Origin of the sequence: Hymenobacter sp. UV11, from assembly GCF_004684095.1 — a bacterium.
Classification (GTDB): domain Bacteria; phylum Bacteroidota; class Bacteroidia; order Cytophagales; family Hymenobacteraceae; genus Hymenobacter.
Genome location: NZ_SRII01000016.1, coordinates 1 through 83,183 on the forward strand (window position 1 = coordinate 1; position 83,183 = coordinate 83,183).

The following is an 83,183-nucleotide window of genomic DNA, read 5'->3' on the forward strand; positions in this document are numbered from 1 at the left end:
GAAAGCGGCGCGTGATGATGACTATCTCCGACAACTGCTCTGCCAATTAGCTCCTCAGTCCCCAGACGCTAACTAACCTTTTGGTGCTTTTGCCCTGGCAGCTAATAGGTGCGGCTAGCGGCGGGCGATGGCTCGTGATTGCCCAGTATTTGAGGAGCTGACGAATGGAGCCGGCCTACCCGGCGCGTGAGTCGGTCCGTAACTGGCCGAATCGGGATTGAGTACGGCCGGGAAGCGGGGGCATCGGCTATGCCGGGGGGCTACTGTGCCGCTGCCCCCTCGCACGCGCGGGGCAGTTAAGCTGGCTCCAATCAGCAAGACAGCAGCAAGAGCTGTCTTTTCATGGGAAGGTCAAGGCACAAAATGGGTGCCCCGCCTCGACGCTGGAACAGCAGAGTCGGGTGTGGCCAGCAGGCCTCAAAGCCAACTCTAAATAGCTCTGGTAATACCCGCAAGTCCTATAGCTACGAGTCGTATTATCACGTTTACGACAGTATCGTGGTCCGTGGCTTCTTGGTTGGGAAGCAGCCGTTCATAAGTCGGAGACTTAGCTAGGCTTACGACCTGAGACGACAAAAAGTTATTGATTATCAAAAAAATACGTATAAAAAACCCGGTTTCCAGATGGTGCAAATGCAGTTCCACGAAGGTTGTGATTTCGTGCTCATAGACCATTCGAAGCTGGGTATGGATTGGTAGTTGGTAGCTGAGTTCCTGCGTACCAACCCGGTTGTCACGTTTCGGCACTGCGCGGACCACCCGCTCGTCGCGGGCTATCAAGCGGTGCACCGGGGCAGTTTCATCCGCTGCCAAAGGCAACCCAGCGTGAGAATCGCAAAAACAGCAACGTAAGTGCGCTCGTGACCAGGGAATAGTGGAACGCGCTTTTTAAAAACAGCTTATACGGCCAAATTCTAAATCATCCCATGTCAACATATTGAATACAAATAATTTATGTCTGATGCTATTGAGCCATGATGAGCATGTCCGTCAGTGCTTAATGCCTCGTTCTGCGGCAACCAGCTAGCTGCGCAAGCCATTGCAGTGCCGCAGCTGCGCTTGAACCTATTAGTTTTATTGTCGCTTCCTACTGCTACTTAGCCGCTTCTTCCCACTCCTGCATGCCCCTTTCTTCGCTCCTTGCCACGGTTGAATCCATCGCGGCCACCACGGTTAGCGCCGAGGCCCCTGGCGTCGATACCCACGGGCACTGGCCGGAGCAGAGCATTCGGGCGCTCCAGCACGCGGGGCTGGGTGGCTTGGTGGTGGCCCCCGAGTTTGGGGGGCACGGCCAGGGCATGTACGGCCTGGCGCGGGCCTGCGAGATTCTAGGGGAAGTCTCGGCCTCCACGGCGCTGTGCTATGGCATGCACTGCGTGGGCACGGCCGTGATTGGCGCGAAGGCCACGACGCAGCAACAAGAAGAATTTCTGCGGCCCATCGCGGCGGGCGAGCACCTCACCACGCTGGCCCTGAGCGAGCCGGGCACCGGGGCGCATTTCTACTTCCCCCAAACCCAGCTGCTGGCCCTTTCCGAAAGCGAGTTTCAGGTGAACGGCCACAAGAGCTTTGTGACCAACGGCGGCCACGCCGATTCCTACGTGCTGTCCACCGTAGGCGTGGACCCGGATGCGGCCCGCGACGGCTTTTCCTGCCTGGTGGTGCGCCAGGACACTGCCGGGCTGGAATGGGGCCCCACGTGGCAGGGCATGGGCATGCGCGGCAACTCCTCGCGCTCGCTCCAGCTGCACAACTCACTGGTGCCGACGCAGTACCTGCTGGGCGAGCAGGGCGACCAGCTCTGGTACATTTTCCAGGTGGTAGCCCCTTATTTTCTCACCGCCATGGCGGGGACTTACCTGGGACTGGCGCAGGCAGCATTTAACGAAGCCCGCCAGCACCTGCTGGAGCGCAGCTACCGCCACAACGGGGCCTCGCTCAGCCAGAACAGCCTGCTGCAACACCGCCTGGGCATGCTGTGGTCGAAAATCGAGCGCACCCGGCAGCTGCTCTACCACGCCACCCGCCAGGGCGACCAGGGCGACCCCAACGCCGTGCTGCCCATCCTCTCGGCCAAGGCCGAAGTGGGCCACTGCTGCGTGGATGTGGTGAACGAGGCCATGACCCTGGTGGGCGGCCAGGGCTACAAGCAGCACTCACGGCTGGAAGTGCTGCTGCGTGATGCCCGCGCCGTGCACGTCATGGCCCCCACCACCGACATTCTATACACCTGGCTGGGCCGCGCCCTGCTGGGCCAACCCCTGCTGGAAGAATAAGCGTGGCCCAAACGATTCTGCACCTCGGCCTGCGTCCCGCTACGCTGATGCTGCTGCAAAAGCAGCTCCCCTCGCCCGGCGCCGAATTTGTGGCGTTGGCGGCCATCGACCAGGTGCTGCCGCCGGGCGAGGTGCTGCTGCTGGGCGAAGAGTTGGACGCGCCCATCCGGCTGGCCCAGGAGGCGTATGCGCTGGATAAGCGCCTGTCCATTCTGCTGCTGACCGAAGCCAGCCGCTACGAAAAAACCCGGCAGGCGCTGCAATTTTCGCCTTTCATCGGCCCCACGGTGCAGTGCAATTCCACGGCGGTGGGCGCGCGCCTAGCCCCCATTATTGTGGATGCGATGCAGCGTACGGCCCAGCGGCGCAGTTTCGCTCAGCTCAAAAGCTTCGCGCTGTCGGCCCCACAGTTCGAGCCGCAGGTGGTGGCTAAAATCCGGGCCGACTTCTCGACCAAGGTGCTGGAAGAAGCGCCGATTGGGGCCGTGCTGGTTTCCACTACCGGCACCATCCTCAGCATCAATCAGTACGCCATTAACTTGTTTGGCCGGCCCGAGGCGGAGGTAGTGGGCGCGGCGCTGCCCGATTTATTTCCTGCCGCCCTGAGTGAGGAGGTGCAGCGGTTTCTGCGCGAAGAGCACCTGCGCGAGCCCAAGCGCATCGTGGCCCTGACCGATACCGCTGGCACGCGCTACCTCGAAATTTCCGTCACGCCCATTGATGCGCAGCAAGCCCTGGCGTATAAGCTGGTGATGCTGAACAACATTACGGCCACCATGGTGGCCCAGCAGCAAACCCAGGCTGACCTCACGGTGGTGAAACGACTGAACGTGGACCTGGACAACTTCATCTACACCGCCTCGCACGACCTCAAGCAACCCATTGCCAACATCGAGGGCCTGCTGCTGGCCCTGCAGCACGAGCTGCCGGCCGAAGTCCGCCAGACCGACCAGGTGGCCACGATGCTGACCCTGATGCAAGGCGCCGTGGACCGCTTTAAGAAGACCATCAACGACCTGACCGACGTGAGCCGGCTCCAGCAGGCCAACGAGCAGCCCGCGCAATCCGTGGACGTGGCCCAGGTCATTCGCGAGGTAGAAGAGGATTTGGCCGCGCTGCTGCGCGAAGCCCAGGGCGAAATCGTGGTAACGGTGCCGCCCGGTACCACCATCGTGGCCTTCTCCGAGAAGAACCTGCGCTCGGTGGTGTACAACCTGCTCAGCAACGCCATCAAGTACCGCGCCCCCGACCGGGCTTTGTGCATCCGGGTCACGTACCAGCCGGTGGCCGGGCAGGGGCAATTATGCGTGCAGGATAACGGCCTGGGCCTCGACGAGCGACAGCGGAGCCGGCTGTTCGGCCTGTTTCAGCGCCTGCACACCCACGTCGAGGGCTCGGGCCTGGGGCTGTACATGGTGAAGAAAATCGTGGAAAATGCCGGTGGCACCATCGCCGTGGAAAGCGCGCTGGGGGAGGGCTCCACCTTCACCGTCTGGCTGCCCGGCTAAGCGGCCGGGAAATACTGGTGCAGCAGCGCCCGTACTTTTTCTTCGGTGAGGGGCTTGGTCAGCGTGCCGGCGACGGGCAGCCGGGCCACGCGGCCCAGGTCGTGCGGGTTGACGGAGGTCGTGAGCAGGATTATCACAATGGCCCGGCGCTGGGCCAAGGGCAGCTCGGCGTAGGCTTCCAGAAATTCGATGCCGTTCATCACGGGCATGTTCACATCCAGCAGAATCAGGTCCGGGCAGTCCGCGCCAAGCGGCGTACACGTCTGGGCGAGAACCTGCAGGGCTTCTACCCCATTCTCGGCAAACAGCAACTGCTGCGTTACGCCGAGCCGGGTAAGCAGGGTTTTGTTTAGAAAGTTGCTCGTCAGGTCGTCATCGACCAGCAGGATACTGGAAAGTTGTTGCATACAGCTTCGTCGTCAGCAGGGCCGCCCAGCCCGGGAAGAGCCCCAAGGTACGGCAAGCCCGCTGCTCTGGGGGCCGCAGGTTTTGGCCAGCGGGTTGGCGACACCGGGCGTTGAGGGCCCAAAACGACTAGCGCGGCAGGTAGACGGTGAAGGTGGAGCCCTCCCCAACCTGGCTGACCACCTCCAATTCCCCTCCCTCGTTTTCCACCAGTTTCTGCACCATGTAGAGGCCGACGCCCGAGCCATCGACGTGGGTGTGGAAGCGCTGGAACAGGCCGAAGACGGGGCGGCCGGGCGGCAGGTCAAAGCCCAGGCCATTGTCCTGCACCTCCAACGCCCAGCGGTGTTCCCCCGTCCGGCACTGCACCAGTACCTGGGGTACGCGGTCGGGGTGGCGGTACTTCACGGCGTTGCTAAGCAGGTTGTACACTACCGAGCGCAGGTTCTTTTCCGCCAGCCGAACGGCGGAGCAGTCCGCCACGTCTACGCTGACCTGCGCGCCGGCTTCGGCGATGGGTAGGGCCAGGTCCAGCAGCACGTCGCGCACCACGTCGGCCAGCGGCACGAGCGGGGCCCGCAGGCTAGCATCGGCCTGCGCGCGGGCGATGGCGCTGAGGTGCGTGAGCGTGTGCTGGAAGCGCTCGACGGAGTCGTGCAGCAGTTCCAGGATGTGCGCCACCGGTACTGAGCGCTCGGAGACGGGCAATTCGTCGCGCAGGGCCTGGAGCAGGCCGTCGAGGTTGTTGAGCGGGCCTTGCAGGTCGTAGGAAGCGGTGTAGACGAAGGCATCCAGGTCCACGTTGGTGCGCACCAGCTGCTGGTTGGTGTCGCCTAGGTCAGCATTGTGCGTGGCTAACTGCTGGTTGAGGGCCTGCACCTGCTGGCGGGCCCGCACCTGGCTCGTCACGTCGTAGGTGAAGACGACTACGCCGTCGACCACGTCTTGCGCGTTGCGGCGGGCCTGGTAGGTGAAGGTCCAGTAGATTTTCTCCAGTGGGCCATCGGCGTGGCGGGCCAGCTGCAGGGGCAGTTCCTCGGCCACGTAGGTATCTCCCGTGTCGTACACCTGGTGGCACAGGCCGGGAATCTCGGTGTCGGCCAGTTCCGGCAAGGCGTCGAGCAGGGATTTGCCAAACAACTCCCGGCCGGGAAAAACCTGCTGGTAAGCCGGGTTCACCAGCTCGAAAACCAGGTCCGGGCCGGCCAGTATGGCAATGGGCCCCGGCGCGGCCATAAACAGCTCGTACTGCTGCCGTTGCTGGCGTTCCACCTCGGCGCGGGCTGTGACCTGCTCCGTGATGTCGGTGATGAGGGAGTAAAAGCCCGCTACCTGCTCCTGCTGCACATCGGGCACGAAGCTGGTGCGGATGTACTTGATTAGGTCGTCGCGGTAGGGCATCCGGGCTTCAAAGTCCACCCGCTCACCGGCCAGGGCCCGCGCCATGTAGGGGGCCGCCGCCGCATAAGAGGCCTCGCCCACCACATCGCGCACGCGCTGGCCCCGCAGCTGGGCCGGCGACTGCTGGAACCACCCTTCGTAAGCCTGGTTGGTGAACTGGTAGCGCCGGTCCTGGTCGACGTAGGCGATGAGCGCCGGCAGCGCATCGGTCACGAGCTGCCGCTGGCGGGCCGTGTCTTCCCGCTCCTGTCGGGCGCGCACCAGTTCCGTTACTTCGTAAGCAAAAATCAAGAGGCCCGCAATCTGGCCCGCTCCGTCGCGGGTAGCCTGAAAGATGTAGGTGGCAAACAGGTGTTCCAGCCGGCCGGAATGCGTGCGGTCCAAGGTCACCGGCACGTCGGTGCCGGTGTAGGTTTCGCCGGTGCGGTACACCTCGTCCAGCTGGTCGAAAAAGGGCTGCCCTTCCAGCTCCGGCACGGCCTGGCGGAAGGGCCGGCCCACCAGCTCGCGGTGACCGAGCATGGCCCGAAAGTCGTCGTTGGCCAGCTCCACCACGTAGTCGGGGCCGGTGAGCACGGCAATCATGGCTGGGGCCTCGGCCACCAGCCGAAATAGGCGCTGGCGCTGGGCCTCGGCTTCGGCGCGGGCCGCCTCGGTAGCCTGCAGGCTGTCGATGATGGTATCGACCAGCCCGGCATTGATGAGAGTCAGCTCGTTGTTGAGCCGCTTCACGGCCTGCTGGGACTGGCGCAGCTCGTCGGCCTGAGCGCGCAGCGCCTCGTTGGCAGTCAGCAGCTGGTGGTTCGATACCTGAAGCTCCTCGTTGCTGACGTGCAGTTCCTCATTGGTCACGTCCAGCTCTTCGTTGGCCACAGCAAGCTGTTCGTTGGCCGTGGCCAACTGCTGGGCGGTGCTGGACGGCGGGGCGCTGCCGGCGGGCTGCTGCGCGCGCACGTGGGTACTCACGTTGTAGGCGAACAGCAGCAGGCCACTCACCGCGCCCGCCGCGTCGCGCACGGCCTGGGCAATAAAGGTGAAGTAAACCGGCCCGCCGGAGGTCGGCTGAGCGGCATTCTGGAAGGCCACAGCCTCGTGGCCGTAGCAAGTGGTGCCGGTGCGATACGCCTCGTCGAGCAGCCCGAAAAAAGGCTGGTCGGCCAGCTCGGGCAGCGCCTCGCTCAAGCGCAGGCCGGCCAGCGGGCGCTTGCCAAACAGCTGCCGAAATAGCTCATTGGTCACCGTGACCTGGTGGGCGGGCCCGGCCAAACTCGCCACGCCGGCGGGCGAATCCCGGAGCAGGGCGGCGAGCTGCTGGGGCCCCGGCGCTTCCGCCGGAGTAGCTGAGGGGGCGGCGGGGGGAGCATTCTGGGGCATTACCGGCAAGGTAGGGTTTGCGACGGCAAATACCAGTGAGTGATACTACGCCAGCTTTTTCTGATAAAACTGCAAGTCGCCACTCAGGGCCTCGTGTTGCAGGATGGAGGCGTGCACCTGTTGGGCCCGCTCGCCGGTTTCGGCCGCTTTCTGGATAAATAACTCGGCCACTGCCGGCTGCTTTTCCGCCTGAAAATGCCCGCCCAGGTTTTGGAGCAGCAACTGGGTTTCTTCCAGGCCGCGCAGAGACTGGTACAGCAGGCTTTCCACCGAAGCGCTGACTTCGCTCAGCAGCGCGCTTACGGTGTAGGCGTGGCCGGTGTGGCAGCGGTAGCGAATCAGCTTGCCTTCAATTAATTGCGTAAGTGCACCGTGGCAGTCGGGGCAGGTGAAGGGCGTGAGTTCCCCCTTATCGATAATGCCCAGCTCGAAGCCGCCGCCCTGCTTGGCGATGGTCAATTCGATTTTGAGCAGGTCGAGCTGGGCGGCGGGCAAGTGTGTTTTGGCGGGGGCGGGCTCCTGGGTCAGACGCACAAGCAGGGGCCCGAGTTCGGCCAGGGGCACGAGGTAGTCGGCATCCACAAATTCGAGGGCATTGGTGGGCATGGCGGGCTGCTCAGCGTCGCGGGGGTCCTGCACAATGGCTAGCCCACCCATGCGCTGCACGCTCCACAGGCCGGAGGTACCGTCGTCGAGGTAGCCGGTGAGCACCACGCCCAGCACGCGGGGGCCGTAGGTGTAGGCCGCTGAGCGAAACAGCGCATCAATGGAGGGCCGGAAGCGGTTTTCCTTGGGGCCCCGCGTCACCAGCACTTGGTCATCCTCCAGCAGCAGGTGGTGGTCGGGCGGGGCCAGGTAGATGGTGCCCGGCTGCACCACCTCCCCATTTTGCGGGTGCTTGGCGTGCAGCGCCGACACAGAGTTGAGCAGCTGCGGCATAATGCTGGGCGAATCGGGGGCTACGTGCAGCACCACGAAGATGGGGGCGGGAAAATCAGCCGGCAGCGTTTTGGCCAGCGCCAGCAGCGCGGTCACGCCCCCGGCCGACGCACCGATGACAACAATATCCCGGCGGGACCGGCCGGTTTGGGGGGGTAATGGGGTCGTCATGGCAGTCAGGTTTGAAAAGGAGCAGTTGGTGCCCAGGCTTACGGATTAGCCTCTGGGGCGGACGTTTGGGCAGTGCGAGTCTGCTGATTAAACGAGAACCTCAAAAAGTGCGGGGCAGGGAATCTCGTTTCGAACGGGCCCTTTGACGGATGTCATTCAATGCACCGATTCCTGTCATGGGAAGGGCTACCGCTTCAGCGGACTTTTGCCACACTGACATCATCGACTCCCAGTGCGGGAAGCCTTTTGGCAACCCGCGCGGGCGCTGCTCTAAAACGCTGGTGCAGGCCTGCCCGGCATCGTGACGCTGGCCCCTGACCGCGCTAAAATCTCCCCCTCAGTACACCTTAATCACGCATCACTTCGTCTTTTTTTCCTATCCCTGATGCACACGCTAACGACGCTTTCCCAAACGCTGGCCTGGCTCAAAAAGGAGGGCTACACCGAGGACTTCAACCTGAACGGGGCATACCTGGCCGGGCAGCGCTCGGCTATTCAACTGGCCCCTGAAGAGTTTGTGGTGGACCAGCACTTCCGCTTCGAAGGCCCCACCGACCCGGCCGATAAAGCCGTGCTCTACGCCATTTCCTCCGCCCGCTTCAATCTCAAAGGCACGCTGGTGAACGGCTACGGCACCTCCAGCGACGAGACCGCCGACCAGATTCTACGTGCCATCCGGGAGCAGACGACTTAAAGCCTATCTGAATAGTCTCTTAGCCACATTCCTGGCCGGGGCCGCATCGGGCCGCCTGCTGCTCGTGCCGCAGCCGCGCCTGTTGTTTAGGAGGCGCACAATAGTAGGAACGGAAAATAACGATAGAGGGCGCTGGCCGGCCGGGTTGGAATCCACCTGGTTTTGGGGCGGGCGGGGCAGCTCGTAAAACGCCCCCTTTTTAAAGGTGTTTAAGGCAGCTTCGCCTGACGAGTGTCTTTTGCCCTCTGAAAGCGGGCCTTCTGGTTATCGCGTTAATCAGTGGCTATTAAGGACTGCACTGGATTGCTTAACGAGACGAAAACGACTTATTAACGTTGAACCCTGACCTTCTTTATTCTTTTCTCCTTAAATACTGGGTTTTCCCCATAATTGTGAGCCAGGAATAGGCTCTTACTTTAAGTTTATTAGGCTCGACTAGCTTTAAATAACACTTATAAACTTCACCTGATTTTGGATTTAGAATAGTTCCATCATCAAACTTGTCTCCATTTTTTTGGATGCCTTCAATAATATCCAATCCAACTATTGGTTTGTTTTTCTTATCTCCAGTACATTTTTCACAAGTAGAATTTTCAGATGTGTCAAAATTCTCGGTTATTTTGGCGGAATATATTTCACCCGCCTTTTTAATTTCAATTACTCCATTTACCCCATTTTCTTTTTTGTCTCCATCATAGGTTTCCCATTTTCCTAAGATAGACTGACCATGGGCAGTACTAGAGGAAACCAGCATCAAAAGCAAGAAAATATATTTCATGATTTAGTATATTATTCTTAATAATCTGCGCGATTATTATCAATGAGATGGATTGCTACAACTGAAAGCTTAGTGCGCGTACCCTAGGAGGTTCTTCGAAAAAAATAAAATATTTAAATTTTTAAATATAAGAGTTCTTACTCACTAGCGTCCGGCCATCGAAGGCCTGCACCACGGCGGGGTGACTCCCCTCATCCACTTTGAGCACCTGGATGGCGGAGCCCAGCCGCAGCTGCAAATTATTGGGCAGCAGATTAGTCGCTGTGCGATGAGGGAGCGTTTCCTGCTGAGTGCCGGTGCCCACAGTGGGCAGCAGCACGAGCAGCATGGCCGGGTGGACGGGCAGCAGCAGAAGAACGGTGGCGGAGAACATGGGCCCGGGGAAAAGAAAGTAAGCTACACCCTAGCCAGTCGGAAGGCCGAAAGAATAAGTAGCTGTAAAATTACCGCTAGCCCGCACCGGCGCGATATGACGAATATCAGGGAGCCGGGGTGACGTTTGTCAAGTGCGGTTGCATAAGGCCGCGCGTGCCTGTTGTCCTTCGGGGCCTCCGCGTCATGCTTCATCGGCCGTCCGCGAAGGCGAAGCATTACGGCCAGCCAGCCTTTTATCCTTCGCTTACAGCATGCTCACCATCCTCCTTATTGAAGACCATCCAATTATTCGGGAAAATACGGCCCAGCTGTTGGAGCTGGCCAGCTACGCTGTGCAAACCGCCGAAAACGGCGAGCTGGGCGTACAGCTAGCCCTGGCCACGCGGCCCGACCTCATCATCTGCGACATCATGATGCCCGTGCTGGACGGCTACGGCGTGCTCCAGATTTTCAACCAGCACCCGCAGCTCACGGGCGTGCCTTTCATTTTCCTCACCGCCAAAACGGACCAGGCCGACCGGCGGCGCGGCATGGCCTTCGGGGCCGATGATTACCTGAGCAAGCCCTTCGAAAAAGCGGATTTGCTCAGTGCTGTGAGCAGCGGCTCAGCCGCTTCCAGCAGCTCCAGCCAGTGCCCGACCTGCGCGCAGAACGCCTGCATGTGTTTCTGGACGAGGCGCAGCTGGCCGGCAACCTGGCCAGCATCTCGCTGGACCGCAAAGCCCACCTGATTCGCAAAAAGCAGGACATTTACCTCGAAGGCGACGAAGCTATCCGGCTCTACTTCGTGCAGAGTGGCCGGGTGAAAACCGTGAAAACCACCGATGGCGGCAAGGAGTTGATTGTGGGCCTCTACGGCCTCGGCGAGTTCTTCGGCTACCTGCCATTGCTACAACACACCCCGCACCGCGACTCGGCCATCGCCGTGGACGAATCGGAACTGCTCTACATTCTGCAGGATGATTTCATGGCCCTGCTGCTGCGCAACCCCGAAGTAGGCCAGCAGTTTGTGCGCCTGCTGGCGGGCCAGGTGATCGGGCAGGCCGAGCAGCTGCTAGCCCTGGCCTACAGCTCTATCCGCCGCCGCGTGGCCGACACGCTGGTGCAGCTGCACGAGCAGGCCAAGGCCACCAGCGCCGACGCGGCCATCCAGCTTACCCGCGACGACATGGCCGCCCTGGTGGGCACCGCCTCAGAATCCTTGAGCCGCACGCTGACCGAGTTCAAACAAGCCGGCCTGATTGCGTTGACCCCGAACACCATCCGGGTGCTAGAGCCCGAGAAGCTACGCCGGGCGCATTGGTAGGTCAGTGCTGCATGGCGGCGGTGCCTCGCGGCGCGGGCGGCACTTGACAAAGCTCATCCCCCAAGGATGAGCTTTGTCATTTCCGGGGGTTAGTGGGGCCGTTACTTTTGGCTTAGCCCGCTCGGGAGCAATCCGGGCGGCTTTAAATCAACTTCTTGCCTTCTACCCCCCCTTTCCGCCATGTCGAAGCCCCCCATCAACCCCGATAACAAGCAGCCTATCCTGCCCCGCCAGTCAACGCGCAGCGCCAAAGGCATTCCGGCCGGCGAGGGCCTCTCGAAAGCCAGCGTGAAAACCATTCCCGACCTGGACGAGCTGGCCGACACGCTGGACCTGGGGAAGGAATACACCGACGGCCCCGACGAACCCGGTGCCAACGCCCCCTTGCGCCACCCCAACCGCAACCTCGACAAGCCCGATAACGACCACCAGCCCTACGCCTAGCCCCGGCGCGCGGAATCCAAACTCCCCTAAAACATGAAAAAGCACCAACTAGCACTCTCTTTGTTCGCAAGCGTTTTAGTGCTGTCGGCCTGCAGCGAAACCGGCAACCGCATTGATAATGCCACCAGTGTTTCCGAGATGGCAACCAAAGACACGGCGGTGGTTTATGACAACGACCGCCCCTGGAATGCCGCTTCGTATGACCGGGAGCCGGTAATCGACGAGCCCGGATTACGCAACTCCGACGTAGAAATGCGCGGTTCCGAAACCCGCAATGTCTACGCCATGGAACAGGACATCCTCTTCGATACCGACAAAGCAAAATTGCGCGCGGCCGCTGATGAAAAGCTAACCAAGGTCTCCGAATCTATTCGCAATCGGATGAAAGACGGCAAAGTGCAGATTCAAGTGTACGGATATACCGACTCTCGGGCCGGGGAAGCCTATAACGAAGCCCTGGGCCGCGACCGTGCCCAAGCAGTGGCCGACTGGCTAACGAAAAACGGCAAATTCGACGCAAGCAAAATCACCATTGAGTCGAAGGGCCAAACCGAACCGGTAGCGACCAACGAAACCGCCGCCGGCCGCCAGGAAAACCGGCGGGTAGAAATTGTGGTGATACGGAGCTAACAGCCCGTCGCCCGCATAGGAGTCGTGGGCGTGGCCGTGGGTTTAGCACCTGCGGCCACGCCCACGCTCCTATGCGGGCAATGCTGGCCCAGGAAGCAAAGAATACGGGTCCGTCCAGTTGTCAACAAGTAAAAGGCAAGCGCCTCAGACGTAGCTCGTGCCGGGAGACGTCCTGATAATCAGCTGTCCGACCAGGCCAGGTCGAGCAGGCCGTCTTCGTCGATGCTTTCCACGTAGCCCATGGCGGTCGAAAGCACCGGCTGCCAGGTGAGCTGGCCCGCCCGCCGGAGCAATTCTTCGGCTTCGGCGGCGCTGGCCGCCTCGCCCAGCTCATCGGGAAACAGGCGCGTAATGGCCGCCTCGGTTTCGTCGGTGGCATTGCGCACGATGTTGGCCGCCTGGATGGAGGAAGCCATGTGGTGAATGAAGAAAATCAGCACCCCAATGCTCACCAGCGCCAGCACCAACCCCATGCCCACGGCCAGGGAAGGAATAAACCGGCCTTCGTCGCCGCCCCGGATGGTGCGCAGCACAATGAGGCAGTAGGCGAAAATGCTCACGAAGAAGCCCAGCACCACCTGGTTGGCCCGGTCGCGCATGAAGTTGCGCAGCACCCGCGAGGTATATTAGCTCGATACCTGCGCCAGTGTGCTCAGCGTGAGCGAGAATATTAGGCCCGCGACCGTAATCATCAACCCCGCGATGGCCGTGAGCATGCCCCGGGCCCCATCGGCCCCGGCCCCGAACAGCAGGGGGTTGCCCTGCAGGCTGACATGTTTTAGCAGCGGCTCGGCCAGCACCAGCCCAAAGGCCAGTACAGTGGCACCGGCCACCATCAGCGTGGGTACAAACCACAGGCTGGCATTCAGATGCTGCCACAGGGCGCGTAATCGGTTCATAAAAAACAGGTTTAATGAGCGCTGCTGTCCTCAGCCGGGCCGGTGCTCAGCCCCAGTCGCTTCACCAGCGGCCCAATGGTGAGGCCCTGCCCGATGATGCTGAAGATGACCACCACGTAGGTAATACCCACCAGCAGGTCGCGGGGCATGGATTCGGGCAGCGACAGGGCCAGGGCCACGGAAATCCCTCCGCGCAGCCCGCCCCAGGTCAGCACCCGCAGGATGTGGCGGTCAAACGGGTAAAAGCGGCGCAGCACCACCAGCGGCAGTCCTACCGACACCCAGCGGGCCGCCAGCACCACCACAATGGCCACTAGGCCCACCAGCAGGGTAGTGCTACTAATGTGTAAAACAAGCATTTTCAGGCCGATGAGTACGAACAGCACCGCGTTGAGAATCTCATCCAGCATTTCCCAGAACTTGTCGAGGTACTCGCGGGTCACGTCCGACATGCCCAGCTCCCGGCCCTTGTCGCCCACAATCAGGCCCGCCACCACCATGGCCAGCGGCCCGGAGGTGTGCAGGGCCGTAGCCAGGGCCGTACCGCCCATCACCAGGGCCAGGGTAATAAGAACTTCGACCTGGTAGTTGTCAATGGAGCGCAGGGCCCAGAAAGCCGCATAGCCCAGCGCGGCCCCGAGCACCAGTCCCCCCGCCGCTTCCTGCAAAAACAACTGCCCGATAAGGCCGGGCGTCGCCTTATCGGTTCCGAACTGGGCAATCTCAAATAAGCTCATAAACAAGACCACCGCAATGCCGTCGTTGAACAGGGACTCGCCCACAATGCGGCTTTGCAGGGATTCCGCAATGCGGGCCTGCTTGAGAATGCCCAGCACGGCAATCGGGTCGGTGGGGGAAATAAGGGCCCCAAACAGCAGGCAATAGATAAACTCCGTGGGCAGCCCGAACAGGGGCAGCAGGAAGTAGAAAGCACTGCCTATCAGGAAAGTGGACAGCAGGATGCCGACCGTAGCCATCGCCCCCACGGCCAGGCCCTGCCGGCCCAGGGCCCGCACATCCACGTGCAGGGCCCCGGCAAAGAGCAGGAAGCTCAACATCACATTCATGAGGATGGTGTGGAAATCGAGGCCCCGCACCAGCTCACTGGCCTTCACGACCCAATCTACCCCCAGCTTGCCCAGCCCGATGGCCAGCAGCGACGACCCCAGGGCCAGCACCATGAGCCCAATGGCGCCCGGCAGCCGCAGGAAGCGGTGGTTGAGGTAGCCAAATACAGCGGCCATCACGAGGAGCAGGGCCAGGGTGTTGTATATTTCCATGTGGTGTGCCAATAAGGAATATCTATATTCGGCGAAGCAGGAACGGCGGCTGGTGAAGGCTTTCGCCGGTTGAGTTAGGCTGGGCGCCCCCGCTGAGTCATCGGTACTTCGGCCGCAACGGCAGCCAGCGGAGCCGGCCCCACGGCCCGCTCGCGTCGGCGGCTGAGAAGCCGTTGAGCACCACAATGGCCAGGATGACGTACGCCGACTTGGCCTCGCCGATAAGCACCGATACCCCGGCGGCCGCCAGCAGCACCAGAATCATGACGTCGGCCAGCTGATGCACCGCCAACTGCCACAGTAATTTCTGCTGCGTATTGGCCAACTGATTGGGGCCGTGCTCGGCCGGGCGGCCGTGGCGGCGTCGATGCCGGCCGGCGTGGTCGTCAGCGCGGTGGCCACATCGGCCACGGAGGTCAGGTAATAATCCATAAAAAGCGCTGATTGGAAAGGTTTTGAGCAGCCCCAGGCACCTAAAAGTCAGCCAGCTGCGGTCCGGTCCTTTGCCCCGCGCCCATTCACCCGCAAAAGACCGGACCGCAGCTGGCATTCGACATGCGCAATGTCAGGTCCCCGCCATGACATTTATCAAATGGCCGGCCACGCGGGTGACGTAGTCTTACATTGCCGCAGCTATGCCGCTCGCCCGAAATACCCCGCCGTTTGCTCAACAATTCACCATTACCAACGCCCACTCCACCTGCCCCCTCCTGATTGTTCTCTACACCCACGTTCTTTTTTCTACGACCTTCCCCCCGACTCCCAGCGCGAACTCAAAATCCGTGCGGGCCCCACTCCTGTTTTTTACACTAGACCTTCCCCTCCTGCGACCATGCTGCTCTCCGTCTACTCGCCCTCATCAACTGCGGCTCCCCCTCATTTTTCCTCTCTTGGTTCCGCTTTTCTTTCCGCTTCCTAGCTGACTTTCTCGCCTGCTACCGGCTAACTTTCTGCTTCCCGGTTGCCCCCTCTTGCCCGCGGTATCTGCTGCTTACGGTTTCTTTTTTCTGCTCCACCGGTCCCTGAAATTCAGTAGTCGATTTGTCGGCTTTTGTTATCTACTCCCCCCAGTCTGCCAGTCGATGATGCGCCGCTCGTTGCTCACCTCGGCCCCATTGATTTCAAATTTTCTCAGCTGGTGCACCGGATTTTCTTCTCGGTTGCGCCGGCTTTTTGTCCCCGTCCGCCGCCTATTTCTGACCGAAAATAGTGTCCTTTCTTTCCTGCTGCAGGCTGATTTTTTCAACGGGTACACCAGATTTTCCACTCGCCCCTCTGGCAGCCTAGTGAAAAACTCCCTGGCCTTCCCCCTCTCTTCTTCAGCAGCTCGACTCCCTCGTAGCTACCCCAGCTAGGCACCGCTCTCGATTTTTTCTCACCTGCCGCCCGTTTTTTACCTCCGCTCTCTTCCTTTTTTCCGCTCGACCCCCAGTTGCTCTTTCTACAATTCCGCTCCTACCCCCCTCTCTTATTGCCTGGCCTACCCACCTACTCGCCCGTGACTTTTTACGCTACTCCCGCCCAAGGTAGTGCGGCAGCCGGCCACGGGTTTTATGCCACCTCACTGATTTTTTCCTTGCCCTACCTGCGGCTACCCCGCCCCACCCGCCCGTTCGTTCCCTGTCGCCCAGTGGTGCTGTTTCCTCGTGCGCTTCTTCGCCGCTCAGCACTTCCGTAGCCCACCCCCGCCGCCCCGCCACTTGCCAGTTCTCCCCCGGCCCCTTATGGTAGTGCACGCCGGCCCCTGCTCATCTCTTACTTGCCTCCCGGTTGATTTGCTGCCTGCCGGACGGAGTTCCTACTAGCTTCCACTGGAGCGGCCGGCCGGAAAATATCCACTACCCCTGCCACTTTCAGAAAGCTGCCGCGCTCCTGCTCCCTCGCGGCGGCCCGCCCCTTACCCCCAGCCCGCAAACTTTCTGTCCCTGCCGACCTGCTTGTTTTCTTTTTTTCTAGGTCGTTGCTGCCCCCCCGCAGCTGCTTCAGGACTCCCCCCGGCTCGCCGCCCGCTCAGGTTCCAGCGGCCCGTTCCCACAGCCACCCGCGCCACTTCCATAGCTGTAGCTGTCAGGCTATCCGGCATCGGCTGCGGCTACCTGGTTCACTTTCTGCTGCGCTCCGCTCCCTGCCCGTTCAGGCGACGGCCCGTTGCCCCTACCCCCCCCGCTGCGCTCCCTTGCCTGCTGCTCGGCTAAACCAGCCCGGTGCCGGGCCCCGCTGCTAGGCGGTACGAGCGGGCTGGCCAGGGCTACGATTCGGCCGCTCTCGTCGCGGCCGGCGAGCTTGACCGGGGGCGCTACCGGCGGCGTACCCGGGTGGCGCGCCTGCGCAACCGGCTCCCGGACTTTCGCCGCCTGGGCCCGCGCTCCCAAAAACCGGCGACCAGCTTGCCCGGCTTTTGCCGCGCGGCCCTTCGCGGGGGACCAGGCTGGGGCGTAGGCCCTGGCCGGGCGCACCTAAGCTACCGCCCCGAACTCCTGCGGTGGGCTTTTCCTCGGTAGGTCGGCAGGGCGGGGCGCTACAGCCGGCCCCGTTTCAACCGGCAAACTCCCCGGGGGGGTGTCCCCCGGTTGGGGCCCGCTTCGCCCCGGCCCCCAGGTAGCCTCCCCACCAGCGCCTACCTTCACGGCCGCAGACCCCCACCCGCTGCCCCCGCCGGCCCCCGCTTTCTAGCTCCGCTGCTATGCTCGCCCCGCCTCCCGTCCCCGCGGCCGGCCGCAAGCAGGCCCTGTAGGCGTGCTGGCCACCCTCCAGGGCCGGCGCCTGGCTGGCATCGCCCTGACCATGGGCCTGGGCAAAACGCTTATCGGCCTGCGCGACATGGCCCGCCTGCTCGCCGCCGGGCCCCTACCCCAGCCGGGGGCCGGCACGCCCTTCCTGGTGGCGGCCCCCACCCAGGCCATCCTCGATTCCTTGCTCCAGGAAGCGCGCGAGTTCGGCCTGGCCCACCTGCTCGACCAGATTACCTTCACCACCTACCGCTCACTGGCCAAGACCCTGGCCGCCGGCTCGTTCCACAAGCTCTACCTCGACGAGTGCTACGGCCTGAAGGACTCGCACGAGCCGGGCCTGCGCGCCCACGCGGCCCGGCAGGGGAGCATCCTGGGGCTGACGGGCACCCCGCCCGCGCAGGCGCACTCAGAAAAGGGCCGGCTAGTGGCTACCTACTGCCCCATTATAGTGGACTACACCACCGACGAGGCGGTACTCGCCGGCCTGCTCAACAACTACCGCCTGGTGGTGCACCCCCTGCCCCTGCGCACCGCGCGTGACTACGTGCTCACCACCAAGGCCGGCAGCCAGTTCACGACCAGCGAACGCGAGCACTACGCCTACTGGAGCAAGCGCCTGGCCCACGCCGCCCAGGACCCGCTGCGCATCCTGCGCATGCAGGCCCTGATGAGCTACCCCGGTAAGGGCCACTACATACCTAACACTCCAAGAACAAGCATATTCAGGCCAACCAGGCACTGTGACATCCAGCGCCTGGCCTGCGTGGTGCAGTTCTCGGAGGGCATCAGCATCCCGAACCTGCGGAGTATCATCTGGCACGCCTTCGGCAACGAGCGCAGGGCAGCCCAGCGCATCAGCCGGCTGCTGCGCCTCAACCCCGACCAGACGGCCACGGTGCACCTGCTTACCAGAACACGGTCGACGAACAGTAGGTGGCCCAGGCCCTGGATTCCTTCGACCCCACCAAAATCAGCTACGTCGATGCCACCGGCTACGAGCTGCAAGCTGCTACCGTGCCGATAGAATAGCCGGCGTGGCCAGACTACCTACTCCGCCCGGTTACCTAACGACTTAACCTAACTTGTCGGACTTACTTCAGATGGCAGGCAGGATACGGACTACTATGATTTACAAGTAGGATTTTGTATTGCAGTGTTGCAGTATTTTTTATAAATGCGTATTGCTCTCCCGCTTTAGTTAGTCTGTTGGGCAATCTTACGGATTGGGTTGCCACATAGCAAGTGTAACATCATATTCTGTATCGCACAACCATATGCTAGAGACAATTAGTAAATTTCTAATTGTCTAACAGATAGTTACTGGAAATAACTTGCAATGTTGCAGTATTGCACTTATTCACATGACACTTAGGAATAGATAACTCAATCCCTAAATTTGAGCAGCTTATATTTTCGTGTTGCAATATGGCTGAGCTTTTTATGTTGCAGTATAGCTAATACGGGCGTGTTGCAAATATTTTTGTGTTGCTCATGTTTTTGTATTGCAGTATAGCTAGTACGGGCGTATGGCTGATATTCTCGTATTGCCCATGTTTTCGTATTGCAGTGTTGCTCATGCGTAGTATGTTTGCTAGGAATTCTACTCACCTGCCTTATGCGTATTCTGACATTTGCCAACAACAAGGGCGGAGTTGGCAAGACTACTTCTGCCCTGTCCGTTGCCCATCGGCTGGCCGAGCTGGGTAAACGCGTGCTCTTTATTGATGCCGACCCACAGGCCAATGCCAGTACTGCCTCTGGCCTACCGGCCGAGCATCCGCATCTGGGCCTGGCCCTGACAGAAGGGGAGGGGGTGCCCACGTTGGCCTCCCTTTGCTACCCACTCAGCACCGGGCTAAGCATGGTACGGTCAGCCCGTATCATGGCCCAGCAGGAGAAAGGATTTGGTAACTCTCCCGACTACCAGTTTTTCTTCCGCCAGCAGCTCGAAGAGGTGCGGTCCCATTTTGAGTACGTTATCATTGACACAGCTCCAAACCTGGGGCCGCTCACCGTGTCGGCGCTGGTGGCCAGCGAGGCAGTATTCATTCCGCTGCAACCCAATTTGTTTGGCAGTGAGGGCATGACTGCCCTCATTGAGATGGTGGCCCGCCTGAAGCGCAACTTCAATCCCGAGTTGCGGGTAGGGGGTATCTTTTTTACCAAATACTCGCCTACCTACCGCAAGGCCCTACACCACCAGTACGCCCGGGATATCCAGGCCGACCCGGCCCTGACCGCGTTGATTATGCAGCAAACTATTCGGGAAAATGTTTCGCTGGATGAGGCTCAGAGTATGCAGCGCTCTGTCTACGACTGGGCTCCCAACTCAAATGGGGCTGCTGACTACCGCGGCCTTACTGCTGAAATTCTCACCCGCATTTCCTAGCTCTCCCCATGGCTAAGCCTTCCATGACTGGCACGCGCCCCCGGGTGGCCGCGAGTGCCGACGATCTGATATACGGGGTGGAGCCCGGTGTGCTCCCTACCCCCACACTAGCCCCCCCGGCGGCCCCCGCCGCCGCTGAGCCGCAAGCCCTACCGGTGAGCCGGGTGGTGTTTACCAACCAGCTCAAGCCGGATGTTTACCGTGAGCTGCGCCAGTATGAGTACTGGGCGCACATGGAGCTGCACGAGGTGCTGCATGAAGCCTTGGTGGCTTACCTGGCCGACAAACCCGAAGCCAAAAAGGCCTTACCACCCAAGGTGGCTGCCAAAACCCTCAAACGCCTGATACGCAAGCCTAGCTGACGGGCAGGCCGGGTAACCTGTGTGAACCAGCAAAGGGGGTAGGGCCACGGCTACTGGCACCTTATCGATTTTGCCTAGCGTAGTTTGATTGGCCAGGTATGGGCAATTTGCTTCATCGCGGCAACGACTTGAAAACGCCTAGGGTATGTCTTGGAAGCCAACGCCCTAAAATACCCGCTACCGTGCGCTGTGAGCGCGCGGTAGCTACTGCTTGCTACTCCTCCATAGCAACTCATCGCTGAAGCTAGGAGCGCGTCTATTTCGCTGCCAGGCTGGGTAGGAGTTCATTGGCTCGCAAGGAGTGGTAGGGTGGGGGTAGGGAAGTGCCTGCCTCATGCCTCCGGTACGGATGCTTGCGCAGCGCGAAGTAGGCAAGCTTTTACTTAATATAAATTATATAAAATATTTTCGCCCAGTGTGCGGAGCCAGACTTGATGTTGAGCGTTTAAAAAGGAGGCAGTAAGGCTCTCAACTTTTTTACAAAAAAAACACTAGCTAGTCTTTACTTATTAATAAGCTTTATAGTCTTTATGGCCCTCATAACTCATTGTTCATCAGTTTTTTGCAATGCCTATCTGCTACCAAATTGCCGTTTCCTGCTACCAAATTGCCGTTTCCTGCTACCAAATTGCCGTTTCACGACTACCAAATTGCCGTTTTAGCTAGCCCTATCTGCTACCAAATTGCCGTTTCCTGCTACCAAATTGCCGTTTTAATAAAGCCCATCTGCTACCAGATTGCCGTTTCGGCGATTGCTATCTGCTACCAGATTGCCGTTTTGTAACGTGCACGGCATCTGCTACCAAATTGCCGTTTTGCGGGCAAAATGACCCGTTAAATCGCGGAAATTCGTACCTTGACTACCTTATCTGCTACCAAATTGCCGTTTTGTGACCAGCCAGCTAACCGTTATTCCGCCGCGACCGGAGGTGCGACAACACAACGCACTGATAAACAGCTCATTTGTGTTGAATACCTTGGAGTGGCGCGCCTTCACGGCTATTCTGGCGCGCATCCATCCCGACGACGAAGAGTTCAAGGAATACTTCATCCCAGCCCCAGAACTGGTGGGGGAAGAAACCGGGGGAAGTGCTTATCTTCAAATAAAAAGTCTATCTAAACGACTGCTGAATAGAACGTTATACGTAGAGCTATTGGGCCCGAACGGGGAGCGCGTGAGCAAGCCCGATTATGAATATATCTCCTTCATTACCAAGGCGCGCTACATGCGCCAGCGGGGGGGACTCTTCGTAAAGGTCAACCCGGATTTTATCCCGTATCTGCTGCAACTAACGCAACGCGGCAACTTTACCAAGAGCCTGACTACGGAGCTTAAAAGCCTGAGTAGCAGTCATTCCTTCAAGATTTATTGGCTATTGTCAGAGTACCGCACGTTTGGAACTCGTACTATTACGGTGGAAGACTTGCGGTTTCGGCTGGGTATCCGAGCGGATGAGTATGCTGACCGATTCAACAATTTTAAAGCAAAAGTATTGGATAAGGCGCAGGAAGAGCTGTCTGATACCGACTTATGCTTTGAAATGGAACTGCTACGCGAAGGCAAAGCAGTGAGGCAAATTCGCTTTACGTTTAATGCCAGCCCCCTGGTACTGGAGCCATCTGCTACCAAATTGCCGTTAGCAACGGCGCATACGCCGCCAGAGCGGGAGGTTTGGGTCACCGAGCTACTTGCTTTGGGGGTAGGGGAGGCGGGCTGCGAGGTTATTCGCCGACACTTGGCAGAAGGTCAGTACCCCATTGACTACCTGAGCTATGTGCTGGAAGTAATGCGGCGCCCTCGCAAAGCTAAGATTCGGAAACCGGCTGATTACGTTTACAAGTGTATTACGGGGAAGCTGTTGCTAGAAGAATTCTATCGTAGCCAAGAGCCTGTAGTGATGCCACCCATAGACAAGCCGACTCGAAAAACAAGTATTAAATCGGTGCCAGTGGTGCCAGCTGAAACGGTTTTCACACTGCAAGAAGTACAGCAGATGTACGATAATCCAGGACCTTTTCTTAAGCGTAGCGAACGTGCAGCCACGTTTGAAGAGCACTTACAGCGTGTGTACTTAAGCCAGGGTTTTATGTTGGAAGAGCGTGCCGGTCAGCAAGTATTAGTTTTAAAAACCAATACTTATTAAGTGCAATATTAAAAATATTAATATAAAATTTGTGTACCAATTTTTTATACCTCCACATAATTCAAATCAAGATTTTTACGGAAGTATAAAATAGTATTTCACGCTAGTTAGAAGCTTTATACTATTATAAACTAATTAGTAAGCAGCTAGTTAGGGTTATTATTTAACGTAATCCACGTCATAAGGCCTGCCAGACTATTACAGCTTTGACGTCTGCGAACGCGGTCGCGTCAGTGAAAGCGCTGATTGTAGATTTCAATAGCCTTGCCATAATAGTTACTGCTGAACATGAGGTAGCCATAGCCGCCAAAGGTCCCCAATAGAATGAAAACGGGAACTGGGGCTTTGCTGAACGCCGAACCCGGCCCGCTTTCCTGGTCAGCTTGGTGTTTACTCACTAGCAACGCCACCGCCATCACGGGTCGCAGCGCTAGGCTCCAGCGCATTTGGGCACGAGGCCTTGTAGCGCACCAGCGCTGCTTGTCTTCCGCCGTGAATTCGAGCGCTGGGACGCTCGTCCACCCGGTAGCCACTTGCAAGGATAAGGTGGTCAGGTAGAAATGGACACGGCGAAAGTAACTTTCCCTTGTCATGGAAGCAACAAAACCAGTCGGTAAACGGCACCGAACCAAGTATGATGCGGCCTTTCGGACCGAAGCAGTCCGCCGCGTCACCCAGGATGGACAGGCGGCAACGCGCGTCGCGCAGGCCATGGGCATGAGCGAGGCAGTCTTGGGCAAGTGGGTGCGGGCGGCCCGCGCCCAAGAGGCGCGTCCAGCCGGCAGCGAGGCGCTGGAACAGGAAAACTAGCAGTTGCGGGCCCAATTGGCCCGCGCCGAGATGGAGCGCGCTATTTAAAAAAAAGCGCTGACCATATTTTCACAACCGACGGGCCGATGAAACGCTTCGTTTTCATGGCCTTACACGCTGGCTGTTGGCCGGTGCGTGAGCAGTGCCGCTTGCTGGCTGTCAGCCCCAGCGGCTACTACGCGTGGCGCAAGCGCACGCCGGCTACAGCCGAGCCCGCGCTTGCCGCCTGGCAAGTGGCAGCCCAGCGGGTGTTTACGACCCATGCCGGCCGCTATGGGCAACGCCGGCTGCGCGCCCAGCTGCGCCGCGAAGGCCATGCGGTGGGCCGGCAGCGGCTGCGCGGCTGGCTTAGCGCCAGCGGCTTACACACCCTCTGCACCCGCTCTAGCACCCGTCCCCCGCGCACCACCCAGGCTGACCCACAGGCCGTAGCCGCCGCCAACAAGTTGGCGAGCTGGCCAGCCTCCACTGCCCCAAATCAAATCTGGGTCGGCGATATCACCTACCTGGCCCTGGCCACTGGGAACTAGGCCTACCTGGCCTGCTGGCGCGATGCTTTTTCCCGACGCGTGGTCGTGAGATGGCCCGCTAGTTTAGGACTACCTAGCGTTGTTTTCCGTTCCTACTATTGTGTGACCCCTACAAGGCGGCCTGTAGCTTAAGCAAATAGACATCGTTCTCGCACAGCGGCAAGTTCAAGTGGAGCCGGCCATCGGCGCTGACGCGAACTTGCCGTTTCTCCTGTGGCTTACCCGTCGCCAGGGCTTTGAGCGAGGTTACCTGCTGCTTGCTTAGTTGGGCCGGGGAGCCCATTTCTATATATGATGTGTAGGCATCGTTGCGCTTATAGCCTACCTGCGAAATGCTCAATACATACGCGCCCTGGCGCAAGCCATTCACCTGAACCACTACCTCCCCTTTGCTTTTGGCTGGCAAGTCCTTGACAAAGTATTGTTGATTGTTAATGCTATCCGGAAGCGTGCGGGTGTAGTCCCAGAGCAGCAGTTGTACGTTGCCTTTGCCGTCGGTGGTGGCCATTGACTGCCCATCGTTGTTGCGGAGTTCCGTGGGCGAGAGCGCGTTCAAAAACTGGTAAGCGAAGTACGCTGGCTTCTTGATGCCTTGCGTATTCATCAGGCCGAAGCCGCCGTGAAACGCTTCAGCGCGGGGGCCGGCTTCCTCAAAAATGTCCGAAAAAACCCAGTAGGACATCGATTGCGCGGTGCTACCCACCTGCTTCAACTTTTGTAAGATGTAGGCTGCCTGGTGGTAGCTGTCGTGGGTCGGGTCGGCAGGCGTGTAGGAAGAGCTCCATTCGGTGTAGTGCAGCTCCAGCTTGGGCATCGCAGATTGCTGAATTTCCACGCGGTTTTTCTGCACATCCACGCTGATGGCCTGCGCATCCTTGCTGAGCACGGTGCCGGTGGTCCCAAACTCATCGAGGAAGCCCTGGTTGACGCCGTAGGAATGCGTGCTGACAAAGTCCAGCGGCACCTTGTTTTGGGCGCAGAAGGCAATTGTCTCGGGAATCCAGGCGGCCCCGGCAGTGGCCGGGCCGCCTACCCGGTACCGGGCATCAACGCTTTTGATGGCGGTGGCCGCGTACTGGTACAGCTTAAAGTAATCGGCTTGCGTACCGGTCCAGAACCCGTCCAGGTTTGGCTCGTTCCAGACTTCAAAATACCAGCTCGCCACCTCCGCCGCGCCGTAACGGGCGGTAAAATGGGCGGTTAGCGCCTTAATCAAGTTTCCCCACTTCTCGTAGCTGCGCGGTGGGGTCACGTTGCCCCGCCACCAGAAAATAGTTTTGTCGCCGCTGGCCAGGGCCGCGGGCATAAAGCCCAGCTCGACAAAGGGCTTCACGTGGATGCTGAGCAAATAATCGTAGAGCGCATCGATGTACTGAAAATTGTAGTGCTCCTGGCCGCGGGCATCGACGCGGTAGAGGCCCATGTCATCGGTGAGCAAGCCGTGCATGCGAATGTAGCGAAAGCCGGCATCGTGCTTGATTTCAGCGAGTTGCTGCTGCCAATCGGCACGCAAGCCCTCATTGGCCCGCCCCGCCCCGACGCAGGTATTAAACGTCGGGCTAAGCTTGCCGCTGCTGGCCTTTACGTTAACCTCAATAACGCGGCGCTGGGCCCGGCCTGGCAGCGACAACAATAGAAGGCCACTTGCCGCAAAAACCATCATGGTTTTGAGAAACATGTACTTGTCCTTAAGCTTAGGTGATGGGAAAACGGAGAAATGAGTAAATTAATCACGCCAGCTGAGCCAGGGTTAAGCAGGCGCGTCGCCATCTGGTGGGCAAACCTAAACCGCATTGGCAAGAACTGAGCGCAGGTTTCCCATTGGTTGGCATGGTAGCGGCAGTGGTACCGGTGGTGCCGGGACCACTGCCGCCTGCAAACGCTGAGCCCCCGGCCAGCGCCTACCGCCGGGGGCGTTGCGCATCGTTGGCAATGACGCCGTCCAGCGTGTGCATGGGCGGCTCCACGGTGGCGGGGATGGGCAAGTGGCTGAACTGCTGGAAGTAGAGCAGGCAGGCATCCTTCCAGAGCACGGCGTTGCCGCTTTGGGCGCGCAGCTTGTCTTGCACCGCGGCAAACCGCTCGGCATCCACGTAGGGCCGGGCTGCGTCCCAGGTTTGCTGAAACTGCCGCACCTGGTGCACCCCCAGGTCGTAGTGCAGGGCCAGCTCGTCCCAGAGGGTGCGGCCGCTCTTCATCTTGAAATCCCACGGGAGGTGGTGGAACCAGAGCAGGTACTCGTCGGGACAGGTAGCGGGGTTGTTGAACTGGGCGGCCAGGGGCTCGTGGTACTGGCTCACGGCGTTGCTGCCGGCGGTGGTGCGGTCAAAGCCCACGCCATTGAGGGCGGCCTGGTGGTAGTAGGGCGGCGTCCAGTCGGGGCGCATCTGGGGCGGGGCCCACCAGGGGCCGGGGCCGTAGTGGTCGTGGGTAGCCGACATGATGTGGTGCAGGCCCAGGGGCATGGAGTAGTTTACGGCGGCCTCGCGGCTGGCCAGCATCAGCTGCTGCACCGGGGCCAGGAAACGGGTGTTCCAGTCGGCAGCGCTCGGGGCCGGCTGGCCGGCCGGGCCGGTGGCCGACCCAGCGAACGTCAGCCGGAGCCACTCTTCGGCTATCTGGCTGCTCTTAATGGTGTTATTCCAGGCCAGGCGGCCGAAGGCGTACCAGTTGGCCTGGCCAAAATCCTGGCCGGTCCAGTTGGTAGCCAAGCCCACGTTGGCCACGCCGGCCATGGCCGAGTGCTGCTGCGGGTACACGCTGCCGTCGGTGCAGCGGGCCACGGTGCTGCCGGGGCCGGCCTGGTAGGTGTCGCTGCCCAGGGTTTCGGCCCACATGGGGGCCAGAAAAACCAGGTCGGTGGCGTGGCCCAGGTACTCCTGGGTAATCTGGAATTCGGGCATCACGGCGGTTTTTTTCAAGGCCCCAAACAGGGGGCTGAATGGCTCGCGGGGCTGGAAATCAATCGGCCCGTTTTTCACCTGAATAATGACGTTGTCGCGGAATTTGCCGTCGAGGGGCACAAATTCGTTGTAGGCCTGCTTGGCGCGGTCCTTATCGGTGGGGCTGTACACGAAGGCGCGCCACATCACCAGGCCGCCGTAGGGGCGCACGGCATCGGCGAGCAGGTTGGCCCCGTCGGCGTGGGTGCGGCCGAAGTCCTGGGGCCCCGGCTGGCCCTCGCTGCTGGCCTTCACCAAAAAGCCCCCGAAGTCGGGAATCAGCGCGTACACTTCCTTGGTCTTGTTTTTCCACCAGCTGATGACGGCCGGGTCCAGCGGGTCGGAGGTTTTGAGGCCGCCCAGCAAGGCCGGCGAGGAGAATTTCACGGCCAGAAAAACTTTCACCCCGTAGGGCCGCAGCTCGTCGGCAATGGCCTTGGTGCGGGCCAGGTAGGGGGCCGAGAGCATCTGCGGCGAGGAATTCACGTTGTTAAGCACGGCCCCGTTAATGCCCACCGAGGCATCGGCGCGGGCGTAAGCCTGCCACCGGGCCTTGTCCTGCGCGTTCACCGCAAACGCGCTGTCCTTGCGCCAGAAAATGGACTGGCCGGCGTAGCCCCGCTCAATCGAGCCGTCGAGGTTGTCCCAGTGGTTGAGCACGCGCAGCTCGTAGGAAGGGTTGGAAACGCCCGCGGCCAGCGGCTCGCCGGTTTGCTGGCGGCGCAGCAGCTCAAACGCCCCGTACAGCAGTCCCGCCTCGGTGGCGGCCTCCACGCTGGTGGCTCCTAGCCGAAACCCGTCGTTCCGCAGGGCTTTATCCTTCTTGATAGTCAGCCGAACGGTAGCCCCGGCCGCGCCCTGCCAGCCGCGTTGCAGCTCCTGCTTAGCTGTGGCCAGCAGGGGCGAGCTTTTGGCGGCAGTAACCACCGTGACCGGCGCGGCCGGGTGCGGCCGTAGCCAAAGCTGGTGGCCGTCCTCAGCCTTGAGCGCCAGGGCCCCGCACAGGAGTAGGATACTGAAAAAGAGTTGTTTCATGTGGGTGGATTCGGGGTTGTTGAGTAATCTTAGGGAGGCCAGGTTCTAGCGCTTGCCGCCTGGGTAACCCTACCCCCCCCTACTTCACCTGCTTCACGCCCTCCGTCGTCTGCACGATGGGCTGAATGGTGCCGTCCTTGTTATAGTGCAAGTAGTCCACGCAGATGGAGCGGCGGTAGCTGCCGCCGGTGGGCAGGGAGCCGTTGTGGTAGAAGAAGTAGCTCTTGCCCTTGTAGTCGACGATGCCGGGATGGGTAGTGAAACTATTCGGCACGTTTTGCTGGATAATGCCCTGGTAGGTCCAGGGGCCGGTGGCGCTGGGGGCCGTGCAGTACTCAATCATTTCGGGCTTGGTGCCGGCGCTGGCGTACACCAAGTAGTAGAGCTTTTTGCGCTTGTACACCCAGGGCCCCTCGATGTAGTTTTTGGGCTTGAGCACGGTGATGGGGCTGGCCAGCTCGGTCATGTTGTCCTTCAGCTTCACCCACCGGCAGCTACCATTACCCCAGTACATATAAACCTGCTTATCATCATCGACAAAGATGGTGGGGTCGATATCATCCCAGGATTGGGGCTGGTCTTTGGTCATCTCATTCACGATGAGCGCCTTGCCGATGGCATCCTTGAAAGGCCCCGTGGGGCGGTCCGACACGGCCACGCCGATGGCCGAGCCGCCCTGACTGTTCTCATCCTTCTTGTGGAAGGTGGCCACAAACCAGTAGAACTTGCCGTTGTGGTACACGCACTGGGCGGCGTAGGCATCGCCGGTGGCCCAGGCGAACGTCTTGGGCGAGAGGCGCTTGCCGTAGTCCTTCCAGTGCACCATGTCGGTGGTGGAGTAGATGCGCCAGTCGGGCATTTTGTAGTTGGTTTCGCTCACCGAGGCCGTGTCGTGGCCGGTGTACAGAAACAGCGTGTCGCGGTACACCAGCGGCGCCGGGTCGGCCGTGAACACGTCCTTGATAATGGGGTTTTGGGCCCGCAGGGCCCCAGCGGCCAGCAACAGGAGAAGGAGGGCTAAGAGGTTGTTTTTCATGGGGTAGGGAATATTTCAGGAGGAAAAACCAAGCCAATTACTGCGCCCGCAGCTGGTAGGCCTGGCCGGCTTTGGTGGGAAAATCATACACCCACGACGGGGCCAGGGTGGGCCGCCGGGCCGTGGTTTTGCTCGATACTAGCGGGGCCTTCACGGGCAGCGTCTGGTAGAAGGGGTTGGGGTTTTCGCCCTCGGCGGGGCGCAATTTGGGTCCGCCCTTGGCCGCTACCTGGTGATGCACCCGCACCCGGCAGGGGCCCCCGAGGGGCGAAACGATGCGTGCCCGCGTGAGCTGGCCGTGGACCCAGGCCAGGTCCACTACATAGCCGCCGCGGGCCACCAGGCCGGTGACCTCGCCGGTGGGCCAGGCATCGGGCAGGGCGGGCAGCAGGTCGAGGGTGCCGTCGTGGCTCTGCACAAACAGCTCGGCCAGGCCGGCGGTGCAGCCGAAGTTGCCGTCAATTTGAAACGGGGGGTGGGCGTCGAGCAGGTTGGGGTAGGTGCCGCCGCCCTCGCTCACGTCGCTGGGCTGGCTGGCGCGGGGCCGCAACTGCTCGGTGAGCAGCTTGTAGGCGTGGTTGCCATCCTGCATCCGGGCCCAGAAATTCACCTTCCAGCCCATCGACCAGCCCGTGCTCACGTCGCCGCGCTCGGTGAGGGTGGTGCGGGCGGCCTCGAACAGCTCGGGCGTACGGTAGGGCGAAATCTGGGCGCTCGGGTACAGCCCGTAGAGGTGCGAGATGTGGCGGTGCTGGTCGCGGGGGTTGTCCTCGTCTTGCAGCCACTCCTGCACCTGCCCGTACTGGCCAATCTGCATGGGCGGCAGCTGCTGGCGCAGGGCGCGCAGAGTGTCGGCAAAGGGCTGGTCGAGGTGCAGCAGCTCGGCGGCCCGAATGGTTTTCGAGAACAGGTCGAACACCAGCTGGTTGTCCATGGTGGTGCCGGCCACCAGGGCAATGTCCTTGCCCTGAGCCTTATAGGTATTTTCGGGCGAGACCGACGGGGCCACCACCCGCCACTGGTGGATGGGCTCGGTCTGGAGGGCATCGACGAAGTAGGTGGCCGCGCCGCGCAGCACGGGGTAGTAGTCGCGCAAAAATTGCTCGTCGCCCGTAAACAGGTAGTGCTCCCACAAATGCTGGCTCAACCAGGCCCCGCCCATGGGCCAGAGGCCGTACTGCGGCGGGTCCACCTGCCCGGTAATGCGCCAGATGTCGGTGTTGTGGTGCAGCATCCAGCCGCGGGCCCCGTACATGGTGCGGGCGCTCTGCTGGCCGCTTACGCTCAGGTCTTTAATCATGCTGAACAAAGGCTCGTGCAGCTCGGTGAGGTTGGTGATTTCGGCGGGCCAGTAGTTCATTTCGGTGTTGATGTTCACCGTATACTTGCTGTCCCAGGGGCCCTTGAGCTGGTCGTTCCAGATGCCTTGCAGGTTGGCCGGCTGCCCGCCCGGCTGCGAGCAGCTGATGAGCAGGTAGCGCCCGTACTGAAAATACAGCGCCGCCAGGGCCGGATCGTGGCCCTGCGCGAAGCCGGCCAGACGCACGTTAGTGGGCAGCTGCGCGGCGGGCGTGGTACCCAGGCTCAGCGTCACGCGGTTGAAGTAGCGCTGGTAGGCGGCCACGTGGGCGGCCAGCGCCTGGGCGTAGGGCCGGCCGAGGGCCCCCGCCAGGTAGGCCGTGGCCCGCACCGCGGCGTCGCCGCTCACGTCGTGGTAGTTCACGAAGTTGGTGCCAATGGAAATGTACACCGTGGCGCTGGTGGCCCCCGCAATGCGTAGGCCCGCCGCGGTGGCTTGCACGGTGCCGCCCTCGGCCACGGCCTGCACCCGCGTCTGGAAGCGGATTTTGCCTTCCTGCCCTTCGTGCGCGCTGCCCGTGCCGTCGAGCACCAACTGCGCGCCTTCGGGGTGCAGGGTGTGCTGCATCGGCGTTTCCTCGCTGAGCAGGCAGCTGATACGGCCCGGCTGGCTGGCCGTGAGGAGCACGATAATCACCTGGTCAGTGAGGGAGCTGAACACCTCGCGCCGGTACTTCACCCCATCGAGCTGGTAGCTGACCGAGGCCACGGCGCGGCTAATATCCAGGTCGCGCTGGTAGCCGGTGGCGCGCTCATGGCCGGGGAAATCGAGGTACACGTTGGCGGCCAGCTGGTAGGGCATGCCACTGTTACCGAAGGGCTGCATTTTTTCCTGGGCCAGCGCCTGGGCCTCCACCTGCTGCCCGGCCAGCAGCTGCGCCCGCAGCTGCCGCACCACCGGCAGCGCGTCGGGTTTCACGTTGTTGTTAGGGCCCCCGGCCCAAATGGTTTCCTCGTTTAGCTGCAACCGCTCGCGCGCCGGCCCACCGAACACCATCGCGCCCAGCCGGCCGTTGCCGAGGGGTAGGGCCTCGTTCCAGTTGGCGGCCGGCTGGTCGTACCACAAGCGTAGGGGGGTAGGCGCGGTCTTACCTAGGGCAGTAGTGGCGGCAGCGGCCCAGCAGAGTAGAAGTAGGAAGGCCATGGTCAGGCCGTTACGTTTATTCATGCGTGAAGTAGTTGCCTAAAACAGTTTCTGCGCAAACAAGTACAAATCGTGCCGCCACACGGGCCAGGTGTGGCCGCCGGGGTACTCGCTGTACGCGTACTTGATACCCATTTCGTCCATCTTGGCGCGCATCACCTTGTTGTTGGCGTAGGCGATGTCGGTGGGCCCGCCCATCGAGAGCCACAGCTGTTTCAGGTTGGTGTTGATGGTGCTGGTATTGGCCTTCATAAAGGCGTATTGGGGGTCGGACATCTGGGCATTGTTGGAAAAATAGCCCGAGCTGAACACGCCCAAATACTCGAACATGTCGGTGTTGCGCAGGCCGGCATAGAGCGTTTGGATGCCGCCCATCGACAGGCCCGCCAGGGCCCGGTTTTGGGGCCCCGGCGCTACGCGGTAGTTGCTTTCCACCACTGGCATCACGGTTTTCTTCAGCTCATCCTCAAATTTTTTCAGCGTGGCCTCTCCGAAGCCGGCCAGGCCGGCGGGGCCGCCCATGTTGCCGTCCAGCATCACGATAAGCATGGGCTTGGCCTTCTTGTCGGCGATGAGGTTGTCCATAATCAGGTCGGTTTTACCCTGCTTGGCCCAGCCGGTTTCGTCCTCGCCGCCGCCGTGCAGCAGGTACAGCACGGGGTACTTGGTGGTGCCGCTGGCCTCGTAGCCAGCCGGCGTATACACGTAAAACTGCCGCCAGGTATTGGTCACGGCCGAGTAAAACTTCCGCACCCGCACCTCGCCGTGAGGCACGTCGCGCAGGGCGTAGAAGCCGCTGTTGCGGGAGGGTACCTCGATGCCGCTGGCCATGCGCCCCATGCCGTAGAAGGTGTCGCTGGCGGGGTCGGCCACGGGCAGGCCATCGAGCAGCAGCGAGTAGTAGTGCAGGCCCTCGCTCAGGGTGTCGGTGGTGGTGGTCCAATAGCCCTCGGCATCCTTAGTCAAGTCATATTTCCGCACTAGGTCGATTTGCACGCGCTGGGCATCAGGCGCTTTGAGGCGAAACACAGCGCGGTTGTCGGGCAGCATTTGGGGGTATTTGGCGTTGCGCACGTTGGTGGCGGCCGGCGCGCCTAGCACAGTGTAGGTGGATAGGGACGCCACATCGACGGGCTTAAACAGGAACTGCGAGAACATGTAGAGCCCGTTTTTCCAAACCTTGAAATCGTGTCCGCCGGGCTCGATGTAGTACACGTGCGGTACATCGTGCTGGTAGAGGTAGTCGTGGGTGCGCTGGCTGATGGGCAGCAGGCCGTCGGCGTCGCCGCACGAAATCCAGAGCAGCTTGAGTAGCTTTTTGGCGCGGGCCGGGTCGGGCACCAGCACTTCGGGCAGCTTGGTGTTGGGGGCCGACGAGAAGCCCCCTACCCAGGCAAATTTATCGAGGTTGCCCAGCCCAAAATCCAGCGACTGGCCGCCGCCCATCGAGAGGCCGGCTAGGGCCCGGCTCTCACGGTTGGTGAGGGCCGGGTAGTGCTTTTCGACGTAGGGAATGAGGTCGGTCAGCAGGTCCTGCTCGAAGTTGGCAAACCCGGCCACTTTCTCGGGGCTGTAGATATTGCCCACCGCCCGGTCGTCCTTCAGGGCCCGGCCGTTGGGCATCACCACCAGCATCGGCTTGAGCTTGCTCGCCGCGTACAGGTTATCCAGAATCACCTCCGGGTGGCCGCCCTTGAGCCACTCCTTTTCGTCGCCCCCGATGCCGTGCAGCAGGTATAGCACCGGGTATTTCTTCTTCTTGGAATAGCCCGGCGGCGTGTACACCAGCGCCTTGCGCACCGTGCCCACGGTTTTGGAGGGGTAGGCGATGCTGTCGATTTTGCCGGTGGCAATGCCCGCCGTGGGCTGGTCGAAGCCCTTGGGGCCCTCCAGCGCTATTTTTTGGGCAAACGCGCCGCTGGCGCTCAACAAGGCGATACTAAGGATGAGGGAGAAAACAGTTCTCATAGTTTGTGAGAAAAGGGTCGGGTGGACCCGGTGTTGGGTGGGAAAATCAGGCGTTTAGTAATTAGCGGTGGGTAGGCCCGCTCACTCAAACCGCACCCAATCAATGGCCACGGGCGCGTTGGTTTTGGGCGCCACGAGCAGCGCGTGCGTGCCGGGCCGGAAGGCAGATAGCGGCGCTTTCACTTCCTGCCACTGGCTGCCCTTGGGCACGGTGACCAGGGCCAGCACGGGGCCGCTGGGTCCGTCGGCTCGGAGCTGCACGGTGGCTCCGGCGGCGGCCTGCACGCGTAGCGTCACGGTCTTAAGGGCCTGTTTGCCAAAGGCTACCCCGTTGTACTGCACCCAGCCCTGGCTGTTGGCAAACTCGGTTTTCCAACCCTGAAAGGTATTCGCCGTGTCCAGAAAGGCGATGGACGCGCCGCTGCTGCTGAGGCGGCTGTAACGGTCGAGCTGGATTTTCTGCTTGGCATCCGTCAGGCCCGCGCCGCGCAGGGTGGGCACCACTTTGCGGATGTTCCCATTAACCTCAAAAAACAGGCTATCGAGGCGAATGGAGCGGGCTTTGTCGAAGTTGGGCGACAGGTCGTTGTGGTGGTAAAATAGGTACCATTGGTTCTTGAAATCGATAATGGAGTGGTGATTGGTCCAGCAGCCCGTAAACTCGTCCATGATAACCCCTTGCACTTTGAACGGCCCGAGTGGGCTGGTGCCGGTGGCGTATTCTAGGCGCTCGATTTTGTTCTCCACGTGCGGGTAGGTGAGGTAGTAGGTGCCGTTGCGCTCCATCATGTAGGGGCCCTCCTTCAAGCCTTTGGTGGGTAGCTCGCCCAGCGTTTTGGGCTCTGAGGCCAGCTCCAGCATGTTCTCCTTGAGCTTGGCTCCGTAGATATTGCCCTGCGACCAGTAGAGGTAGGCCTGCCCGTCCTTATCGATGAACACGTTGGGGTCGATGCCGCGCACGCCCTTGATGGGTAGAGGCTGCGGCACGAAGGGCCCCGTTGGCTTATCCGCCACGGCTACCCCCACCGTAAAACCCTTGCTGATAGTCGTATCCTTCGGGGTGGTCGGGAAGTAGAAGTAATACTTGCCGTTGCGGAAAATACAGTCGGGGGCCCACATGCTGTAGCTGTCGGGCTTAGCCCAGGGCACCTTATTCTGGGTCACGATGACGCCGTGGTCGGTCCAGTCAGTCAGGTTGGCGGAGGAGAATACGTGGTAGTCCTCCATGCAAAACCAGCCGAGGCGGCCGCGCCCCTTGGTGGCCAGAATGTCGTGCGAGGGGTACACGTACACCCGGCCGTTGAACACCCGCGCCGATGGGTCGGCCGAGAATTGATTGGTAATTAAGGGGTTTTGGGCTGCCGCTGGGCTCGCCCAAAAGCTGGCTATCACGCTCAGGAAAACAACTAGGTTACGTAGAATCATGGTGTTGTTTTTTAATCAGGAAAGGCTACTAAATGGCTGTTTTTAAAGCTTGTAAATGAGAATTATGAACGGTCATGCTGAGCTTGTCGAAGCATCTCTACCGCTTCGCTGCAACGGCTCAGATGAAGCGGTAGACATGCTTCGACAAGCTCAGCATGACCGTTATACCAGAATCCCTACCCCCTCACTTCCCCCCCACTATCGTATCGGCGATGCGGAAATAATCAAAGTCAGCATACCCGCCCGGCGTTTTGGTGGCGTAGTTGAACAGGCCGAACCGGTAGCCGATGAAGTGCGGCAGCGTGTAGGCCATTTTGAGGGGCCCGCCAATCGGTTTCCAAAACTTCCCGTCGAGGCTGTAGAAGAACGTAGCGCGGTCCTGGCGGTCAATGAAATCGCAGGTAGCCTTGAAATACACCGTGCTTTGGGTGAGCGGGATGCGCGCCATTTCCACGGGTTTTTCCGATTCGGCACTCACCATCACGATGGATTTTACGCCATTGCGGTTTTCTACCCCCACCTGGCCGTAGCGCTTTTGCAGCAGCGCCAGGCCGGCAAAATCACCGTCCTTTAAGTGCGACACATCCAACGACGTGCTGCCGGCGCACACGGGGCCGATGGTGCGCTGCGTCAAGGTATTGCGGGCCAGCAGGAAGGTGGTGTCCACACGGTCGGTTTTCAGGCGCAGGTAGCCCTTGCGCTCCTGCACCGACCAGAGGCTGTTGGCGGGGTTGTGGTTCCATTGCCACACCAGCGGCAGGGCAGCCTCGCCCGGCCGGCGCGCAAACTCATCGGAGGCCACGACGCCAGGGATGAGGCGCTTATTGGGGGGTAGGGCCAGGGTTTCGGGCACCTTTCCGGCCGGGTCGCCCAGCGTGGGCCAGCCGTCGGTCCAGGTCACCGGCACGAGGTAGGGAATGCGGCCCACGGACCCGTTGTCGCGAAATAAGTAGGCGAACCACCGGCCGTCGGGCGTGTCGATGAGGCCGCCCTGCGCCACGCACTGGTCTTGCAGCGCCAGGCGGCCTTCGTAGGGGCCCGTGAGCTTATCGGCCCGGTGCACCACCACGGTACGCATCCCGTTTTTGGGCCACACAATGTTGAACAGGTAGTACTTACCCTTGATTTTGAACAGCTGCGAGCCCTCGGCTTGCAGGTTGATGTCGGGGCCGGCGGGGGCGCTGGCATTCTCCAACAGCATCTGCTCGGTGGTGCCGGGCTTCACGCCCGAGGCGTCGGCCGTGAGCTCTACCAGGCGCAGCTTGCCCGCGCCATACACCAGGTACACGCGCCCGTCGTCGTCAAAAAACAGCGAATGGTCGTGGTAGCTGGGCTGGAAGGAAACCTCTTTCCAGGGGCCCTTCTCGATGTTTTTGGTCGAGTAGATGTAGGTTTTGCCGGTGGTCTGGGCGAAGGTGCTCACGTAATACGTGCCGTTGTGCAGGCGAAGGCTGCTCGCCCACGAGCCACGGCCGTAGGTGCTTTTGCCGTTGGTGAGCGTCAGCTCGTCGGGGCTGCCCAGGGTTTGGTAGGCGTAGCTCACCAGGTGCCAGTTCACGAGGTCGGTCGATTTCATGATGGGCACGCCGGGGCTCATGTGCATCGTGGTGCTGCTCATGTAGTAGGTGTTGCCCACCCGAATCATCGACATATCCGGCACGTCGGCGTAGATAATCGGGTTCTCAGCCCGCTGCACCGGCAGGGCCTGCTGAGCCTGCGTCGCTACCGGAACGACCGCGGCCATTAGCAGACCGAGTACGAAAGCGCGGCAGCGGATACTCGCAGGTAGTTGGTGGATGGTCATGGTGAACTGCGAATTAGTGAACCGAGGGCTTAATAGCTTGATACTTGCCGCTCAAATGCAGGAGGCTGAACAGGTAGAGAATCCCGTCGTAGTAGGGGTCGAAATAGCCGTCGGCGTATGGGGCCAGCTTAGCATCCCAGAGCGCGTGCACGAACGCCAACTGCGGGTCTTGCCGCATCAGCGAGGCCGCCGCGCTGGTGGATACCAGCCCCAGCGAGTGCCGCAGCTTCTTCACGTCGCCGGCGGGCAGGATAAAGTCGGGCCGCGAGCCGTCTACGTTGAATTGGTCTTCGAAGGTATTCAGGCCTTTGCTGCGCAAAAAGCCCTGAAACCGCCCGGCATATTGCTGCTGCCAGGCCTTATCCTTGCCAAACCACACGTAGTCCATAGCAATGTTCATGGGCACCCGCCACGAATCGTAGCGAAAACCGGGCGGCGCCCACTTGGTCGCGTGGGGCGCGCCGCTAAACTCGGTGTAGTCGTAGTTGAGGCCCGTGGGCGCGGCGCAGGCTCGGTGCAAAAACGCCCGTGATGTATCGGCGCACGCCCGGTAAAACGGCGCGTGGCCGTCCTTCGCGTACTCGGCCCACACCTCCATAAAGGCGGGCAGGTGGTACGAGGGGTCGGTCCAGTTGTACATATCACCCACCGGCACGAAGGTTATCTGCTTGTGCTCGATGTTAATCAGGTTGCGCACGCCGCCAGTACCATCTTTTTTCCACGAAGCATCCAGAATGCGGCGGGCCTGCTGGTAGTAGTTGATGCCCGTAGCGTTGCCCCAGCGGTTGGACGCAAACAGCAGACTCGTAACGAAGTACAGCTCGCCATCGGAGGCGGGGCCCTCCGAATTCAGCTTCATCGTGGTAGTGTTGAAACTCCAAGCAAAGTAGCCCGCCAGGGGCCCGTCCTGGTGCTGCAAATTCTTTTTCGACCACCGCCAAAGCCGGTCAAACACCTCTTTCTTATCGAGTTGCACGGCCAGCATCATCCCGTAGGAAAGCCCCTCGGTGCGGGCATCGTGGTTTTTCAGGTCCGATACGTAGGCCATCGAGTCGCCCACCTCAAAGTAAATTTTCTCGGGACCCTCAAATAAAGCCTGGTAAGTCTGGGCTATTTTCTGGTCGATGGCGGCCTGGCTATAACCGGCCTCCTGGAGCAGATTGGGGTACTTGCCAGTGTAGAAAGCGCCTTGCTGGCTGGCGGGCACCGGCTTTGGGGCGCGCTGGGCGGCCACACTACCCACGCCTAGCAGGCACAGTAGCAGCAAGCTAACTTTACTGTGGTTAAAAAAGGCAAATAATTTTCTCATAAAATAATGACAGTAAACAACTTACTTATTTGATAACGCCTGCCCGCAGGGTGCCGGGCATAAGCGTCTGGAATGAGAACGGCAGCGTAGGCCGCGCCTTATTTCTGGTACACGGGGTCGTGCCCCTCGTATTTCAGCGACTTAAAGGAGGCAGTGTTGGTAGTCGGCTGTCCAGCTGAGGTGGCGTACATGCCGTACAGGCAGCCGATGAAGCCGCCTGCGGTTTGCGTGCTCAGAAAGCGCGCATCTACCTTGTCTTTCAGCAAATTATACTGTTTGCCATCCTCCGAAAAGCGGAAGCTGTACGTGTCGCCGTCGGCGTTAATGCGCAGCATGACCTTGCCGGCCGCCGCCTTCAGCGGGGCTTTGGCCAGCAGCTCGGGGGCCTTGGGGTCGGCGGTGCTTTTGAAAAGCTGCACCACTGGCTTACCATTTTCCGTTGATTTGCAGAGGTAGTAGAAGTGCTTCTCGTCCTGAAACGCCACCAGGCCAGCCGTTTCATTCGCCGTCTTGGCCGCAAACGTCAGGTCGATTTCGGCGCTGCCGTACATGTGCTGCTGCCGCTTGCCGACGAAGGCCGGGCTGCCCAGCTCGGCGCAGGTTTCGGGCTTTAGCTTGAGAGTGAGGCCCTTGGCCTTGCTCAGCGAAAAGTTGGTGCTGTCCACGGTACGCAAAAACAATAGCGCGGGGTCCAGCTGCTTCTCGAAGGTGAGGGTGTAGGCAAAGTTACCGCTCTGGGGTAGGGCCCCCGGCTGCTTCACCTCCGGAAACTTGGCCTGGTAGGCGTATTGCACGCCATTGGGGCCGGTGTTCATCACCGGCCAGTCGTTTTTCCATACCACGGGCGTGATAAACGTCTCGCGGCCCGTATTGTAGTAATTACCCTCATAAGGCCGCACCGCCAGGAAAATGGCGTAGGTCTGCCCATCGGGGCCCTCCACAAACTGCGCGTGGCCCGCCGACGTGATGGGGTTTTTGCGGTCGCGGGGCAGCTCGCGCTGCGAGAGAATCGGGTTGTTTTCGTAGGGTACAAACGGCCCCAGCGCCGACTTGCTGCGAAACACCACCTCCGTGTGGTTTACCGATGTGCCGCCCTCAGCCGCGTACAGGTAATACCAGTCGCGGGCCTTCATGAGGTGGGGGCCCTCAATCCAGACGGGCTTTTTGCTGAGGTCTACCCCCCCATTCACGAGGATTTTGGCCTCGCCCACCGTCTTCAACGTGGTCGGGTCTAGCTCGATGATTTTAATGGAGCGGTGGCCGTCGTAGAGGGGCGTGCCGGGTGGGTCGCTGTTGTAAATCACGTAAGCCTTATCGCCCTCAAAAAACAAAGACGGGTCAATGCCCTTTACTTCGGGCAAAAAAGTCGGGTTGCTCCAGGGCCCGGCGGGGTTTTTGGCCGTCACCACAAAGTTGCCCTTGTGGTCAATGAGTGTGCAGGTGACGTAGAACGTGCCGTTGTGGTGCTCAATGGCCGGCGCGAATAGCCCGCGGGTCATCCGGTCGCCCATGAAGTTCATTTGCGAAGGCCGGTCTATCACATTTCCAATCTGCTTCCAGTTTTTCAGGTCTTTGCTGTGCATGACCGGAATGCCGGGGAAGTACGAAAAAGTGGAGTTTACCAGGTAATAATCTGGTCCTACCTTCGTAATGCTAGGGTCTGGATAAAAGCCAGTTAGAATAGGGTTAACCAGCTCAATCGATTGTGCAAGCCCCACCGTTGATGGCAGCAAGCCCACTCCTAGGGCCGCAAGAAACTGTTTGGTATTCATCGTTGGTAAAGTAGCGCCCTTGTTTTGGTAGGAAAAAAGGCGGCGACTAGGTAATGGACCTATTCACCAGCCGGTGCCTAATTGGGGCCGGGCTAAACATACAATGCGTTTTTCAGCGCAACTTTACCGATAGGTAGGGGCCCCGACAGGACCAGGGCTGAGCCTGAGTAGAAAGGCGCGGAGTTAACCTGCAATAGACACTCAAACTGCTCGACCAGCAAATCCAGGCACTGCAGGCTGAACTCCTACCCTTATTGAAGCAACATCACACCCGTGAGATGCCGCTGCCGTGCTCCATTCCAGGTATTGGCCGTGAAACGGCCGCCCAACTGCTACTCTTCGCCAAGGGCTTCGCGCAGGTGCAGAACTACCGTCAACTCATTGCCAAGGCCTGTTTGTGCCCGCGCGAATACAGCTCGGGTAGTAGTGTGCGAGGCAAAACACGCATCACACGCATGGGTGGAGGCTTTATTCGCAGTAAGCTATTTATGTGCAGCTTCGCTGCCAAACAGTCGAACGCGGCCTGCAAAGCCCTTTTTGAGCGATTGGTAGCCAAGGGTAAGAATGGAAAGGTCGCCTTGGTAGCCGTCTGCAACAAGCTGCTCAAGCAAGCCTGTGCCATCGTCCAGTCAGGGATTCCCTATCAAGCAGAATTTAGCTCAAAACTTGCCCCCACCCCTTGACCTTTAACACAGTTCATTTTTCGTTTCTGGTTCAGTGCGACCCCAATTAGGCGTATTTATATACTAAGGCATCTTGCCGTGCTTTATCAAAAAGTAGATTCTTATTCAGCTACCAAGACCCAGTTCCCAGCTACTACAGCCAGGTGTCCCCGCCTCGACTGGCAAAGCCGGGGCAAATAGCTTGCGTAGGTTTGCAGTCAGTAACTCACCGTGCAGAGTGGCTGGCAAGTTACTGACTACGAAGATATTTACACGGTTACAACCGCGTTGCCCTACACCATATAAAACTCCCAGGCGATACGGTCGGGGTCTTTAAAGGCCACGTACTTCATGGGCCCCACGGTGTCTTGCTTGATGCCGGTGTTCTCCACCCCGGCTGCCTCCAAGGCATCGGCTACCCGGTGTAGCTCGGCCTCATCTTCGCAGGCGATGGCGATGTGGTCGAGGCCTACGTTGAAGGGGGTGAAGGTGCTCCCCCCCGGATAGGTGGGCTGCGCCTGCTTGAAGCCAATGAAGGTTGACCCTACCAAGAAACCCAGTATTTCGGGGGTTTCCAGCGCTACGGGCAAGCCCAGCAAGTCATGATAAAACGCCTTGGCGCGGGCAAAGTCAGTGGTACGCAGGGCGACGTGCGCCAAGCCTTTGGTTTTGGGTTGAATGGCCATGAAGAAGAAAAAGAATGCGTTGGCCCCGTTTAACGGCAAATCGCGAACGTAGGCTAACCGGCCTGCCGAGCAACGCCCGGTGCAAGAAAGGTGTCAAGGCGCTAGCTGTTTATAGCGATAATTACCCCCTTATTTGTAAAAGTTATCAGACAACCAGCGTCTCGCCTCCGTTGGCTCAGCCCCTAGCCTCAATCGGCCGCCTGAAAGGGCTGCTGCTGGCGCTGGGGCTACTTCACCCGCACCGGCTGGATGCCGGTGTGCGTGGGCACCACGGGCCGGATGCTGCCGTTGGGATTGAACTCCAGCTTGTCGATACACACCTCGCGGTGGAAGCCCGCGTCGCCGCCCATCTTGATGCCGGTGGGGTAGGTGAAGCGGTGGTACACCAGGTACCACTCGTCGCGGCCCGGCACCTGGATGGTCGAGTTGTGGCCCGTGCCGTAAATACCGGCCGCCGGTTTTTTGCTGATAACCAGGCTGTTGGCCGGCACCGTGATGAGGCCCAGCGGCGAAGTGGCTGTGCCGTAGCGCACCTGGTAGTTGGGGCTGCGCGTGTCGTCCTCGCTCCACATGACGTAGTAGGTGCCGTTGCGAAACAGCACGTGGCCACCCTCGCGGAAGGTCTTGTCGGGCGTGAGCACCCGCGTGGTACCGGGCTTGAGGCTCACCAGGTCGTCGTTGAGCTCGGCGCCGGCCAGGTAGCCATTGCCCCAGTAGAGGTAGGTTTTGCCGCTTTTCGGGTCCTTAAACACGGCCGGGTCAATCTGCTGGCCGCCCTTTACGCCCTCAGGCAGCTGGTCGAGCAGCGGCCGGCCCGAGTCCTTGAACGGCCCGGTGGGGCTGTCCGACAACGCCACCCCGATTTTGGCGCCCGCGCAGAAATAATAGGCGTAGCGGTAGCCGGTAGCCGTTTTCTGCTCAATGATGCATGGGGCCCAGGCGCTCTTCTTGGCCCAGCTCACGTCCTTGGGCAGGTCCAGAATCACGCCCTCGTCCTTCCAGTTCACCAAATCGGACGACGAAAACGTTTTGAAATACGTGCCCGACCAGCCGGTGAAGCCGTCGGTGGTGGGGTAGAGGTAAAATTTGCCGGTTTTCTCAGCGTACAGGATGGCCGGGTCGGCGTAGTAGCCGGGCAGGGCCGGGTTGTGGGTTTCAGTTACGCTCACCCGATAGGCGCGCTTGGCCGCACCCTGGCCCACGGTGTACGTTACGGGGCCAGCCGCAAAGTTCTGGGGGCCGCTGGGCGCTACGGGTAGGGCTGGGTTGCTGATTTGCAGGTCAAACGCCTTCAAATTAGTGCCCGGCAGCGCCAGGAAATCGACCTTGCCAGCGGCGCTGTCCACTACCGTGTTCGGCTTGCGCAGGGCGGGGTTAGTGGCCGTCAGCAGCACGTCGGTGGGGGCCAGCCAGCGCGTGGCCAGGCGCGTGGCCTCGGCGGCCGTGATGGGCAGCACGGTGCCGTGGCGGGGGTGAAAGTTCATGCTCACCTCGCCGTCCACCACCGCAAAATGCTCCAGGTCGCGGGTACGGGTAAACTGGTACTTGCCGCTGGTGTACATGTCGTACATCAGAATGTAATCGTCCGAATTGTTGAGCTTGAACGTGCCCGCGCCCTCCACCGGGCTGGTAGTTTGCTGCACGTACTGGTCGCGCTGCACATAGCCGCTAGTGAGCTTATCCGACACCGCGATTTTGATGCCGTTGCCCTGGCCCTCGGTCTTGAAAAACAGGTAGTACTTGCCGCCCTTGGCCACGATGTCGCCATCGATGCACGAGCCATTGGTGGGCGAGAAGAACAGCTGCTTCGGCTCGCCTTCCAGGTCCGTAAAGTCCTTATTAGCGTAGGCGTAGTAGATTTTGTCGGGCCCGCCGGCGTACTGCAACGAGAAGTACACCAGGTACTTGCCGGCCTTGACGTCGTAGATGGTTTGCGGGGCCCATACCCGCTTCAGGCTCTCCTGGTGGGGGTAGCGCGTGGGAAAATGCACGGCGCTCGACTTCCAGTTAATCAGGTCCGTGGACTTGAGCAGCACCAGGCCGCGGTTCGAGTCCCAGCCCTGGGCCGACACCATGTCGGTGGCAGTCATGTAGAACGTTTTGCCATCGTGCCCGCGCAGGATGTGCGGGTCGCGCACGCCCCCGGTCTGGCTGATGGCCGCCGAACTCACGACTGGCCGGTTGCCATGGAGGGCCGTGTAGTGGTAGCCATCGGGACTGAGGGCGAAGCGGATGGCCTCCTCCTTCTTGTCGTTGCCGGTGAAGTACACAAACAGATAGGCGCTGGGCTTTTCCGGAGTGGCCGGAGGGCCCGCGGCGGCGGGCGCGGCCAGCCCTACCCCCCCCAGCAGCAGCAGCGCCCGCCCGATGCGCTTCAAAGCCCCAAAAATTGACTCCAATTGATTATAAAACATACAGTTACTACTACCAATGCAATGTCTGGCCGCCTCTGAATAAGCAAGCTCACTATCCTTTTTCAAACGTGCCTAAGCCGGTATAATCTTCAGCGCGTAGGCAATGGCGTTGGGCTTTTGCGCGGGCAGCACCACGGCCAGGCCGTCTTTGGTGTGCTCAAACTTGAGCTTGCCTGCTGCCCCCAGCAGCTCCACCTGCTTCACTTTGCCGGGGTAGTGCGGCCCGCCCGCGGCCAGCGACTTGAGCAGCAGGCGGCCATCGGCGGGCCAGCCCAGGGCCGTAGCGTACAGCACGTTGCCCTTGGTGACGTAGCGAATATCCTGGGCCCCGAAGGGCTTGCCCTTGCCTTCGTTGAAGCCCTGGGCGCTGAGGGCGGCGGCGCCCTCCTGGGCCGGGCCCTCGCCGAAGATTTTCCAGGGCCGGGTGCCGTAGATGCTCTCGGAGTTGGCCTGCATCCAAGCGGTGATGCCCTCCACGACGGCCCGTTCCTGGTCGTCGATGCTGCCGTTGCCGCGCACCGGAATGTTGAGCAGCAGGTTGCCGTTCTTGCTCACCACGTCGATGAGGGTGTGCACAACGGTTTGGGCACTCTTGTAGCCGTGCTTGTCGTAGATGCGGCGGTCGTAGTGCCACTGGCCCAGGCAGGTATCGGTTTGCCAGGGCAGGGGCTCAATCTCGTTGCTCTGGCCGCGCTCGATGTCCCAAACCATGCATTTGCGCTGCTGCGCGTCCAGGATTTTGCCGTTTATCACGGCCTCGTTGCGGCCACCGTGGCGCTGGGCGCTGGCGTTGTACATGTGCGCCGCAATGCGCAGGCCGGCGTCGCTCACCGGCCACAGGGGTAGGGCCGTGTCGTCGAAATACACCAGGTCGGGCTCGTACTTATCAATCAGCTCGATGGTGCGGTTGTAGAACTTCTCACAGTACTCCTTGCTGGGCGGGGTCACGCCGTTGCCCCAGTTCCACTGCCGGTGCACCGAGCTATTGTCGAGGCTGTTCTCACTCAGGGGGTGGTTTTGGGCATAAAGGGCCTGCGGGTCGTAGCCCTGCCACCACAGGCCCTGGCCGTCGGCGGTGGTCACTTTGCCATCGTAGGGCACGCCGGCCAGCGGGCCCACTTTGTCGGCGCGCTGGGCCGTTTCCATCCAGCGCCAAGTGTGGGCGGCGTGCACGCTCACCCCAAAGCGCAGGCCCTGCTTTTTAGCGGCCTTGGCCCAGCCGCCCACCAGGTCTTTTTTGGGCCCCACGCGGGTCGAGTTCCAGGGCTGGTAGGTGCTGTTGTAGAGGTCGAGGTTGTCGTGGTGGTTGGCCAGGGCCACGAAATACTTGGCGCCGGCTTTTTTGTAGAGCGCCACTAGCTCCTCGGGGTTCCACTCCTCGGCCTTCCACTCGTTTATCACGTCCTTGAAGCCAAACTTGGACGGGTGCCCGTACTTCTCGCAGTGAAACTTGTACTGGTCCGAGCCCTCCTCGTACATGCCGCGGGCGTACCAGTCGCCCCGCTCGGGCTGGCACTGGGGCCCCCAGTGCGCCCACAGGCCAAACTTGGCGTCGCGAAACCACTCGGGCGTCTGGTATTGGGCCAATGAATCCCAGGTGGGTAGGAACTTGCCGGCCGCCGGCTCGGCGGCCGGGGCCAGCGGGCTCCAGTTGAGGCCCGCCACCACGCTGGGCAGCCAGGCGGCCGGGGCGGCCAGGGCCATGTTTTTAAGCAGCTTTCTTCTGTTCATAGTCAGGGAGGAAAAAGGAGGGGGTAGGGCGCCGTAGCGCGGGCTTTTAGTCCGCGAGTAGCTGGCAAAGTACCGGCACACCCGCGGACTAAAAGTCCGCGCTACATCCCTAATAGCCCGGGTTCTGGGTCAGGTTCTTGTTCAGGTCGCGCTCCGACTGCGGGATGGGCCACAGCTCGTTTTTGCCCACGATGAAGTTCCGCTTCTTGAAAATGTAGTACCCGTTCGCATCGACGGGGTAGGCGGTGTAGGTGCTGGGCGTATTGGTGAGCTTCATGCCCGTGAACTGCTGGTTGTTTTCGGCCCCAATGATACCCCAGCGCAGGCAGTCGAAGTAGCGGATGCCCTCGAAGGCAAACTCCACGCGGCGCTCGCGGCGCAGGATGGTGCGCAGGGCGGTCGGGTCGGTCGCCGTCACGGCGGGCATGTGCACGGCGGCCCGGCCGCGCACCTTGTTGATGGTGGCATCGAGCAGCGCCTGGTCCACGCCGGCGCCTGACTCCAGCCGGGCCTCCAGGTAGCCGAGCAGCACCTCGGCGTAGCGGATGAGGGGGAAGTTGTTGCCGTCGTTGGAGGTGGTGGCTACGGCGGGGTCATCTTCCAAAAACTTGTAGATGGCGTAGCCGCTCCACACGCCGGGGTACTGGTTGAGGCGGTCGGGCAGGGTAGTGCCCGGCGTGGCCGAGTATGTTTTGCCCCGGAACGTGGTGCGCCCCGAAATCATCACCGTGAAGTCGAGCCGCGGGTCGCGGTTGGCGTAGGGGTTGCTTTCGCTGTAGAGCGGCGACTGCGTAATGGGCAGGCCATCCGTGCATTCGTAGGCCTTCACCAGCTCGTTGAAGGGCGAGTACTGGTGCCAGCCGCCCCAGGTTTCGGGCGTCAGGTATTGCAGCAGGGCCTGGTTGTAGGTATTGGGGATGTATTGCTGCGACATGATGACCTCGTGGCTCAGCTCGCCCGCGCTGAGAAACAGCTCGCGGTAGCGCGGGTCGATGGTGTAGTAGCCGAAGTCCATGATGGTCTTGTAGCTGGTCGCAGCGTCGGTCCACTTCTTTTCGGCCAGCTGCAGGCGGCCCAGAATGGCCAGGGCGCTGGCGGCCGTCATGTGGCCCTGCTGGGCATCGGCCACCGAGGGGGGTAGGGCCCCGGCGGCGGCCTTCAATTCCGTTTCGCAAAAGCCCCACACGTCGGCTTTGGGCGCGCGGGTGATGCTGTTGGCCTCGTCCACGGTGAGCACGTGCTGCACATCGTCAAAGTACAGCGCCAGGTTGAAGTAGTTGTAGGCCCGCACGGCCCGCCCCACCAGCGCGATGGCCTGGGCAAAGCCGGGCAGCGCGTCGCTGAGGCCGAATTCATCCTTCAGGATGCCGTTGACCCGTTCGGCCACCGCGTTTTAGGTTGGGTCGCCGTGCTGGGTCATGCTCAGGGCCACGCCCTGGCTTTCCAGCAGGCCCACGTACTCGCGGGCCGCGTACTGCAAGCCTCGGTCGGAGTGGTGAATCAGCGGCCGTGGCGGCTGGGTGCGGGCGGCCAGGGCCTGCTGCAGGGCCGCGAGGGTGCCGCGTACCGACAAGTCGGGGTGCAGGCACGCGCCCATGATTTTGTGCGAGTACAGGTCCGTAATCAGGCTCAGGTAGCTCCAGCCGCTGAGCAAGCGCACATAGTGATGTCGCTGACCCAGACCTGCTCGGCCCGGCTCACCACCAGGTGCTCGATAAGGTTAGGCCGCCAGAACAGCGGCAGGCAGGTATGCGTGGTCACCACCCGCCGTTTGCGGCGGCGGAGGAGCAGGCCATGGCTGGCCAGTAGGGCAAAGAGGTAGTCCCGGCCCACGCGTGGCGCGTGCTCGCCCAATTGTGGGAGCAGCAGGAAATACAGCTTGCGCGTACCCAGGTGGGGCAGGTCCTGGCGGATAGCGGCCACGAGGGCCAGCACCAGCCCGTCGAGCAGGGCCTGGGCCGTGGGCCGGCGCTGGTGGTCGTAAAATGCGTTTCGAGTCTTGCCAAACAGTCCGCAGAGCGTACTCACCCCTACGTGTGGGTACTTCCGGCGCATTATGTCGACGGCTTGGCACCAGCCTTTTTTCGGATGTCAATTTTATAGGTGGCCTCGGCTTGGTCGATGAGCGTGTGCAGCGCCTCGATTCGCCACTGCGCCTGCCGTAGTTGCGCGGCCAAGCCGGCTGCGGCCGGCGGGTCCGGCGCGCTCGGGGGCACAGCCTGCGCGGCTTGGTAAGCGGCATCGGGCATTTTCGCCTCAAAGCCCAATTCTACCTGGTCGGCCTCAAAGCCATGTATGAGCAACTCGCCCAACTTGCTGCGTAACATTAATTGAATGCACCTTCAATTGACATCATAAGCTCCGCCGCTGCTGCACCTTCGGAGGCATACTCATCCCCTGTCGGCTAGCATCTTGCCGACGCAACGGCCTTCCGAGCCTGCCTACGGAAGCGGCTTACGGCAACGGGCGCAGCTTGAGGCTGCGAAATGAGACCTGAAAGCCGTGGTCCTGCAAGAGTAGATGGCCCGCGGGAGCCTCGCCGAAGCCCGGCCAAACGTGGTACTTGCTGCCGGCCACGAGCGTGCGAAACGCAGGGGAGCCGCGGTCGTATTCCAGCACGTTCACCCCGTTGAGGTAGTGCGCCACATGGTTGTTCGGGGACACCACAATCCGCCCGCTATTCCAGGCCCCGATGGGGCGCAAGCAGGTAGCGGGCTTGACGGCGGGAATTAAGTCATAGAGCGAAGCCAGGGTACGGTCCCCGTTCGTCCCAAGCTTGGCGTCGGGATGCCGGGCATCGTCGAGGAGTTGGTACTCCAGCCCGATGGGCGAGCCGGGCGTTTGCTCGGCCAGGGTCACAAAGTAGATAAGACCGCTGTTTGCGCCGGGGGTGAGTTGAAACTCGAAGCGCAAGTCAAAAGCACTGTAGGTGTTCGTCGTGATAATATCGCCACCATTGGCTGATTCCTTCCCGTCAGCCGCCAGCGTCGTGATTGTCCCGTTGGCAATGCGCCAGCCGTGGGTGGGAAAGGCGGGCCCCTTGGCGCTGCGCCAGCCGCGGGCCGTTTGCCCATCGAAGAGCAGTTGCCAGCCCTGGCGCCGCTCGGCCGCCGTCAACGTATTTGGCGCGGGGGCCGGAACCGTCCCTGCCGACGGGGCCACTAGCGCGGGCCCGCGAAGCAGGAGCGCAAACCCGAGCAAGCAATACGCAACAGGCGAGGTGGGTAGAAACGACATCGGAGCAGCGGAGTGGGAGTAGCTAGCTACGAAAGTAGCACGCGGCCGCCTCGTGGGAGCTACCCCCGGTGGGGGAGGTGGGCCGTGGGGCTAGTTTGGCTATTACTTAGGGCGAGCAGCCAGGGGCAAGCACTCGCACCCACTAGGTAGACTAGCGACTGATAACAGTTACTTATCGCTACCTGCCTACCCCTCTCACCATGACTACCTAAGCGATGGCTCAGCAAGATGTACTTGCCCCGCTCTCTGCTTACGACTGGCTCACTTGGCGGGGGAGTCCACATAAACACCCTACTTAACTAATAATTCGGCCGGGGGGCTGTTGCGGCCATTAGGGGCAACGGTGACTGCCCGCACGGTGAGCCGCTCGCCCACGGGCACGGCCAGCGGCTTGGTGTAGCGGTCACTGGTAGCATCGGGCAGCGTGCCGTCGAGGGTGTAGTGGACCTGGCCGCCGGGCACCAGCGAGCGCAGCGTGAACACCGCTTTGCCACCCTGCCGCACTACACTGGCGCTGTCGAGGCCCAGCGGCTCGGGCACGCGGTAGTTGATATTTTTCTGGTCGAGGCGGGCGTACTGCTGGCCCAGGCGGGGTAGGAAATCGGGGTAGGCGCGGCGGGCCGCGGGCGTCCAGGCTACTTCGGCTAGGGCTAGCATCCGGGGTAGCAGCATGTACTCGGCCTTGGCGGGAGTCGTCACGTACTCGGTCCAGAGGTTGCCCTGCACGCCCAGAATGTGCTGCTGCTGGGCCGGGGTCAGCTCGGCGGGTAGCGGGTGGTAGCCGTACACCTTCTCCAGGGGCAGGTAGCCGCCGATATAAAGGGGCTCGTAGGGACTATGCACCTGCGGGTTCTGGCCGTAGTCGAAGTATACGTAGGTGGTGGGCGTCATCACCACGTCGTGGCCTTTTTGGGCGGCCTCGATGCCGCCCTTCTCGCCGCGCCAGCTCATGATGGTGGCGCTCGGTGAGATGCCGCCCTCCAGCACCTCATCCCAGCCGATGAGCTTTTTGCCCTTACTCTGCAAATACTTCTCAATGCGCCGGTTGAACCAGCCCTGCACCTGCTCCACGTCGGTGAAGCTTTCTTTTTTCATAATATCTTGTACCAACGCGCTTTCCTTCCAGCGCGTTTTGGGGGCCTCGTCGCCGCCGATGTGCACGTAGCGGCCCGGAAAGAGCTGGGTTACTTCGGCCAGCACGTTTTCGAAGAATTGAAACGTAGCCTCGCTCGGGCACACGATGTCTTCGTTCACGCCCCACATCTGCCAGACTTGGTAGGGGCCGGGCCGGCAGGCCAGCTCGGGGTAGGCGGCCAGGATGGCTACCGAGTGGCCCGGCATCTCGATTTCGGGCACGATGGTGACGTAGCGCCGCTGGGCGTAGGCCACCACCTCGCGCACCTGCGCCTGGGTGTAGAAGCCGCCGTAGGGCGTGGCATCGTACTTAAATTCGGCGGGCGTTTTAAAGAGCTGCTGCGCCCCGATGAGCGTCTGCTGGCGGAAGGCGCTGACCTGCGTAAGCTTGGGGTACTTCTTGATTTCGAGGCGCCAGCCCTGGTCGTCGGTCAGGTGCCAATGAAAGGTGTTGAGCTTGTAAGCAGCCAGAAAGTCAATGTATTTCTTGATAAAGGCCACCGAAAAGAAGTGTCGGCTCACGTCGAGGTGCGCCCCGCGCCACCCAAACGCCGGCTCGTCGCTAATGCGCACGTAGGGCACGGCAGCCGTGGCCCGCGGCTGCGGTGGCAGCAGCTGTAGCAGCGTCTGGGCGCCGTAGAACAAGCCGGCCCCGCCGGCCGCCGTGATGCGCACGCCGGCCGCGTCCACTACCAGCTGGTAGCCCTCCGGGTGGGGGGTAGGCGCCGTGAGCAACTTGATTTGCGCGGCCTGGCGGTTGGTAGTGAGGGTCACGGTGTGGCCCAGCGGCAGCAGTTGCTCCTTCAGCAGGCCCGCCACATTCAGCGCGTCTTTACCGACCGCGTAGATGCTTATTTTTTGGGGCAGCGCGTAGGCTCCGGCCGAGGTTTTTACCTCGCGGGGCAGCGGCACCAGGCCCAGCACCGGGGCGGGCTGCTGGGCCAGCACCGGCTGGCTGGCCAGCAGGCCAGCCGCCAGCATCGACAGCAAACAGGGGGGTAGGGCGCGGAAAAAGCGAACGAACATAGAGAGCCGGAATAGACGAAACTTGGGCAGGAAAATAGAGCGCAAAGAACGTCAGGCTGCGCTTCGCGCAGCCTGACGTTCTTTCTTAGGCATCAAGTGGATTTTAAGCGTAGCGCACCGGCTTACTTATCCCAGTACACGCGGCCCAGCAGGTTGTCGCCGCCGGGCACGGTGGCGTGGGCGGCCTGGTAGTTGTCGGGGTTGCTCGTGATTTCGGAGAGGGGGTAGGGAAAGCGGTGCGGAATCTGGCCGTTGGTGGCGCTGTTGGGGTACACGACGGGGGTAAGGACGGGGAAGCCCGTGCGGCGCCAGTTGGACCACGACTCGTAGAAGTCCAACATGCTGTTGGTGAGGGCCCAGTACTGGGTGTTTATCTGCTCCAGGCCGCGGCTGGCGTCGTAGGGATGGGCCGTGAGGTAGGTGGTCACGTCGCTGGCGGGCACGGCCATCGTTGCGTCGTACTGGCTGAGGTAGGTCATGGCCGCCGTCACGCCGGCCGTGTAGTGCTGCGCGGCGTTGCCGAGGCCAAAGCGCACGGCGGCGTCGGCCAGCAGCAGCTCCGACTCGGCGTAGGTGAAGATAAAGGTGGGGCCGTTGCGCTTCGTCATGCCGGGGCTTGGCGACGAATAATCGGGGAAGGTGGTGTAGCCTGGCGCGGTCGAGATGTCGTAAGCGGCTCGCCCGCTCAGGTCGCGGCCGTTGGGCATTCCCTTCTGCACGGCTGCGGTCGAAATCGCGCCCGGATTCTGAATCTTGGTGGCGTCGGTGAGGTAAAGCTGCGTGACGGCTATCCGGGAGAGGCGCGGGTCGTTGTTGGTTTTCAGGTAATTAATGTACGTCTGCGACCACTTCACGTAGTAGTTTTCCTGGCCGCCATCGCCGAGCAGCACCTGGCTGTTGCGGTTTTGAGTGGTGCGGCCGCCGGCTATGTCGTGCAGCACGTAGGCGTTGTCGCCATCGCTGGCCATAGTTTTGCCCTGCACTTTGGTGGCGTACAGCTTGGCCTTGTCGGGCTCTACCTTCACCAGGCGCAGGGCCAGGCGCAGCAGGAGGGAGTTGCCCAGGCGCTGCCATTTGGCCACATCGCCCTGGTAAAACACATCGCCTGAGGCAATATCGGCGGCCGGGTCGAGGGCGGTGGTAGCCTCGTCCACTTCCTTCAGCAAGTCGGTATAAATGTCCATCTGCTTGTCGTACTTGGGCGTGATGATGCCCTTGTAGTAACCCTGGCCCGCCTCCGAGTAGGGCACGTCGCCGTAGAGGTCGGTGAGGCGCTCCATGGTGAGCGCGCGCATGATGCGGGCTATCTGGTGCAGGTTTTTGTAGCGCGCCTGGCCGTCGGTCAGGGCCACCAGGTCGGTCACGGGTTTCACCTGCTCGCTGTAGGCCTTGTCCCAGTAGGCGGCGGTGTAGGCCTCGTTAAGCAGGTATTTATCGCCCGCCCAGTAGCTGATAACCGTGGCCAGGCCCTGCATCATGGTGCCGCAGTAGATGAGGTTGCCGCGCCAGGTTTCGTAGGCAAAGTCGGTGCTGCCGGTGTAGGTCAGCTGCGACTGCGTGAGCAGGTAATTAGCATCGAACGAGGCCTGGCTGTAGGTCGTCGGGTTGGTATTGATTTCCGTGAATTTATCGGTGCAGCCGCTGGCCAGCAGCAGGGCCGCGCTGGTCAGCGCGGTGTAGCCCGGCTTGGAGAAGATATTTTTCATGGGAGCTAGCTAGTTAAGAGATGCAAAGGGGGGGTAGGGCCCTAGAATTTGGCATTCAGGTTGAGGCCATACGTGCGGGACGGCGGCACGCCCCCCAGCTCCAGGCCCTGCGAAAAGGCGTTGTAGCTGCCCTCGGGGTCAATATTGTCGGTGAGACGGCGCAGGAAAAACAGGTTCCGGGCCACCAGGCTCAGCGTGAGGCTCCGCACCTTGTTGTTGAACAAAGCCGTCGGGAAGGAGTAGCCCAGCGTGACCTGCCGCAGCTTGATGAAGCTGGCATCCTGCACAAACTGGTTGCTCACGTTGTTGGCCAGCGTGCCGTAGTAGGTAGCGGCGTCGAGCTTGTCGGGGCCGAAGGTGCCCTCGCGGCCCACCAGCGTTTCCTTGCGCAGCCCATAAATGGTGGCGTAGTAGTCGGTAGTGGAGAATATCTTGCCCCCAAACTTGCCGTCAATCAGCACGCCCAGGTTGAAGCGCTTGTAGGCAAAGTCGTTGGTCCAGCCCATCGTCCAGGGGTGGAAGGCAGTGCCGTAGGCGGTGAGGTTGCCGCGCACCGGCACCCCGTTGGTAGTCAGGACAATGCTGCCATCGGTATTGTACTGGTAGTCGTAGGCCAGCACCTGCCCAAAGGGCTTGCCCACCTGCTGGCCCATAAAGCCTACCCCCGAGCGCGAGGTGGCATACACCGACTGCTGCTGGCCGGCGGCCAGCGAGAGCACCGTGTTCTTGTTATAGGCCGCGTTGAAGGAGGAAGTCCAGGTAAAATCGGTCGTTTTCACCGGCAGCACGGTCAGCAGTAGCTCCACGCCCTTGTTTTCCAGCTCGCCCGCGTTCAGCACGGCGCCCGAATAGCCCGAGGTGGCCGAAGCCGGGGTGTTCACAATCTCGCCCGTCGAGTTTTTCTTGTAGAACGTCAAGTCCACCCGCACCCGATTCTGCACAAAGGCCAGCTCGGTGCCCACTTCCAGCTCCGTAGCCTGCGAGGCCCGCAGGGCGCGGTTGGGGATGTTGGGGTCCGAAGGGCCGCCGAAGGGCAGGCCATTGAGCGTGCTCGACGAGAGCGAGTAGTTGAGCTGCGTCTGGTAGGGGCCGGTAGCCTGCCCCACCTTCGAGAAGCCCGCCCGAATTTTACCGAAGGACAGAAAATCCGGCTTCCACAGCTCAGAGAACACGAACGAGCCGCTCACGCCGGGGTACACGCTGTTCAGCTTATTATCCACGCCCGGCGTGGCCAGCGACGAAAACCAGTCGCTCCGCACGGTACCCGTCAGGAATAGAAACTCCTTGTAGGCGAGGTCCAGCGAGCCGTACACCGACTGCACCTCCAGGTCGGTGAAGATGGGTAGGACCGACTTAGTTTTGGTGTTGCCGAGGGTATTGACGCCGAACACGGCGAAGTCATTGCCAAAATTCTGGAAGCCCTCCTGCTTGGTGCGGCGGTAGCTGGCGCCCACATTGGGGGTGAAGGAGAAGTTCTCGCCAACCTTAAAATTCTTGCCCACCAGCCCGTCGGCGTTGAGGTCCGTAAACTGATTGGTGATTTCGGTGATGCTGCCCAGTAGGCGGTAGGCCGTGCCGGAGGGCGTCACGTTGGTGATGCGGTCGTTGTAGGCGTCGCGCCCTACCCTGCCCTGGAAGAACAAGCCGTTGTCGAGGGTGTAGCGGGCCGTCACGGTCGAAAGCAGGCGCTCGCGCTTGGTGTTGTTGACAAACTTGTAGGCGGCGAAGTAGGGGTTGGTATTATACGTGTTGCCGGTATTGAAAATCAGCTCGTTGCCGTTGGGCTGGGTGCCGTCGCCGTTGGGGCCTTTCAGGTCGCGCACGTCGAGGCTGGTGGGCAGAAAGGCCGCGTTGAAGTTGGCATTGCCCGCGCCGTCCGACAAGATGGGCCGGTTCTGGGCCTGCTCCAGAATGTAGTTGGCCCGCGCGTCGATGGTCAGGCGCTTAAACGGGTCGAAAGTGCCCACGAAGTTGAAGTTCTGGCGGTCGAGCCGCGAGTTGGGTATTACCGCCTTGTTGGCCAGGTCGCTGGCCGACAAGCGCACCGAGCCACCCGTGAAGCTCTTGTTGAAGGCAATGGTATTGGTGAGCGCGCCGCCGGTCTGGTAAAAGTTGCGAATGTTGTCCTGCTGCGCCACGTAGGGCCGCAGCGTGCCATCGAACTGCACCACCGGCGTGCCATCGAGCCGGCCGCCCCAGCTGGAGTTGCCCGATTGCGCGGCGGTGGCCGCGGAGGTGGGCTTTATGTTATTGGCACCCTGGCCGTAGGTATACTGCCAGTCGGTGAGGGTAAACACGCGCTGCACCACGTAGTTGCTATTGAACTCGATGCCGTCGTTGCCCTTCGCGCTCTTGGTCGTAATCAGGATAACGCCGGCCTTGGCGCGGTAGCCGTAGAGGGCCGAGGCCGCCGCCCCTTTCAGCACCGAAATCGTCTCGATGTCATCGGGGTTGAGGTTGGAGATGGGGTCGCCAAAGTCGGGCGCGTTGTCATACTGCCCGCCGCTGTTACCGATAGTAGCGCCGGCCCCGCCGCTGGGCTGGCTCTCCACCGGCACCCCGTTGATGACGTAGAGCGGCTGGTTGGTCTGGTTGATGCTCGACGCCCCGCGGATAATCACGTTGCTGGACGAGCCCGGCCCGCCGGCCGTAGAGCTTACGTTGAGGCCCGCCACCTTGCCTACCAGCGAGTTAGCTACGTTGGTTTCGCGGGCCACCGTGAGGCTGGGCCCGGCTATCTCCGTCACGGAGTAGCCCAGGGTTTTGCGCTCGCGTGATACGTTCAGGGCGGTCACCACCACCTCATCCAGCGCCTGCGTGTTGTCGCTCAGCGTCACGTTGAGGAGCGATTGCCCACGCACCCGCACCGTCTGCGAGTTGTAGCCGACGGACGAGAAGACCAGCGCCGCCGTATCGGCCACTGCGATGGAGAACGTGCCTTCCGCCGTGGTGCTGGTGCCCTGGGTGGTGCCCCGCACCACGATGGTGGCCCCCGGCAGGCCACTGCCTTTGGCATCCGTCACCTTGCCGGTCACGGTCCGGGTTTGGGCTATTGCCAGGCCCGGCAGGCTCAGCAGCACCGAAAAAGTAAGCCAAGTACAGTTTTTCATACGCAGGGGGGGTAGGGGTTGACAAAAGAAAAAATCGGGCAATCAGGCAGCCGACACGGCTGCTAATCAGGCGTTTCGTTCGTCGCCGACAGCGATGGCCGGCAGGCAGCGGCGGCGCCACAGGCCGGCACTTGGGGCCTGCACTGACCTACAGCGCAAGGGTATTAGGTAGGAAGCAGTTGGGACTGAAGCCGGGAATTCTCATCCTGGCAGCTCACTGCCAGCGAATAGAAGATTTGCCTGGGAGCTGGGCAGTGGGGCCAGCGGCCAATGAGGCGCAGTGGGAGAGCGTGAGGCGACAAACCAGCTAGCCGTTACGATTAGCAGGATTATTCAAATAAAAAACAGACTACCCGCCTCAAACTTACAGGGTTGTCCACCAAAAAACAAGCAGCTTGCCAAGAAAATGTGTGCGCACACGCAAATTAATTTCGCCAATGTGCCCGCACACGCAGCAAATGCGCTGTTGGCTGCCACGCAAGCGCTTAGCCACGCGTAGACCTAGCGCGACGGGGGCTGCGCCGCCCGGCGCGCCAGCACCTCGCTAATCGCCGTGAGCAGGGAGTTGGCCCCGGCAGCATCTTGCGTGAGTTCCCAAATCATGACGCCGCTGGCCTGGTCGAGAGCCAGGGCGGTTTTGCGTTTGATGGTGGTCAGCCCGTTGTAGCCTACCCCCCCCAGTAGGTCGGCCTGGGGGTCGGCGCCACGGGCCAGCAGCGCGGCAAACGACTCCTGGCTCGGCTGGCCGTAGAAGGGCAGGCCCAGCACCGCTTTGCTGGCCGGCAAGCCGCGGGCCTGCCAGTAGGCGAGTGTTTCGACCGCGGCGGCGTAGGTAGCGTGAGCCGGCGCGGGCGCATCGTAGGCCATAATATTCAGAAAATCAACGCTATCGAACACGCTGGGCAGGATGCCCGGCCCGGCCCAGGTGCCCCCGGCCACGGCGGCCGTAAGCAGGTAGCCCCGGCGGTGCAATCGGGTAGCTAGCTGCTGCATGAGCGCGGCGTAGCCCGCGGCCGTGCGGGCGTCGGGGTGCTCCCAGTCCATATCTACTCCGTCGAGATGGTAGTGCTTCACGAAGCGCAGCAGGTGCTTGCTAAACACCCGCGTGCGGCCCGCATCGGCCCCAATGGCGTCGAACGCACGATGGTCGCCATCGTGCCAGCCGCCTACGGAGATAAGCACCCGCACCCCGGCGGCGTGGGCCGCCGCTACCAGGCGCCGCAGCTTGGCGGGGTTTTCCAGGGGCGCCAGGCCGCCGGCGGCCGTGGGCAGCACAAAGGCGTAGTTGACGTGGGTGAGCTGCGCCAGCTGGGCGGGGGCCACCTCGCCGCGCCACGCGGGCAGGTAGCCTACCACCCGAAACTGGGCGCGGGCCGCAGGAGCCGCCAGCAGCAGGGCCAGCAGCAGTAAGCTTAACGACCGGGTTATCATAGTGTGAGGCAAATGCTTAAACGACGGGCACGGCGTAGCTAGCCGGGGTTTTGACGGGGTAGGCGTGGCCCTTCAGGGCGAAAAACAGGATGTAGCCGTAGCAGGGCAGCAGCAGCAGGTAGGCCTGCTGCAAGCCCAGCGGCTCACTGGCTTTGCCGTAGAGGTAGGGCAGTACGGCCCCGCCCCCAATGCCCATTATCAGCAGGGCCGAGCCGCGCTCGGTGTAGGCCCCGAGCCCCCGAATGCTCAGCGGGAAAATGGCCGGCCACATCAGCGAGTTAGCCAGCCCCAACAAGGCCACGCACAGCACTGAGGTGTAGCCGTGCGTGCCCACGATGCCCAGCGTGAAAGCAACCCCTACCCCCGCGCACAGGCGCAACGCCGCCTGCTGACTGAGGTAGCGCGGAATGGCCCACACCCCCACGAAGTAGCCTACCAGCATGGCAATCAGCGTAAAGGAAGTGAAGTTGCGGGCCACGTCAAGGCTGATACCCTGCGCCCGGCCGTACTGGATAATGGTGTCGCCGGCAATGACTTCGACCCCCACGGCGCAGAACAGCGCCAGCACGCCCAGCTGCAGGTGCGGAAACTGCCCGAGGCTAGCGGGCTCGCCGGCCAGCGCCGCGCTGGCTGCTGGCCGGGGGCTGATTTCGGGCAGGCTTGACCGGCGCACCAAGTAGGCCAGCACCAGCAGCACGCCGGCCATGGCCAGGTAGGGCCCGATTACCCGGTTCGCCAACTCTTGCAGCAGCTGCGCTTTCGTGGCCGCGTTGGCCCCGGCCAACTGCTGCTCCAGCTCAGTGGCGCCTTTCAGCACCACCGCCCCGATGAGCACCGGGCTCAGCGCCCCGGCCACCTTGTTGCAAATGCCCATGATACTGATGCGCCGGGCCGCGCTGTCGAGCGGCCCCAGGATGCTGGCGTAGGGGTTCGAGGCCGTTTGGAGCAAAGCCAGGCCGGCCCCCTGGATAAACAGGCCGAACAAAAACAAGCCGAACGAACGGGCCTGCGCCGCGGGCACAAACACCAGCGCGCCCCCCGCCATCACAACCAGCCCCAGCGCCATCCCATTTTTAAAGCCCGTTTTTTGGAGAATGAGCGAGGACGGGATGGCCAGGAAAACGTAGGCGATGTAAAACGCGAACGTGACCAGCAGCGCCTGCGCATACGTCAGCTCGCAGGCCAGCTTCAAAAACGGGATGAGCGTGCCGTTGAGCCAGGTAATGAAGCCGAAAATGAAGAACAGCGCGCCAATGATGACCAGGGGCGGGACGACGGTCGGTTTTTTCATGAATGGATTTTTCTGTAATAGCCTGTAATTGAAGACGTTTGTCATGGCGAGCAAAGCGAAGTAATCGCCCCAGAACGACTCCCGCGCCGGTCGTTCGCCCATAGTTTCGAGTGCGATTGCTTCGCAGGCTCGCAATGACAGACCTACTTCGATTTACCAACCTTAAAACCGCCACCGCACAAAGGCCTCGATGGCTTCGTACTCGACCAGGCCCAGCTGGTCGTAGAGCTTGGCCGTAGCGTGGTTACGGTCTTCGGAGCGCTGCCAGAACTCGCGCTTGTCGTTGCCCGGAAACACGGCGCTGTCTTTCTGGCTCTGGTGCTTAAAAATGGCCTTGCGCTTGCGCATCAGTTCCTCAGGGCTGATGGGCACGGCCATCTCGATTTCCTCCACGTCCCACTCCTGCCAGGCCCCGCGATACAGCCAGAGGTAGCAGTCATTCACCCATTCTTCCTGCCCCTTGAGGCGGGCCAGGGCGGCAAAAATGGCGTCGAGGCACACCCGGTGCGTGCCGTGCGGGTCGCGCAGGTCACCGGCCGCAAAAATCTGTTGCGGCTTGATTTCTTGTAGAATCGCCACCGTTTCCTCGATGTCGGCCTCGCCCAGCGGCTTCTTTTTCACCTGGCCGGTTTCATAAAACGGCAGGTTCATAAAGTGCACGTTTGCCTCCTTCACGCCGCAGAAGCGGCAGGCAGCCTCCGCTTCACCCTTGCGAATCAGGGCTTTAATCTCCTGCACCAGCGGGCTATCTTCCTCGCCCAGCTTCTTGCGCTTCAGAAACTCAACTACTTCGGCGTGCTCCTGCCGCATGGCGCCCACCCCCAGGTTGCGCTTCTCGGCAAAGTCGAGCGCAAAATCCGCGAAGCGCCGCGCGTCGTCGTCAAACACGGCGATGTTGCCCGAGGTCTGGTAGGCCACGTGCACGTCGTGGCCCTGGTCCACGAGGCGCAGCAGCGTGCCGCCCATCGAAATCACGTCATCGTCGGGGTGCGGCGAGAAGATGAGCGACCGCTTCAGGGCCGGCACCGCCCGCTCGGGCCGCTGGGTGTCGTTCGAGTTGGGCTTACCCCCCGGCCAGCCCGTGATGGTGCGCTGGATGGTGTTGAATATCTTCAGGTTAAGCGTGTAGGCGTTGCCGGCTTCCACTAGCAGGTCGCTGAGGCTGCCGTCCTTGTAGTCCTCGTCGGTGAGCTTGAGAATGGGCTTTTTGGTGCGGAGGCTGAGCCAGACCACCGCCCGCCGAATCAGGCGGTCGTTCCAGGCGCACATGCCCACCAGCCACGGGCTCTTGATGCGCGTCAGCTCCGAAGCCGCCCACTGGTCTACTACTACCTGCACCTGCGGGTGCTGCTGCAGGAAGGACGCCGGTATTTCGTCCGAAATGGACCCTTCGACCGTCTCTTTCAGTATTTTAGCCTTGCCCTCGCCCCAGGCCAGCAAGATGATTTTGCGGGCCTTCATAATGGTCCCTACCCCCATCGTGAGGGCCCGCAGCGGCACGTACTCCTCCTTGATGAAGTCTTTGGCCGCGTCCGTAATCGTGAGCGGGTCCAGCTTCACCAGCCGGGTTGCCGAGCTGCTCGACGAGCCCGGCTCGTTGAAGCCAATGTGCCCCGTGCGCCCGATGCCCAGCAGCTGCAAGTCGAGCCCGCCGCTCGCCTCAATCTGCTTTTCGTAGTCCCAGCAGTAGGCTTTCACCTGCTCGATGGGCAGCGTGCCGTCGGGGATATGCACGTTTTCGGGCAGGATATCGACGTGGTCGAACAGCTGCTCGTGCATGAAGTACACGTAGCTCTGCAGCTCGTCGGGCTGCATGGGGTAGTACTCGTCGAGGTTGAACGTCACGACGTTGCGGAAGCTCAGCCCTTCTTCGCGGTGCAGCCGCACCAGCTCCTGGTACACGCCAATGGGCGACGAGCCGGTGGCCAGGCCCAGCACGGCCTGCTTGCCCTTGTGCTGCTTGTGGCGAATGAGCTCGGCAATGTCGCGGGCCACGCGGATGGCCCCTTCCCCGGCTTGCTCAAAGATGGTTACCGGCAGCTTTTCAAAGGTGGTTTCGGGGTAGTTCAAAACTTCCATAGCTAGGCTTGAAGGTGAAGAGGTAAGAAATTTAGAAATTAAACCAAAGCGAAGAGAGTAGCTACTTGATTAGCTACAATTTACCTGAACCAGCCAGCCGCTGGCAATGCCGCCGCCACCCCTATCCCGCACGACTACCGCCGCAGCCATCACCAATGCCAGAAAGTAGGATTATTTTAGCAGGGTTCTTTTAATCGCGAACCAAACATAGGCAACCGCCCAACACAATGCAAGTACCCCCACTAAAATATGTGTGCGCACACGCAGAAATAATGCCCTGGTGTGTGCGCACACGCAAGAAAATATTTTCAGGCTAACGTAGATTTAAATTTCCTTGCTTGGTATAACGATGACAAGACGGCTTGCATCACTAGCCCAACTGCTGGCTGAAATAGCAGCAAACCAGGTACGCGGGTTGTCGCGCCAGCATCCCGCGTTGTTCCTTTTTGGCTGGCACCAGGCCGTGCAGTGGGGGTAGGGTGCCGGCCAACTGACTAATAACGAACTACCGGCAAGCAGAGCGGCCTTTCGCCCCAATCGCGTTAAAATTCAATAAGCAAGCCGCCGCAGCGCTTAGCAGCTAGGTACTTGCGCGGGGCGGGCTAAGTTCCTACCCTGTTTCTTTCAGTCATACCTTTGCCGCACACTATTTACAGAAAGCGGGCCGGCGCAACGCACACTTATGGATAAAAATGCAGTGCGCATTAAGGATATAGCGGCGAAGGCTAACGTGTCGGTGGGAACCGTCGACCGCGTGCTGCACAATCGGGGGCGGGTATCGGAGGAGGTGCGTCAGAAAGTGCTGGCCATGATGCAGGAGCTTAACTACGAGCCCAATATGATTGCGCGCACGCTAGGCTCGAACCGCACCTACCAGCTGGCCACCCTGCAGCCCGACCACACCCTCGACCCCTACTGGCAGGCGCCCTGGGACGGCATCGAAAAGGCGGCCCGCGAGCTCAAGCAGTACGGCATCAACCTCACTTCCTACCCCTACAGCCTCACCGAGGTCGACTCTTTTATGGCGCAGGCCGAGGCGGCCACGCAGGCCCAGCCCGATGGCATTCTGATTGCGCCGCTGTTTTACCGCGAGTCGCTGGCCTTTTTTGCGCGCTGGCAGCAGCAGGGCATCCCGTTCGTACTCTTCAACACCTACATTGCCGAGCTGCCCGCGCTGAGCTACGTGGGCCAGGACTCGTACCAGAGCGGCTACCTGGCGGGCAAGTTGGTGCAGGTGGGGCAGCCACTATCGAGCACGTTTCTGATTGCGCACATTGCCGAAGACCTGACCAACTCGTTGCATATCACGCAGAAGGAGCGGGGGTTTCGCGACTACTTTGCCCAGCTGGCGGCGGCCCAGGAGGCCCTACCCCCCGACGAGCGCGCCCCCGGCGCCTATACCATCCTCAGCGTCGAGCTGCCTAATCCCGCCGAGCCGTCGTTTGCGCGGCAGCTCGACCGGCTGCTGGACGAAGAGCCGCAGCTGCGCGGCATTTTTGTGAGCACGTCGAAAGCCTACGAAATCGCGCCCTACCTGCAAGCCTACCGGCGCGAGGAGATTCGGCTGGTGGGCTACGACCTGCTGGAGCGCAATATTCACTTCCTGCGTGAGGGCGTCATTGATTTTCTCATCAACCAAAACCCGAAGAAACAGGGCTATCGCGGCCTCTATGCGCTGGCCGACCTACTGGTTTTTAAGAAGGAAGTGGCGCCGCTCAAGTACCTGCCGCTGGACATTATTACCAAGGAAAACCTGCAATATTATTTGTAGCGGTGCGCCCGGCAAGAGCGAGGCCGAAAGGCAGGGCAAACGCCTGAAGATTAATCTTCTACTACCCAAAATAACGGGGTAGAGTACATCTGGACTAAACTTTTAACCAAGGCCGCTTTTGGAGGCCCTACCCCTCGTTCGATGACTGGCCTCTCGACCGGATGGAAGATGAGCGCACCACTAGCTGCGGCGCTAGCTGCAGCTGCACAATGCGCCCAGTTTCGGCGCGGCTTTCCAAGGCGCTGAGCAGCGTGTTGATAATATCTTCGGCCATCGCTTCTATCGGTTGCGCCACTACGGTGATGGGGGGGGAGTAGAGCCGAAACAGGTCGTTATCGTCGAAGGAAACCACCGCAACCTGCTCGGGAATACGCTTACCCAGCCGGGTAAGCGCTTCCAGGCCGTATACCCCGAGGTAGTTGGTCGCAAATAGCACCGCATCGCAGGCTGGCTGCACCTGAAAGAACAGTTGGAGTTCGTGCACAATTTGCTCATGCTCTTGTGGCAACGCGATTTCGTGCACCAACTCGGGTAGCTGGTGTTCGCGCAGGGCCTGCGCGTAGCCCTGCTGCCGGGCCGCCATTTGGGTCTGCTCCGAGTGCGCCATGACCAGCGCAATGCGCCTAAACCCTTGCCCTAGCAGGTGCTGGGTAGCCTCATACATGCCGCTGGCGCTATCGACCACCACGGCATTGGTAAGCACACCGGGCAGCAGGCGGTCGAACAGCACGAGGGCCTTGCCCCGGCGCACCAGCGCGCTCACCTCGTCCTCTACCCCGTTGGGGAGGGCCAGGATGTAGCCATCGACGTGCCGCTCCTGAAACATCGTTAGCAGGTCGAGGGCCTTGGCCGTGTCGTTGTTGGTGCTGCAGTAAATAATGCGGTAGCCCCTCGCCAGGGCCTTTTTCTCAATCAGGGCAGCTACCGTAGCGAAGAAGGGGTTGGCAATGTCTTCTACCATCAAGCCGATTACGTGCGTTTTGCCAGTGCGCAGGCTCTTGGCCAGCTGGTTGGGCTTGTAGCCCACTTCTTCCACGTACTTCAATACCCGCTCGGCCAGGGTGTCGCTGATGCGCTTTTCCTTGGCTTTGCCATTGAGCACCAGCGATACCGTGGCGATAGACACGTCGAGGTGCTTGGCAATGTCGTGAATGAGGATTTTCTTTTTCAACTCCAGATTGGTTTGCGGCGCGGGACTAGACTTACGAATTCGGGCTACTTATATACTTCCAACGGGCGGTTGGCCGCCGCGGCCCCAAACGTGCGGTTGGGTTGCGGGCCCATCATGAGCTGCAGCGTACCGCCGGCCACGATGTCGCGGTGCAGCAGGTAGCTGTTGGGGTAGGGCTTGCCATTGAGCTTAGCTGATTGAATATAAATGTTTTGCGGGCCATTGTTTTGCACATCGACCACAAACGACTTGCCCTGCGGCAGCTGAATGGTAGCCTTATCCACCATGGGGCTGCCCAGCACGTAGGCTCCACTGCTGGGGCTAACGGGGTAGAAGCCCAGCGCCGATAGGATGTACCAGGCCGACATCTGCCCGCAATCCTCGTTGCCGCTGATGCCGTCGGGTTTGTCAAGGTACATCTCATGCAGCACCTGCCGCACTTTCTCGGCGGTTTTCCACTGCTGGCCAGCGTAGGCGTAGAGGTAGGTGGTGGCGTGGCCGGGCTCGTTGCCGTGGGCATACATGCCAATGAGGCCCGAAATATCGGGGGAGGCGCTCTCGCCCAAGCTCCCCTGCACAATGAATAGGCTATCCAGCTTTTGGGTAAAAGCCGCGTCGCTGCCAAATAGCTTTATCAGCCCCGGCACGTCGTGGGGCACCAGCCAGGTGTACTGCCAGGCGTTGCCCTCCGTGTAGTTGTTTTGGCGGTGAATGGACTGGATGGGGTCGAAGGGCAGTTGGAACTTGCCTTCCGTGGTGAGGCCGCGCATAAAGCGGGTGTGGGGGTCAAAATACTTCTGGTAGTACTTGGCGCGCTTGCTATAGTTCTCATAATCTGCCTTCTCACCCAGCTTCTTGGCTACCTGCGCAATGCTCCAGTCATCGATGGCGTACTCCATCGCCTTCGCTACCGATTCACTTTCCTTATCGGCCGGAATAAAGCCGAGCGTTTTTACGTACTGCACGCCTTGGTCATCGCGGGTGCTCGAGGTTTTCATCTGCACCAGCAGCTCGCGGCCATTGAGGCCGGGCGTGCCCTTGAGGTAAGCTTCGGCCAAGGCCGGCACGGCGCTGTAGCCCACCATGCAATTGGTTTCGGAGCCCATGAGGGGCCAAATGGGTAGCTTGCCTTGCTGCCGGCCAATAGCCAACATGCTTTGCATCATGTCATTAACGCGCTCGGGCTGGGCCAGGGTAAACAGCGACTGCTCGGTGCGGTACGTATCCCAGAGTGAGAAGGTAGTATAGTTCTGAAACGGCGCCTTCGGGTACACTTTCTTGTCGGTGCCGCGGTAGTCGCGGTTGGCATCGTTGAATAAAGCCGGCGCAAACCAGGCGTGGTAAAGCGCGGTGTAGAAGATGCGCCGAGCCACTGGGTCCTTCGTTTCGATGGTCACTTTGCCAAGCTCCTGGTTCCATTTGGCCGTGGCCGCCTGCTGCACTTTCGCAAAGTCCCAGCCCGGTAGCTCAGCCTGAATGTTAGCCAGCGCATTTTGCGAGCTCACTGGCGAGATGCCCACTTTCAGCTGCAAGCTGGCCGGGGCCTTCGCAAAAGTGAACACCCCCTTAATGGCCAGGCCCTGCCCTTTTTTGCCGGTTAGCAGCTTGGCCTCGTCGTAGACGGCAAATGCCGGCACGGGCACCGAGGACTTGATGGCAAAGTACACACGACGGTCGGGCGCCCAGCCTTTAGAGAAGCGGTAGCCCACGAAGGTTTGCGGGTCGACTTGCTCGATATACGTATCAACAGCCTTGTCATCAATGCCTTCCTTGAGGTCAATGATGACGTGGGCGGGCGGGCTAGTAGCCGGGAAAGTGTAGTGGTGCATCCCTACCCGCTCGGTGCTGGTTAGCTCGGCCCGAATGCCGTAGTCGTCGAGCGTGACGGCGTAGTAGCCGGGCTTGGCAACTTCGCGCTGGTGCGAAAACCGCGAGAGGTAGCCTTGGTGGGGCGCCTTTTGCTGGCCCTTGTCGGTTTTAAGGGAGCCCGTGTAGGGCATGATGAGCACGTCGCCGAGGTCAGAGGCCCCGGTACCACTGAGGTGCGTATGCGAAAAGCCCGTGATGAGACTATCGGAGTAGTGGTAGCCCGAGCACCAGTCCCAGCCTTTGAAGATATTCTGCGGCCCTAGCTGCACCGCCCCAAAGGGCACATTGGCCCCGATAAAAACGTGGCCGTGCCCCCCAGTGCCAATCAGCGGGTCGACGTAGGAGGTGAGCTGCTGGGCGTGGGCCGTCACGGTCGCCGTCAAAAAAAAACTGCCAGCTAGCCAGCGGAGAAACCGGCTGCTTCGATGCGGCGTGGGGAAAAGGAGCTTAGCCATACCAGTAAACAAGAGTAGAGGGTGAGAAAAAGCAGGAAAAAGCCCCTCAGCAGGTAATTGCGGACCGCAATCATGTGCGGAAGCTGCCACTGAGGGTAAGCGCCAGGCTAGTGGGAGGCTAGCTTCAGTAAGCAAATATGCTAAAATGTTTAAGCAAAATTTGGCCAATCCGAAAATAAGCTAGATATTTCTGCCGATAATCATGATATTCCCATTCCTGGTAACGCCAGCAAGGCTTCTTTTAGAAGACGTAAGCTCACTGCTTGCTTGTAGTTGTCATGCAAAGTTGCCCCGATTGGAAAGTCAGTTTTTAATGTATTCCCAGCATAAACTGATTTGTTTTATAACGACGATTACTTGAGCCGACAGAATTCGTCAAGATTTCATCAGCGCAAGTTTTTCCCTCGCGACGCTACTCGCCTCCTTCCTGCCTAACTGCCCACCGGACCAACTAAGCTGACCGGAGCAATGAATGCCGTATTTGCTAAAACCTTTAACCTATCTCCTCGCAGTGGGCTACTTACTGGTTATGGCTGCTTTCAATTTCCCACCCCAAATCCTTTTCCATGCGTACTTCTTTATCTACCAGAAGCTTATGTAGGATTTCCCTGTTGCTGATTCCAGCAACAGCCCTGCCCCTCACGCAGGCTACTGCGGCTAAGCTGCCCCCCAGTGCCCTCTACCAGCCGGCCGATGTGACGGTGCAGGGGGTGGTGACCGATGAGAAAGGCAACCCGCTGCCGGGCGCTACCATCGTGCTCAAAGGCGCGGCGGGCGTGGGCGTCAGCGCCGATGCCGACGGCAAGTTCTCGCTGGCGGTGCCCGACGGCAACGCTACGCTGGTAATTTCATCGGTGGGCTACGTGGCGCAGGAGGTGGCTCTAGCGGGCAAAACCACCCTTACTGTGCAGCTAGTGACCGACAATAAGTCGCTCGACGAAGTGGTGGTGGTGGGCTACGGCACCCAGAAGCGCTCGGACCTGACCGGCGCGGTGGGCAGTGTGAAAGCCGCCGACCTGGTGGAGCGGCCCGTGGTGAACGTGGCGCAGGGCTTGCAGGGCCGGATAGCGGGCGTGGATGTGTCGCTCAACTCGGGGCAGCCGGGCGGGGCGCCCCAGATTCGGGTGCGGGGCTACAGCTCCATTTCGGCTGGCAACGACCCGCTCTACGTGGTAGACGGCGTGTATTGGCGGCAGGGCATCACCACGCTCAACCCCAACGATATTGAGAGTATTGAGGTACTGAAGGACGCTTCGGCCACGGCCATCTACGGGGCGCAGGGTAGCAGCGGCGTAGTGCTGGTAACCACCAAGCGCGGGCGCAAGGGTAGCAGCGTCTCCTACGACAACTACGTTAGCGTGAGCACCCTGGCCCGCAAACAGAGCTTGCTCAACTCGCGCGACTTTATGGCCACCGAAGACCTGGCCTACCAGAACATTCAGAAGTACGACCCTACGGGCTGGGCCGCGGGCAACTACGCCAGCAAGGACCCGCGCCTCAAGCGCCAGGCCCTGACGGCGGCTAACTCCGCGCACCCACTGTTCGACGCTAATCTGAACCCGCTCTACGACGTGGACTGGCAGAAGGAATCGACCCGGACGGCCGTGGCCCAGAGCCATAACCTGGCCTTTTCGGGCGGCAGCGACCAGCTCACCTACGGGCTGTTTTTGAACTACACCAACGCCAACGGCATCATTCGCAACACCTACCAGAAACGCTACCAGGCCCGCCTAACGATGGATAACCAGGTGAAGACGTGGCTGAAAGTGGGGGGCACCATCAACTACGCCAATATTGAGGACCGCCTGGGCAACCGCTTCACGGGGGGCAACAATATTCCGCGCATGATGATTGAGATGATTCCCATCGTGCCCATTCAGTATGCCGATGGCACCTACGGCAAGCGCCAGGACTACCCCGACATGGAGAGCGGTGACAACCCGGTGGCCATTTCGCGCGAGGACACGGAAATAACCCGCAACCAGACGTTCTCGGGCAACTTTTACGCCCTAGGCACTATCACGCCCAGCCTAACCTTCCGCACCGTATTTGGGGCTAACATCAGCTCGCAGCTCAATCCGTACTTCGCCAGCAACCTCATTCAGCTGCGGGGCCAGCGCAACCTGGCCGGCATCGATGCCTTTGATGGCAAGAGCGTGCAGTGGCAGAACTACCTGACCTACAACAAGCAGCTGAATACCGACAACTCCCTCAATGTAGTAGCCGGTATTGATGCCTCTAAATACTGGAGCCAGAGCCTAGGGGCCAGCACCAACGGCCTGCTCGACAATGCCTATGGCTACTACAACCTGGGGGTAGGGGCCACGCCCAACACGCCGAGCTCTGACTACCAAGAATATGCGCTGCTCTCGTATTTTGCCCGGGCCAACTACACCTTCAAGGACCGCTACATCCTGACCGTGACCGACCGGGTGGACGGCGCATCGCGCTTCGGGGTCGATTCTAAGTATGCCAACTTCCCATCGGGCGCCATCGCCTGGCGCGTTTCGCAGGAAAATTTCTTGCACGACAATGCTACTATTACCGACCTGAAACTGCGCTTCGGCTACGGCCGCACCGGCAACAGCAACTTCGGCAACTATAGCTCACTCGACCAGTTAGGTAGCAACCAGTACGTGTTTAACGGCACGCGCACTTCGGGCATCACCACTGGCTCGCTGGGCAACCCCGGGCTGCAGTGGGAGCGGGCTGGCCAGTACGACCTGGGCCTGAACGTGGGGCTGTGGCAGAACCGCGTCGCCTTCGAGGCCGACGTGTACCAGCGCACCACCACCGACCTGCTGCTGAACGCGCCGGTGCCGCAGTCGAGCGGCTACGGCAGCATTATCCGCAACATTGGCAGCGTGCGCAACCGCGGCCTGGAGCTGAGCCTAACTACGACCAACATTCAGGGTAAGGCTTTTAGCTGGTCGACGACGTTTAACATCTCCTTCCTGCAAAACCGGGTGCTGGCCCTGGGCGCCGCCGGCGACGACATCTTCCCCGGCCCGTACTTCCTCAATAATACCAACGTGCTGCGGGTAGGCCAGCCGGTGGGCGCCCTCTACGGCCTCATCCGGGAGGGTACCTGGGGCACGGCCGAGGCTGACCAGGCCCTGAAGTACGGCAAGCTACCCGGCGACTTGAAGTTCAAGGACGTGAACGGCGATGGGCAAATCAACGATGCCGACCGCGTGATTTTGGGCAAGAACATTCCCACCGGCTTCGGCAGCTTCATCAACAACTTTCGCTACAAGGGCTTCGACTTGCTGGTGGACTTGCAGTTCACCTACGGCAACAGCGACCTGAACCTGACCGAGCACTCGGCCCAGGACCGCACGGGCCAGGCCAACAGCTACAGCCGCGCCTACTACGATGCCTGGACGCCTGACCACCAGAACACCAGCATTGCCCAGGTGCGCCCCTCCTACGTGAGCTACGACACCACCATCGACTCCTACAAGGTAGAAGACGCCTCGTTCATCCGGGGCCGCAACGTGGTGCTCGGGTACAACTTCTCGGCGAAGGTGCTGGACGCCATCAAGATTTCGCGCCTGCGGGTGTACGTGTCGGCCCAGAATTTCTTCCTGCTGACCAAGTACACGAGCTACGACCCCGAAACGTCGACCTTCTCGCCAACAAGTGGTGGTGGCAGTGCCTTCGCCCAAGGCATTCAGTTTTTCGACTACCCCCGCGGCCGCACCTTCACGGCGGGCCTGAACCTCTCCTTCTAATTTCCCACCCCTCTCGCTATGTTTTCTATCACCCGATTATTTCCGAAGGCGCCCGTGGCCCTGGGGGCGGCCCTGCTGCTGACGGTGGCATCTGGCTGCACCGACTATCTCAAGCAGGATATTCGCTCGAACTTGACGCCGGGCACCTACTTCGCCAACGGCGACCAGGCCCAGGCGGCCATTGATGGCCTCTACGACAACCTGCGCATCATGAGCAGCAACGACGTGGGCTACGGCGAGTCGCTGTGGGTAGGGCTGGAGCTGTTTGCGCAGCACGCCACCTCGCTGGGCCAGAGCCAGTTCAACAACCAAGTGCTCAACCAGACGCTCGACGCGGCCAACCCCTACTTTTCCAGCATGTGGAACAGTGCCTACTACGGCATTGCGGCGGCCAACCTGTCGCTGGCCCGCATTCCAGACGTGAGCATGGACGCAACGCGGAAGACGGCGCTGCTGGGGCAGGCGTATTTCGTGCGCGCCTTCCTCTACTACCACCTCGTGCGCCTCTACGGCGACGTGCCGCTGCTCACTACCCCCATCGATGGCAACAGCGCCGACCTGTACCCCGCCCGCTCGCCGCAGGCCGACGTCTATAAGCTCATCGTGAGTGACTTGCAGGCCGCCGAAAAAGCCGGCCTACCCTCCGTCGACTACACGGGCCGCATCTCGCAGGGTGCCGTCAAGTCCCTGCTCTCCAGCGTGTACCTGACCATGGCCGGCTACCCGCTGCAGCAGAAAGACAGCTACGCGCTGGCTGCCGCTAAAGCCGCTGAGGTGATTGACGCAAGCACTTACTCGCTGTTTACCAACTACATATCGCTGCACAACAACGCCGATAAAAACAAGGGCGAGCTGATTTTGCAGGCCCAGTACCAGTTTGGCATTGCGACCAATGCCATCAGTCCGCTCATCGTGCCCTACTTCGCGGGCATTTCGAACTACAACGACGAGTTTGGGGCGCTCATTCCCACCAACGGCTTCTTTGACACCTACGAGAGCGGCGATTTGCGCGCCCAGGAACGGCAGTTCTACTTCTCGTCCTACCCCCGCTTCAAGGCGCCCGCCGGCACGGTCAACTTCAACGCCCACGCCCTGTACAAGTACTTCCACCTGGAAAGCGCGTTGAGTACCGTTACGCCCGACTGCGACGAGAACTGGACCCTGCTGCGCCTGCCCGAGGTGATGCTCATCTACGCGGAGGCCATCAACGAGGTGAGCGGCGCCACGCCCAAAGCCTATGCCCAGCTCAATGCCATCCGGAGCCGGGCCAAGCTGCCCGACCTCAGCGGCCTCAGCCAGGATGCCTTCCGTACGGCCGTGTGGAAAGAGCGCTACCACGAGCTGGCCTACGAAAACAAGGCTTATTTCGACATTCAGCGCACCCGCAAGGCCTACGACGTGGCGGGCAACCGCTTCGTGGATGCCGTGGGTTTCAAGAACGAAGTCGGCAACGCCTTTCAGTCGAAATACCTGCTCTGGGGCATTCCGACGGCTGAAATCAACACCAACAACAAGCTGACGCAAAACCCTGGATACTAGTAGCAGCCCTACCCCTGGTTCCTGCCCTTTGGAGCGGCAGCCGGGGGTAGGGCTACTTAGTTCGTCTTCTTTCAACCTTGCTTTTGTGAAAAGCGTTTTCCTCCTCTTTCCGGCCGCGCTCGGGCTGCTGGCGGCCCCCGCCGCCGCGCAAAGCCGCCACCCGTTCAGTAGCCGCGACTCGGTAACCAAGCAGGGCTACACCCTGGTTTTTATCAACCTAGACTCGGCCCTGGCGCCCGTTACCAAGCAGCGGATGACGGATGCCTTTTTCAAAGTGTACCCACTGGAGGCGAAGCGGTTCAACCCGAAGACGCGGCGCAAGGTCACGTTTTTTGTCAACCCCGCCTACACCGGCGTCGCGGCCACCGATAATGGCCTGGTCGATTATAACCCCACATGGCTGCGCGAGCATCCCGAGGACATCGACGTGGTGACGCACGAAGTGATGCACCTTGTGCAGGCCTACCCCCCCGATAGCGCGCCGGGCTGGCTCACGGAGGGCATTGCCGACTACGCCCGCTACGTGTATGGCGTGAACAACCAAGCCGGCAACTGGAAGCTGCCCGACTACAAAGCCGGCCAGCGCTACACCAATAGCTACCGCATCACGGCGCGCTTCCTGGTGTGGCTCGGCCAGCACGGCCACCCCCAGCTGGTAAACCAGCTGGATGCCGCTGCCCGCACCCGCACCTACTCGCCGGGTATCTGGCAGCAGAAAACCGGCAAAACGCTTGATGAGCTATGGGCTGCCTACGCGGCCCAACCCGCAGTGCAGCTTACGTACCGCTGAAGCGCTTGGGCACGGCCTACCCCCTCTGTTACCTGTTAGTTCTACCTTTCCAGCTGAGTTTTCTTTTCCACTTCCTCCCGAATGACCAAGTTTTTTCTGGTACTGGCTTCGTTGGCGCTACTGGCTAGCCGCCCTACCCTGGCCCAGGCACCCGCTGCCAGCGCTACTGCTGACCCCGCCCAGTGGGTAAATCCCCTCATCGGCACCGACTCGAAGCCTAGCCTCTCTAATGGCAATACCTACCCGGCCATTTGCCTGCCCTGGGGCATGAACTTCTGGATGCCGCAAACCGGCAAAATGGGCGATGGCTGGGCCTACCAGTACGGGGCCGACAAAATCCGGGGCTTTAAGCAGACGCACCAGCCCTCGCCCTGGATGAACGACTATGGCCAGTTTGCCATCATGCCGATTACGGGCAAGCCGGTGTTTGACCAGGATGCTCGCGCCAGCTGGTACTCGCACAAGGCCGAGGTGGCCGAGCCTAATTACTACCGCGTGTATTTGGCCGACCACGACGTGACCACCGAAATAGCGCCTACCGAGCGGGCGGCGAGCTTCCGGTTCACTTTCCCCAAAACCGACAGCGCCTACGTCGTGCTTGATGCGCTTGATAAGGGCTCGCACGTGCAGGTGCTGCCGCAGCAGCGGCGCATTATCGGCTACACCACCCGCAATAGCGGCGGCGTGCCCCAGAACTTCAAGAACTACTTCGTCCTGGAGTTTGACCACGACTTTACTAGCACGACCCTATACCAGGATAAAAACCCTACCCCCCCCGGCACTCTCGACGTAACGGCCAACCACGCCGGGGCCATCGTGGGCTTTAAAACCAGTAAGGGCGAGCGCGTGAATGCTCGCGTGGCCTCGTCGTTTATCAGCCCCGAGCAGGCCGTGCTCAACTTAGGTGAGATTGGCAACAAGGACCTGGAAACCATTCGCCAGCAGGGCCGCGCGGCCTGGAACAAGGTCCTGAGCCGTATCGACATTGAGGGCGGCACGCCCGACCAGCGCCGGACGTTTTACTCGTGCTTGTACCGCTCGCTGCTGTTTCCGCGCAAGCTCTACGAGCTGGATGCCACTGGCAATGTGATGCACTACAGCCCCTTCAACGGGCAGGTGTTACCGGGCTTTATGTACACCGATACCGGCTTTTGGGACACTTTCCGGGCGTTGTTTCCCTTCCTGAATTTGCTCTACCCCGAGGTAAATACCGAGATTCAGCAGGGCCTGGCCAACGACTACCGGGAAAGCGGCTGGCTGCCCGAGTGGGCCAGCCCGGGCCTGCGCAGCGTGATGGTGGGCAATAACTCGGCCTCGGTAGTGGCCGATGCGTACCTCAAGGGCATTCGCGGCCAGGATATGAAGGTCCTCTACGAAGCTCTCGTGCACGGCGCCAACAACGCCGGGCCGCTCGATGCCGTGGGCCGCGCCGGGGTGCAGTACTACAACAAGCTCGGCTACGTGCCCTACGACGTTAAAATCAACGAGAACGCGGCCCGCACGCTGGAATACGCCTACGACGACTTTGCCATTTACCAGCTGGCGAAGTCCCTAGGCCGACCCAAGAAGGAAATCAACCTCTATGCCCAGCGCAGCCAAAACTACCGCAAGCTGTTCGACAAGGAGTCGGGCCTGATGCGCGGCAAAAACCAGGATGGGACGTTTCAGAAGCCATTTAGCCCCTTTAAGTGGGGCGATGCCTTCACGGAGGGCAACAGCCTGCACTATACCTGGTCGGTGTTTCACGACGTGCAGGGGCTGATGGATTTGATGGGCGGCAAGCAAAAATTTGTGGCTACGCTCGATACCGTGTTTGCCCTACCCCCCGTCTTCGACGACTCGTACTACGGCGGTACCATTCACGAAATCCGGGAGATGCAGATTGCGGGCATGGGCAACTACGCGCACGGCAACCAGCCCATCCAGCACATGATTTACCTCTACAACTACGCCGGCCAGCCCTGGAAGGCGCAGTACTGGCTGCGGGAGGTAATGAACCGCCTCTACCTCCCTACCTCCGACGGCTACTGCGGCGACGAGGACAATGGCCAGACGTCGGCCTGGTACGTGTTTTCGGCGCTGGGCTTCTACCCCGTGTGCCCAGCCGTGAACCAGTATGTGCTCGGCGCGCCGCTCTTCCCCAAGGCTACCCTGCACCTGCCCGGCGGCAAGGATGTGGTGCTGAACGCACCCCAGAACTCGGCCCAGAACCGCTACGTCAACCAATTGACGCTGAACGGCAAGCCTTACGACAAGAACTACCTTACCTACGAAGAACTGCTGCAAGGTGCCACGCTCAACTTCGAGATGAGCCCTACCCCCAATAAAATGCGCGGTACTGCCCCCGACGCCGCGCCCTACTCTTTCTCGAAAGCCAAGTAGTAGCGCCGACTACCAAATTGACGCTACCGAATTTCCTACCCACCTATGAACCGTCGCACCTTCGTTCACCGGACGTCTTTAGTTACCGCTAGCCTGGCCTTTGCCCCGGCGGCTTTCGCGGCCTCGCCCACTTTTCCGGTGGTGCGGCCTGCCACTGGCAAGCGGCGGTTTCGCAGCAAGGCCGTGGAGGCGGCCATTTCGGAGTTTAAGAAAAAAGTGAAAGACCCGGAGCTGGGCTGGCTCTTCGAGAACTGCTTTCCGAGTACGCTCGACACGACCGTGACCTACTCGAGCCAGGGGGGTAGGCCGGATACGTACGTTATTACGGGCGATATCGACGCCATGTGGCTGCGCGATTCGTCGGCCCAGGTGTGGCCGTATTTGCAGTTTATTGACAAGGACGCGGAGCTGCGCCAACTGGTGGCGGGCGTCATCAACCGCCAGGTGCGCTGCGTCAACAAAGACCCGTACGCCAACGCCTTCTATGGCGACGACACCAAGGTAGGCGAGTGGAAAAGCGACCACACTGCCATGCAGCCCGGCGTGCACGAGCGCAAATGGGAAATCGACTCGCTTTGCTACCCCATCCGGCTAGCCTACCACTACTGGGAAAAAACGGGCGACGCCAAGCCCTTCGATGCGCAGTGGCAGCAGGCCATCCGCAACACGCTGCAAACCTTCCGCGCGCAGCAGCGCAGAGACAAACTGGGTCCCTACCACTTTCAGCGCCAAACGACCAACTCGACCGATACCCAACCGCTGGCCGGCTACGGCTACCCGGTGCGGCCAGTGGGGCTTATCTGCTCGGCGTTCCGGCCCAGCGACGACGCCACGCTCTACTCGTTTTTGGTGCCGAGCAACTTCTTCGCCGTGGCCAGCCTGCGCCAGGCCGCCGAAATGCTCACGGCCCTCGCCCCCGCCGAGGCGGCTACGGCCAAGGACTGCGCTGCCCTAGCCGACGAAGTGGACGCCGCCTTGCGCCAGCACGCCATCGTCAACCACCCGCAGCACGGGAAGATATACGCCTACGAAGTCGATGGCTTCGGCAGCCAAATCCTGATGGATGATGCCAACGTGCCCAGCTTGGTGGCCCTCCCGTACCTCGGGGCGCTAGCCGTCACCGACCCCATCTATCAGAATACGCGCAAGTTTTTGCTGTCCGAGGCTAACCCGTTCTTCTTCAAAGGCACGTCAGCGGAGGGTATTGGCGGGCCGCACGTGGGGCTCAACATGATTTGGCCCATTGCCATCACTACCCGCGGGCTCACCAGCCAAGACGACGCCGAAATCCGGGCCTGCGTGCAGAGCCTCAAAACCACCCACGCCGGCACGGGCTACATGCACGAGTCGTTCCACAAAGACGACCCCAAGAACTTCACCCGCGCTTGGTTTGCCTGGGCTAATACGCTGTTCGGCGAATTTTTGTGGAAGGTGTACCAGGAAAAGCCGCAGCTGTTGGCTTAACAAGCGGGGTAGCAATGCAGCTAGCTGCATTTCAGGGTAGTATTGCTGAGGTGGCCACGCTGCGAAAAAGCTGTTTCTTTGGGCCTTTCCTATTCCTTTCTTCCGATGCCTACTCGCCGCAAGTTTCTCACGTCCTCCGCTAGCCTGGGGCTGCTCGCCGCCGGGCGCCCGCTCGAAGCTGCTAGCCTGCCGCCATCCGCCCCGCTTGGGAAGGCCCTCGTCATTTCTACCTGGGACACCGGGCTTGCCGCCAACCTGGGGGCCTGGAAAATCCTGAGCAAGGGCGGCCACGCGCTCGACGCGGCCGAAGCCGGCGTGATGGTAACCGAAGCCTCGCAGAACTGCTGCGTGGGCCTGGGCGGCAACCCCGACCGGGAAGGCATCGTGACGCTGGATGCCTGCATCATGGACGACCAGTTCAACTGCGGCAGCGTAGCGGCGCTCGAGCGCATCAAGCACCCCATCAGCGTGGCGCGGCGCGTGATGGAGCGCACCCCGCACGTGATGCTGGTGGGCGAAGGCGCGCAGCAGTTTGCCGTGGCGCAGGGCTTCCCGCTCGAACCCCAAAAGCTGAGCCCAGACGCCGAAAAAGCCTACCGCGAGTGGCTGAAAACGAGTGCCTACCAGCCCATTATCAACGTCGAGAATACGAGGGGCTCCAAGCCCACGGGGCCGGTAGGCGGCGCCAACAACCACGACACCATTGCCCTCCTCGCCCAGGATGGCCAGGGGCGCCTCAGCGGCAGCTGCACCACCAGCGGCATGGGCTTCAAGATGCGCGGGCGCCTCGGCGACTCGCCCCTGATTGGCTCGGGCTTATTCGTGGATAACGCCGTGGGTGCGGCGGCCGCTACCGGGCAGGGCGAGGATGTTATTCGCATGGCGGGGGCGCACACCGTGGTCGAGTTTATGCGCCAGGGCCTTTCACCCAAAGCCGCCTGCGAAGCTGCCATTAAGCGCCTGGCGCAGATTAAAGGCTCGAAAGCCCACGACATTCAGGTTTGTTTTATTGCTGTGAATAAGCAGGGCCAGCACGGGGCCTATGCGCTGCAAAAAGGCTTCAGCTACGCCGTGTGCGACGACAAAAACCAGCAACAGCTGCTGCAAAGCGACTACCTGCTCACCTGATGGCACGGGTACTCGAAATCTGTGCGGGCTCGGTGCAGTCGGCCGTGGCGGCGCAGGCCGGAGGCGCGCACCGCATCGAGCTGTGCCAAAACCTGGAGCAGGGCGGCATTACGCCCTCCCACGGCCTGATTGAGCGGGTGCTGCAGCGGCTTACCATCCCGGTATTTGTGCTGATTCGGCCGCGGCCGGGGCACTTTTGCTACGATGCTGATGAGCAGGCTATCATGGCCGCCGACATTGCGCAGTGTCGGGCGCTGGGCTGCGCCGGGGTAGTGCTGGGCGCCCTTGGCGAGGCTGGCCACGTGGACTTGGATTGCTGCCGGGCGCTCATCGCGGCGGCCGGGCCGCTGCAAATCACCTTTCACCGCGCCTTCGACGTTTGCCAGGACCAGACGCGGGCCTTAGAAGAAATCATCGGCCTGGGCTGCCACCGGGTGCTCACCTCGGGCGGCCAGGCCAGCGCCCTGGCGGGCCAAGCGCAGCTCGCGGCCCTGGTACGGCAGGCGGCGGGGCGCATAGCCATCCTACCCGGGGCCGGTATCACGCCCGACACCCTACCCCCCCTTATCAAGAGCACCGGGGCCCGGGAGTTTCACGCCAGCGCTAAGCGCCTGGTGGCCAGCCCGGCGGCGGCAAATAAAACAGAGTTCGACGCGCCACGCTGGGAAACCGATGCGGCCATTGTGGCCGAGCTGGTGGCGCAGCTGAATAGCTAGCAGGCAAGTATATGAGCAACAAGCAGTACATCGGAATAGACATTGGCGGCACCAAGACGCACGTTGGGCTCGTGCAGCAGGGAGCGCTCATCCGGGAAGCTAAGTTTGCCACGGCAGCTACCGCGCCCCAGGAGCAGATTCTGGCCGAGTTGGTGCACCACCTCGAGGCCTTCGTGGGGGCCGATGTGGCGGGTATCGGCGTGGGCGTGCCGGGGCTGGTAGACGAGGCCAACGGCATTGTGCACGGCGTGCAGAATATCCCCTCCTGGCAAGAAGTGCATCTGCAAGCGCACCTGGCTAGCCACTTCGGCAAGCCGGTGTACCTCACCAACGACGCCAATGCCTTTACCGTGGGCGAGAAAATGTACGGCCAGGGCCAGCCATTTGCCAACCTGGTGGGCCTGGTGCTCGGCACCGGGGTAGGGGCCGGCCTCATCATCAACCACACGCTGTATTCGGGCACGCTATCCAGCGCCGGCGAGTTTGGCGGCATCCCGTACCTCGACAAAACCATTGAGGATTATTGCAGCGGCAAGTTCTTCGCGCAGCGCACGGGCCGGCCGGGCGCCGCGTGGCACGCGCTAGCCCAGCAAGCGGATGCGGAGGCCCTAGACGTGTTTGCCGAGTTCGGCCGGCACCTAGGCAATGCCATCAAAACGATTTTGTACGCCCTTTCGCCGGAGGCCATTATCCTGGGGGGCTCGGTCAGCCAGTGCTACGAATACTTCCGGGGTGGCCTGGCGGAAAGCCTGCGGGAATTTCCCTTTAAGGCCGTGACCGAACGGCTGGTTATTACCCCTTCTGCCCTTGGCAACGCCGCCGTTTTGGGCGCGGCGGCCCTCTGCGAGATGCGGCAGGCGCCTGCTTCTGCGGCACCCAGCCGCCTTTCTCCAGAAGCTGGCCGCGTTGCTCAGGCAAGTGGCTTTGCCAATTAATCAGCTGTTTTTGAGTTCTTTCCCATGAAGAAGTATTTGCTTCTGCTACTAGCAGTAGTTGTTGCGCCGCGCCTGGCCGCCCAGCAGCGCTACGAGTTCAACTCGGGCTGGAAGGGCCGCCCCATTGCGCAGGTGAAGGCCGACGGGCTAAGCCTTTCGACGCCTGCCTACCCCCTCACTGGCTGGGCACCCGCCGTAGTGCCGGGCACGGTGCTGACCACGCAGCTCGAAAACCACCAGATTCCCGACCCCTTCTTCGGGATGAACAATGAGCGGATACCCGACATCTACAAAATCGGCCGGGCCTACTACACCTACTGGTTTGTCAAGGATTTTCGGGAGGCGCCGGCTAGCCCTGATGGCCAGGTGTGGCTGCACTTTCGGGGCGTAAACTACAGCTGCGACGTGTTCCTGAACGGGCGAAAAATCAACCGGCAAACGCACCACGGCATGTTTCTGCGGCAGGCCTACAACATCACGCCCTACATCGCCAAAGATGGCAATAACCGCCTAGCCGTGGTGGTGTACCCACCCGACCAGGTGGGCAACCCCAACGGCGGCCAGGGCGGCGATGGCACCATTGCGCGGGGGGTAGGGCACCAGTAAGTGGCCGGCTGGGACTGGATTCGGCCCATCCGGGACCGGAATACGGGTATTTGGGACAAGGTGACGATTGAGAAAACCAAGCAGATTAACCTCAAAAACCCGCACGTAGTCACTCGTGTGCCCGGCGTGCGCCGGCCCGGCGGCCCGCAGCAGCCCGCTAGCCTCGACGTAACGGCCGAGCTGGAAAACCCGACGGCCAAAGCAGTAGCCGGCGTGCTGCAATACACCATCGACGGCCAGAAAGTAGCGCAGAAAGTGCGCGTGCCGGCCCACACAACCCGGCAGGTTGGGTTGCCCCGGCTAAACCTCCAGCACCCCCGGCTGTGGTGGCCAAATGGCTACGGCCCGCAGAACCTGTACCAGTTGAAGATGCAGTTTCTGGTCGGTGGCCAAATGGTGTCGGACGCGGAAGAGGTGGGCGTACGGGAAATCCAGACCGCGTGGAACGCCAAAACGCTGAGCAAGCAAGTGCTGGTGAACGGCCAGAAAGTCTTCATCAAGGGCGGCAACTGGATTATTTCGGATGCCATGCTCCGGTTTACGGAGGCGCGCTACGACGCCGAAATCCGGTTTCACCGCGACATGAACCTGAACCTCATCCGGGTGTGGGGCGGGGCGCTGGTCGAGCGGCCCGAGTTTTACCAGGCCTGCGACAAGTACGGCCTGCTGGTGATGCAGGACTTCTGGATGTCGGGCGACGCTAACAGCCGCTGGGAAGACCCCCTGAAGCTCGACGACCAGGGCCACGAGCTTGCATAGCTTGTGGCGGCACCGCAAGTGGGTGGCTTCCAGATTAAAGCCCCGGCCCTTGAGTTTCTGGAAGCATTGCGCAATCGTCCAGCGCTTGGCGTAGAGCTGGTCAGGCCAGCCCAGTCCGGCCGAGGCGAAGAGAAACAAGCAGTCGTTGCCCGCCAGCGCTTTGACCCAGACCTGCCCCCAGCCCCCATCCACCTGGCAATGGGCGAAGCGGCGGGTCTGCCCCACCAAAAGACCCAGGTTGGCAATAGCCTGCTGGCGGCCACCAGGGAAGGTGAGTAGGTGGTGTCGGGGCAGCCGCATGACAAAGTTGAGGTCGTTGTTTTTGAGCCACTTAAACCACTGGTGGCACACAAACTCGCGGTCGCCCAGCACGAGGCCGATGCGCTCCTTGCCCAGCAGCTGGACGCAGAACTGTAGCAGGGCGATGCAGTCCGCCGCGTTGGAATTACCGCTGTGGTTGTCGAGCAGTTCCCAGTAGAGGGGCACCTGAAATTCTCCCTGGCTCACGGTCACGAGCAGAATATTGACCTGGCAGCGGCCGAAATCCCATTCGGTGCGGCCCAGGCACAGACGCAGCTTGCCTTAGGCGGGCAATAGATTGATTAACAGCTATTACAGTACTAAATAGTTCAGGTCAGCTTCGCGAAAGAAATCCTGGATGCGGGTTTCGTTCAAAGCTACCTTGACCGCGTCATTCAGGTACTGGGCCACCTCGCCAAACTGCACGTTGCGGCTCTTGAGCAGAGCGGTAACAAACTGACCAACAAACTTTTGGCGAGCCATACTGCGCACCACCTGTGCCCGTTGTAAAACAGTCGTAATTTTGGCGATGAGGCATTGCTTCACGGGGCAGAACGGATTTGGTGGCGTAGGAACCCCAAAGGTCGGGCTGCCCCGTTTTTTATATCCTGCTCCTTTTTAGTAGGGTAGAGTAAGGATACGTAACAATGCCGTAGCTTTGCACCGTGCTTCAACCAAAAAACCTGTTAACGAAGCGCGGGACCCTGCTCGGCAGGGAGCCGCGAGTGGGCTGCAAGGTCTTCGCCACCATTGGTTTTCCTGATTTTGCCTTTGGCATTTCCGTTGTTTTTTCTGAGTGTTGCCCCGCCACCGTTTCGGATTCCGAAACGGTTTTTTTATGCCCGTTGAGTTCGTTACCTGCTGCCTGGTAATCCTTTCAGCCAGCAAACCCCCTACCCCCCTGGACGCTAACACCCGCTCCCCTAACCGTAGCTGCCACCATCGCCGCGGCCCACACCGGTAGCCAGTTTCTCTGGCATGGGTAGGGGCAGATAAGAATTCACTCAGTCCGTTTTAGCTAGCTAACCTCACTTTTCCTCCACTTCGGTATGGCACGTAAAGACCTGCTCGACATCGCATCCCTTCACCGTGAGGAAATCGAGTTCCTGCTCGACCAATCCACGTCCTTTAAAAAATTGTTCGCCCACTCGGTGAAAAAAATCCCCGCCCTCGAGGGCAAGTCCGTGCTCATGCTGTTCTACGAGGCTAGCACCCGGACGCACTCCTCCTTCGAGGTCGCGGCCAAACGCCTCTCGGCGGAGGTGACGAATTTCGACGTCGCCCACTCCTCCATCACCAAGGGCGAGTCGGTACGCGAGACCATCGAGACGCTCCAGGCCATGCGGACCGACTACATCGTCGTTCGCCACAGCCACTCCGGCCTGCCCGGCATGATTGCCCGCCAAACCACAGCGTCGGTCATCAATGCCGGCGACGGGGCGCACGAGCACCCTACCCAGGCCCTGCTGGACGCCTTTACCATTAGGGAGAAATTTCCCGACCCCCGGGGTAAAAAAGTCCTCATCATCGGCGATATTCTCCACTCCCGCGTCGCGCGCTCCACCAGCACCCTGCTGCAAAAGCTGGGCGTTGAGGTTGCTTACCTCGGCCCGGGGTCGCTGGTGCCCAAATACGGCCCGGCCACCATTCCCCGCTTCACCGACTATGAGGCGGCCATGGCCTGGGCGCCCGATGTGGTGTACCTGCTGCGCGTGCAGCTGGAGCGCCAGGACGTGCAGTTTTTTCCCAGCGTGCGCGAATACCACCGGGTCTACGGCATCACCAATACCCGGCTGGCGGAAATCCGCGACCGCGGCCTCTACATTATGCACCCCGGCCCCGTGAACCGGGGGGTCGAGCTGTGCGACGCCGTCATGGACTACGAGCGCAGCCTCATCACCAACCAGGTCGAAAACGGAATTTCCATTCGCATGGCCGTGCTCGACTGGCTCACGCCGGGCGGGGAATTCCCGCGGCAGGAATCGTATGTCGCGCGGCAGCGCGCTGGTTCAGCGCTGCTTACGTCCTAAGCGGCGCAAGCGGCGGCTGGTGCCGCCCGTGTATTTTCTTCTCCACTAGCCAGAATATCCCTACCCCCCCCTTGCCGGTTTACAGCACTCATCCAGCCATGCTTCTCCTTCAAAACGCCCGCATCGCCTCCGAAAATTCACCCGTACTTGTCGAGGGCGATGTCCTGATTGTCGAAGGAAAAATCCAGGACATCGGCAGCAACCTGGCCATTCCCGAGGGTGCCCGGGTCATCGACGCGCGTGGTCGCATTCTTATGCCGGGCATGTTTGATGCCCACGTCCATTTCCGCGCCCCAGGGTTTGAAAACAAGGAAACCATCACTACGGGTAGCGAAGCGGCCATCAACGGCGGCATTACCGGCGTGGTGATGATGCCCAACACCCGCCCGGCCCTCGACTCGGCGACTGCGATAGCCACCGTGCTGGACAATGCCAAGCTCCGGTCCCGCATTCCGGTGTACACCTCCGGCTGCGTCACCAAGAACCGCGAGGGCAAGGAGCTGGCGGAAATCGAGGGCATGCGCGGACTCGGCGTGAAAATGCTCACCGACGACGGGGACACCACCGCCGACCCAGCAGTGCTGCTGCGGGCGATGCAGTACGCCACCGAGTTCGGGATGTTTTTTGCCAGCCACTGCGAGGTATCAGAGCTGGCCGGGCCGCGCGCCCTGAACGAAGGGGTGATGAGCTACCGGCTCGGCATCAAGGGCTCGCCGGCGTGCGCGGAGGAAATCATCATTGACCGCGACATTCGCCTGGCCCACGCGGCGGGCGCGCACGTGCACATCCAGCACGTGTCCAGCAAGCTCGGCATGGAGACCATCCGCTGGTGGAAATCCCGCGGCGATGTAAAGGTGACGGCGGAAGTGATGCCGCACCACCTGCTATTCACCGACGAGCACATCGGCGACTACGACACGAATTATAAGATGAACCCGCCGCTGCGGACGCAGGCCGATTGTGATGCGCTGCTGGAAGGACTCATTGAAGGCGTATTCGACCTCATTGCCACCGACCATGCGCCGCACACGCCGTTCGAAAAAGCCCAGGATTTCCTCAGCGCGCCCAATGGCATTACCGGCCTGGATACGGCCCTTGTCTCGCTCTACCACCACTTCGTCGAGCCCGGAAAATTTGGGTGGGACGTGGTGGTGAAGCGCTATTCGGCAGAGCCCCGCCGCCTGATGGGCCTGCCGGTAGCCGCTATCGAAGTCGGCCAAGAAGCCAACTGCGTTCTGTTCGATACCGAAGCGGAAACGACCTTCACGCGGGAATTCATGAAATCCAAATCCCAAAACACGCCCTTCATCGACCAGACGTTGAAAGGCCGGGTAGACGTGGTGATTTTAGGAACGGAAATCCTGCTGGAGCGCTGAGGGCTCGTTGCGCATCGAGAATATGAAATTTACGGCTTAGTAGGGACGCGAGGTCAGGCCCAAACTCGGGGAACCAGTTGAAGAAGTCGAGCACAGCAGCTAGAAACTGGCCTTTGGTGCGGTAAAAAGTGGTGTTGATAATCTTCAGGCGCAGGTACTTCCAGAAGCGCTCCATCAGGTTCAGATTGTGCGAACAGGGGGGCTGAATTGCTTTAAACCAGGGCAAAAGCACCAAAAGGTAAGTTAGCGACCTTTGGGGATGAAAGAAGAAGTAGCGGATTTCTTTTGGCAGGTAACGGACTATCGGGTGGAAGGGCGCTGTCTACACGAGCTAAGCGATATTATTTGGCTGGTGCTGTGCGGCTTACTGGCTGATTGCGAAGATTTTGAGCAGATTTATGATTACGCCT

The 83,183-nt window shown here is 60.9% G+C and carries 61 protein-coding genes and 1 pseudogene; 28 read left to right on the top strand and 34 right to left on the bottom strand.

Annotated elements, in window-relative coordinates; all coding sequences use genetic code 11:
* The first annotated feature begins 1,121 nt into the window (after positions 1-1,121).
* Positions 1,122-2,276 carry an acyl-CoA dehydrogenase family protein gene (locus tag E4631_RS22375; protein ID WP_133657166.1) on the top strand — a complete coding sequence of 385 codons (1,155 nt, stop codon included), beginning with the start codon at positions 1,122-1,124 and terminating at the stop codon, positions 2,274-2,276.
* A gap of 2 nt (positions 2,277-2,278) precedes the next feature.
* Complete coding sequence (locus E4631_RS22380; RefSeq protein WP_133657165.1) at positions 2,279-3,784, top strand: ATP-binding protein; 1,506 nt, start codon at positions 2,279-2,281, stop codon at positions 3,782-3,784.
* Here the strand turns inward: E4631_RS22380 and E4631_RS22385 are convergent.
* From E4631_RS22385 to E4631_RS22395, 3 genes are all read right to left on the bottom strand, one after another.
* On the bottom strand, positions 3,781-4,191 hold the full coding sequence (locus tag E4631_RS22385; RefSeq protein ID WP_133657164.1) for a response regulator: 411 nt from the start codon (positions 4,189-4,191) through the stop codon (positions 3,781-3,783). The two genes, E4631_RS22380 and E4631_RS22385, sit on opposite strands and share 4 nt — an antisense overlap.
* 127 nt (positions 4,192-4,318) lie before the next feature.
* Entirely contained in the window at positions 4,319-6,964 is a 2,646-nt protein-coding gene (locus E4631_RS22390) for a PAS domain-containing protein (protein ID WP_133657163.1), read from the bottom strand.
* A gap of 45 nt (positions 6,965-7,009) precedes the next feature.
* Positions 7,010-8,074, bottom strand: coding sequence for a chemotaxis protein CheB (locus tag E4631_RS22395; RefSeq protein WP_133657162.1), 1,065 nt, complete (start codon positions 8,072-8,074; stop codon positions 7,010-7,012).
* Between the two features lie 385 nt (positions 8,075-8,459).
* Between E4631_RS22395 and E4631_RS22400 the strand changes: the two genes are divergently transcribed.
* Positions 8,460-8,768: a phosphoribosylpyrophosphate synthetase gene (locus tag E4631_RS22400; protein WP_133657161.1), complete on the top strand. Its 309-nt coding sequence runs from the start codon at positions 8,460-8,462 to the stop codon at positions 8,766-8,768.
* 352 nt (positions 8,769-9,120) lie between these two features.
* Here E4631_RS22400 and E4631_RS22405 read toward each other — a convergent pair whose 3' ends face one another.
* Positions 9,121-9,546: a DUF2147 domain-containing protein gene (locus tag E4631_RS22405; protein ID WP_133657160.1), complete on the bottom strand. Its 426-nt coding sequence runs from the start codon at positions 9,544-9,546 to the stop codon at positions 9,121-9,123.
* A 121-nt stretch (positions 9,547-9,667) separates the two neighbouring features.
* Positions 9,668-9,919, bottom strand: a complete 252-nt coding sequence (locus E4631_RS22410) for a hypothetical protein (RefSeq protein ID WP_133657159.1) — start codon at positions 9,917-9,919, stop codon at positions 9,668-9,670.
* A gap of 253 nt (positions 9,920-10,172) precedes the next feature.
* Between E4631_RS22410 and E4631_RS26985 the strand changes: the two genes are divergently transcribed.
* The 4 genes from E4631_RS26985 (at position 10,173) to E4631_RS22425 (ending at position 12,301) form a co-directional block, all read left to right on the top strand.
* Positions 10,173-10,652, top strand: coding sequence for a response regulator (locus E4631_RS26985; protein WP_317129144.1), 480 nt, complete (start codon positions 10,173-10,175; stop codon positions 10,650-10,652).
* A complete protein-coding gene (locus tag E4631_RS26990) occupies positions 10,553-11,227 on the top strand; it encodes a Crp/Fnr family transcriptional regulator (protein ID WP_317129145.1) in 675 nt (224 codons plus the stop codon). Before E4631_RS26985 ends, E4631_RS26990 begins: the two co-directional genes overlap by 100 nt.
* A 180-nt stretch (positions 11,228-11,407) precedes the next feature.
* On the top strand, positions 11,408-11,671 hold the full coding sequence (locus E4631_RS22420; RefSeq protein WP_133657158.1) for a hypothetical protein: 264 nt from the start codon (positions 11,408-11,410) through the stop codon (positions 11,669-11,671).
* Positions 11,672-11,704: 33 nt separating this feature from the next.
* Entirely contained in the window at positions 11,705-12,301 is a 597-nt protein-coding gene (locus E4631_RS22425) for an OmpA family protein (protein ID WP_133657157.1), read from the top strand.
* Positions 12,302-12,480: 179 nt separating this feature from the next.
* Here the strand turns inward: E4631_RS22425 and E4631_RS22430 are convergent.
* From E4631_RS22430 to E4631_RS22445, 3 genes and pseudogenes are all read right to left on the bottom strand, one after another.
* Positions 12,481-13,200: pseudogene (locus tag E4631_RS22430) on the bottom strand (DUF2254 domain-containing protein).
* Positions 13,201-13,211: 11 nt separating this feature from the next.
* The gene (locus tag E4631_RS22440) at positions 13,212-14,480 is read right to left on the bottom strand and encodes a sodium:proton antiporter (protein ID WP_133657154.1); all 1,269 of its coding nucleotides are present in this window, start codon (positions 14,478-14,480) and stop codon (positions 13,212-13,214) included.
* A 97-nt stretch (positions 14,481-14,577) separates the two neighbouring features.
* A complete protein-coding gene (locus tag E4631_RS22445) occupies positions 14,578-15,030 on the bottom strand; it encodes a cation-transporting P-type ATPase (RefSeq protein WP_133657153.1) in 453 nt (150 codons plus the stop codon).
* Positions 15,031-17,216: 2,186 nt separating this feature from the next.
* Here E4631_RS22445 and E4631_RS22450 point away from each other — a divergent pair.
* The 6 genes from E4631_RS22450 to E4631_RS22475 all read left to right on the top strand — a co-directional run bounded on the left by E4631_RS22450 (position 17,217) and on the right by E4631_RS22475 (position 23,447).
* On the top strand, positions 17,217-18,236 hold the full coding sequence (locus E4631_RS22450; RefSeq protein WP_133657152.1) for a DEAD/DEAH box helicase: 1,020 nt from the start codon (positions 17,217-17,219) through the stop codon (positions 18,234-18,236).
* Between the two features lie 591 nt (positions 18,237-18,827).
* Entirely contained in the window at positions 18,828-19,601 is a 774-nt protein-coding gene (locus E4631_RS22455) for a ParA family protein (protein ID WP_133657151.1), read from the top strand.
* A gap of 8 nt (positions 19,602-19,609) precedes the next feature.
* Complete coding sequence (locus E4631_RS22460; protein ID WP_133657150.1) at positions 19,610-19,963, top strand: hypothetical protein; 354 nt, start codon at positions 19,610-19,612, stop codon at positions 19,961-19,963.
* A gap of 890 nt (positions 19,964-20,853) precedes the next feature.
* Positions 20,854-22,107, top strand: a complete 1,254-nt coding sequence (locus tag E4631_RS22465) for a replication initiation protein (protein ID WP_166648045.1) — start codon at positions 20,854-20,856, stop codon at positions 22,105-22,107.
* 591 nt (positions 22,108-22,698) lie between these two features.
* The gene (locus E4631_RS22470; protein ID WP_133657148.1) at positions 22,699-22,917 is read left to right on the top strand and encodes a transposase; all 219 of its coding nucleotides are present in this window, start codon (positions 22,699-22,701) and stop codon (positions 22,915-22,917) included.
* Positions 22,918-23,003: 86 nt separating this feature from the next.
* Entirely contained in the window at positions 23,004-23,447 is a 444-nt protein-coding gene (locus E4631_RS22475) for an IS3 family transposase (RefSeq protein ID WP_133657147.1), read from the top strand.
* Positions 23,448-23,556: 109 nt separating this feature from the next.
* On the opposite strand, the gene E4631_RS22480 is transcribed toward E4631_RS22475, so the two are convergent.
* From E4631_RS22480 to E4631_RS22520, 9 genes are all read right to left on the bottom strand, one after another.
* Complete coding sequence (locus E4631_RS22480; protein ID WP_133657146.1) at positions 23,557-25,125, bottom strand: glycoside hydrolase; 1,569 nt, start codon at positions 25,123-25,125, stop codon at positions 23,557-23,559.
* Between the two features lie 223 nt (positions 25,126-25,348).
* On the bottom strand, positions 25,349-27,424 hold the full coding sequence (locus tag E4631_RS22485; protein ID WP_133657145.1) for an alpha-glucuronidase: 2,076 nt from the start codon (positions 27,422-27,424) through the stop codon (positions 25,349-25,351).
* 79 nt (positions 27,425-27,503) lie between these two features.
* A complete protein-coding gene (locus E4631_RS22490; protein WP_133657144.1) occupies positions 27,504-28,460 on the bottom strand; it encodes a glycoside hydrolase family 43 protein in 957 nt (318 codons plus the stop codon).
* A gap of 37 nt (positions 28,461-28,497) precedes the next feature.
* Positions 28,498-30,987 (bottom strand): glycoside hydrolase N-terminal domain-containing protein, encoded by a 2,490-nt coding sequence (locus tag E4631_RS22495; RefSeq protein WP_240735180.1) that lies wholly within the window; start codon positions 30,985-30,987, stop codon positions 28,498-28,500.
* A gap of 15 nt (positions 30,988-31,002) precedes the next feature.
* Entirely contained in the window at positions 31,003-32,931 is a 1,929-nt protein-coding gene (locus E4631_RS22500) for an esterase family protein (protein ID WP_133657143.1), read from the bottom strand.
* Between the two features lie 81 nt (positions 32,932-33,012).
* Positions 33,013-34,356 (bottom strand): family 43 glycosylhydrolase, encoded by a 1,344-nt coding sequence (locus E4631_RS22505; protein WP_133657142.1) that lies wholly within the window; start codon positions 34,354-34,356, stop codon positions 33,013-33,015.
* A gap of 184 nt (positions 34,357-34,540) precedes the next feature.
* Positions 34,541-36,160, bottom strand: a complete 1,620-nt coding sequence (locus tag E4631_RS22510; protein WP_240735182.1) for a glycoside hydrolase 43 family protein — start codon at positions 36,158-36,160, stop codon at positions 34,541-34,543.
* Positions 36,161-36,173: 13 nt separating this feature from the next.
* Positions 36,174-37,469 carry a glycosyl hydrolase family 8 gene (locus E4631_RS22515; RefSeq protein ID WP_133657140.1) on the bottom strand — a complete coding sequence of 432 codons (1,296 nt, stop codon included), beginning with the start codon at positions 37,467-37,469 and terminating at the stop codon, positions 36,174-36,176.
* Positions 37,470-37,567: 98 nt separating this feature from the next.
* Positions 37,568-39,241: a glycoside hydrolase family 43 protein gene (locus tag E4631_RS22520; RefSeq protein ID WP_133657139.1), complete on the bottom strand. Its 1,674-nt coding sequence runs from the start codon at positions 39,239-39,241 to the stop codon at positions 37,568-37,570.
* Between the two features lie 254 nt (positions 39,242-39,495).
* Here E4631_RS22520 and E4631_RS22525 point away from each other — a divergent pair, with 254 nt between their 5' ends.
* Positions 39,496-39,924 (top strand): transposase, encoded by a 429-nt coding sequence (locus tag E4631_RS22525; protein WP_133657138.1) that lies wholly within the window; start codon positions 39,496-39,498, stop codon positions 39,922-39,924.
* Positions 39,925-40,196: 272 nt separating this feature from the next.
* On the opposite strand, the gene E4631_RS22530 is transcribed toward E4631_RS22525, so the two are convergent.
* The 14 genes from E4631_RS22530 to nagB form a co-directional block, all read right to left on the bottom strand.
* Positions 40,197-40,589 carry a VOC family protein gene (locus E4631_RS22530; RefSeq protein ID WP_133657137.1) on the bottom strand — a complete coding sequence of 131 codons (393 nt, stop codon included), beginning with the start codon at positions 40,587-40,589 and terminating at the stop codon, positions 40,197-40,199.
* Positions 40,590-40,816: 227 nt separating this feature from the next.
* Positions 40,817-43,003, bottom strand: coding sequence for a family 43 glycosylhydrolase (locus E4631_RS22535; protein ID WP_133657136.1), 2,187 nt, complete (start codon positions 43,001-43,003; stop codon positions 40,817-40,819).
* 72 nt (positions 43,004-43,075) lie between these two features.
* Positions 43,076-44,734: an alpha-L-fucosidase gene (locus E4631_RS22540; protein ID WP_133657135.1), complete on the bottom strand. Its 1,659-nt coding sequence runs from the start codon at positions 44,732-44,734 to the stop codon at positions 43,076-43,078.
* A 109-nt stretch (positions 44,735-44,843) separates the two neighbouring features.
* The gene (locus E4631_RS22545) at positions 44,844-46,121 is read right to left on the bottom strand and encodes a RagB/SusD family nutrient uptake outer membrane protein (RefSeq protein ID WP_133657134.1); all 1,278 of its coding nucleotides are present in this window, start codon (positions 46,119-46,121) and stop codon (positions 44,844-44,846) included.
* 6 nt (positions 46,122-46,127) lie between these two features.
* Positions 46,128-46,394, bottom strand: coding sequence for a DDE-type integrase/transposase/recombinase (locus E4631_RS22550; RefSeq protein ID WP_166648044.1), 267 nt, complete (start codon positions 46,392-46,394; stop codon positions 46,128-46,130).
* Positions 46,364-46,789 carry a hypothetical protein gene (locus E4631_RS22555; protein ID WP_135318641.1) on the bottom strand — a complete coding sequence of 142 codons (426 nt, stop codon included), beginning with the start codon at positions 46,787-46,789 and terminating at the stop codon, positions 46,364-46,366. Before E4631_RS22555 ends, E4631_RS22550 begins: the two co-directional genes overlap by 31 nt.
* On the bottom strand, positions 46,789-47,061 hold the full coding sequence (locus tag E4631_RS22560) for a hypothetical protein (RefSeq protein ID WP_133657131.1): 273 nt from the start codon (positions 47,059-47,061) through the stop codon (positions 46,789-46,791). The genes E4631_RS22555 and E4631_RS22560 overlap by 1 nt, the downstream gene beginning before the upstream one ends.
* A 127-nt stretch (positions 47,062-47,188) precedes the next feature.
* On the bottom strand, positions 47,189-47,971 hold the full coding sequence (locus E4631_RS22565) for a DUF1080 domain-containing protein (protein ID WP_133657130.1): 783 nt from the start codon (positions 47,969-47,971) through the stop codon (positions 47,189-47,191).
* Positions 47,972-48,262: 291 nt separating this feature from the next.
* Positions 48,263-50,131 (bottom strand): beta-N-acetylhexosaminidase, encoded by a 1,869-nt coding sequence (locus tag E4631_RS22570; RefSeq protein WP_133657129.1) that lies wholly within the window; start codon positions 50,129-50,131, stop codon positions 48,263-48,265.
* 122 nt (positions 50,132-50,253) lie between these two features.
* Positions 50,254-51,837: a SusD/RagB family nutrient-binding outer membrane lipoprotein gene (locus E4631_RS22575; RefSeq protein WP_133657128.1), complete on the bottom strand. Its 1,584-nt coding sequence runs from the start codon at positions 51,835-51,837 to the stop codon at positions 50,254-50,256.
* Between the two features lie 41 nt (positions 51,838-51,878).
* The gene (locus E4631_RS22580; RefSeq protein ID WP_133657127.1) at positions 51,879-54,947 is read right to left on the bottom strand and encodes a SusC/RagA family TonB-linked outer membrane protein; all 3,069 of its coding nucleotides are present in this window, start codon (positions 54,945-54,947) and stop codon (positions 51,879-51,881) included.
* Between the two features lie 501 nt (positions 54,948-55,448).
* Positions 55,449-56,378, bottom strand: a complete 930-nt coding sequence (locus E4631_RS22585) for a glycosyl hydrolase family 18 protein (RefSeq protein WP_133657126.1) — start codon at positions 56,376-56,378, stop codon at positions 55,449-55,451.
* A gap of 16 nt (positions 56,379-56,394) precedes the next feature.
* The gene (locus E4631_RS22590; protein ID WP_133657125.1) at positions 56,395-57,669 is read right to left on the bottom strand and encodes a sugar MFS transporter; all 1,275 of its coding nucleotides are present in this window, start codon (positions 57,667-57,669) and stop codon (positions 56,395-56,397) included.
* A gap of 162 nt (positions 57,670-57,831) precedes the next feature.
* A complete protein-coding gene (nagB, locus tag E4631_RS22595; protein WP_133657124.1) occupies positions 57,832-59,748 on the bottom strand; it encodes a glucosamine-6-phosphate deaminase in 1,917 nt (638 codons plus the stop codon).
* A gap of 682 nt (positions 59,749-60,430) precedes the next feature.
* Between nagB and E4631_RS22600 the strand changes: the two genes are divergently transcribed.
* Entirely contained in the window at positions 60,431-61,519 is a 1,089-nt protein-coding gene (locus E4631_RS22600; protein ID WP_133657123.1) for a LacI family DNA-binding transcriptional regulator, read from the top strand.
* Positions 61,520-61,646: 127 nt separating this feature from the next.
* On the opposite strand, the gene E4631_RS22605 is transcribed toward E4631_RS22600, so the two are convergent.
* Both E4631_RS22605 and E4631_RS22610 read right to left on the bottom strand, forming a co-directional pair.
* Complete coding sequence (locus E4631_RS22605) at positions 61,647-62,690, bottom strand: LacI family DNA-binding transcriptional regulator (RefSeq protein ID WP_205704296.1); 1,044 nt, start codon at positions 62,688-62,690, stop codon at positions 61,647-61,649.
* A gap of 44 nt (positions 62,691-62,734) precedes the next feature.
* Entirely contained in the window at positions 62,735-65,014 is a 2,280-nt protein-coding gene (locus E4631_RS22610; protein WP_133657121.1) for a GH92 family glycosyl hydrolase, read from the bottom strand.
* A 611-nt stretch (positions 65,015-65,625) separates the two neighbouring features.
* On the opposite strand from E4631_RS22610, the gene E4631_RS22615 reads away from it, so the two are divergent.
* The 10 genes from E4631_RS22615 (at position 65,626) to E4631_RS26670 (ending at position 79,067) form a co-directional block, all read left to right on the top strand.
* Positions 65,626-68,748, top strand: coding sequence for a TonB-dependent receptor (locus E4631_RS22615; protein ID WP_166648043.1), 3,123 nt, complete (start codon positions 65,626-65,628; stop codon positions 68,746-68,748).
* 18 nt (positions 68,749-68,766) lie between these two features.
* On the top strand, positions 68,767-70,287 hold the full coding sequence (locus tag E4631_RS22620) for a RagB/SusD family nutrient uptake outer membrane protein (RefSeq protein ID WP_133657119.1): 1,521 nt from the start codon (positions 68,767-68,769) through the stop codon (positions 70,285-70,287).
* Positions 70,288-70,372: 85 nt separating this feature from the next.
* Entirely contained in the window at positions 70,373-71,077 is a 705-nt protein-coding gene (locus tag E4631_RS22625; protein WP_205704297.1) for a basic secretory protein-like protein, read from the top strand.
* Positions 71,078-71,158: 81 nt separating this feature from the next.
* The gene (locus E4631_RS22630) at positions 71,159-73,459 is read left to right on the top strand and encodes a GH92 family glycosyl hydrolase (protein ID WP_133657118.1); all 2,301 of its coding nucleotides are present in this window, start codon (positions 71,159-71,161) and stop codon (positions 73,457-73,459) included.
* A gap of 45 nt (positions 73,460-73,504) precedes the next feature.
* Positions 73,505-74,923 carry a glycoside hydrolase family 125 protein gene (locus tag E4631_RS22635; protein WP_133657117.1) on the top strand — a complete coding sequence of 473 codons (1,419 nt, stop codon included), beginning with the start codon at positions 73,505-73,507 and terminating at the stop codon, positions 74,921-74,923.
* A gap of 105 nt (positions 74,924-75,028) precedes the next feature.
* On the top strand, positions 75,029-76,051 hold the full coding sequence (locus E4631_RS22640; RefSeq protein ID WP_133657116.1) for a N(4)-(beta-N-acetylglucosaminyl)-L-asparaginase: 1,023 nt from the start codon (positions 75,029-75,031) through the stop codon (positions 76,049-76,051).
* Entirely contained in the window at positions 76,051-76,767 is a 717-nt protein-coding gene (locus tag E4631_RS22645; RefSeq protein ID WP_205704298.1) for a copper homeostasis protein CutC, read from the top strand. Before E4631_RS22640 ends, E4631_RS22645 begins: the two co-directional genes overlap by 1 nt.
* Positions 76,768-76,778: 11 nt before the next feature.
* Positions 76,779-77,702: an ROK family protein gene (locus E4631_RS22650; protein ID WP_133657115.1), complete on the top strand. Its 924-nt coding sequence runs from the start codon at positions 76,779-76,781 to the stop codon at positions 77,700-77,702.
* A 24-nt stretch (positions 77,703-77,726) separates the two neighbouring features.
* Complete coding sequence (locus E4631_RS26665) at positions 77,727-78,308, top strand: hypothetical protein (RefSeq protein ID WP_240735184.1); 582 nt, start codon at positions 77,727-77,729, stop codon at positions 78,306-78,308.
* Entirely contained in the window at positions 78,309-79,067 is a 759-nt protein-coding gene (locus E4631_RS26670; RefSeq protein WP_240735186.1) for a hypothetical protein, read from the top strand.
* A gap of 612 nt (positions 79,068-79,679) precedes the next feature.
* Here E4631_RS26670 and E4631_RS22660 read toward each other — a convergent pair.
* Positions 79,680-79,913 carry a hypothetical protein gene (locus E4631_RS22660; protein ID WP_133657114.1) on the bottom strand — a complete coding sequence of 78 codons (234 nt, stop codon included), beginning with the start codon at positions 79,911-79,913 and terminating at the stop codon, positions 79,680-79,682.
* A 503-nt stretch (positions 79,914-80,416) separates the two neighbouring features.
* Here E4631_RS22660 and E4631_RS22665 point away from each other — a divergent pair.
* The 3 genes from E4631_RS22665 to E4631_RS27105 all read left to right on the top strand — a co-directional run.
* A complete protein-coding gene (locus tag E4631_RS22665; RefSeq protein ID WP_135318642.1) occupies positions 80,417-81,397 on the top strand; it encodes an aspartate carbamoyltransferase catalytic subunit in 981 nt (326 codons plus the stop codon).
* A gap of 98 nt (positions 81,398-81,495) precedes the next feature.
* Positions 81,496-82,773 carry a dihydroorotase gene (locus E4631_RS22670; RefSeq protein WP_135318643.1) on the top strand — a complete coding sequence of 426 codons (1,278 nt, stop codon included), beginning with the start codon at positions 81,496-81,498 and terminating at the stop codon, positions 82,771-82,773.
* 259 nt (positions 82,774-83,032) lie between these two features.
* Positions 83,033-83,183: transposase family protein (locus E4631_RS27105; protein ID WP_133656746.1), on the top strand; the 151-nt coding region annotated here is incomplete at its 3' end.

Bases quoted from the DNA above. Each gene is read 5' to 3' on its own strand.
- E4631_RS22375 (WP_133657166.1), top strand. From the start codon at position 1,122: ATGCCCCTTTCTTCGCTCCTTGCCACGGTTGAATCCATCGCGGCCACC.
- E4631_RS22385 (WP_133657164.1), bottom strand. From the start codon at position 4,191: ATGCAACAACTTTCCAGTATCCTGCTGGTCGATGACGACCTGACGAGC.
- E4631_RS22390 (WP_133657163.1), bottom strand. From the start codon at position 6,964: ATGCCCCAGAATGCTCCCCCCGCCGCCCCCTCAGCTACTCCGGCGGAA.
- E4631_RS22395 (WP_133657162.1), bottom strand. From the start codon at position 8,074: ATGACGACCCCATTACCCCCCCAAACCGGCCGGTCCCGCCGGGATATT.
- E4631_RS22400 (WP_133657161.1), top strand. From the start codon at position 8,460: ATGCACACGCTAACGACGCTTTCCCAAACGCTGGCCTGGCTCAAAAAG.
- E4631_RS22405 (WP_133657160.1), bottom strand. From the start codon at position 9,546: ATGAAATATATTTTCTTGCTTTTGATGCTGGTTTCCTCTAGTACTGCC.
- E4631_RS22410 (WP_133657159.1), bottom strand. From the start codon at position 9,919: ATGTTCTCCGCCACCGTTCTTCTGCTGCTGCCCGTCCACCCGGCCATG.
- E4631_RS26985 (WP_317129144.1), top strand. From the start codon at position 10,173: ATGCTCACCATCCTCCTTATTGAAGACCATCCAATTATTCGGGAAAAT.
- E4631_RS22420 (WP_133657158.1), top strand. From the start codon at position 11,408: ATGTCGAAGCCCCCCATCAACCCCGATAACAAGCAGCCTATCCTGCCC.
- E4631_RS22425 (WP_133657157.1), top strand. From the start codon at position 11,705: ATGAAAAAGCACCAACTAGCACTCTCTTTGTTCGCAAGCGTTTTAGTG.
- E4631_RS22440 (WP_133657154.1), bottom strand. From the start codon at position 14,480: ATGGAAATATACAACACCCTGGCCCTGCTCCTCGTGATGGCCGCTGTA.
- E4631_RS22445 (WP_133657153.1), bottom strand. From the start codon at position 15,030: ATGCCAGCTGCGGTCCGGTCTTTTGCGGGTGAATGGGCGCGGGGCAAA.
- E4631_RS22455 (WP_133657151.1), top strand. From the start codon at position 18,828: ATGCGTATTCTGACATTTGCCAACAACAAGGGCGGAGTTGGCAAGACT.
- E4631_RS22460 (WP_133657150.1), top strand. From the start codon at position 19,610: ATGGCTAAGCCTTCCATGACTGGCACGCGCCCCCGGGTGGCCGCGAGT.
- E4631_RS22470 (WP_133657148.1), top strand. From the start codon at position 22,699: ATGGAAGCAACAAAACCAGTCGGTAAACGGCACCGAACCAAGTATGAT.
- E4631_RS22475 (WP_133657147.1), top strand. From the start codon at position 23,004: ATGAAACGCTTCGTTTTCATGGCCTTACACGCTGGCTGTTGGCCGGTG.
- E4631_RS22480 (WP_133657146.1), bottom strand. From the start codon at position 25,125: ATGTTTCTCAAAACCATGATGGTTTTTGCGGCAAGTGGCCTTCTATTG.
- E4631_RS22485 (WP_133657145.1), bottom strand. From the start codon at position 27,424: ATGAAACAACTCTTTTTCAGTATCCTACTCCTGTGCGGGGCCCTGGCG.
- E4631_RS22490 (WP_133657144.1), bottom strand. From the start codon at position 28,460: ATGAAAAACAACCTCTTAGCCCTCCTTCTCCTGTTGCTGGCCGCTGGG.
- E4631_RS22495 (WP_240735180.1), bottom strand. From the start codon at position 30,987: ATGAATAAACGTAACGGCCTGACCATGGCCTTCCTACTTCTACTCTGC.
- E4631_RS22500 (WP_133657143.1), bottom strand. From the start codon at position 32,931: ATGAGAACTGTTTTCTCCCTCATCCTTAGTATCGCCTTGTTGAGCGCC.
- E4631_RS22505 (WP_133657142.1), bottom strand. From the start codon at position 34,356: ATGATTCTACGTAACCTAGTTGTTTTCCTGAGCGTGATAGCCAGCTTT.
- E4631_RS22510 (WP_240735182.1), bottom strand. From the start codon at position 36,160: ATGACCATCCACCAACTACCTGCGAGTATCCGCTGCCGCGCTTTCGTA.
- E4631_RS22515 (WP_133657140.1), bottom strand. From the start codon at position 37,469: ATGAGAAAATTATTTGCCTTTTTTAACCACAGTAAAGTTAGCTTGCTG.
- E4631_RS22520 (WP_133657139.1), bottom strand. From the start codon at position 39,241: ATGAATACCAAACAGTTTCTTGCGGCCCTAGGAGTGGGCTTGCTGCCA.
- E4631_RS22530 (WP_133657137.1), bottom strand. From the start codon at position 40,589: ATGGCCATTCAACCCAAAACCAAAGGCTTGGCGCACGTCGCCCTGCGT.
- E4631_RS22535 (WP_133657136.1), bottom strand. From the start codon at position 43,003: ATGTTTTATAATCAATTGGAGTCAATTTTTGGGGCTTTGAAGCGCATC.
- E4631_RS22540 (WP_133657135.1), bottom strand. From the start codon at position 44,734: ATGAACAGAAGAAAGCTGCTTAAAAACATGGCCCTGGCCGCCCCGGCC.
- E4631_RS22555 (WP_135318641.1), bottom strand. From the start codon at position 46,789: ATGCGCCGGAAGTACCCACACGTAGGGGTGAGTACGCTCTGCGGACTG.
- E4631_RS22560 (WP_133657131.1), bottom strand. From the start codon at position 47,061: ATGTTACGCAGCAAGTTGGGCGAGTTGCTCATACATGGCTTTGAGGCC.
- E4631_RS22565 (WP_133657130.1), bottom strand. From the start codon at position 47,971: ATGTCGTTTCTACCCACCTCGCCTGTTGCGTATTGCTTGCTCGGGTTT.
- E4631_RS22570 (WP_133657129.1), bottom strand. From the start codon at position 50,131: ATGTTCGTTCGCTTTTTCCGCGCCCTACCCCCCTGTTTGCTGTCGATG.
- E4631_RS22575 (WP_133657128.1), bottom strand. From the start codon at position 51,837: ATGAAAAATATCTTCTCCAAGCCGGGCTACACCGCGCTGACCAGCGCG.
- E4631_RS22580 (WP_133657127.1), bottom strand. From the start codon at position 54,947: ATGAAAAACTGTACTTGGCTTACTTTTTCGGTGCTGCTGAGCCTGCCG.
- E4631_RS22585 (WP_133657126.1), bottom strand. From the start codon at position 56,378: ATGATAACCCGGTCGTTAAGCTTACTGCTGCTGGCCCTGCTGCTGGCG.
- E4631_RS22590 (WP_133657125.1), bottom strand. From the start codon at position 57,669: ATGAAAAAACCGACCGTCGTCCCGCCCCTGGTCATCATTGGCGCGCTG.
- nagB (WP_133657124.1), bottom strand. From the start codon at position 59,748: ATGGAAGTTTTGAACTACCCCGAAACCACCTTTGAAAAGCTGCCGGTA.
- E4631_RS22600 (WP_133657123.1), top strand. From the start codon at position 60,431: ATGGATAAAAATGCAGTGCGCATTAAGGATATAGCGGCGAAGGCTAAC.
- E4631_RS22610 (WP_133657121.1), bottom strand. From the start codon at position 65,014: ATGGCTAAGCTCCTTTTCCCCACGCCGCATCGAAGCAGCCGGTTTCTC.
- E4631_RS22620 (WP_133657119.1), top strand. From the start codon at position 68,767: ATGTTTTCTATCACCCGATTATTTCCGAAGGCGCCCGTGGCCCTGGGG.
- E4631_RS22630 (WP_133657118.1), top strand. From the start codon at position 71,159: ATGACCAAGTTTTTTCTGGTACTGGCTTCGTTGGCGCTACTGGCTAGC.
- E4631_RS22635 (WP_133657117.1), top strand. From the start codon at position 73,505: ATGAACCGTCGCACCTTCGTTCACCGGACGTCTTTAGTTACCGCTAGC.
- E4631_RS22640 (WP_133657116.1), top strand. From the start codon at position 75,029: ATGCCTACTCGCCGCAAGTTTCTCACGTCCTCCGCTAGCCTGGGGCTG.
- E4631_RS22645 (WP_205704298.1), top strand. From the start codon at position 76,051: ATGGCACGGGTACTCGAAATCTGTGCGGGCTCGGTGCAGTCGGCCGTG.
- E4631_RS22650 (WP_133657115.1), top strand. From the start codon at position 76,779: ATGAGCAACAAGCAGTACATCGGAATAGACATTGGCGGCACCAAGACG.
- E4631_RS26665 (WP_240735184.1), top strand. From the start codon at position 77,727: ATGAAGAAGTATTTGCTTCTGCTACTAGCAGTAGTTGTTGCGCCGCGC.
- E4631_RS22665 (WP_135318642.1), top strand. From the start codon at position 80,417: ATGGCACGTAAAGACCTGCTCGACATCGCATCCCTTCACCGTGAGGAA.
- E4631_RS22670 (WP_135318643.1), top strand. From the start codon at position 81,496: ATGCTTCTCCTTCAAAACGCCCGCATCGCCTCCGAAAATTCACCCGTA.